At 45.6% G+C, this 115,343-nt stretch carries 98 protein-coding genes and 1 tRNA gene (1 of these 99 cut by a window edge); 70 read left to right on the top strand and 29 right to left on the bottom strand.

Annotation, left to right across the window (positions count from 1 at the left end):
- The 4 genes from A596_RS10360 to A596_RS10345 all read left to right on the top strand — a co-directional run.
- Positions 1-3,157, top strand: partial view of an Ig-like domain-containing protein gene (locus A596_RS10360; RefSeq protein WP_039914194.1) — the final stretch only. Its footprint begins 12,614 nt before the window's first position; 3,157 of the gene's 15,771 nt are visible here — the last part of the coding sequence; the start codon falls outside the window, past its left edge; it ends in the stop codon at positions 3,155-3,157.
- A 14-nt stretch (positions 3,158-3,171) separates the two neighbouring features.
- Positions 3,172-6,918, top strand: a complete 3,747-nt coding sequence (locus A596_RS10355) for a cytidine deaminase-like fold-containing protein (RefSeq protein WP_039914192.1) — start codon at positions 3,172-3,174, stop codon at positions 6,916-6,918.
- 27 nt (positions 6,919-6,945) lie between these two features.
- A complete protein-coding gene (locus A596_RS10350) occupies positions 6,946-7,410 on the top strand; it encodes a DUF6911 family protein (RefSeq protein WP_039914190.1) in 465 nt (154 codons plus the stop codon).
- 182 nt (positions 7,411-7,592) lie between these two features.
- Positions 7,593-8,360 carry a hypothetical protein gene (locus A596_RS10345; protein WP_039914189.1) on the top strand — a complete coding sequence of 256 codons (768 nt, stop codon included), beginning with the start codon at positions 7,593-7,595 and terminating at the stop codon, positions 8,358-8,360.
- A 144-nt stretch (positions 8,361-8,504) separates the two neighbouring features.
- Here A596_RS10345 and A596_RS10340 read toward each other — a convergent pair whose 3' ends face one another.
- Together A596_RS10340 and A596_RS10335 are read right to left on the bottom strand one after the other, a co-directional pair.
- Positions 8,505-8,969: an EVE domain-containing protein gene (locus A596_RS10340; protein ID WP_039914188.1), complete on the bottom strand. Its 465-nt coding sequence runs from the start codon at positions 8,967-8,969 to the stop codon at positions 8,505-8,507.
- A 28-nt stretch (positions 8,970-8,997) separates the two neighbouring features.
- Positions 8,998-10,992 (bottom strand): VacB/RNase II family 3'-5' exoribonuclease, encoded by a 1,995-nt coding sequence (locus tag A596_RS10335; protein WP_039914187.1) that lies wholly within the window; start codon positions 10,990-10,992, stop codon positions 8,998-9,000.
- 260 nt (positions 10,993-11,252) lie between these two features.
- Here A596_RS10335 and A596_RS10330 point away from each other — a divergent pair, with 260 nt between their 5' ends.
- The 3 genes from A596_RS10330 (at position 11,253) to A596_RS10320 (ending at position 16,227) form a co-directional block, all read left to right on the top strand.
- Positions 11,253-12,977 (top strand): potassium/proton antiporter, encoded by a 1,725-nt coding sequence (locus A596_RS10330; protein ID WP_039914185.1) that lies wholly within the window; start codon positions 11,253-11,255, stop codon positions 12,975-12,977.
- A 17-nt stretch (positions 12,978-12,994) separates the two neighbouring features.
- Positions 12,995-14,455 carry an NAD-dependent succinate-semialdehyde dehydrogenase gene (locus A596_RS10325; protein ID WP_039914183.1) on the top strand — a complete coding sequence of 487 codons (1,461 nt, stop codon included), beginning with the start codon at positions 12,995-12,997 and terminating at the stop codon, positions 14,453-14,455.
- A gap of 131 nt (positions 14,456-14,586) precedes the next feature.
- Entirely contained in the window at positions 14,587-16,227 is a 1,641-nt protein-coding gene (locus A596_RS10320; protein ID WP_039914182.1) for a methyl-accepting chemotaxis protein, read from the top strand.
- A 70-nt stretch (positions 16,228-16,297) separates the two neighbouring features.
- On the opposite strand, the gene A596_RS10315 is transcribed toward A596_RS10320, so the two are convergent.
- A complete protein-coding gene (locus A596_RS10315) occupies positions 16,298-17,101 on the bottom strand; it encodes an inositol monophosphatase family protein (protein WP_039914181.1) in 804 nt (267 codons plus the stop codon).
- A gap of 251 nt (positions 17,102-17,352) precedes the next feature.
- On the opposite strand from A596_RS10315, the gene trmJ reads away from it, so the two are divergent.
- The 21 genes from trmJ to A596_RS10210 all read left to right on the top strand — a co-directional run bounded on the left by trmJ (position 17,353) and on the right by A596_RS10210 (position 37,734).
- The gene (gene trmJ, locus A596_RS10310; protein WP_039914179.1) at positions 17,353-18,180 is read left to right on the top strand and encodes a tRNA (cytosine(32)/uridine(32)-2'-O)-methyltransferase TrmJ; all 828 of its coding nucleotides are present in this window, start codon (positions 17,353-17,355) and stop codon (positions 18,178-18,180) included.
- 165 nt (positions 18,181-18,345) lie between these two features.
- Positions 18,346-18,834: a Fe-S cluster assembly transcriptional regulator IscR gene (iscR, locus tag A596_RS10305; protein ID WP_039914178.1), complete on the top strand. Its 489-nt coding sequence runs from the start codon at positions 18,346-18,348 to the stop codon at positions 18,832-18,834.
- 27 nt (positions 18,835-18,861) lie between these two features.
- A complete protein-coding gene (locus tag A596_RS10300) occupies positions 18,862-20,022 on the top strand; it encodes an aminotransferase class V-fold PLP-dependent enzyme (RefSeq protein ID WP_039914175.1) in 1,161 nt (386 codons plus the stop codon).
- A gap of 32 nt (positions 20,023-20,054) precedes the next feature.
- Positions 20,055-21,491 (top strand): Fe-S cluster assembly protein SufB, encoded by a 1,437-nt coding sequence (gene sufB, locus A596_RS10295; protein WP_039914172.1) that lies wholly within the window; start codon positions 20,055-20,057, stop codon positions 21,489-21,491.
- A gap of 58 nt (positions 21,492-21,549) precedes the next feature.
- Positions 21,550-22,335, top strand: a complete 786-nt coding sequence (sufC, locus tag A596_RS10290) for a Fe-S cluster assembly ATPase SufC (RefSeq protein ID WP_412130156.1) — start codon at positions 21,550-21,552, stop codon at positions 22,333-22,335.
- Positions 22,336-22,337: 2 nt separating this feature from the next.
- A complete protein-coding gene (gene sufD / locus A596_RS10285; protein ID WP_039914168.1) occupies positions 22,338-23,660 on the top strand; it encodes a Fe-S cluster assembly protein SufD in 1,323 nt (440 codons plus the stop codon).
- Positions 23,653-24,882: a cysteine desulfurase gene (locus A596_RS10280; protein WP_039914166.1), complete on the top strand. Its 1,230-nt coding sequence runs from the start codon at positions 23,653-23,655 to the stop codon at positions 24,880-24,882. The genes sufD and A596_RS10280 overlap by 8 nt, the downstream gene beginning before the upstream one ends.
- A 36-nt stretch (positions 24,883-24,918) precedes the next feature.
- A complete protein-coding gene (locus A596_RS10275) occupies positions 24,919-25,275 on the top strand; it encodes a HesB/IscA family protein (protein ID WP_039914164.1) in 357 nt (118 codons plus the stop codon).
- Between the two features lie 31 nt (positions 25,276-25,306).
- Positions 25,307-25,843: a putative Fe-S cluster assembly protein SufT gene (gene sufT / locus A596_RS10270; protein ID WP_200882892.1), complete on the top strand. Its 537-nt coding sequence runs from the start codon at positions 25,307-25,309 to the stop codon at positions 25,841-25,843.
- A 36-nt stretch (positions 25,844-25,879) separates the two neighbouring features.
- Entirely contained in the window at positions 25,880-26,302 is a 423-nt protein-coding gene (locus A596_RS10265) for a SufE family protein (RefSeq protein WP_039914161.1), read from the top strand.
- Between the two features lie 175 nt (positions 26,303-26,477).
- Positions 26,478-26,903 carry a nucleoside-diphosphate kinase gene (gene ndk / locus A596_RS10260; protein ID WP_039914159.1) on the top strand — a complete coding sequence of 142 codons (426 nt, stop codon included), beginning with the start codon at positions 26,478-26,480 and terminating at the stop codon, positions 26,901-26,903.
- A 37-nt stretch (positions 26,904-26,940) separates the two neighbouring features.
- Positions 26,941-28,119, top strand: coding sequence for a dual-specificity RNA methyltransferase RlmN (gene rlmN, locus A596_RS10255; RefSeq protein ID WP_039914158.1), 1,179 nt, complete (start codon positions 26,941-26,943; stop codon positions 28,117-28,119).
- Between the two features lie 23 nt (positions 28,120-28,142).
- Positions 28,143-28,922, top strand: a complete 780-nt coding sequence (gene pilW / locus A596_RS10250; RefSeq protein ID WP_235425667.1) for a type IV pilus biogenesis/stability protein PilW — start codon at positions 28,143-28,145, stop codon at positions 28,920-28,922.
- A gap of 26 nt (positions 28,923-28,948) precedes the next feature.
- Positions 28,949-29,902, top strand: a complete 954-nt coding sequence (locus A596_RS10245) for a RodZ domain-containing protein (protein WP_039914155.1) — start codon at positions 28,949-28,951, stop codon at positions 29,900-29,902.
- A 25-nt stretch (positions 29,903-29,927) separates the two neighbouring features.
- Positions 29,928-31,052, top strand: coding sequence for a flavodoxin-dependent (E)-4-hydroxy-3-methylbut-2-enyl-diphosphate synthase (gene ispG, locus A596_RS10240; protein ID WP_039914153.1), 1,125 nt, complete (start codon positions 29,928-29,930; stop codon positions 31,050-31,052).
- A 21-nt stretch (positions 31,053-31,073) separates the two neighbouring features.
- Positions 31,074-32,345 (top strand): histidine--tRNA ligase, encoded by a 1,272-nt coding sequence (hisS, locus tag A596_RS10235; protein WP_039914152.1) that lies wholly within the window; start codon positions 31,074-31,076, stop codon positions 32,343-32,345.
- 94 nt (positions 32,346-32,439) lie between these two features.
- Positions 32,440-33,144 carry a YfgM family protein gene (locus tag A596_RS10230; RefSeq protein WP_039914149.1) on the top strand — a complete coding sequence of 235 codons (705 nt, stop codon included), beginning with the start codon at positions 32,440-32,442 and terminating at the stop codon, positions 33,142-33,144.
- A complete protein-coding gene (gene bamB, locus A596_RS10225) occupies positions 33,141-34,367 on the top strand; it encodes an outer membrane protein assembly factor BamB (protein WP_200882891.1) in 1,227 nt (408 codons plus the stop codon). The genes A596_RS10230 and bamB overlap by 4 nt, the downstream gene beginning before the upstream one ends.
- Before the next feature lie 147 nt (positions 34,368-34,514).
- Positions 34,515-35,918 (top strand): ribosome biogenesis GTPase Der, encoded by a 1,404-nt coding sequence (gene der, locus A596_RS10220; protein WP_039914621.1) that lies wholly within the window; start codon positions 34,515-34,517, stop codon positions 35,916-35,918.
- Positions 35,919-36,055: 137 nt separating this feature from the next.
- Entirely contained in the window at positions 36,056-37,255 is a 1,200-nt protein-coding gene (locus A596_RS10215; RefSeq protein ID WP_039914147.1) for a PP2C family protein-serine/threonine phosphatase, read from the top strand.
- A complete protein-coding gene (locus A596_RS10210; protein WP_039914145.1) occupies positions 37,252-37,734 on the top strand; it encodes an STAS domain-containing protein in 483 nt (160 codons plus the stop codon). Before A596_RS10215 ends, A596_RS10210 begins: the two co-directional genes overlap by 4 nt.
- Positions 37,735-37,745: 11 nt before the next feature.
- Here the strand turns inward: A596_RS10210 and A596_RS10205 are convergent, their stop codons facing one another.
- From A596_RS10205 to dusA, 3 genes are all read right to left on the bottom strand, one after another.
- A complete protein-coding gene (locus A596_RS10205; RefSeq protein WP_039914143.1) occupies positions 37,746-38,213 on the bottom strand; it encodes a tellurite resistance TerB family protein in 468 nt (155 codons plus the stop codon).
- An 8-nt stretch (positions 38,214-38,221) separates the two neighbouring features.
- Entirely contained in the window at positions 38,222-39,175 is a 954-nt protein-coding gene (gene tal / locus A596_RS10200) for a transaldolase (protein WP_039914142.1), read from the bottom strand.
- Positions 39,176-39,320: 145 nt separating this feature from the next.
- On the bottom strand, positions 39,321-40,322 hold the full coding sequence (gene dusA, locus A596_RS10195; protein ID WP_084128190.1) for a tRNA dihydrouridine(20/20a) synthase DusA: 1,002 nt from the start codon (positions 40,320-40,322) through the stop codon (positions 39,321-39,323).
- A 120-nt stretch (positions 40,323-40,442) separates the two neighbouring features.
- Between dusA and moaC the strand changes: the two genes are divergently transcribed.
- From moaC to moaE, 3 genes are read left to right on the top strand one after another with little or no spacing between them, the layout of a single operon-like run.
- Positions 40,443-40,925, top strand: a complete 483-nt coding sequence (moaC, locus tag A596_RS10190; protein ID WP_039914140.1) for a cyclic pyranopterin monophosphate synthase MoaC — start codon at positions 40,443-40,445, stop codon at positions 40,923-40,925.
- Complete coding sequence (gene moaD, locus A596_RS10185) at positions 40,925-41,173, top strand: molybdopterin synthase sulfur carrier subunit (protein ID WP_039914139.1); 249 nt, start codon at positions 40,925-40,927, stop codon at positions 41,171-41,173. Before moaC ends, moaD begins: the two co-directional genes overlap by 1 nt.
- A 1-nt stretch (position 41,174) precedes the next feature.
- Entirely contained in the window at positions 41,175-41,633 is a 459-nt protein-coding gene (moaE, locus tag A596_RS10180) for a molybdopterin synthase catalytic subunit MoaE (RefSeq protein WP_039914138.1), read from the top strand.
- A gap of 36 nt (positions 41,634-41,669) precedes the next feature.
- Here the strand turns inward: moaE and A596_RS10175 are convergent, their stop codons facing one another.
- Positions 41,670-43,007: an MFS transporter gene (locus A596_RS10175; protein WP_039914137.1), complete on the bottom strand. Its 1,338-nt coding sequence runs from the start codon at positions 43,005-43,007 to the stop codon at positions 41,670-41,672.
- Positions 43,008-43,266: 259 nt separating this feature from the next.
- On the opposite strand from A596_RS10175, the gene A596_RS10170 reads away from it, so the two are divergent.
- Positions 43,267-44,298, top strand: coding sequence for a LacI family DNA-binding transcriptional regulator (locus tag A596_RS10170; protein WP_039914136.1), 1,032 nt, complete (start codon positions 43,267-43,269; stop codon positions 44,296-44,298).
- 67 nt (positions 44,299-44,365) lie between these two features.
- Here A596_RS10170 and glk read toward each other — a convergent pair whose 3' ends face one another.
- Complete coding sequence (glk, locus tag A596_RS10165) at positions 44,366-45,370, bottom strand: glucokinase (protein WP_039914134.1); 1,005 nt, start codon at positions 45,368-45,370, stop codon at positions 44,366-44,368.
- Positions 45,371-45,921: 551 nt separating this feature from the next.
- Here glk and A596_RS10160 point away from each other — a divergent pair.
- From A596_RS10160 to A596_RS10145, 4 genes are all read left to right on the top strand, one after another.
- A complete protein-coding gene (locus A596_RS10160; RefSeq protein WP_039914619.1) occupies positions 45,922-48,381 on the top strand; it encodes a glycoside hydrolase family 3 protein in 2,460 nt (819 codons plus the stop codon).
- Between the two features lie 491 nt (positions 48,382-48,872).
- Complete coding sequence (locus A596_RS10155) at positions 48,873-50,132, top strand: alginate export family protein (protein ID WP_039914133.1); 1,260 nt, start codon at positions 48,873-48,875, stop codon at positions 50,130-50,132.
- A 193-nt stretch (positions 50,133-50,325) separates the two neighbouring features.
- Positions 50,326-50,943, top strand: coding sequence for a hypothetical protein (locus tag A596_RS10150; RefSeq protein WP_039914132.1), 618 nt, complete (start codon positions 50,326-50,328; stop codon positions 50,941-50,943).
- The gene (locus A596_RS10145) at positions 50,940-52,751 is read left to right on the top strand and encodes a bifunctional metallophosphatase/5'-nucleotidase (RefSeq protein ID WP_052417380.1); all 1,812 of its coding nucleotides are present in this window, start codon (positions 50,940-50,942) and stop codon (positions 52,749-52,751) included. The genes A596_RS10150 and A596_RS10145 overlap by 4 nt, the downstream gene beginning before the upstream one ends.
- A gap of 125 nt (positions 52,752-52,876) precedes the next feature.
- On the opposite strand, the gene A596_RS10140 is transcribed toward A596_RS10145, so the two are convergent.
- Positions 52,877-54,157, bottom strand: a complete 1,281-nt coding sequence (locus A596_RS10140) for a citrate synthase (protein ID WP_039914130.1) — start codon at positions 54,155-54,157, stop codon at positions 52,877-52,879.
- A gap of 638 nt (positions 54,158-54,795) precedes the next feature.
- Between A596_RS10140 and sdhC the strand changes: the two genes are divergently transcribed.
- The 9 genes from sdhC (at position 54,796) to sucD (ending at position 66,056) form a co-directional block, all read left to right on the top strand.
- Positions 54,796-55,170 (top strand): succinate dehydrogenase, cytochrome b556 subunit, encoded by a 375-nt coding sequence (gene sdhC / locus A596_RS10130; RefSeq protein WP_039914126.1) that lies wholly within the window; start codon positions 54,796-54,798, stop codon positions 55,168-55,170.
- Positions 55,164-55,535, top strand: coding sequence for a succinate dehydrogenase, hydrophobic membrane anchor protein (gene sdhD / locus A596_RS10125; RefSeq protein WP_039914124.1), 372 nt, complete (start codon positions 55,164-55,166; stop codon positions 55,533-55,535). Before sdhC ends, sdhD begins: the two co-directional genes overlap by 7 nt.
- On the top strand, positions 55,535-57,307 hold the full coding sequence (sdhA, locus tag A596_RS10120) for a succinate dehydrogenase flavoprotein subunit (RefSeq protein ID WP_039914123.1): 1,773 nt from the start codon (positions 55,535-55,537) through the stop codon (positions 57,305-57,307). The genes sdhD and sdhA overlap by 1 nt, the downstream gene beginning before the upstream one ends.
- An 18-nt stretch (positions 57,308-57,325) precedes the next feature.
- A complete protein-coding gene (locus tag A596_RS10115) occupies positions 57,326-58,030 on the top strand; it encodes a succinate dehydrogenase iron-sulfur subunit (protein ID WP_039914122.1) in 705 nt (234 codons plus the stop codon).
- A 202-nt stretch (positions 58,031-58,232) separates the two neighbouring features.
- Entirely contained in the window at positions 58,233-61,064 is a 2,832-nt protein-coding gene (locus A596_RS10110) for a 2-oxoglutarate dehydrogenase E1 component (RefSeq protein ID WP_039914120.1), read from the top strand.
- A gap of 60 nt (positions 61,065-61,124) precedes the next feature.
- Positions 61,125-62,324, top strand: a complete 1,200-nt coding sequence (gene odhB, locus A596_RS10105) for a 2-oxoglutarate dehydrogenase complex dihydrolipoyllysine-residue succinyltransferase (protein ID WP_039914117.1) — start codon at positions 61,125-61,127, stop codon at positions 62,322-62,324.
- A 118-nt stretch (positions 62,325-62,442) separates the two neighbouring features.
- Complete coding sequence (lpdA, locus tag A596_RS10100) at positions 62,443-63,882, top strand: dihydrolipoyl dehydrogenase (protein ID WP_039914115.1); 1,440 nt, start codon at positions 62,443-62,445, stop codon at positions 63,880-63,882.
- A gap of 122 nt (positions 63,883-64,004) precedes the next feature.
- A complete protein-coding gene (gene sucC, locus A596_RS10095; RefSeq protein WP_039914113.1) occupies positions 64,005-65,171 on the top strand; it encodes an ADP-forming succinate--CoA ligase subunit beta in 1,167 nt (388 codons plus the stop codon).
- 12 nt (positions 65,172-65,183) lie between these two features.
- A complete protein-coding gene (sucD, locus tag A596_RS10090) occupies positions 65,184-66,056 on the top strand; it encodes a succinate--CoA ligase subunit alpha (RefSeq protein ID WP_039914112.1) in 873 nt (290 codons plus the stop codon).
- Between the two features lie 418 nt (positions 66,057-66,474).
- Here sucD and A596_RS10085 read toward each other — a convergent pair whose 3' ends face one another.
- A complete protein-coding gene (locus A596_RS10085; RefSeq protein ID WP_039914111.1) occupies positions 66,475-67,779 on the bottom strand; it encodes a mechanosensitive ion channel family protein in 1,305 nt (434 codons plus the stop codon).
- A gap of 143 nt (positions 67,780-67,922) precedes the next feature.
- Between A596_RS10085 and A596_RS10080 the strand changes: the two genes are divergently transcribed.
- From A596_RS10080 to A596_RS10055, 6 genes are all read left to right on the top strand, one after another.
- Positions 67,923-68,546, top strand: coding sequence for a MarC family protein (locus A596_RS10080; RefSeq protein ID WP_039914110.1), 624 nt, complete (start codon positions 67,923-67,925; stop codon positions 68,544-68,546).
- A 173-nt stretch (positions 68,547-68,719) separates the two neighbouring features.
- Positions 68,720-70,369 (top strand): pectate lyase, encoded by a 1,650-nt coding sequence (locus tag A596_RS10075; protein WP_052417379.1) that lies wholly within the window; start codon positions 68,720-68,722, stop codon positions 70,367-70,369.
- A gap of 162 nt (positions 70,370-70,531) precedes the next feature.
- Positions 70,532-72,457 carry a biosynthetic arginine decarboxylase gene (speA, locus tag A596_RS10070; protein ID WP_039914108.1) on the top strand — a complete coding sequence of 642 codons (1,926 nt, stop codon included), beginning with the start codon at positions 70,532-70,534 and terminating at the stop codon, positions 72,455-72,457.
- Between the two features lie 94 nt (positions 72,458-72,551).
- Entirely contained in the window at positions 72,552-73,751 is a 1,200-nt protein-coding gene (locus tag A596_RS10065) for a saccharopine dehydrogenase family protein (protein WP_039914614.1), read from the top strand.
- Positions 73,752-73,947: 196 nt separating this feature from the next.
- Complete coding sequence (gene nspC / locus A596_RS10060) at positions 73,948-75,135, top strand: carboxynorspermidine decarboxylase (RefSeq protein ID WP_200882890.1); 1,188 nt, start codon at positions 73,948-73,950, stop codon at positions 75,133-75,135.
- 11 nt (positions 75,136-75,146) lie between these two features.
- On the top strand, positions 75,147-75,671 hold the full coding sequence (locus A596_RS10055) for an RNA methyltransferase (RefSeq protein ID WP_039914106.1): 525 nt from the start codon (positions 75,147-75,149) through the stop codon (positions 75,669-75,671).
- Here A596_RS10055 and A596_RS10050 read toward each other — a convergent pair.
- The 3 genes from A596_RS10050 to A596_RS10040 form a co-directional block, all read right to left on the bottom strand.
- On the bottom strand, positions 75,655-76,074 hold the full coding sequence (locus tag A596_RS10050) for a hypothetical protein (protein ID WP_039914104.1): 420 nt from the start codon (positions 76,072-76,074) through the stop codon (positions 75,655-75,657). The two genes, A596_RS10055 and A596_RS10050, sit on opposite strands and share 17 nt — an antisense overlap.
- 33 nt (positions 76,075-76,107) lie before the next feature.
- Positions 76,108-76,866 carry a TSUP family transporter gene (locus tag A596_RS10045; RefSeq protein ID WP_039914103.1) on the bottom strand — a complete coding sequence of 253 codons (759 nt, stop codon included), beginning with the start codon at positions 76,864-76,866 and terminating at the stop codon, positions 76,108-76,110.
- A 144-nt stretch (positions 76,867-77,010) separates the two neighbouring features.
- On the bottom strand, positions 77,011-77,640 hold the full coding sequence (locus A596_RS10040; protein ID WP_235425666.1) for a hypothetical protein: 630 nt from the start codon (positions 77,638-77,640) through the stop codon (positions 77,011-77,013).
- Positions 77,641-77,951: 311 nt separating this feature from the next.
- On the opposite strand from A596_RS10040, the gene A596_RS10035 reads away from it, so the two are divergent.
- From A596_RS10035 to A596_RS09995, 9 genes are all read left to right on the top strand, one after another.
- Complete coding sequence (locus A596_RS10035; protein WP_039914100.1) at positions 77,952-78,701, top strand: electron transfer flavoprotein subunit beta/FixA family protein; 750 nt, start codon at positions 77,952-77,954, stop codon at positions 78,699-78,701.
- Positions 78,698-79,639, top strand: a complete 942-nt coding sequence (locus A596_RS10030) for an FAD-binding protein (protein ID WP_052417378.1) — start codon at positions 78,698-78,700, stop codon at positions 79,637-79,639. Before A596_RS10035 ends, A596_RS10030 begins: the two co-directional genes overlap by 4 nt.
- Positions 79,640-79,844: 205 nt before the next feature.
- Complete coding sequence (locus A596_RS10025; RefSeq protein WP_039914097.1) at positions 79,845-80,042, top strand: DUF2788 domain-containing protein; 198 nt, start codon at positions 79,845-79,847, stop codon at positions 80,040-80,042.
- A 53-nt stretch (positions 80,043-80,095) separates the two neighbouring features.
- Positions 80,096-82,285, top strand: a complete 2,190-nt coding sequence (locus A596_RS10020; protein ID WP_039914095.1) for a response regulator — start codon at positions 80,096-80,098, stop codon at positions 82,283-82,285.
- A gap of 201 nt (positions 82,286-82,486) precedes the next feature.
- A complete protein-coding gene (locus A596_RS10015; protein WP_052417377.1) occupies positions 82,487-86,041 on the top strand; it encodes a ThuA domain-containing protein in 3,555 nt (1,184 codons plus the stop codon).
- Positions 86,042-86,503: 462 nt separating this feature from the next.
- Positions 86,504-88,519, top strand: a complete 2,016-nt coding sequence (gene uvrB / locus A596_RS10010) for an excinuclease ABC subunit UvrB (RefSeq protein WP_039914093.1) — start codon at positions 86,504-86,506, stop codon at positions 88,517-88,519.
- Between the two features lie 98 nt (positions 88,520-88,617).
- The gene (locus A596_RS22070; protein WP_152600137.1) at positions 88,618-89,085 is read left to right on the top strand and encodes a hypothetical protein; all 468 of its coding nucleotides are present in this window, start codon (positions 88,618-88,620) and stop codon (positions 89,083-89,085) included.
- Positions 89,085-89,768, top strand: coding sequence for an HTTM domain-containing protein (locus A596_RS10000; RefSeq protein WP_039914092.1), 684 nt, complete (start codon positions 89,085-89,087; stop codon positions 89,766-89,768). Before A596_RS22070 ends, A596_RS10000 begins: the two co-directional genes overlap by 1 nt.
- 218 nt (positions 89,769-89,986) lie before the next feature.
- On the top strand, positions 89,987-91,825 hold the full coding sequence (locus tag A596_RS09995) for an FG-GAP-like repeat-containing protein (RefSeq protein WP_039914090.1): 1,839 nt from the start codon (positions 89,987-89,989) through the stop codon (positions 91,823-91,825).
- A 63-nt stretch (positions 91,826-91,888) separates the two neighbouring features.
- Here A596_RS09995 and A596_RS09990 read toward each other — a convergent pair whose 3' ends face one another.
- Complete coding sequence (locus A596_RS09990; RefSeq protein WP_039914089.1) at positions 91,889-92,968, bottom strand: Gfo/Idh/MocA family protein; 1,080 nt, start codon at positions 92,966-92,968, stop codon at positions 91,889-91,891.
- A 216-nt stretch (positions 92,969-93,184) separates the two neighbouring features.
- Here A596_RS09990 and A596_RS22065 point away from each other — a divergent pair, with 216 nt between their 5' ends.
- Entirely contained in the window at positions 93,185-94,597 is a 1,413-nt protein-coding gene (locus A596_RS22065; RefSeq protein WP_052417420.1) for an RsmB/NOP family class I SAM-dependent RNA methyltransferase, read from the top strand.
- A gap of 184 nt (positions 94,598-94,781) precedes the next feature.
- Here the strand turns inward: A596_RS22065 and A596_RS09980 are convergent, their stop codons facing one another.
- The 8 genes from A596_RS09980 to A596_RS09945 form a co-directional block, all read right to left on the bottom strand.
- Positions 94,782-95,228: a hypothetical protein gene (locus A596_RS09980; protein WP_039914087.1), complete on the bottom strand. Its 447-nt coding sequence runs from the start codon at positions 95,226-95,228 to the stop codon at positions 94,782-94,784.
- Positions 95,229-95,238: 10 nt separating this feature from the next.
- Positions 95,239-95,604, bottom strand: coding sequence for a hypothetical protein (locus A596_RS09975; RefSeq protein ID WP_052417375.1), 366 nt, complete (start codon positions 95,602-95,604; stop codon positions 95,239-95,241).
- A gap of 218 nt (positions 95,605-95,822) precedes the next feature.
- On the bottom strand, positions 95,823-96,860 hold the full coding sequence (locus tag A596_RS09970) for an AraC family transcriptional regulator (RefSeq protein WP_039914086.1): 1,038 nt from the start codon (positions 96,858-96,860) through the stop codon (positions 95,823-95,825).
- A 6-nt stretch (positions 96,861-96,866) separates the two neighbouring features.
- Positions 96,867-99,191: a bifunctional serine/threonine-protein kinase/formylglycine-generating enzyme family protein gene (locus tag A596_RS09965; protein WP_235425665.1), complete on the bottom strand. Its 2,325-nt coding sequence runs from the start codon at positions 99,189-99,191 to the stop codon at positions 96,867-96,869.
- Positions 99,192-99,296: 105 nt separating this feature from the next.
- On the bottom strand, positions 99,297-100,163 hold the full coding sequence (locus A596_RS09960) for a PP2C family protein-serine/threonine phosphatase (protein ID WP_039914083.1): 867 nt from the start codon (positions 100,161-100,163) through the stop codon (positions 99,297-99,299).
- A gap of 143 nt (positions 100,164-100,306) precedes the next feature.
- Positions 100,307-103,225, bottom strand: a complete 2,919-nt coding sequence (locus A596_RS09955; RefSeq protein WP_039914081.1) for an insulinase family protein — start codon at positions 103,223-103,225, stop codon at positions 100,307-100,309.
- A 25-nt stretch (positions 103,226-103,250) separates the two neighbouring features.
- A complete protein-coding gene (locus A596_RS09950) occupies positions 103,251-103,877 on the bottom strand; it encodes a tRNA-uridine aminocarboxypropyltransferase (protein ID WP_039914076.1) in 627 nt (208 codons plus the stop codon).
- Positions 103,874-104,212 carry a GIY-YIG nuclease family protein gene (locus tag A596_RS09945; RefSeq protein ID WP_235425664.1) on the bottom strand — a complete coding sequence of 113 codons (339 nt, stop codon included), beginning with the start codon at positions 104,210-104,212 and terminating at the stop codon, positions 103,874-103,876. The genes A596_RS09950 and A596_RS09945 overlap by 4 nt, the downstream gene beginning before the upstream one ends.
- Positions 104,213-104,264: 52 nt before the next feature.
- Here A596_RS09945 and A596_RS09940 point away from each other — a divergent pair, with 52 nt between their 5' ends.
- On the top strand, positions 104,265-105,077 hold the full coding sequence (locus A596_RS09940; RefSeq protein WP_039914074.1) for a methyltransferase domain-containing protein: 813 nt from the start codon (positions 104,265-104,267) through the stop codon (positions 105,075-105,077).
- A gap of 10 nt (positions 105,078-105,087) precedes the next feature.
- On the opposite strand, the gene A596_RS09935 is transcribed toward A596_RS09940, so the two are convergent.
- Positions 105,088-105,606, bottom strand: a complete 519-nt coding sequence (locus tag A596_RS09935; RefSeq protein WP_052417419.1) for a J domain-containing protein — start codon at positions 105,604-105,606, stop codon at positions 105,088-105,090.
- A 218-nt stretch (positions 105,607-105,824) separates the two neighbouring features.
- On the opposite strand from A596_RS09935, the gene A596_RS09930 reads away from it, so the two are divergent.
- The 8 genes from A596_RS09930 (at position 105,825) to yajC (ending at position 112,729) form a co-directional block, all read left to right on the top strand.
- Positions 105,825-107,570 (top strand): hypothetical protein, encoded by a 1,746-nt coding sequence (locus A596_RS09930; RefSeq protein WP_052417374.1) that lies wholly within the window; start codon positions 105,825-105,827, stop codon positions 107,568-107,570.
- A gap of 87 nt (positions 107,571-107,657) precedes the next feature.
- Positions 107,658-108,212, top strand: a complete 555-nt coding sequence (locus A596_RS09925; RefSeq protein ID WP_039914072.1) for a hypothetical protein — start codon at positions 107,658-107,660, stop codon at positions 108,210-108,212.
- 93 nt (positions 108,213-108,305) lie between these two features.
- On the top strand, positions 108,306-109,349 hold the full coding sequence (locus tag A596_RS09920; protein WP_039914071.1) for an agmatine deiminase family protein: 1,044 nt from the start codon (positions 108,306-108,308) through the stop codon (positions 109,347-109,349).
- Positions 109,350-110,249, top strand: a complete 900-nt coding sequence (locus A596_RS09915; RefSeq protein ID WP_039914070.1) for a carbon-nitrogen hydrolase — start codon at positions 109,350-109,352, stop codon at positions 110,247-110,249. It abuts the gene before it with no gap.
- Positions 110,250-110,370: 121 nt separating this feature from the next.
- Complete coding sequence (locus tag A596_RS09910; protein ID WP_039914069.1) at positions 110,371-111,057, top strand: GGDEF domain-containing protein; 687 nt, start codon at positions 110,371-110,373, stop codon at positions 111,055-111,057.
- Between the two features lie 89 nt (positions 111,058-111,146).
- On the top strand, positions 111,147-111,620 hold the full coding sequence (gene bcp, locus A596_RS09905; RefSeq protein ID WP_039914067.1) for a thioredoxin-dependent thiol peroxidase: 474 nt from the start codon (positions 111,147-111,149) through the stop codon (positions 111,618-111,620).
- A 216-nt stretch (positions 111,621-111,836) separates the two neighbouring features.
- A complete protein-coding gene (locus A596_RS09900) occupies positions 111,837-112,280 on the top strand; it encodes a helix-turn-helix domain-containing protein (protein ID WP_039914065.1) in 444 nt (147 codons plus the stop codon).
- A gap of 104 nt (positions 112,281-112,384) precedes the next feature.
- Positions 112,385-112,729 (top strand): preprotein translocase subunit YajC, encoded by a 345-nt coding sequence (yajC, locus tag A596_RS09895; RefSeq protein ID WP_039914063.1) that lies wholly within the window; start codon positions 112,385-112,387, stop codon positions 112,727-112,729.
- Between the two features lie 84 nt (positions 112,730-112,813).
- Here the strand turns inward: yajC and A596_RS09890 are convergent, their stop codons facing one another.
- The 6 genes from A596_RS09890 to A596_RS09865 all read right to left on the bottom strand — a co-directional run bounded on the left by A596_RS09890 (position 112,814) and on the right by A596_RS09865 (position 115,272).
- A complete protein-coding gene (locus tag A596_RS09890) occupies positions 112,814-113,146 on the bottom strand; it encodes a TusE/DsrC/DsvC family sulfur relay protein (RefSeq protein ID WP_039914062.1) in 333 nt (110 codons plus the stop codon).
- A gap of 1 nt (position 113,147) precedes the next feature.
- Complete coding sequence (gene tusB / locus A596_RS09885) at positions 113,148-113,456, bottom strand: sulfurtransferase complex subunit TusB (RefSeq protein WP_039914061.1); 309 nt, start codon at positions 113,454-113,456, stop codon at positions 113,148-113,150.
- Between the two features lie 3 nt (positions 113,457-113,459).
- Entirely contained in the window at positions 113,460-113,822 is a 363-nt protein-coding gene (gene tusC, locus A596_RS09880; RefSeq protein ID WP_039914059.1) for a sulfurtransferase complex subunit TusC, read from the bottom strand.
- Between the two features lies 1 nt (position 113,823).
- Complete coding sequence (gene tusD / locus A596_RS09875; protein ID WP_235425663.1) at positions 113,824-114,228, bottom strand: sulfurtransferase complex subunit TusD; 405 nt, start codon at positions 114,226-114,228, stop codon at positions 113,824-113,826.
- A gap of 52 nt (positions 114,229-114,280) precedes the next feature.
- Complete coding sequence (locus tag A596_RS09870) at positions 114,281-114,964, bottom strand: Bax inhibitor-1/YccA family protein (RefSeq protein ID WP_039914057.1); 684 nt, start codon at positions 114,962-114,964, stop codon at positions 114,281-114,283.
- Between the two features lie 218 nt (positions 114,965-115,182).
- Positions 115,183-115,272: transfer RNA gene (locus A596_RS09865), tRNA-Ser, on the bottom strand.
- Positions 115,273-115,343 lie beyond the last annotated feature (71 nt).

Here is a 115,343-nt window from a genome sequence, read left to right as displayed (position 1 = left end):
TGTATTTATTGATACCCAGGTTCCGGTGATGGCTAACGTGTTTGATACTTATATGCGTAATTGGCGCAACGTTGATGGCCGCCAGCCTCTGGTTGATTATTACCTCAATAATGCGCTGTTGCCGGGAGGGTACAGGGTTTCTGCCGGTATACCGGTGCAATGGCATCCTATTAATGAAGGCACTTACAAAATAAAAGCAGTCGCTTATTTGGATGATGCGAAAACACTCAAAACATTAGAAGCGGAAATTCATGTTGTTAAACCGCAGGCACCAACAATTGTGATGCAAGCATCTGGCAGCGCCAATGCGGGCATCGCTGTTGATTTAAATGCGGTGGTGACTGACCCGGATCAACAAATTGAGCAAATTACTTTTTATGCAAATGGTGAGCCGGTAGGTAAAGTCAGTAATGCACCGCCTTACAAAACCAGCTGGACTCCTGTTGTTGCGGGTAATTACGCACTTGTTGCAAAAATGGTGGATAAACGTGGTAAAGAAACTGTCTCCGCCGTGAAAAATGCAACCGTCCATCCAACGCTATTCTCGATTGATGGATTGAATCTGGCATCCGATTTTGGCAACCATGGCAGTTATGGGTGGAGCGTGATGTCATTGAAACACTCTGATATGTTGACTGTGAATGCATCCAATAACAGTCGCATTAGCTATAACAAATTCAGCAAGTTGTTGCTTAACCGTCCGTTGAAAATTATTAATCGCAGTGATGTCTATGCCAATGGAATAGTGCCGCAATTAATCGTGGTGGATGCGGATCAAGTGGAGCTCAACGCCGGTATTGAAATTATTGGTGAGCCAGCAGATTTATTGATTATCAATTCATCGACGTCGAATAACATTCGCTGTAAAAATTGTGGCTTTATCAATGTCCAACGTGCAGTGCTAGCCGTTGCGACGCCAGCGGCTGCGTTATCTGCGGCGATGACCCAGGTTGGTCAATTGCAAACACGTGTTGCAGGCACAGTTGATATTAATAACCTGCAAGCGTCAGGTGTGGTAAGCCTGGAAGTTATTGCTGATAGAGTTGTGACAAAAGGTCAAATCAATACCCAGCAATATGCCCGCCAATCAACGGAAGTGAATTCGCAAAGTATTGTTGAACCGGTGCTGGATTTTGTTGTTACACCAGATATTAATTCAGTGGTAGTCGGATCGGGTGGTGTGAGTTTGTTGCAAGGTAACTTCAGTGTTAACTATGAAACCATGGCACTGGAAAATACTGTCGCCGGTACTGGTGTGATGGATTTGCAAGCGGCAATTTATTCGGGCGCAATTAAAGTGTTTGCTGCAGATGCCATTCAATTAGGTGGCAACTTATCAACACGTTCATCGCATCGTGCAGCGCAAATTTATCGTGGTCAATTGCGCGCCCAGGAAGAGCAAATCCAATTAAAAACCATTGCGCAAGCTACTACAGCACCGGGCCTGCGCATTTCTGGAAATGTATTGTCCGACGCAAAAGTCAGTGTGATTGGCCATAGTGCGGACATTAGACCTACCGGTAGCATCCAGGCGCATTCTGTGAAAATGGAATTGATTGGCCAATTGATGAATAGGGGCTTTATCCGTGGTTATGTTCGTGCGACTACAGAAAACGCGGCTAACGGTGAAGCAATGTTGGAGCTGGGTGCGGGTTCGGTAGATAACCGCGGTGAAATTCGCGGTGTATTTAACAATCTGGTCATGGTTGGTGGAGCAACCTCCATTGAAGGGAAAATTAATATTGCCAGTGAAGGTGATGTGTATAACCGCTTTGGTGGTTCCATTACTGCGAAAACAATCAATATCATTGCAAAGGGTAAAATTCGCAATGGTTCACTCTATGCGTTTGATGACACTGCATCGGGCGGTAAAGAATCTACTACGGTAATCAATATTGCCCCGCATGACACCTCACGCCTGAGTACGCATGATCAATTGAACTTCTCCTTAAATGAAGCTCCATTAAAGAACACAACAGCACGTATAGCGGGCGATGAAGTCACCTTGCAGGCAGCGCGATCAGTAGAAAATATTAACCCTTATACCGAGCCCTATAGTTCTGCTGCAGTAGAGATTTCCTCAGCATCGGAAGAAGCAGAAAGACATGCTAACGATGTGGAAATAGAAGCTGTGAATAAATTGCAGATTTTTAGTAATACTTATGTGCTTAACTCTTCAGCAAAATTGGGTGTGTCGCAACCCGGTGCAACTCACTTATTAGCAATCAAAGCGCCGCAGGTTCGCAACGAGCGTTATTACACTAACCTTATTGTTGAAACTTTTAGTGATTTCACCGAAGTGAAGGCGCAATCCAATGGTAGGGACGCCACAGTTCAAGATTGGGCTAAAGGTATTCAATCACGTTACGGTTTCTATTCACCACCGGGTTACATTTATTCCTTTGCCAGAGTGGAATTGGATTTTGGCGATACTGGTAACGGATTGTTGAACAATATTTCTTATGTGGATTTCTACAGCGATTTGAAAGTATTTGGTTTGGGCAAGATCACTACACGTGGTATCAGCCTAGAAAAAATGTCTTATGAATCGGGGAATGCTATCCAGGTATCAATTCCTGAATGCCAGAACGCCTTTTACCAAGGCCATCAAAACTATCAAAGTTATCAATGGTACTACCAATGCGCCCCGCGCACGACTTATAAATCAACCCCCGAAGGCAAGTTGATTAAGCAATCTCCGGATAACACGCTGTTTGCAGTGAATGGTGAAGCCAGTGCGCCTGCAAATGCCTTTAATGCGCGCAATGATCAAAGTTTGATGGTATTACGGAAAAAGGTAATTGCGGAATATATCGAAGCCCGGAATATTATCGCTGCACAGCTGCATGCAAATGATATTCGCCAGGGTGATATGGATCCTGCCTGTATACAGTCAGTAAATTTTGAAGAGAAAGACAATATATTGATTGGTACGCGCAGGCAGTTCAGTGATCTTTCGCATATTCGTTGTTATCACAGTCGTGCATTCGGTAGTCAAAATGTTTCCGGTTATGCCTCCGCTGCGCCGTACACCTGGTCAACATCATTCGGCAACAAAAATATTACCGAATTGATCAATGAAAATATTCCGGTGATGGGGACTGCACTGAACACACAAATTGAAAATTACCGCGCTTGGCGGAATGCAGCACAATAAAAGGGATGCTAATCATGAAAAATACCCAGCGCAAAACAGTTAAAAGCTACTTGACCATCCGGCAACGTATCACTGCGGCATTTACCGCAGTGATAATGCTTGCACAAATTTGTATTCCCACCATTGCCTTGGGGACAACTGCATGGGGAAACAATTTTGAAAGCCGTCTCGCTAACGAATTAAGTTCACCGATGGTTGAGCTGATTGATGATTTAACTTCACCCGAGGCGTATAAAGGTGCTTATTTCATTCATAAGAGCACACTCAACCAAACCACACTGGATTCTTTCTACCAAAATTATCCTAAAGGAAAGCCCGCACAAAAACCGAAGTTTGTGGGTGATAGCTTTGTGCAGTCGCGGATTATTCGCGCGCAATATCGTTCATTGATGGGGCGATATTTTTTTAGTGGTGTATTGCGTTCAGAAGAAATTGAAGCTATTGAAACTTCTCGTCTTTATGAAAACGCAAAAACTTACGCAGCCGCAAATAACCTGACCCTCGGCAATCCACTCGGTAATGCTGCACCTCTGCAAGACATGATCTGGCCTGAATTAAAACAGATCAATGGAAAATCCTATTTGGTACCGGTTGTACACCTCAGCCAAAACACACTGAATAATAAAGTTGTAGGCCATTTAATCGAGTTTGATTCAAACGCCGTTTTTGCGGGAATTCAATTGGATTTTGCAACATTGATTGCAGGCTATAACTCCACAATTACTGGCCTTGGCGGCATTATTAATAATGGCGGTGATATTAAATCGCCAGGTAATTTAACGCTTGCCACTAATGGCACTTTGGCCAATATGGGTGGAAATATCACTGCTGCACAAAATCTGACAATTTATTCCAACGATTTTTATAACAAGACATTAGTTGTTCCCTACAAAGATAAAAATGGTGAAGGCACGCGCTTGGGCGCGGTGGCCGGAATTAATGCGCAGGATGGTAATTTATTAATTAAAGCCGCTAACAATATTACCTTCGCCGGTTCCACGGCAGGTGCTGGCGGAACCTTAACGCTGAATGCTGCTGGCGATATAAATATTCTTCCTGTTGTAACAGGTGGTAGTAGTCAATCGCAGGAAGGCCATTGGAAAGTTAATAAAAACACCACTGATTTATTGATGTCCCGTTTAGCGGCGGATGACACGCTGAGTTTGATTGCGAGTGGTGTAATTAATATTACTGCGTCGGAATTGATTAGCACCAAGGGCGGAATTGAATTGCTGGCCCAAAATGGAATTCATATTATTGATGAGCTTGAGCAAACTCAAATTCAAAAAGTTGATCGCAAAGGCAAAACTACAGGGACTTCATCTGAATTTAGAACTGAAGCTGTACGCGCTATTTTAAAAGCAGGCAAAGGCGTACTGTTGGATTCAGCACATGGTGATGTTGTACTCAAAGCTACTGAAATTACTAGTGCTGATGGAACTCAGGTCAATGCAAGAGATGGCAAGGTTCATCTATTAATGACTAAAGAATTGGAAGAGTTTCATCTGCAAACTGTGAAGAAAAGTACTTGGACAATTAAGACTCGCACAGAAGATGTAATTCATGAAAACAACATTCAGAATGCAATTTTAGGTGGCTTAAAAGTACAAGCCACCTATGGAATTAATGTGGAATACACTGGAAAGGAAGGTGCAACACTCAAAGAACAGATTGAGGAATTTCGTAAAGTACCAGAAATGAAATGGATGGCTGATCTTTATGATCAGGCGCTTGCTGACGCTGGCCCAGGTCTTAATTGGGAGGTTATGGAGGAAGTACATAAAGAAATTAGGAAAACAAAGAGAAATCTTAGTCCTGCGGCAATGGCAATTATTGCAATTTGTGTTGCTGTTGCTATGGGGCCAGTCGGAGCAAGTTTGGTCGGATCATCTGGTGGTGGGGTAGCAGCGGCTATTTCAAGCTCAATAGGTGGGACGCTTGGAGCCGCTGTATCTGCTGGAGCTGTGGCACTTACTACACAAGCTGTCCAAAGCTTGGCAGCTGGAAATAATTTACGAGAAACGCTTAATGCGATGGATAGCGATGAAAGTTTGAGATCATTAGCTATTTCTATGGTGACTGCTGGTGCTATGCAGCATACGGATTTCAAAATATTTGATGCAGTCAAGGGAGATTCTTTAGGTGTGTCATTGGCTCGACAGGCAGGGCACGTTGTTGTTGACGCAACAGTGAGTGCTGGAATATCTGTAGCTATTAATGGTGGGAACTTTGACGCCTTCAAAAATACCTTCAAGCAATCTTTGATCGCCAATTCAATTAATACCATTGGCGAACACATGGCAAAAACTATTGGTAAAGCATTTGATCACGGTATTGATTCTACGGCATTGGATACAGCATTAAAGTATATCTCTCATGCCGCATCGGGATGCATTATTGGTGCGGCAACAGCTCAAACCAGTAATTCTTCATCACAGGCTAATTCAAGCTGTCTTGCTGGAGCTGGTGGAGCGGTTATTGGTGAGTATATCGGTTCAAAATACCGAAACTCGAATGAGGTGCTAGCAGCAAAAGAGGCTATTGATAGTTTTATTGCTGAAAATGGCGAAACTGTAGCGAAATTGCGTGCAGCTGGTTATACCAACGAGAAAATTTTGGAAATTTTTTCTAGTCGGAGCAATGTACCTTATTTAATGAACCAGCTTGATCAGCTACAGAGAAAAGGTGTTGATTTGGCAAAATTGGGTGCCGCATTTTCTGCTTTTGCTGTGGGTGCAAATGAATCGCAAATTAATATTGCTGCATCAATGGGAGAGACTACTGCTCAAAATAACGCCTTATCGTTGATTGGTGCAGCAACAGTATTTAATGAGGCAATTGATTCGTTGGGAAAAGGAACGCTTCGTTTCGCCGGTAGTGTTACAGGCTCTTGTTTATCAATAGCCTTTATTATTAAAGATTCCGCAATTCTTATTTATGATGTCCAACAAGCACAGGCATATCTGCAGTCGGGCGGAACAAGTGGATCAAAAGAGTCATTTGAAAAAATGGTTCAATTATTCTCCGGCGTATCTTGGGCTGCCCAAAATTTACCTGAGGCGCTAAGTGTCGTTCAGGCATATTATCAAGCTCAACTTGATGGCGCTTTGGGGGAAATGTCCGAGGGAAATAATTTTACGGCAGGTGTGGTGTTTGGAAAAAATGCGTTCGATATATATGGCATATTAAGAACCTTGCCTGAGATGGCTGCATTAGTGCAAAAAGCATTGCCTGCGAAGGCAGCGGCACCCATCATCGCTTCAGGAGCTGAAAATAATGCTACGAAGGCCCTGCTTGCTGATGACTTGCTAAGTCGCCAAGCAATTGATCCACGTGTTGGTACAACGTTAGAGGGAGCAACGGGTAAGATTGAAATAACTGCTGAGGGAACCGTAGGTGGTAAGGAGTTTTTCGATACTAATCAAACTGCTCGTCCCGTGAGCCAAGCTGATCCAAATAAGCCGACACTTGTTGCTGATTTAAATCCGGCAAATAACGTAAATAAAAACATGAAAAATGCCCATGCGGAAATCGCCGTTCTACAGCGTGCTTATGATTCAGGTGTTACTACTGGAGCTGATATGGCGATTGTTGTTCGAGGCGTGAGGGATGTATGTGGACATTGCCAGTCGGTTATTTGGACAATGGCTGATCGTGCAGGTCTTAAATCCCTTAAAGTAGTGGACACTTTTGATAATAAAACTTGGGTGTGGCGTCGTGATACTAATACAGTACAAGAGCTTGATGGTGCATTTCATTAATTTGTGAAAATAATAGGTACTATTACAATGCAAGACTCTCTAATTTCATTAAGGTTTCGTACTGCAGATTCAAAGCTTCGAATGCAAACACATCTTATTTATGAATGGAAAGATATTGATCAAGCAATTGATGCAGTTTTCACAGCAGGAGGAAGCCTTACTCTTGCGGTGAAAAATGAAATAAAAGGTAACCCCGGTGCATATACACCGCGGGAGAGTATCTCAATATTGTCGTTGCCTGGGAGGTACGCTTTAACGATATTTCCAGGGCATGATGGAAATGGCTTAAAGGAGGTTCGTTATTTGTGGCAGGCCAATAGTGAGAGGGTGCATGGAAAGGAGATGGTGGAAGATATAGAATTTGACACCAGATTTCTTTGCCATGATATAAATATTGCAAAAGAAATATGTTCTGAATTTTTTGCAGCGCGAGAAATTACAGAGAAAATAAACGCTCTTACCGTTGATGAATCGGTTCCGTTGAGTTCCTGATGGATACATTGAAGCCATTAATGAGCTATCAATTACTGGTAGAAGTTGACGGTATAGATGTAGTAAAAGGAATGCCTCGGCCCAAACGATAGCTGGATAACATCCAAATTGAAATAGCGCTGAGCACGATAATGAGGTGGCGACGAGACTTTTCCGCGAACGCTAGTTGCGAGAGCAAGGTTGTGAATAATTTTAAGGTTTTCATTTTTATTTTTGCGACATTAATCGCCGCCTGCACCCCAACCCAACGCCCGCTGCAAAACGGGCAAGGGTATGTGGTGCTGCCCATCAGCAAAAGCCAATACCGCATTGAGTATTATCTCAAAAACGCCAAGCTAGCCGAAACTTACTGGAATACCACCGCCGGGCAATTATGTCCTGATGGGTTTCAGGTTCTTTACGATAAAAAATTCACGTTGAATTTTGATATGTATGTGCCTATTGCTGGCAACAACGTTAATTTGGGGCGGCAGGAGTTTATTCAGTACGGGCAAGTGGTTTGCAATGGCAGTGCTTCAAATACGGTGATGCTGACTGAAAGTAAATGGAAAGAGTTTAACCAGGAAACACGCTCGGTGACGCCAGTGAGCGAGCGTTGGTTAACCGAGACATTAAAAGTGCATGTTAGTCATTTGCCAGTATTGCCCGTTGCTAATCCAACATTTGCGTTGGAAAAGGATTGGGGTAAACCCATGAAGCGCGATCATCGAGGAGCCGATACGCTGTCGATTTGGGTTAAGGGCGGTGATTCCTGGTATCCGAACTACATCGGTTTGATCGAGCGTAACGGCTGTTTGCATTTAGTGATGATACTTCCAGGGATTTCAGCAGTAATGATGGAGGGATTCGAAAAATTGGCCGAACAGAATAAGGGGCTGGAGAATCTGATTGCCGGTGGCGCTATACCTGCTTATTTTTATCCATCGCCAGCGGGCTGTACTGTTCAATAATTTGTACAAAAATGGAGAATTGTTTCTGTGTGGAAAGGGGGGTAGGGATAGCTGAGCTTGTGATTACCGATACTCAAATTCAATTTTTTGCGTGCGGCAACATTGTTATGTTGGGGTTCGAAAACTTACCACCAACCTACATTATTATTTTAATAACGAGTTAATCAATTTCCATTCATCCGCCGTTACCGGCTGCGTAGACAACCGACTCTGCTTAACCAACACCATATTCTCCAGTGCGGGCTGCGCTTTGATTTCTGCAAGTGGAATCAAACGTGGAAAAACTTCGGTGAGTTGAATATCCACCGAAACCCAACGCGGGTTTTCCTGTGTGGATTTCGGATCGTAATAATCACTTTCCGGATTAAATTGAGTGGGGTCTGGATAGGCGGTTTTTACAACTTTGGCGGTGCCGACGATGCCGACGTTTTTGCAGCTGCTGTGATAAATAAAAACTTCATCGCCGAGCTTTACTTGATCGCGTAAAAAATTGCGTGCTTGATAATTGCGAATGCCATCCCAGCGACCGGTTTTGTTGGGCGCGGCGGCGAGATGATCTATGCCGTAGATATGGGGTTCAGCTTTGAATAACCAATATTGCTTCGCCATAGATCATCTTCCTTTTGCGGATATTAATTTAAAGCCACGCGCTTAAACGCTGTGCGGTTTCCTCGCTGACAACTTCCAGGTTAATTTTACGTTTTTCGATATCTACCTCTTTTACCAGAACGTAAACTTTATCGTCCAGGCGCCAGGTTTTTCCTTCAATGGTTAAACTCAAGCGGCGCGAATCAAATTGCGCTTTTACTTCACCTTCCTTTGGTGCGAGTAATGCGTAACCATCAAGGCCCCAATCATCCAGCTTGATACCTAAACCAAATGAGTTAACGAGTGCAACACTGCCTTGATGCAAGCTGCCAACATGTTGCGCCGCATATTGGCAGCCCAACCAGGTTTCAGTAAAGCGGCACGCCTGGCGGCCAGTGTTTAATTGGTTTTGCAATGCGTCGGCAAATTGTTTTTTATCAGCGATTTCAACGGGCGGTAATCCGCGCAGGATACGTTTGATGGCGATGTGATTAAACAAATCGTTGTAACGGCGAATCGGTGAAGTCACCATCGCGTAAGCGTTAAAGCCGAGGCCAAAATGCGGAATTGGATCAAACGTGAGTGATCCCGCTTGCAACATCCGTTGCAATAATGAGTGCAGTGGTGCGCTATTAGGATTGTTGGTTGGATTGGTGCGCAGCTCGCGAAACAGTGCTTTGAAATTATCGAGCTGGGTTAAATCGCCGGGGATTAAATCCGGGCGGTCTTCCTGCACCAGTGCTTGTGCATCACTGACACGTTCGGGGCGGAAACCAATATGGCTGGAAAAAATACCGTAACCCGGATGCTGCAAAAATAATTCGCCCGCACAAATATTGGTGACGAGCATTGCCTCTTCGATCATGCGATGAGCGGTGTTGCGTTCGCGTTTTTCAATATGATCAATTTTTTTCTGGTCATTCAGTACAAACGCATAGTCCGCACGTTCTTCCATAACCAATGCATTGGCTTGGCGATAGGCGGCGCGTGCTTGCGCAAAGGCTTGCAGTTCTACCAGCATGTCGTGCACATGGACCGGCGCAGATAAAGTGGAGATGTTACTGGTTAATGCATCAAATACGCCCTGGTAACTTAATTTGCATTGCGAACGAATTAGCGCTTCAGCAAATTCATATTTGCTGATCGTGCCGTCGCGCAGGATTTGCATCCGGCAAATAACAGTCGGGCGTTTTTGTTCGGGAACCAGGGAGTAAGTATCGTGCGATAAATCCACCGGCAACATGGTAACGGTTTGCCCGAGGATGTAATGCGTGCTGGCGCGTTCGCGTGCGGCGAGTTCAAGCGGGCTACCAAACTCGATGTGTTTGCTCGGGTCGGCAATCGCAGTAATTAATTCCCAGCCTTGCTCGTTCGGGGTGATATAAATCGCATCATCCATATCGCGAGTATTTTCAGAATCAATCGTCACAAAGGGCAGGTGGGTTAAATCCAATTCGCCATTATCAAATGTTAGTGGTGACCAATTAATGCTGCTAGCCTGATTTTGTGCGGGGGCGTGCCACTCGAACGGCATATGGAATTTGGCAATGCTGTAACGACTTTCTACACCCGGGTCTTCCCCTTTGCCAAGGCGATTAACGATATGTACCTGCGTTTTTCCTTCACTGTTAAAGGGGTGGCGAGCAATCTCGCAGTGAATCAGGTCGCCTACCTCAAAACCTTTACGTTCCTGCGGTGGAATAAATAACCAGCGATTAAAGTTGGCAACATCGGGCTCAACAAAATCCGTTGTGCCTTTGTTCACATAACGACCAACAAATTCCTTTAGGCCCGGAGTAATCAGTTTTACCAATTTGGCTTCAAACTGACCTTTACTATTGGTGGTGATTTCCGCCTCAATCCGGTCATCCGGCAGTACACGCATCATCTGCTCCGGGTCGATAAATGCTTCGCGCCCGTCATCAAGAATCAGGAAACCAAAACGTTTGGTAGTAGTGCGAACCGAGCCTTGCGCTATGTCTTTAGCGGATATGATTGACGATTTCAGTTGGGATAGTTGTTGCAGGGCATCTTTATTGAGCATGAGGTACGACTTATATAAGGATAATGCGCCGGATTATAGCCCGAATCGGCGCTGAAGTAGTGCGTCTTTCGCAGCTCTATTGCCGACTATTTTTTTATAAATTTTAAGCTTTACTCATTATTCATGCGCGGCGTTTTGACAGCTGGCACTGGCGGCGGGTTACAATCCTTTACAGTTAGTGATTGTTTTTATTGGACTTATTGCGATTTTTATTTAACGCATCGCTATTTTTATCCCACTCTCTGAATAAGGGTTAGTTTTTGGACGCTATTACCATCAACCATATATTGCTCATTGGGGCGTTGCTTGTTGCCGCCAGCATTTTGATGAGTTCAATTTCGACCCGTGTTGGCATTCCCATTCTGGTTATTTTTTTGGCAGTAGGAATGCTTGCCGGCGTGGATGGCCCGGGTGGAATTGAGTACAAAGATTATTCTTCCGCCTATCTCGTCAGTAACCTCGCCCTGGCCATTATTTTGCTGGATGGTGGTATGCGTACGCGTACCAGTAGTTTCCGCGTGGCGTTATCGCCGGCGTTATCACTTGCGACCATCGGCGTGTTGATCACTGCCGGATTAACCGGGTGGGCCGCAGCTTGGTTATTTGATTTGAGCTTGCTGGAAGGTTTGTTGATCGGCGCGATTGTTGGTTCGACCGATGCGGCCGTGGTGTTTAATTTGCTGAACGGTAAAGGTTTGAACGAGCGGGTCAGTGCGACCCTGGAGATTGAGTCGGGCAGTAATGACCCCATGGCCTTGTTTTTAACCATCACCCTGATTGCCATGATTTCCGCAGGTCAAACCGGTTTTTCCTGGGGCTTGCTCGCGACGTTCGTAGAGCATTTTGCGATTGGGATCGCATTCGGTTTGGGTGGCGGGTGGTTGTTATTGCAGATGATCAATCGCCTGACTATTGCTGGCGGTTTGTATCCGCTATTGGCGGTGAGTGGGGCCATTATGCTGTTCGCCTTGTCGAATGCGTTGCACGGCAGCGGTATTTTAACGGTATACGTTTGTGGTTTGATGCTGGGTAACCAACCCATTCGCAATCGCCACGGCATTTTGCATATGTTTGATGGCCTTGCATGGTTAAGCCAGATAGGGATGTTTTTGGTATTGGGATTATTGCTTATCCCGAGTCAATTATTGCCGATTGCAGTCCCTGCATTGTTGTTGTCGTTGTGGATTATTTTGTTTGCACGTCCCTTGTCTATTTTTGTAGGGCTATTGCCATTTCGCAGTTTTAACTGGCGGGAGCGTACATTTATTTCCTGGGTAGGGTTGCGCGGTGCGGTACCGGTCATCCTGGCGGTATTTCCCTTTATGGCCGGTTTGGAAAATGCACAGCTGTTTTTTAATGTGGCGTTTTTTATCGTGTTGGTTTCCCTGTTGATGCAAGGCACCACCCTTGGTTTCGCAGCAAGGCTGGCTAATGTTGTGGTGCCTGAAACGCCATCTCCTATGTCCCGCGCTGGCTTGGAGATTCACGTAACCAGCCAATGGGAGTTGTTTATTTACAAGTTAGGGGCGGAAAAATGGTGCATCGGTGCGGCGTTGCGTGAATTGCATATGCCGGATAACACGCGCATTGCAGCATTATTCCGCGATAAGGAATTATTGCATCCATCGGGTAGTACGCGGTTGATGGCAGGCGATGTGCTTTGTGTAATAGGCCATGAAAATGATTTGCCATCATTGGGAAAATTATTCAGCGTAGCGCCGAAACGCACACTGGATTTAAGTTTCTTTGGCGATTTTATTATGCAGGGTGATGCGGAGTTGAGTGATTTGGCGATGCTATATCGACTCGATTTGAAAGGCTATGAAGAGCACAAAACATTGGGGCCATTAATCGCACAGATGCTGGGCGGCAAACCGGTAGTGGGTGACCAAACAGAGTGGAGTGGTATGTTGTGGACCATTGCTGAAGTGGATGGCAACGATGTTCGCAAAATCGGTGTCAAACCTGTTACCAGGAAAACTTGAGTAATAAGGTGAATGTGATGAGCTTGATCGAATCCGGTTTGTTCAAACCGCAATTGTTGATAGATGGTATCTGGTCTGCCGCTGCCGATGGAAGTGTATTCGCAGTAGAAAATCCGGCAACCGGTGAGGTTATTGCACGGGTTGCTGATGCGACGCCTGCAGATGCGGGGCGCGCAATTATGGCCGCTACGCGTGCGCAAATTGCCTGGGCAGAAACATCCGTATTGGAGCGTAGTCGTTTATTGCGCAAATGGTTTGATTTGGTGATGCTGAATCAGGATGCGCTGGCAAAAATACTCACTATTGAACAAGGTAAACCGCTTGCTGAAGCGCGTAGTGAAATTGCTTACGGTGCAAGTTACATCGAGTGGTTTGCGGAAGAAGCCAGGCGCATTTATGGTGATGTGATTGCTCCGCCAGAAAATAGCACGCGTATTTTAGTGATCAAACAGCCTGTTGGGGTGGTTGCAACAATTACACCGTGGAATTTCCCTAATGCAATGCTCGCACGCAAATTGGCACCGGCGCTTGCTGCGGGTTGTGCGGTGGTGGCAAAGCCAGCGGCAGAAACGCCTCTATCGGCATTGGCATTAGGGCAGCTTGCATTGGATGCAGGCATACCTGCAGGCCTTATCAATATTCTTCCTTCAACTCATGCCAAAGAAATTGGTGAAGCCTTTACCTCAAATGAGCAAGTACGAAAAATTTCGTTTACCGGATCAACTGCGGTCGGCAAACAATTAATCACCCAATGTGCGCCGGATGTAAAACGTGTAAGCCTGGAATTAGGGGGTAACGCTCCGTTTGTTGTTTTTGATGATGCTGATCTTGATGCGGCGGTTGAGGGTGCAATTGCTTCAAAATTTCGCAATGCAGGGCAAACCTGTGTTTGCGCTAATCGTTTTTATATCCAGCAATCAATCTACGATACATTTTGTGAAAAACTTATATCTGCAATGAAAGGGTTTTCAATCGGTAATGGATTGGATAACGGAATAACAATAGGGCCACTTATTTCCAATCGAGCGCAACAAAAAGTGCAGGCATTATTGGATGATGCAATTTCACGCGGAGCGAAAATCGCCTGTCAGGCTATGCAAGATGATTCATGGCAAGCAGGCCATTTTTTTCCGCCAACATTATTAGTGAATGTTCCAACCGATGCACGTTTAACCTGTGAAGAGATTTTTGGGCCGGTTGCCCCGATGATTCCGTTTGAAACAGAGGCGCAAGTTGTTCAGTTCGCTAATGCCTCCGAATACGGTTTAGCGGCTTATCTTTTTACGCGTGATGCAAAACGTATCAAACGTTTATCTGATCAATTGCAAACCGGAATGCTGGGAATTAATACCGGCTTGATTTCCAATGCGATGGCGCCATTTGGTGGAATTAAACAATCTGGCTGGGGGCGTGAAGGTTCCCGTTATGGCCTGGATGATTACGTGAATGTTAAATATTTGTGTGAATCATTTTCCTGACCAGCAAGCTTGTCTGTGTTATCGCACAAGTTTGGCACGATAATAGGGCATTTTTCTATTTCCATACTAGACTTTGATTTACCAGCAAGTGTGTTGGTATTTATATCGATCACAAGTCTATGAGGTTTGCCATGTTGTCCTGGTACGAAGGATTAAGTTTGCGTTGGAAGTTGCGCCTTCCATTATTGTTATTAGTGATATTGGTGTTGTACATGGGGCTACATGCGATTAACACCAGTAGAACATTAGGAAACAATGCAATTAGCATTGCCAAGGTCAACCTGCCGGAAATTCAATTATTAATTCAGGCTGACCGGGATTTATACCAGTCGCTAACGGCAGAGCGTGCTTTATTGCAAGTTGAATCAAGCCAACACGCCGCGCTATTTACCGAGCAGGCAGACAATGCCAAACAAGCTCATGATCGTGTTTATCAATCCCTCGACATTTCTACTACGTCAACGCCAGCAGAGCGCGAAGAATTTACCCGGCGCTATAATGCATGGAAAGAAGCTGCAACGGATGTCATTAATACCGCGCGTTTAAATGATGATGTTAGTCGTGCCTCAGCGACAGAAAAATCTTATGGGCCTGCATCAAAAGCATTTCAACATTTGCGCGACTATATTGATGAGTTGCAAGAAAAACGATTGGTTGATGTGGATGAATACACCAAACAAATAGATCACGATCTTGATTCAAGTACCCAACAATTATTTGTAATTGTTGCCATTGCGACCATGGTGAGTTTGCTGGCTGCATTTTTCTTGCCTTTACTGGTGGCAAACCAGGTGCGTGGTATTAGTGATCGCATCCAGAATATTGCCCAAGGCGATGGTGATTTAACCATTCGTGTTCCTGTTACCACAAAAGATGAGCTCGGCGAATTATCCGCGCACGTTAATGTGTTTATGGAAAAATTGCAGCGAATTATTGCCAGTGTTTTGCAAAACACCAATGAAGTTTCCAAAGCTGCAGAATCGTTGTTAAGTGTATCAAGCAGCAGTCAAAAAGCCGCTGATGAACAATGCCATGCAATCACTATGGTGGTTACTGCGGTGAATGAATTGACCATGGCCATTCAGGAGGTAGCACGCAATACCAGCAGTGCTGCGCAGAATACGAAAAATGCAACTGAAATTACCGAGCTTGGTCAGGAGCGGATCCGTTTGGCCGTCGAGCATGTTAAAGGTTTGTCGTCGCGTATTCATGAAACAGCGGAATTTATGTCCAGGCTCGAAGGCGAAGCTAAAAACGTAACCTCTGTTATTGATGTGATTCGTGGTGTGGCCGAACAAACAAATTTGCTCGCATTAAACGCGGCGATTGAAGCTGCGCGCGCTGGTGAACAGGGCAGGGGGTTTGCAGTTGTTGCTGATGAAGTCAGGACTCTTGCGAGCCGCACCCAACAATCTACCGGTGATATCCAGGGCATGTTGAGCCAGTTGCAATCTGGTGTGCAACATGCGGTGACAGCGATGGGTAATAGTGAAATCCTGACCAATGATGCAGTGACATCGGCAAGTGATGCGGGCAACTCCCTGGCGGGAATTAATTCCGCGGTGCGTGAGATTGCTGATATGACCACGCAAATTGCTACTGCTGCTGAAGAACAAAGTTCAGTAACGTCTGAAATTGATCGCAATCTGGTGCAGATAAATTCCCTCGCAATGAATACTGCGGAAGGTGCATCCAAAACTGCACAGGAGAGTCAACGTTTAAACCAATTATCAATTCAGTTGCGGCAGTTGGTAGGGCAATTCAAAGTTTGATTCGGATTTAACACATTGAAAATAAAAACCGGAGCTTTGGGCTCCGGTTTTGCATCACTTTACTGCGGTTTTATTTCAAGTGACCAAGATTTTTTTGCACTATCTGCAAAATCGGTTTAAACACTTTAGGTGAGCCACATACGATATGGCCGGTTTCCAGGTAATCGGCACCGCCATTAAAGTCACTCACCAGGCCACCTGCTTCTTTTACCAGCAAGACGCCGCCAGCAATATCCCACTCATTCAAATTCATTTCCCAGAACGCATCAAAACGACCGGCGGCAACGTACGCCAAATCCAACGCAGCTGAACCGCAGCGGCGGATGCCGGAAGTTTGGCCGGCAATTTCCTGTACGCATGCGAGATAAGGAATGATGTGTTCAAACGCATAACCACTAAATGGAATACCGGTACCAATCAACGAACCCTCAAGGCCGCGACGGTTGGATACACGTAAGCGACGGCCATTCAGCATCGCACCGCGACCGCGGCTAGCGGTAAATTCTTCGCGTTTGATGGGGTCAATTACCACAGCGTGTTCAATTTGGCCTTTGTATTTACAGGCAATCGATACAGAAAAATGTGGCATGCCGTGGATAAAATTAGTGGTGCCATCCAATGGGTCGATGATCCATTCGTAATCGGAGTTTTTGCCAGGTTGGGAGCCGCCTTCTTCGCCACGAAAACTGTGGTCAGGGTAGGCTTTGCGGAGGTTATAAATGATTTCTTTTTCAGCCGCTTTATCAACTTCGGTGACGAAGTCATTGCGACTTTTGGTCTCGACAGTGAGTAGGTCAACGCGTTCAAATGCGCGTTCAATTAATTCTGCGGCTTTGCGACCAGCGCGCAAAGCGATGTTAATCATGGGTTCCATAAAGCACCGGAAATAAGGGTTTACTGAATAACCAGAATGCGATGAGTTGACCTTGCGGTACTCAGTCGAGAATCAGGGGTTGTAAAAGAGCGGGGGTCGCAGGTGACATAAGCACCTCACACCAAGGGCGCGAAGTATAACGGCAAGTGCTTGTGGCGGCTAGTCATAACTGGAGGCAAGGCGTACGTATCTGTATACTGCGCGCCGTTTTGTAGTGCCCATTAATACCGTCACGGTTTTGAGAGAATCCTATGTCAGCCCAGCCTTTTTCCAATATCCGCATCGTCCTGGTGAATACCAGCCATCCTGGCAACATCGGCGGTGCTGCGCGGGCGATGAAAAACATGGGACTGTCGCGCCTGTATCTGGTTGCTCCGCAAGAGTTTCCCTCGGATAAAGCGGTATGGCGCTCCGCTGGTGCAACGGATGTGTTGGATAACGCGGTGGTAGTGGAGACGCTTGATGAGGCTATCGCCGGTTGCGGGTTGGTGGTGGGCACGAGTGCACGCGAGCGCCGTATTCCCTGGCCATTGCTCGATCCGCGCAAATGCGGTGAAAGCGTATGGTCAGAAGCTGCTAACCATGAAGTAGCAGTTGTGTTCGGGCGCGAAGATCGTGGCCTGACCAATGAAGAACTGTATAAATGTAATTATCACGTTCATATTCCGGCTAATCCTGACTATAGCTCCCTGAATCTGGCGACGGCGGTGCAGGTCATTTGTTATGAAATTCGTATGGCTTATTTGTTGGCAGCGGAGGGTAATACGCTTCCGCAATATCAATGGGATATGCCTCCGGCGGAGCCTAATGCAATGGAAAGATATTACGATCATCTGGAGCAGACCCTGGCAGAGCTGGATTTTCTGGATCGTGATAATCCAAAACAAACCATGACCCGCTTGCGCCGCCTTTATAACCGTATTCGTATGGACCAAATGGAATTGAATATCCTGCGTGGAGTGCTTACGGCCATGCAAAACTATGTGCATTACAGCAGTAAGGTAATGGCCAAACTGGGCCTCAAGCCGGGACTTGAGTCTATGCGCGAACTGGTAAAAGAGGATAAGAAACCTGATTAATTGCTGTTCCTTATGTTGGATAACGGGTTTTAGCGGTTTTTTTGGCGTTGGAAAAAACAGAATACTTGAGTAAAATACTCGGAATTAAAGCCATGGCAGGATCATGGCAGCCAGGCCATCGCAACCATACTCAGTATCCGGGATTTATACGAGGCGTTTTCGCTTATGAGACTCACCACCAAAGGCCGCTATGCCGTTACCGCAATGCTGGATTTGGCGCTTCATAGCGAACAAGGTCCGGTTAGCCTGGCTGATATTTCTGCGCGCCAGGGGATCTCCTTGTCCTATCTGGAACAGCTATTTGCCCGTTTGCGCCACTTCAAATTGGTTAAAAGCGTGCGCGGTCCTGGTGGTGGTTATCGATTGGAAGGAGACACTGCCAACATCTCGGTTGCACAGGTAGTTGATGCGGTCAGTGAATCATTGGATGCGACTCGCTGTGAAGGTAAGGGTAATTGCCATGAGGGCGAAGTTTGCTTGACCCACCATTTATGGGAAGACTTAAGTGCACAGATCCACCGTTTCCTGAGTGAAATTACTTTGGCAGATCTGGTGGCACGCAATGACATCCAGGCAGTGCGCCAGCGTCAGGATATACGGTTGGCGAATAGCCACCATGATGAAACACATATCGCCATCAGCGAAATCCTTTAATCGTTTTTGTTCAGAGTACTCACCGTTTTGCGCAAACCTGTTTATCTAGATTACGCCGCAACTACGCCGGTTGCCCCGGAAGTAGCGACGCGCATGGCTGAATGCTTGACCCTTGAAGGGATTTTTGCGAACCCGGCATCGCGTTCGCATATGTATGGATGGCAGGCGGAAGAGCAGGTTGAAGAAGCGCGCGCGCAAGTTGCTGCATTAATTAACGCAGACCCACGTGAAATCGTGTGGACTAGTGGTGCGACGGAGGCCAACAATCTGGCGCTCAAAGGAATTGCTGAATCCTATCGCGCGCAACATAAAGCCGGTGGGCACATCATTGTGTCTGCGGTTGAGCACAAGGCAGTATTGGATCCTGCTATATGGCTGGAAAGCCAGGGGTTTCGTATAACGCGCCTTGCACCGACCAATGAAGGAATTATTTGTGTTGATTCACTGTCTGCTGCACTGGAGCCGGATACTTTTTTAGTCAGCCTAATGCAAGTCAATAATGAATTAGGAGTCATTAATGATGTAAAAGCATTAGCTGCGCTGTGTAAATCGCGTAATGTTTTATTGCATTGTGATGCGGCCCAAAGTGCCGGAAAAATTGCAATCGATGTGAAAGGGTTGGGTGTAGATTTATTGTCGCTGTCTGCGCATAAATTTTACGGCCCTAAAGGTGTTGGCGCACTGTACGTGCGTCGCTCGGGCGAAGTAAAAATCGCTGCACAAATTCATGGCGGTGGACATGAGCGCGGCATGCGCTCAGGCACTTTGGCAACGCACCAATTAGCAGGAATGGGCCAGGCAGCGTCTCTCGCCGCTGAACAATTGGTAACTGATTCAATCCGTATTGCACAATTGCGTGATCGTTTATGGCAAGGGCTTGAAGATTTGCCTGGTATTCATCGCAATGGTTCTGCAACTAATTGCGTGAGCGGAATTTTAAATATCGCATTTGGTAACATTGATGGTGAAATGCTGTTGTTATCGTTGCGTGATCTTGCCGTCTCCAGTGGGTCGGCATGTAACTCGGCGAGTATGTCACCCAGTTATGTGTTGAAAGCAATTGGGTTGAGTGATGAAGCAGCGCAGGCCTCGCTGCGTTTTAGCATTGGTCGTTATACCACTGCTGATGAAATTGAATTTGCGATTGAACACATTCGCAGTGTAATCGCCAAGCTGCAAAAAGCCTGAAGCTTTCACGCGCAGGATAGAAGGTAGATATCATGTCTGAACAAGTCGAGCACCTCATCAAAAAGGAATACGCTGCTGGTTTTCATACCAACATCGTTTCTGAAACTCTGCCACCGGGATTGAATGAAGATGTTATTCGTTTTATCTCTGCTAAAAAATCCGAACCGGAATGGTTACTGGATTGGCGATTAAAAGCGTACAAAGCCTGGCAAGAGATGAGTGAACCAACCTGGGCGCACGTGAACTACGATGAAATTGATTTTCAAGCGGTTTCTTATTATTCCGCACCAAAATCAATGGATGAAAAACCGAAAAGTCTGGATGAAGTTGATCCTGAATTATTGCGTACTTACGAAAAACTCGGCATTCCGTTGCATGAACAAGCAGCACTTGCCGGTGTGGCAATGGATGTGGTGTTTGATTCGGTTTCTGTGGTAACCACCTTCCGTGAAAAATTACTGGAAGCTGGTGTGATTTTTTGTTCGATCAGTGAAGCCGTACAAAAATATCCTGAATTGATTAAGAAGTATTTGGGTTCAGTGGTTCCGCAAAAAGATAATTTTTATGCGGCATTAAATTCCGCAGTATTTTCTGACGGCTCTTTTGTATATATCCCAAAAGGAGTGCGTTGTCCGATGGAGCTGTCCACGTACTTTCGTATCAATGAGCAAAACACTGGTCAATTCGAGCGGACACTGATTGTTGCCGAAGAGGGTTCTTACGTCAGCTACCTTGAAGGCTGCACGGCGCCAATGCGCGATGAAAACCAATTGCATGCTGCTGTTGTAGAATTGGTTGCCCTCGATAACGCTGAAATTAAATACTCCACCGTACAAAACTGGTATCCCGGCAACGAAGAGGGCAAAGGTGGTATTTATAACTTTGTAACCAAGCGCGGTGTGTGCCATACCAATGCAAAAATTTCCTGGACACAAGTGGAAACCGGTTCTGCTGTTACCTGGAAATATCCCAGCTGTGTGTTGCGTGGTGATAATAGTGTTGGTGAGTTTTATTCTGTGGCACTCACCAATAATTACCAGCAAGCCGATACCGGAACCAAAATGATCCATATCGGCAAGAACACCCGCTCAACCATTATTTCCAAAGGCATATCGGCCGGCAAGAGTTCCAATGCGTATCGTGGGTTGGTGCGTATCAATCCTGGCGCAGAGGGCGCGCGCAATTACACCCAATGTGATTCATTATTGATTGGCGATAAATGTGGAGCCCACACTTTTCCTTATATTGAAAGTAAAAACCCGACTGCTGTTATTGAGCACGAAGCAACTACTTCCAAAGTCAGTGAAGATCAAATGTTCTTGTGCCAGCAGCGTGGCCTGGATGCAGAAAAAGCAGTATCCATGATTGTGAATGGTTTCTGTCGCGAAGTATTTAAAGAATTGCCCATGGAATTCGCAGTAGAAGCGGGCAAATTATTGGAGGTCAGCCTGGAGGGCTCTGTAGGTTAAGTGATTTTGTGTCTTGTGTTAGCAAGCGATATAACCCGATAACGATTTTAAAATTTGAATTTACCGTGTTGAAAAACTTCCGGACCTGAAATTTATGTTACGCATTACTGATTTGTTTGCCCGTGTTGAAGAAAAAGAAATCCTGAAAGGTTTAAATTTGACGGTAAAGCCGGGCGAAGTTCACGCCATTATGGGGCCTAACGGTGCTGGTAAAAGTACATTAGGTAATGTGTTATCCGGTCGCGAAGGTTATGAAGTCACTGGCGGCAAAGTTGAATTTAATGGCAAGGATTTGTTTGATCTGGAAATTGAAGAGCGCGCTCGCGAGGGTTTATTTCTGGCTTTCCAGTATCCGGTAGAAATTCCGGGTGTCAGCAATATGGAATTTTTAAAAGCCGCTGTCGACGCTAAGCGCAAGCACAAAGGTGATTCGGAATTATCCGCTGTGGAGTTTATGAAAGTTGCACGCGAAGCCAGTAAGCGTGTGAGCCTGGATCAGGCGTTTTTAAAGCGTGGTGTGAACGAAGGTTTTTCCGGAGGCGAGAAAAAACGCAACGAAATTATGCAGATGATGTTGCTGGAGCCAAGTTTGTGCATTCTGGATGAAACAGACTCTGGGCTTGATATTGATGCACTGCAAGTTGTTGCCAACGGTGTTAATGCCATGCGTTCTCCTGAGCGTAGTTTTATCGTGGTAACCCATTACCAGCGCTTGCTGGATTACATCGTACCGGATTATGTTCACGTATTGGCAAATGGAAAAATTGTAAAAACCGGTGATAAGAGTCTCGCGCTGGAGCTGGAAGAAAAAGGCTATGCCTGGCTGGAAGATGAGGCCGTATAAGCATGACTGATTTTCAACATCAAGCAATTCGCCTCACTTCCATGCAGCGTCCGGAGACCTGGTTGGAGAGTTTGCGTACAAAAGCTGCTGACGATTGGTTGGCTCAACCATGGCCAACGCGTAAAACCGAGCATTGGAAATATACTCCGCTACAGAATCTGCAAAAAACTATTTTGCATGCCTGGGGGAGGGAAGAAGTTCCATTGCTTGATACGCTGCTTGAAAACAACCTTGCTCCATTGAATGCTTATCGTCTCATTTTTATTGACGGTGTTTTTGATCCATTTAACTCAAGCAAATTACCTGCGGAAGTTGTGCAATTTTCAAAGGCGAATGAAGATCAACAAGCAGTAGTTCTGAAATATTTAGGGACGATAATTGAAGGTGAACGTCACCTGTTCGCGACCTTGAGTAACGCATGGCTGGATGACGGTGTGCTGATCCACGTGCCGCGCAATCAAAAACTGGACAAGCCTGTTTATATTGTAAATGTTTCTACTGCTGCCCCCGTTACTACCAACCAGCGTGTGTTGATTGTGCTGGAAGAAAACTCAAGTGCTGAAATTGTGGAGCATTATTTTTCTGCCGATCCTGTGCAGCAAGGTTTTGTCAATTCGCTCACTGAAATTCACATTGGTGATAATGCGAGTTTGCAACATTATCGGTTAAACCTTGAGGAAGAGCAGGCGCAACACATTGGCGCTGTTCATGTGGATTTACAGCGCAATGCGCGGTTGCGTGGTTTTGCAATTGCGTTGGGTGCAAGCCTGATGCGCATTGATTACCAATTGAATCATCGCGGTCAGGGGGGCGAGTTGGATCTGCAAGGCGTTTATGTGCCGCGCAATAATCAATTGGTGGATTATCACACCAATATTTGCCACTGGGTGCCGCACTGCCGATCTAATGAAGCATTCCGCGGCATTGTAGGTGATTCTGCCCAGGCTATTTTCAATGGCCGCATATACATTCATCAGCACGCACAAAAAACATTGGCTGAATTAAGTAACAAAAATTTACTGACTTCCAGCAAAGCCGAAGTGAATACCAAGCCTGAACTGGAAATATATGCAGATGACGTGAGGTGTGCGCATGGCGCTACTGTCAGCCAGCTAAATACAAATGCTCGCTACTATTTGCAAAGTCGTGGTTTGTCGCGAAGCGAAGCTGAAGTGATGCTGAGTTTTGGTTTTATTAATGAATTGCTGGAGCAAATCGCGCAACCTGTTGTGCATGATTATTTACAGCCGCGCCTGGCTGCATTATTTGGACGTGATAACAGTTTGAATGAGGCGAGCAGCTTGTTGGGTGATAGTAATGGCTGACGCTGCATTTGATGTAGAAAAAATTCGCGCTGACTTTCCGATATTGCACCAGCAAGTTAACGGGCAGCCACTGGTTTATCTTGACAATGCGGCGACTACGCAGAAGCCCAACGCCGTTATCGATGCTATTAGTGATTATTATCGCAATGATAATAGTAATGTTCATCGCGGCGCTCATGCGTTGGCGGATCGCGCCACGGTAAAATTCGAAGCAGCCCGTGAAAAAGTAGCAGCGTTTTTGAATGCACCTTCTGCGCGGCAAATTATTTGGACTCGTGGCACCACTGAAAGTATTAATTTGGTTGCAGCGAGTTGGGGTAAAGCATTCTTGCAGCCGGGTGACCGCATTCTGGTTTCCGCGATGGAACATCACTCCAATATTGTTCCCTGGCAATTGGTCGCTGCAATAACAGGTGCGAAAGTTGAGGCGATTCCTGTTGATGCCAACGGTAATATCAATATGTTGGCATTTGATTCGATGTTAGATGCTCACGTAAAAATGGTTGCAGTGGGGCATGTGTCCAATGCGATGGGAACCATTAACCCTGTTGAAAAAATTGTTACGCTCGCGCATGCAGTAGGCGCCCGTGTATTGATTGATGGTGCACAATCATTGAGCCATTGGGCGGTAGATGTACAGGCACTAAATTGTGATTTTTATGTATTCTCCGCGCATAAATTATTTGGCCCCACCGGCCTGGGCGTGCTTTACGGTAAAGAGGATTTACTGAATGTCATGCCACCTTATCAAGGCGGTGGTGAGATGATTGAAACGGTTAGCTTTTCTGGAACTACTTTCAATCAGTTACCGTATAAGTTCGAAGCCGGGACGCCGGATATTGCAGGTGCTATTGGTTTGGGTGCTGCTATCGATTATTTAAATGGTATCGACAGGGTTGCAGCTGCTGCACATGAGCAAGCTTTGCTTCGATACGCTGAGGGTAGGGCGCATGCTACGCAAGGCTTGAAATTGGTGGGAACTGCCACACATAAAACGTCTGTTATGAGTTTTTTAATCGAAGGCGCCCATCCGGCTGATGTCGGTGTTTTACTGGATAAACAAGGTGTGGCAGTCCGTACGGGCAATCACTGCGCGCAACCGATTATGGATCAATTTGGAATTCCCGGTACCGTGCGTGCAAGTTTCAGTTTTTATAACACTTTTGATGAAGTGGATCGCTTATTCGCTGCGATTGAAAAAGCGAAAACTTTTTTGCTTTGATACTTCGGGATTATCCTGAAGAAGAGGGGGTTGATCATGAGTGTCGCTTCATTTGATCCGCAACAACAAACCGTACAGGTTACGCCAGCGGCAGTTGCACATTTCAAACGTCAATTGGATAACAGCCAAAACAAGGCTGTCCGTTTGAGTGTTAAACAAAGTGGCTGCACCGGCTGGATGTATGTAGTGGATTTGGTTAATGAATCCAGGGTTGATGATTTGCATTTGTCATTGGGTGATGGTGTTGAATTATTGGTAGATCCAAAAAGTTTACCGGTGGTTGGCGGCACTGAAATTGATTACGTCACCGAAGGTGTGAATCGTCAATTGAAGTTCAATAATCCACGCGTGAAAGATTATTGTGGTTGCGGTGAAAGTTTTAGCGTTAATTAATAATTTTTTAACGCTACAGGAATAAATATCTATGTCTGAAAGACGTATGGTAGTGGCGCAAGCCGATTGCCCCGCACGCCGGGTGCCTGATGGTACGCCGCTGACTATCCCGGAAGGGACTTTTGTAACTATCACCCAGGCATTGGGTGGAAACTATACCCTGACTTACCATGGGCAAATGGTTCGCGTAGATGGAACTGATGCGCATCTGCTGGGGTTGGAGTCAGAGCAATTAACTTTTCCCGAGCCAACAGATGGTTCCATTCATGAAGATCAGGTTTGGTTTGCATTGGGAACAGTGTTCGACCCGGAGATCCCGGTGGATTTGGTGAGTCTGGGGCTTATTTACAGTGTTCAGGTAGATCAACAGGAAAAGCGGGTTGATATCCGGATGACATTAACCGCACCTGCTTGTGGTATGGGGCCCGTGCTGGTAGGTGATGTGGAGTATCGGGTGCGCAAGGTACCCAATGTAAAATCAGTGAAAGTGGAATTGGTGTTTGATCCACCGTGGCAGCGCCATATGATGAGTGAAGAAGCCCAGTTGCAAACGGGTATGTTTTACTGATTCCAGTCGTTGAAGCAGGTGTTAATTGAGATTGTTATGACCCAATTTGGTATTGACGTAAGTGCAGATGACATCATTGATAGCTTGAGCTTTTTTGATAATTGGGAAGAGCGATACAAGTACATCATCGACCTTGGTAAGGAACTGCCACCAATGCCGGAAAGCTTCAGAACGGACGAATTTCTGGTTCGCGGCTGCCAAAGTCAGGTATGGTTGGTGGGGGAGTGGCGCGATGGGAAGTTGTTTTTCCTGGCGGATAGCGATGCGTTTATCGTTAAAGGTTTACTTGGGGTTGTTCTTGCCGCCTTTAATGGCAAGGCGCCCGGGGATATTCTTGGATTTGACATTGATGGGTATTTCTCCCGGCTGGATTTATTGCAGCATTTGAGTTCAACCCGCGGAAATGGGCTTAAAGCAATGGTTAAACGTATCAAGGATAAAGCGGCTGCAACGCATTAAAGGTAGTTTTATATGTCATATCGATAGCTGATTTTGTTTATTAATCAAATAGCTAGGATATAAAAATCACGTAAACCCGCGTATAATCCGCGGGTTTTGTATTTTATGGGGCCTGGATTCGCAATTGCGACTCACAAAAGTCCCCTCAAACCAAGAATCGGTGTGGAGTTTCCAAATGGCTGTTGAACAAACCTTATCAATCATCAAACCTGACGCAGTTAGCAAAAATCACATTGGCGAGATAGTTGCCCGCTTTGAAAAAGCAGGTCTGAAAATTGTTGCGCAGCGTATGCTGTTGCTAAGCCGCGCTCAGGCTGAAGGCTTTTACGCTGAACACAAAGGTCGTCCATTTTTTGATGGTTTGGTCAATTTCATGACCTCTGGCCCTGTTGTTGTACAGGTGCTCTCCGGTGAGAATGCAATTGCATTGAATCGCGAGTTAATGGGGGCTACTGATCCGGCTAAAGCGGCCCCTGGAACTATTCGTGCTGATTTTGCACAGGCGATAGATGCCAATGCTGTACATGGATCTGATTCTCCTGTTTCGGCTGCGCGCGAAGTTGCTTACTTCTTCGCCAGCAATGAAGTTGTAATTCGCTAATACCGCATAACACTGTTTTATTCATAGGTGCAGAGCCATGACTGAAGTATCCAGTTCCACTCCTGCCGCGAAAGCGGTTGTTGCAGAAGGCTCTGCAAAAATGAATCTCCTCGGCTTGCCTGAAGCCAGGCTGGTGGCGTTTTTTGAATCTATTGGCGAGAAAAAATTTCGTGCTATTCAAGTGATGAAATGGATTCATCAATTTGGCGCTGATAATTTTGATGATATGAGTAATGTCAGCAAGGATTTGCGGGCAAAGCTCAAAAATATCGCCGAGATTCGCCCACCGGAAGTTGTCCAACAATTCGATTCAGCTGATGGTACGCGCAAGTTTTTGATTCGTGTTGCCGGTGGCAATGTCATTGAAACTGTTTTTATTCCTGATGGTGATCGCGGAACGCTGTGTGTTTCATCGCAAGTTGGCTGTTCGCTTGATTGCAGCTTTTGTGCAACAGGCAAGCAGGGCTTTAATCGTGATTTAACTGCCGCCGAAATTATTGGCCAGGTTTGGATTGCTGCGAAATCCTTTGGTCAGTTGCAAGCTAATGGGCCGCGCAGGGTTACTAACGTTGTAATGATGGGCATGGGCGAACCATTATTAAATTTCGATAATGTTGTTGATTCCATGAACTTAATGATGCACGACAATGCTTATGGCATTTCCAAGCGTCGCGTAACATTAAGTACCTCTGGTGTAGTGCCGCAATTGGATCGTTTAAGTCAATTCACTGATGCCTGTCTCGCGATTTCATTGCATGCACCTAACGATGAGTTGCGCAATGAGCTGGTTCCTATTAATCGTAAATATCCTATCGCGATGTTATTGGACTCTGCCAAGCGTTACATTGAAGCTATGCCAGATACCCATCGTAAAATTACCATCGAATATACGTTGATTGATCAGGTCAATGATCGTCCGCATCATGCGCAGCAGTTAGCAGAGCTCTTGCGTGAGGTGCCAGTCAAAATCAACTTGATTCCGTTTAATCCCTTTAATTTGTCCAACTACAAGCGTGTGAGCAACAATGCATTGCGCAAGTTTCAGGATATTTTGATGGAGGCTGGGTATATCACCACGGTGCGTACAACTCGCGGTGATGATATTGATGCAGCTTGTGGCCAGCTCGCAGGTCAGGTAAATGATATTACCCGTCGTAGCGAACGCTATCGAGCTCAATTTGATGAAGTTCAAGCGGTAAAAATTATAGGCCAGTAACTCTAATAACGATGAGGTCGGTGATGCAAACAAGTAATGTGTCTAGATTTGCCAGGTATATTTTGCTGGTTTTAACAACGGCATTATTTGTGAGTGGTTGTGTATCGGAAGGTGGAAAACCCAAGCGTCCGGTAGATAAAAATAAATCGCTAGAGCTACACATTCAATTAGCCCAGGGTTATATCGACAAAGGGAATCGCGAGTCTGCACGTCATCATTTACGCAAAGCGTCAGAAATTAACAGTAATTCTCCTGAGGCAACCGAAACGCTGGCGCGACTTTATCAGTTGGAAGGCGAGTCAAAACTTGCTGAAGAAACCTTTAAAAAGGCGATTAAAGGTAAAAAGAATTTTACACTGGCGCGTAATAATTTCGGTGTTTTCTTATTCAGTGCCAAGCGTTATGAAGAGGCATTGATACAATTTGAATTGGCCGCCGCAGACCTCGATTACAATGGGCGCGCCGCTGCCTTGGTAAATGTGGGGCGGACAGCATTGTTGTTGGGAAAAAATGATCGCGCAAAAGCTGCGTTCGAACATGCTTCAGTTTTGGACCGCAATTCAGCGGATGCAAATATAGAACTCGCTGAAATTAATTTTCAGGAAAAAGAATACGCAAAAGCAAAAGAGCACCTTGATCGTTTTCAGGCATCTGGACAGCAGTCTCCAAGAGCACTGTTATTGGGGATCCGCCTTGAGCGGGTTTTTGGGAATAGAGATAAAGAAGCGAGCTACGCGTTAATGTTAAAAAATCGTTTCCCGTATTCGAAAGAATATTTGGAATATAAACAAACGATGATGTAAAAAATAGCGAGACTTAAAGGCGTTTAATGTTTTCTGATGATGAGAAAAAAGCGGCTGATGACAGCCGTTTCGGCGAATTGTCCCCAGGCAAATTGTTGGTTTGGGCGCGTGAGCGTGCCGGTTTAACTCAAGAGCAAGTCGCCAAAGAGTTATACATGACACTGACAAAAGTGCGCGCGCTTGAGGCGGATGATTATCGCCATATGGGATCTGATACCTTTACTAGAGGTTATCTGCGGTCCTACGCTAATTTGGTAAAACTTGATGTTGTGCAGTTGTTGGCGGCTTATGATCGCCATGCACAAAAGCACGGCTTGATCGAGCAAGTTATGCCACGCAAAGTAGAGTCTACGTCCAAACCGCTTTGGCAGTTTGTTGTGCTTATCGTCATTGTTTTACTCGTGTTGTGGCTTATTTCTGTGTGGTTTTTTGATAATCGCAAAGCCCCTGAATATGCTATGCCCGCAGCGATTGTTACTCCGATTGAGACGTTTGTGAGTTCAAGTGCTAGTGGCGAAAATTCCAGTGCGACAAATTCAGATGTTTCTAACGCAATCAATTCTATTAACTCTGTTTCAGCGATTAATAATTTTCCGAGCAACTCTTCTACGGGTATCGCGTCTACTTCTACGCCATCTGTTGCTCTCAATAGTTCTGTTGCATCAAGTTTGATTACCAATGCGTCTGCATCCTCTTTTAATGCAAAGCAGGAAGTGCGTAACGCTACGCTTGATCAAATTGTATTTATATTTTCCGAAGAGTGCTGGTTAGAAGTCAGCGATTCCCGTGGCGATGTGTTAGTGGCAGATTTACAACCTGCAGGTGGGCGGATCACGCTACAAGGAAAGGCTCCATTTGATGTGACATTGGGGAATTCACCTGCAGCTCAAATTGAATTGAACAGCAAAAAAGTTACGGTGGTTCCTGCATTGGGAACTAATGTCCTTCGTTTGAAAGTTGGCAAATCCATAAGCGATTAGGCAAATGGAGTAATTGGGAATAAATATGCATTGCGAATCTCTAATAAAGCGTCGTAAATCCCGCCAGATAATGGTGGGCAATGTGCCTGTGGGCGGTGATGCACCTATTTCTGTACAAAGCATGACAAATACAGAGACAACGGATGTTGCTGCGACGGTTGATCAAATAAAGCGCATCCAGTTAGCGGGTGCTGATATTGTTCGTGTTTCTGTTCCTACAATGGATGCTGCGGAAGCGTTCGGCGAAATTCGCAAACAGGTAACGATTCCATTGGTGGCTGATATCCATTTTGATTATCGTATTGCATTGCGTGTTGCTGATCTGGGAGTTGATTGTTTAAGGATTAATCCCGGCAATATTGGCCGTGAAAAGCGTATTAAAGCAGTGGTAGATAAAGCCCGTGATTTAAATATTCCAATCCGTATTGGTGTTAATGCGGGCTCGCTCGAAAAGGATCTGCAAAAAAAATATGGCGAGCCAACTTCTGATGCGTTAGTTGAGTCTGCGCTGCGGCATGTCGAAATTCTGGACGAATTGAACTTCAATAATTTCAAGGTGAGTGTGAAGGCATCGGACATATTTATGGCGGTTGCTGCTTATCGCAAATTGGCAACCTTGATTGAACAACCTCTGCACCTTGGTATTACGGAGGCTGGCGGTTTACGTTCTGGCACGGTGAAGTCTGCGATTGGTTTGGGCGCCTTGTTAATGGATGGTATCGGCGATACGATTCGCGTGTCGCTTGCAGCAGATCCGGTTGAAGAAATTAAAGTGGGTTGGGATATGCTGCGCAGTTTAAAAATTCGCAGCAAGGGCGTGAACTTTATTGCTTGTCCTAGTTGTTCACGTCAAAACTTTGATGTGATTAAAACCATGAATGATTTAGAGCGACGTGTAGAAGATATTACCGTTCCTTTGGATGTTGCAGTAATTGGTTGCGTGGTTAATGGGCCCGGTGAAGCTAAAGAAGCAGACTTGGGTTTGGCTGGCGGTACACCAAACAATTTAATTTATATTGATGGCGAGCCCAACCAAAAGCTAACCAACGAAAATCTGGTGGATAATCTGGAACGTTTGATTCGAGCAAAAGCTGCACAAAAGCAAGCCCGGCTTGATGATGATGCTAAAAATATTATCGCCAAAGCTTAATAGATCAAGTAAGGGTTTCAATTGAAAAAAATTCAAGCAATTCGTGGCATGAATGATTTATTGCCAGCGGACTCCCCGTTGTGGCAATACGTTGAAGGTGTTGTCACTGACATCCTTGCCCGCTACGGCTATCAGGAAATTCGCTTCCCTATTGTGGAGTCCACGGAGCTTTTCAAGCGCTCTATTGGGGAAGTAACTGATATCGTAGAAAAAGAAATGTATACCTTTGAGGACCGTAATGGAGACAGTTTAACCCTGCGTCCGGAAGGTACCGCGTGTTGCGTTCGCGCCTGCGAAGAGAATGGCTTGTTATATAATCAAACCCAGCGTCTGTGGTATATGGGGCCGATGTTTCGCCACGAGCGTCCACAGAAAGGACGTTATCGCCAATTTCACCAGATCGGTGTGGAAACTTTTGGTATACAGGGGCCAGATATTGATGCTGAGGTTTTACTGTTAAGTGCAAGAATTTTGCGCGAATTGGGTGTTTCACCCCATGTTCAGTTGCAGATTAATTCTCTTGGGAGCACAGCTGCCCGTGCTAACTATAAAGAAGCGCTGGTTGCCTATTTGAATAATGTGCAAAGTCAACTCGATGAAGATAGCAAGCGCCGTTTGGAAACCAATCCATTGCGTATTCTGGATTCCAAAGATGCAAATACCCAGGCATTGCTTAACAACGCGCCTGTATTGCTGGATTATCTGGATGATGAGTCCCGTGTGCATTTTGAGGGCTTAAAACAATTATTGGATGCTGCCGGTATTCAGTATCAGGTTAATCCGCGTTTAGTGCGTGGACTTGATTATTATGGTAAAACGGCGTTCGAGTGGGTGACCGATAAACTGGGTGCACAAAGCACCGTATGTGCTGGTGGCCGTTATGATGGTTTGGTTGAGCAGCTTGGTGGTAAAGCAACACCAGCCGTCGGTTTCGGTATTGGTCTGGAACGTTTGGTGTTACTCGTACAAGCTGCTGAGGTTGTACTGGAAAAGCTTGATCAACAAGCAGATGTCTTTTTGGTTGCGGTAGGGGATGTTCAGAATATTGCGATGCAATTGGCCGAGCGTATTCGTGACGAGTTGCCCTTTATTCGCCTGATCGTGAATTGTGGTGGCGGTAATTTCAAAAGCCAATTCAAAAAAGCGGATAAGTCCGGAGCTGATGTTGCATTGGTTTTGGGTGAGGACGAAGCGCGTGAAGGTAAGCTTGCTATCAAGTTTTTACGTGAAGAGGCGGAACAGCAAACGCTGTCCTTTGATGATGCTATCCGCTGGTTAGGGTCTTTGGAATAATTATTAACCAGCGTTTTTATCATTGAGTAAAAAAATAACTTTCTTTAAATCGTTTTTTATTTGCGCATTGCGCTAAGCCCTACAGGAGTCAATTGTGAGTGTACATCTTTCAGAAGAAGAACAATTAGAAGTACTAAAGCGCTGGTGGAAGGATTACGGCAAAATCGTAATATCTGCCGTGGTAATCGCTGTTGTAGCGTATTTTGGATTTACTGCGTGGCAGGATCAAAAACGCCAAAAAGCGGAAAAAGCATCAGAGGTTTATGAGCAGTTGTTAAAGCTGGTAAATGTTGAGCCAGGAAAAACTCTGACTGATGCAGATAAAGCTACCGCTGCGCATCTGGCAACAGAGTTAAAAGATGCCAATAGTAAAAGTATGTATGCCTACAGTGCGGCATTTTTTCTCGCAAAAATTGCTGTAGAAGACAATAAGTTGGATGCTGCTGTCACTGAACTTAAATGGGTTTTGTCTGCCAAACCGGATGCCGCAACCGAGCAATTGGCACGTTTGCGTTTGGCTCGTGTATTAACTGCCCAGAAAGCTTACGTTGATGCATTGGCTCAATTGTCTCCGGAGCCTGCTGCGGCATTTACTGCTGAATATGCGGAAGCGCGCGGTGACATTCTTAAATCACAAGGGGATTTGGATGCTGCGCGTACAGCTTATGAAAAAGCTTTGGCAGCAACTGACCCGCAACAACAAGAGCGTTTTATGTTACTGCAAATGAAAGTAGATGATTTGAAAGTTGATTCAAATATGCCCACCGCAACACCTGCGGTTGAGGAGAAAGCTCAATGATGCAAGCCTCGGTAAGACGTCTTGGCTGGCTGGTATTGCTGTGTGCATTCACCATGTCGGGCTGTTCCTGGTTTAGTAAAAAAACCGGGAATGAGCCTCTGGAATTGGTTGATTTCGAAGAAACAGTAGATCTGGACAAAGTCTGGAGTCGCGGTATTGGCGAAGGACAAAACGAGGGTTTTAGTCGTCTTACCCCAGCCTTGGATAAAGAGGCAATCTATGCGGTAGATTATGAAGGCTTGCTGGTAGCTGCGAATGCTACAACAGGCAAAAAGCTTTGGAGTAAAAAAATTAATCAACCCAAATTGGGTTTATGGGGTTGGTTAAAAAGTTTTGTAGTGGCTGCTGATTCCAATTACCAGATTGTTGGTGGTATCGGCGCGGAAAATGGTTTGTTGATGGTCGCCACTTATGCGGGTGAAGTGATGGCACTTTCGCCTGAAAATGGTAATGAGTTGTGGCGTACCCAAGTACCGGGTGAGATAGTTTCTGCTCCGCGTACAAACGGAACTGTTGTTGCTGCCCAAACAGTCAATGGGAAGTTATTTGCTCTGGATGCAAAAACCGGTGCCCAACTTTGGTTCTACGATAATCCTCCACCATTGTTAACCCTGCGCGGAACACCATCACCTATTGTGACGGATACAGCAATTTATGTCGGCTTTTCCAATGGGCGTATGATGGCGTTCAACCCCGATAACGGATTGATTTTATGGGAGCAGCGTATTGCTTTACCAAAAGGTCGCTCTGAGTTGGAGCGCATGGTAGATATTCATTCAACCCCATTGGAAAAAGATGGTGTCATTTATGTAGGCACCTATCAGGGGCGTATTAGTGCGCTGTCACGTGGTACCGGTAGTCCGTTATGGGGGCAAGACGGATCTACAAGTGAAAATCTTGCGATTTCTGGCGATAAACTTTTTGCCAGCCATGCCGACGGAAAAGTAGTTGCTTACAATGCCGCGAGTGGCGAGCAATTATGGGTAAATGACAAAATGCTGCGTCGTGGTTTAAACGGGCCGCAGGTATTTGGCGATTATCTGGCGGTGGTGGACTACAAAGGTTATATGCATGTTCTTAATCAGGCTGATGGCGAATTTGTTGCCAGGGTCAGAGTTGATCGCAAAGGAGCCAGGGCACCAATGCTTACTAATGGTGAAACATTATATGTCTATACCAATCGTGGCAAACTAATCGCTTACCAAGCAAAAAAGGCTAAATAAACTTCTCTTAACCTTAATCGCAAACCAGCCGTCCGAGCTTACCGCTTACATTTAGGGTAAACTTCCGGGCGGCTGGTTTTGTTTTATCCCCTGATTTAACACGATACTGTTTTTGCTCCCTAATCATTAGCAATTGATACTTTTATGATAATCCCCGTAATAGCACTTGTTGGCCGCCCAAATGTGGGTAAATCCACCTTATTCAATCGCCTCACTCAATCTCGCGATGCGTTGGTTGCTGACTATCCAGGCTTAACTCGCGACCGTAAATATGGCGAAGGTGTGTTGGAAAATCGCCGTTTTATTGTCATTGATACTGGTGGTATAAGTGGAGAGGAGGAGGGTATTGACAGCATGATGGCTGGCCAATCGCTATTGGCGGTTCAGGAGGCTGACATAGTGTTGTTTATTGTGGATAGCCGCGCAGGTTTAAACCCTGCCGATGAGATGATTGCCAGGCACTTGCGGGTAAATAATAAAAAGACATATCTGGTTGCTAACAAAATTGATGGTATGGATCCAGATATTGCGCTCGCACCTTTTTATGAATTGGGGCTTGGTGAGGTTTATCCAACCACTGCCAGCCATGGCCGCGGTGTCAGATCGTTGATGGAAGAGGTGCTCGCTGGCATTCCTGAATTACCTGAGGATTATCAGCCTGAAGAGGCAACTGGTATCAAAATCGCCATCGTTGGGCGGCCTAACGTAGGCAAGTCAACCCTGGTAAACCGTCTGTTGGGCGAGGATAGGGTTGTTGTCTATGATCAGCCGGGTACGACGCGTGACTCGATCTACATCAATTACACGCGCTTTGATAAGCCCTATACCATTATTGATACTGCAGGTGTTCGTCGCCGAAAAAATATTGATTTGATGGTGGAAAAATTCTCCATCGTAAAAACCATGCAGGCAATTGCCGATGCGAATGTGGTAGTACTGGTGATGGATGCCAGTGAGGGGGTGGTTGAGCAGGATTTGCATTTAATGGGGACGACCATTGAAGCGGGCAGGGCATTAGTTATTGCTCTTAACAAGTGGGATGGATTAGATGATTCCCATAAACAGTATGTGAAAAATGAAATTGAACGCCGCCTGCGTTTTGTGGATTTTGCGACAATTCACTTTATTTCTGCATTGCACGGTACTGGGGTAGGTAACTTATACAAGTCTATTGAGCTGGCGTATCAATCTGCAACGGATAAATTCAGTACCAATTATCTCACGCGTATTCTGCAAGATGCGGTGCGTGAACATCAGCCACCGATGATCCAGGGGCGCCGTATCAAGCTGCGCTACGCGCACCCTGGTGGACATAACCCACCAATTATTGTGATACATGGCAACCAAACCAACGATATTCCGGCTTTTTATACTAAATATCTGGAAAAAACCTATCGTCGGGTTTTGGATTTGCACGGAACACCGATCAAAATTGAGTATCGTAATAATGATAACCCTTACAGTGAACGCAAAAAGAAAATGACCCAACGTCAGTTAATCCAAATGCGCCGTAAAACTGAACGGGAAAACAAGAATCCTAAAAAACAGTAATAACTGATCAACAAAAAAGCGCGTAAACTGGTTTTGCTTGTCAAAGAGCAGAAGGCTTGCGATCACCTCGCTGAAGGAGTAGTGTTACGCGCCTTAACTGTTTTGCCTTAAAACTGTATTAATTAACCGAGCCGAAGATGACGTCCGCAAGCCGAAAGCTGCTTATCATCGATGACGATGCCCTTGTTCGCCAGAGTATTGTGACCTACCTGACGGATAGCGGTTTCACTGTTACGGCTACTTCTGATGCTCCCTCTGCGCTAGATCTTCTCGCCTCCATCGAAAACCTGCCTGATCTGATTCTTACTGATTTACGTATGCCCAATGGTGATGGTTTGCAGTTGCTGCAGACATTAAATGATCTCCACGATGGTATTCCAGTTATCGTAATATCTGGTGCCGGTGTAATGAATGATGTTGTGGGGGCGTTGCGTCTTGGTGCACGCGATTACCTTATCAAGCCACTGGTGGACCTTGAGGTTCTCATTCATTCCATCAATAAAGTGTTGGATCGTAAGGATTTGGAAGAAGAAAACCGCCTTTATCGAGCACAGTTAGAAGAGGCCAATAGGGAACTGAAGGAAAGCTTACGTGTTCTTGAGCGAGACCAAATTGCCGGGCGGAGAGTTCAACGTCGATTGATGCCAGCGGGACTTAAAACCGAAGGTGGCTATACTGCAGCCCACACTATTGTTCCCTCGTTGTTTCTCAGTGGCGATTTTGTTGATTATGCCTTCATAAAAAAACGGTACCTGGCCTTTTACCTTGCCGATGTTTCCGGGCATGGTGCTTCTTCAGCATTTGTCACTATATGGTTAAAGCATCTGGTGAGCCGGATGGTTAGGGAAGAGGGCTTATTTGGTGATGAGAACTCGTTTACCCAAGGCGCGAATATCATGCTGCGCCAAATCAATCGGGAACTACATGAAACGCGCCTTAGCCACCACTTGACCTTGTTTGTAGGAGTGATAGATACCTACACCAATCAGATGCATTACGTTGTAGCTGGCCATTTACCCATGCCAATTTTGATTACGCCTGAAGGCGCTAATTATTTAACCGGGCGCGGTAAGCCGGTGGGTATATTTAAAGATGTGGAATGGGACGTCTATGAGTGCAATCTCCCCGACACATTTGCATTGGTCTGTTTTTCTGACGGTGTATTGGAAATCATGCCAGATCAGGAATTGCAGGACAAAGAAGCACGTTTGTTAAAACTAATCTCCGCAAGTAGTGGCAGTTTGGATTCTGTCTGTAATACTTTAGTTATAAAGGAGATTCGCGATAACCCTGATGATATTGCGGTCTTATCCATATCCCGAGGTGTAGGTGAATGAAGTCCGGCCAGATACTTGTTGCCGATCATAATGGTGTGTATGTCATTAAGATGTTGGGTGATGTGCGCCTGACACTGTGTATTTCTTTTGATCAATTTATTGATTCTATGTTCAAAAGTGCCGATTTTACCTCTGTATTGTTTGACCTCTCAGAGGCGGAAGCGATTGACAGCACGACACTTGGATTAATGGCCAAAATATCAATTTTAGGGCAGGAGCGCTGTGGAATAATGCCGGTAATTCTTGCGAGTAATCCAAGTATCCAGCGTATTCTCCAGACTATGGGATTTGCTGATATTTTCACAATAGTTGATAAATTGGATGCGCCGGTATTGGCAAATCACCCCTTAAATTGCGTCAATTGCGATGAGCAAGAAGTAAAAGAAAAAGTCATTGAAGCGCATAAAATCCTGATGGGATTAAATGCCAGTAACGCGGATACTTTTCGGAATCTGGTTAATATGCTGGAAAACTGTTAATCCAGAAAGTTTTATCTAATCTCATTTAAGCCAGCTTTAACCTGGCTTTTCGCGCGAATGAATTCAGAATGCGGCAGGTAAATTAAATCTGCTACCTTACGAATCAAATAGTCCTCGTATTTATCCAAATTCCCGTCGGCAAACGCTATTTCCCACATTGCCTTTATTAAATTGAATTTCTCTGCGTTGTTACAATGCTGGTTAATAATTTGGGTAAACTGGTGTAATGAAGTCGCATGATTTGATTCGCTTTTTGCAAGTACAATTAACTCTGATATCTCGTTTGATGAGAGCGAATATTTGTTTTTTAGCGAGTAGCTAAGAGACTCTAATTCCTGATCGGAAAACTGGTGATCGGCCATTGCAACTTCAATTAACAACGCTGCTACTGCAAGCTGTTTTTGATGAGCTGATAATACAGGCGAAGCGCCACCTGGTTGCAGGTGGCGTTCGATAAAGCGCGAAAGTTTATTAAGCACGAGCTTTTTTAAGCCTTGGACTTTAACAAATTTTCAAGGTTGATTTGGTCTTTCACGAAGCCGCGAATACCTTCAGCCAGTTTCTCTGTTGCCATTGCATCCTGATTCAAGCCAAAACGGAAGCTCGTTTCAGTTTCAATTTGTTTGGCAATAGTTTCACCGGTATTGGACGGAGAGAGAACACGTTTTAATTCGCCCTTATCCTGATCCAGCTCTTGTAAAAGTTGTGGGCTGATTGTCAAACGATCACAACCTGCGAGCGCTTCAATTTCACCAATATTACGGAAGCTTGCTCCCATCACTACAGTTTTATAGCCGTTTTGTTTGTAGTAGTTATAAATGTGGCGTACAGATATAACACCCGGATCTTCTTCAGCAGTGTATTCTTTCTTGTCGGTATTGGCCTTGTACCAATCAAGGATGCGGCCAACGAAAGGAGATATCAAAAATACACCCGCATCTGCACAAGCGGCAGCCTGGTTGAAACCAAATAACAGTGTCAGGTTACAATTAATTCCTTCCTTTTCCAGTACTTCTGCGGCGCGAATACCTTCCCAGGTAGATGCCAGCTTGATGAGTACACGGGATTTATCAACACCGCCTTTTTCATACAAGCTGATCAGTTGGCGAGCTTTAGCAATAGATGCTTTTGTGTCGAAAGACAAGCGTGCGTCGACTTCAGTAGAAATGCGGCCAGGAACGATTTTCAAGATTTCAAGGCCAATACCCACAGCCAGGTGGTCACCGGCTGCACTGAGTTGTTCTGCGCTATTCACAATACCTTTGGTACTGCTGATAGCGGAAGCAAACAAATCCTGGTATTGCGGCATTTGTGCAGCTTTATACACCAGGGACGGGTTGGTGGTTGCATCCAGTGGTTTGTACAAGCGGATGGCTTCAATATCACCGGTGTCGGCGACTACGTCGGTAAATTGCTTCAGTTGTTCAAGTTTACTAGTCACAGTGGTAATCCTATCTCTAAAAATTCACGTGGTTGATCTTCGTTAATTGCCGTCGAATCTATTATAGTCCTTATGACTTTATGAATGAAGCAGTCATTTTTTATAAGTAGTAAATTCATTAGCACAAGTGTGCTTTTTGCGCAGATTAGCTGGCGACATCGGATAATGGTACCTCATTTAAGGTTTCCAATGCTTGCTTAACAACGTCAATACCTGCACCCGGCTTGTGCGCCTGTTCGCTTAAGATGCGACGGAATTGCCGTGCGCGTGGCATTCCGTGATAAAGACCGAGGATATGGCGTGTCAGGTGGTTTAGACGAGTGCCTTTTGCCAATTGTTCCTCGCAATAAGCGATAAATCCTTCCATAACTTCCTGACGGCTGATTACGGGACATAATGCACCATAAATATGTTGGTCAACTTCTGCTAATAAATAAGGGTTTGCATAGGCTTCACGCCCAAGCATCACACCATCTACATGCTCAAGCAGCTGCTTGCTTTGTTCCAGCGTGGTTATACCGCCATTAATAATAATTTCGAGATGGGGAAAGTCCTGTTTGAGTTGATAAACCTTGTCGTATTGCAATGGGGGAACTTCACGGTTTTCTTTCGGGCTTAACCCTTTCAGCCAGGCTTTGCGCGCATGAACAATAAAAGTGCTACATCCGGTTGCTGCAATGGTGCTGACGAACTTCACCAGTCCTTCATAATCCTCCATGTCATCTATGCCGATACGGTGTTTGACTGTTACCGGGATTTTAACGGCGTTTTGCATTGTCGCTATGCACTCCGCAACCAATTCTGGTTCTGCCATTAAACAAGCACCGATCATTCCGTTTTGAACCCTGTCACTTGGACAGCCACAATTAAGATTGACCTCATCATAGCCCCAGTCTTCAGCAATTTTGCTGCATTCAGCTAAGTCTTTGGGGTTACTTCCGCCCAGTTGTAGCGCAAGGGGATGTTCGCAAGCGTTGTAATCAAGAAAGCGTGCTTTGTCTCCATGCAATAGCGCGCCAGTAGTCACCATTTCGCTATACAACACTGCTTTTTTGGTCAGCAGGCGCCAAAAAGTTCGGCAATCCGAGGTGGACCACTCCATCATAGGGGCAAGGGTAAAGCGTCGATCAAGTGCGGGAGATGTCATTTAATCCGGGTATTTTTGTTGATAGGAAATAAAAAACTGCGGTCATCTTTACAGGTGTTTTATGATAACCCTATTTACACGCTGCTGCACGGCAAGTCAGGCTCACAGGATTAATTTGTTATGACGCTTACCCATATAGATGCACAAGGGCACGCCAACATGGTTGATGTCTCCGAAAAAACTCCCAGTGTGCGTGAGGCGAGGGCATTTGCACGGGTTTTAATGAAGCCCGGTACGTTGGAGCAAATTAAACAAAACTCGTTGAAAAAAGGTGATGTATTGGCGGTTGCTCGTATTGCGGGAATTCAGGCTGCTAAAAAGTGTTCGGATTTGATTCCATTGTGCCATCCGTTGGCCTTGAGCAAAGTTGCAGTAGATTTTGCTTTGGATGAAAACAGTAACGCTATTGAAATTACCAGTTATTGCAAATTAACTGGCCAGACTGGAGTGGAAATGGAGGCATTAACTGCGGCGAGTATTGCTGCGTTGACTATTTACGACATGTGTAAGGCGGTAGATATGGAAATGCTTATTGAGCAAGTATGCTTATTGGAAAAATCCGGTGGTCGCCGCGGACATTATCAGCGTAAGGTGCGAGTGTAATGATTCGCGTTGTTTTTTTCGCACAACTGCGTGAGCAATTGGGTACGGCCAAACTGGATGTTTCTATCGAGCGAGTTAAAACGCTTTCTGAATTAAAGCAGCATTTGTCTTTGCAAAACCCTTCCTGGGAGAGTGCATTGGCGAATACGAAGTTGTTAGTTGCGATCAATCATGCTTATGTAAAAGGTAATCATGCATTGGCTGATGGTGATGAGGTTGCTTTTTTTCCTCCAGTAACAGGAGGTTGAGATGGCTTTTTCTATAGCAGTACAGATAGATGATTTTGATGTTGGCCAGGAATATTCCGATCTGGTTGCAAATGATGTATCCGCAGGTGCAGTTGTTTTTTTTGTGGGGCGCGTGCGCGATTTTAATGATGGAAAAAATATTGCTTCACTGTCATTGGAGCATTATCCGGGAATGACCGAAAAAATACTTCAGCAGATATTGGATGAAGCAAGGCGTCGCTGGCAATTAGTGTCTGCTCGTATTGTGCATCGTATAGGTGATTTGCAATTAGGCGATCAAATTGTTTTTGTAGGAACCGCTAGCGCCCATCGTGAGCATGCGTTTCAGGCGGCAGAATTTTTGATGGACTTTTTGAAAACCAGCGCACCTTTTTGGAAAAAGGAAAAGAGCAGGGATGGAAGTTTTGGATGGGTGGAATCAAAAGATAAAGATGATAAGGCGGCTAAGCGATGGGAATAAGCAGGCAGATGATCTGCCTGCCTGGATGGAAGGTTATCAATGGCCAGTAGCGACTTCCGCGACGTTATTGGTTGCTTGGGTTTTGTTGGCGCTGAGGGCAAAAACACACAAAGCGACATAACACAAGGCAGGTACGATAAACGCAGTGATATAACTGCTGTGGCCAGAAACAAAACCTACCAATAATGGTACGAATGCCCCGCCAATGATTGCTGTACACAAAAACCCTGAGGTTGCTTCTGCACTTGCAGTTGAGCGCTCCAGCGTTAGTGTGAAAATTACCGGGAACATAATTGAGTTAAACAAACCAATTGCGATAGCAACAAAGCCAGCGCCAACACCACCAACAGCAAATACATAGAAGCACATTGCAGCGGCTGCACCAGTGAAGGTTGCAAGTAACAGTGCCGCGTTCACTTTGGCTAACAGAGCCGAACCAATCAGGCGACCAACCATTGCGCCACCCCAATAGAGTGCTGTTAATGCAGCGGCTTCTTGCAGTGATACACCAGGAACACCATCAGAGAAGCGGCCGGTAAATGGCAAGCCGAAAATTGCATCTGAATGCCCCCAGATTGAATCCGAGTTCAGGAAGAACGCCATCTGGGTTCCAATCGCAACTTCTGCACCCACGTACAGGAAGATTGCCAATCCACCCAAAATCGCCCACTTGGACTGGAACGCTTCTGACAACATGCTGCCAATGCTTCTACCTGAGGAAGACGACGTTGGAGCTGCTTGACCTACAATATTCCTGCTCAGGAAGAAAAACACTAACAATGCGGCAATCATACCTGCTAACCAGAAATAAGCGGCGTCTATACCAGCTAATGCTTCCGCACGTACTTCTGCAGTAATAATTTCGCCGTGCTTGACTTCTACACCTTCCAGAAAAAGTGTTGCACCAATAATCGGACCAATAAAAGTTCCAAGGCTATTGAAGGTTTGGCTAAAGGTTAAGCGGAAGTGGCTACCTTCGGGGGAGCCAAGTGCAGCAGCCAACGGATTTGCCGCTACTTGCAATGCGGTGATACCACTGGCAAGCACGAATAAACCTGCCAGAACCAATTCATAAATTTCGATATTCGCTGCGATCAACATTAAAATGCAACCCCCAATCATCATGCTCAACGCAATCAAAATCGTAGGAACGGATTTGAAGCGGGATAGCAGGGCTGCTGCGGGGAAACTCATTACCCCGTAAGCAATAAAGAAAGCGAAGGCGCTAAGCTGTGCTTGCAGGTCGGTTAAACTGAAAATGCCTTTTACAGCAGCAACCAGGGGATCAATTAAGGATGTAATAAAGCCCCAGGCAAAAAAAAGCGTTGTAACCGCCGCATAGGCGGGACCGTATTTTTTGGATGATGATTGCATGAGTGTGATTGCCTCGTTGTTATAAATGATTTGTCGTTGTAATGGTCTTTAATCGTTGCCAGGCAGGGGGATTGGTTGATCCCTTTAATCTGGCTGAAATAGCGGCGGTACTATAATCCAAGGCTATAAAGCTGTCACATTGTTTGTTTCACGATTACAATCCTTCCAATAAAAACCAGTGACGCACCTTATTGTCAATTCGACTTAATATTGGCTTCAAGGAGATAGCGATAATAAATTCAACCAAGAGGTTAAGGCAGTGGCAAAAGCAACGATTGATGATGTAGCCGCTCTGGCAGGCGTATCCATTAAAACGGTTTCGCGAGTGGTAAATAATGAACCTAATGTACGGCCTGCAACCCGCGAAAAAGTTGAAGCCGCTATTGCTGAGTTGGATTATCGACCCAATCAATCGGCGCGTAGCCTTGCTGGAAATCGCTCCTATCTATTAGGCCTTATTTACGGACACCCAAGTGCGCACTATGTATTGGATATTCAGGAAGGTGTTCTGGAAATCTGTCGCCCGCAGCGTTACGAATTGCTAGTGCATCCCGCAATCCATCGTGACCCTAATGTATTAAATGAAGTAATGGATCTGATTTTGGAAAAACGGGTCGATGGTGTGATGCTAACGCCGCCGCTCTCCGACAACATGACGGTCATTAACTCGCTAAAGAAAATGAATATTCCGTTTGTCCGTGTTGCTCCCACTGAATATAAATCCTTATCGCCGTATGTTGAAACTAATGATGAGGAAGCGTCATACGATATGACCTGCCAGTTAATTGCATTGGGTCATACCCGAATTGGTTTTATTTGTGGACACCCGGATCACCGTGCAATGTCATTACGTTATGAAGGATACAAAGCGGCTTTAATTGAAAATGATTTGCCACTTATAAAAGATTTGGTGGAGCAAGGCGATAACTCATTTGAGTCCGGAGAAATTTGCGGGAAAAAATTATTGCAGCACGCACAGCGCCCCACTGCGATTTTTGCTGCGAACGATGACATGGCGGCAGGTGTTATGATGGTTGCTCATCAATCAGGAGTAAAAATTCCTGCGCAATTATCAGTAGCAGGATTTGACGATACTCCGGTTGCGCATCAGATTTATCCATCATTAACCACAATTCGCCAACCGATTCGTCAAATGGCAAAGAAGGCCACAGATCTGTTATTAAAGCAGCTGAAAGGGCGCGAGATTCAATTGCCGGCAAGTATGTTGAGTTCCAGTATTATTGTCCGTGATTCCACCGGCCCATTAATAAAAATTAAAGATAAACACTAAAGATGAAACTGTCTGCAAAAAAAATGCACCTGAAGGTGCATTTTTTTTGATTACTAGCGCGCCTCGATCAAATATTTTTCAGGGCTGGTGTGTTGTTAATCAACCACGCCGCCGAGCCAACTAATGCCGCTTTATCATTCACAATCAGACGAATGGAAATGTCGCTAACATAACCTGCCATCGGGCCTTTGTTTTTGTAACGCTCAAGGAAATGGGATTCGGGTAAAAGTCCAACCAGTTTTGGAGTAATTCCTCCGCCAATTACAACTCCACCTTTAGCACCGAGGGATAACGCTTTATCACCAGCGACTTCACCTAATACATCGCAAAACGTTAACACTGCCTCACGACATAAATCATCTTCATCGGCCAAGCCTTTGGTGCTTACATCAGCAGGCGTATATGCTTTTGCTTCTACTCCTGCGTTGTGCGCAAGCGCGCGATACAGTGTTACCAAACCGCCGCCGGATAAAATATTTTCAACTGATACATGGTTTTGTTCCTTCAATAAAAAGGATTTGATATCCAATTCTTTTTCATTGGTTGGAGCAAAACTCGCATGGCCACCTTCGGTAGGAATAATGTTCCAATTACCGTTGTTGGGGACCAGTGCTGCCATCCCGAATCCTGTACCTGGACCCATTACAACAATCGGTGCATGCGGGTTGGATTTATTGGAGTCATACAGTGTTACCAATTCATTTTCTTGCAAGAAAGGGACTGCGTAGGCGAGGGAGGCAAAATCGTTAATCACATGCAAGGTTTTCATGCCTAATTGGTCGCGCAACCCTTCGATTGAAAACTTCCAGTTCAGGTTAGTCATGGCCGCTTGGCCATTTTCAATAGGGCCGGCAATTGCCAGGCAGCCATGGTCAGGGATGGCGATTCCGAATTCGGCACAACACGCTTTAATCATCGTCGCCATATCGGCGTAATTGGCGCATTTAAGGGTGATTTGGCGCTCTGCTGTGTAATTAATTTTTCCGCGCGCGCGATTTTTCTCTGCGTCGAACTCAACCAGGCCGAAACGGCCATTGGTGCCGCCGATATCTGCAACCAGTAACAGGCTCATGTGACTCCTCAACTTCTTTTATAAAGAAGATCAAATAGTTATGGATGGTGTGTTTGTAGTAATGGTTAGAGGCGGGAGGATACCATTAAACAGAATAGGCGGAAATTCACTTTTAAATACCGGCTTTAAACTTCCATTTATTTACAATGTGGAGCATGACGGTACTTTGCTGGATGCGGTCTTAGCTAATTTTGATGCCAATCAGACTAAATTATGAGACCATTTCCCAGGTTAAATAAACCTCGGTTTAGATGCCGTTGACAGCGCTGTCAATTAATAGTAGTTTTCGCCAGCCTGGACGTGCAAGACGGCATTTATGTGCGCACCTTGGTCTTATAAGAGAATATATTCATTCAATCTGGCTCAGTGATAACAATGAGTTCCAATGCAGCCCCGTTTGGCAATGAGGCGGGCTCCATTTTCTCAGGGATACTTCTGTTCATTTCATGGCTTTATTTAAAAGCCTATGCTTAATGCATGGTCCGGATTTTTCTTTGTGGGAGCTAGATTTCCCTAATTTTTATAGTTAAGTACCTATGGAGGTTGCAAACGTGCAGTGGCCAAGTATCACCAGTAAAGTGAAAAAAGACCCGGCGATTGAGGCAAAAATTGATGATTTGCTTGCGCAAATGAGCCTGGAAGAAAAAATTGGCCAACTGATCCAGCCGGAAATTCGCCATTTAACGCCTGCTGATGTCAAGGAATACCACATTGGTTCTGTCCTTAATGGCGGTGGCTCTGTGCCCAATGGTAATCGCTATTCAAAAGCTGCCGATTGGTTAGCCATTGCAGATGCTTATTACCAGGCATCTATGGATGATAGCGATGGCAAATTGGCGATTCCGATAATGTGGGGCACCGATGCGGTCCATGGGGTTGGCAATATTGTTGGTGCAACCTTGTTCCCGCATAACATTGCCCTGGGGGCTACGCGCAATCCGGAATTGATTAAAGAAATTGGCCGCATCACTGCCACAGAAATTGCAGTCACTGGCCTTGATTGGGACTTTTCTCCCACTGTTGCCGTAGCGCGCGATGATCGATGGGGGCGCACTTACGAATCCTGGTCTGAACATCCTGATCTGGTGCGCGACTACGCCAGTGAAATGGTAAATGGATTGCAAGGTGTTGCGCAAAGCGCAGAGTTTCTGTCCAAATATAAAGTGATTTCGACAGCCAAGCATTTTATCGCTGATGGTGGAACCCTCAATGGAATTGATCGCGGCAACTGCATTGATGATGAAGAAAGTTTGTATCGTATCCATGCGGCCGGTTATTACAGTGCGATAGAAGCGGGCGTGCAAACGGTAATGGCTTCTTTTAATAGTTGGCATGGCGAGCATATGCATGGGCATCGTTATTTGTTGACGGATGTATTGAAGGATCAAATGGGTTTTGACGGTTTGGTTGTTGGCGATTGGAATGGCCACGGTTTTGTTGCAGGTGCAACCCCATTGAATTGTCCCCAGGCGTTGAACGCCGGGTTGGATATTTATATGGTACCGGACCCTGAGTGGAAACAATTGTATCGAAACACGCTTGCACAAGCGCAGGATGGAACAATTCCCTTGAGTCGTGTAGACGATGCGGTGCGCCGTGTATTGCGTGTGAAACTGCGTGCGAATTTATGGGAAAAAGGTTTGCCGTCCTCTCGTCCATTAGCGGGGCGCGATGATTTATTAGGTGCTGTAGAGCATCGCGCCGTTGCACGTCAGGCGGTGCGTGAATCGATTGTATTGTTAAAAAATAAAAATAATTTATTGCCATTATCGCCTGACGCAAAAATTCTGGTGGCTGGCGATGGTGCGGACAATATCAGTAAGCAAACCGGGGGTTGGTCAATTAACTGGCAGGGCACAGGTAATACTATGGCTGATTTCCCTGGCGCAACAACGTTGTGGATGGGAATTGAATCTGTTGTTGCAGCAGCTGGTGGTTCGGTGCAATTAAGTATCGATGGCTCCTATACCGAAAAGCCAGATGTCGCCATCGTCATTTTCGGCGAAGATCCTTATGCCGAAATGCAGGGCGATATCCAGCATCAATTATTGAAAGCTGGCGATACCTCTGATTTGGAATTGCTCAAAAAATTGAAGAGCGATGGTATTTCGGTTGTAGCGCTGTTTGTGACCGGTCGCCCTATGTGGATCAATCGTGAACTCAATGCTTCAGATGCGTTTGCTGTTATCTGGCAACCGGGTACAGAAGGTGCTGGTGTTGCTGATGTTATTTTTAAAACGGTAGACGGCAAAATTAACCACCCGGTAAAAGGGCAGTTATCTTTTTCCTGGCCGAAACGCCCTGATCAGGGAACGTTAAATATTGGTGATAAAGAATACGATCCATTATTTGCTTATGGTTTTGGCCTGAAGTACGGCGAAGAAGATTTATTGCGCGATGATCTTTCTGAAGAAGGAATCAGCTTTGAAGCAACTTCCCATGTTCTGGAATTATTTAACCGTCGCCCCTTGGGAATTTACGGCATCATTCTTGAAGGCAAGAATAACGACCGCACTGCGCTTAATGGCAATATTGCAAGCGTATCGACTTTGACCGTCAGCTGTGTGGATAAAGATGTTCAAGAAGATGCTCGCCGTGCGGTATGGAACGGCGAAGGCGAAGGTTTGGTGGCGATATCAACACCCAATCGCCAGGTATTAAGTGATTACTATGAAACGGATTCTGCTTTGGTTTTTGATATCAAGGTTGATGTTCCCCCACAAGCTCAGGCGTGGGTGCGTATAGGTTGCGGTCCATCTTGTCATTCGCAAGTTGAGATTACTAACGAACTTGCTGAAATAGCTGGCAAGGGATGGAAAACTTTGTTAGTGGATTTAAAAGATTATCCCGATGCGGGTACGGATTTCGGCTTGAAGCGCACACCGCAAGAATTATTTGCGCTGATTCTTGAGCCGTTCACCTTGGTTGCAAATGGCAAGCTGGATGTGACATTTTCTCAAGTGCGTATAGAAAAGGGATTAGCCAAAGGGGTGGGAGTTCGAATAGCCTGAGATGATACCGTTGTGCCAAGGCCGCCTGCGTAAGCAAGCGGCCTTTTTTGTTACATTTTTCTCGGCTGGCACCTGTGTTTTAACAAATAAGTTTTCATGCTTTGCTATCTAATTGTGCATGTCAAAAAAATACTGTGCATTAGGTTGCGTTTTAATTGTGCGTGAAATTTTTAATGTTTGTTTTCAAATGACGCATTGCCCATTCCTGGCTCACCATAAAAGAGCAATTGAAAAAATAATAAAAAATTTCTATTTCAATTTTAAGAAATTATATCCCTTTGATTAATAATGAATTACTCCTTAAAGGCTGTTTTAAAAAAGCGATTGGCATAAGCCTTGCTCCTGTGGGGATCAGTCACACCTGTATTGTACTCTCAATTTAAATCAATGATTTTTTTAGTGCATGACAAAACCTGGCTAAAAAATATTTATTGTCGTTATTGGTGTTGATCGTAAAACCACACACATTTTCCAAAACTGGAGACGGCTCTATGAAAAAAAATATGATTCATCTTTTTGCAGCTGCCACAAGTTCGTTGCTATGCGCGGCGCCAAGTCTTTCTGCAAAAACATTCACTGAGTCTTTGCAACAAGGTAGTGTAGTAAAAATAAATTTTCGTACACGGTTTGAAGATGTTACTGAAGATACATTGGATGCTGCGGGCAAAAAAAATGGTGAGCGTAAAGCGGATGCGTGGACGACTCGCTCACGTATATCTTATCAATCGGGGGCATGGAATGGTTTTGGCTTTACCGGTGAGGTGGATAACATCAGTGAAATGACAAATGATGTCGATTATCGGACTTCCGCAGCAGCGACAGATCCTTTATGGGCAGAGCGCAATACTGTGGCTGTCATTGCTGACCCAACGGGAACCGAGGTTAATCAGGCGTTTATTTCTTACACCAATTTTAATAACCAGGTTAAATATGGCCGCCAACGACTTGTGCTGGATAACTCACGTTTTATTGGCAATGTTGGCTGGAGGCAGAATGAGCAAACTTATGATGGTTTATCTTGGACAAATAAAACTATTCGCTACACCAATTTTACTTACGCCTACATTAGCAACGTAAACCGTGTTTTCGGCGAGGATAATCCGGCATTGGGTGATCTGCATATGGACAGCCATGTACTCAATGCAAGTTACACTGGTTTTGATGCAGGGAAATTAATTGGTTATGCATATTTACTTGATGTTAATGATCCAATCGCACAACGTGGTTTAACCAGCGACACTTTTGGTATTCGTTGGCAAGGTGCTGTTGGCGAGGCGTTTCTCTACAATCTTGAATACGCAAAGCAGCAGGATGCTGGCGCTGCAAAATTATTTGAGGCTGATTACACATTGGCTGAGGTTACCTGCAATGTTAGTCGTTACAGTCTCACTGTGGGCTATGAGCTTCTCGGGTCAGATGACGGCAAATATGGTTTTGCAACACCACTGGCAACCCTGCACGCCTTTCAGGGATGGGCTGATAAATTCCTGGCTACACCTGCAGCAGGTTTGGAAGATACTTATTTAAATGCTGGTGCAACTATCCTGGGGGCTCAAGCTTTGGTGAGTTATCACAAATATGACTCGGATGAAGGGGGTATCGATTTTGGTGATGAAATTAATTTCAGTTTAAGCAAAAAATATGGTGCGGTAGTATGGACAGCAAAATATGCCCAATATTCCATGGGGGATACCAATGCTAACTACACTGATACCACTAAGTTCTGGGTAATGGCTGATTGGAATTTTTAGGCAGGCTACATTGATACACCAAAATCCCTGATCGTTAATGGTCGGGGATTTGGTTATTTACATCACGCTTTTCCTTCCTGTATAAAAACTTTCATCAAATTATCAAGCAAATTTCATATTCTCCGGCCAGCATTTTATTGAGTGCGTGCACAAGCTTGTGCGCTATTGCTGGTAATCAATAACGGAGAAGGATATGCGTAACCATTTATTTTTAATCGCTAGCTTGTTGCTGGTTGGTGTAATGTCTGCAAGGGCAGGCGCCACAGAAATTTATCCGGTAAAGGGAAGTTGGTATTTGTTTGATGTGGATGAAATTGTTTCACTATCGGGCGGTACTGAGTGGATTGATGCCCAAAACGACGAATTGTCTGGTTATCGTGGCGACGGTTCGGCGCTCGCGTTTTCCTTTTCTTTAACAAATTCTGCATTCTTAAATCTGGTGGATGCCGGATTGGCTGGCGATGTATTCAATCTGTTAATTAACGGCGTTAATTACACAAGCTCTTCGGTTGCTGCAAGCTCAGCTGCGTATGTTGGAATTGATCTTGATGCGGCTTGGATGGCTCCTGGGTTTAGTCGCCTATCTGTTTTATTGGTGCCTGGTGATTACACAGTAACCGGTTTTTTGAAACAGTCTGCCACTGACGAATATGGCTTTCCTTACCTGGCCACAGCGGGTGGATTAAAAATTGTGGATGTAAATGAATCCGGCATATTTGCATTATTGGGCGTTGGTGCATTTATATTGTTATTCATCCGTCAAAAATGGCGCATCGCTGCTGCTTTTTCTGATAAAGGAGTTGCGAAATGAAATTAATAAATTGTTTGGTAAAATTGCTGGGTTTTTCGGTTTGTTCGGGTTCTATCTATGCGGCAGATGTTCCGGTAAAAATTATTGCGTTTAATGATTTTCACGGCCAATTGGAAGCGCCGGGAACGTTGCGCGCAAATGCTGCTACGGCGGCACCTGCAATTCCTGTCGGTGGTGTTGAATGGATGGCTGCTTATGTCGATTCATTAAAATCAAAAAATCCAAACAATGCCGTTGTTTCTGCCGGTGACCTGATTGGCGCAACACCATTAATTTCTGCATTATTTCATGATGAACCTACAATCGAAGCAATGAATCGTTTGGGGCTGGAATTCAATGCGGTAGGCAATCATGAATTTGATGAGGGCCGCGAAGAGTTAGTGCGCATGCAAAAAGGTGGATGCCATCCTTCTGATTCAAATAGCTGCCAGGGCGCAATCGTGGGAACACCTGTTCCGTTTGAAGGTGCACAATTTTCGTTCCTTGCTGCCAACGTACAAGATGCAGTCAGCAAAAAAACAGTATTTGTTCCCTATGCCATTAAAACGTTTGGTGCGGTTCGTGTTGCATTTATCGGCATGACGTTAAAGGAAACTCCCACCATCGTTTCTCCCAGCGGTGTTGCCGGTTTGGAATTTCTTGATGAGGCAACAACTGTAAATGCGTTGATTCCCAAATTGCGCGCGCGCGGAGTAAGGGCGGTTGTAGTGTTGATTCACCAGGGTGGAACGCAGCCGGTAACCCAGGCGGCGGATACTATTAATTCGTGCGTGGGGAATCTGGCGGGGACACATATCGCGCCGCTTGTGAATCGTTTGGATGATGAGGTTGATTTGGTAATTTCCGGCCACACCCATCAGGCCTACAATTGTTTATTGCCCAATAAATCGGGCCGACTGATTTCGGTAACGAGTGCCAATTCCATCGGCCGGGTATTAACGGACATTGATATTGAAGTGAATCCAAAAAATGGTGATATCACGTCTGTGACTGCACAAAATAAAGTGGTTGATCGGTCGGCGACGGGCGTAGTGCCCGATGCAGAAATTGCAGCGATTGTGAGTAAATACCGCGCGCTAGCGATGCCCATCGCCAATCGAGTGATTGGCGAAATTACGGCGGCTATGCCGGATTCAGCTCTTAATGCTGCGGGTGAATCGGCATTGGGCGATGTGATTGCCGATGCACAATTGCAGGCAACGGGTGCCAGTGATAAGGGCAACGCAGTCGTTGCATTTATGAATCCTGGTGGAATCCGTGCGCCCGGGTTGCTCTATCCTTCCAGCGCGGCAGGTGAGGGCGATGGCAAGGTAACCTATGGTGAAGTATTTACTGTGCAGCCTTTCGGAAACAGTTTGACCACGCTGACATTATCCGGGGAACAAATCCATATTTTGTTGGAGCAGCAATTTACCGGTTGCCATGCTGGTAATGCGCCAGCGAGCTGGAATTATCCGGCAGGTGATACCGGCCAGGCGTTTAATCGTATCTTGCAAGTGTCTTCCGGTTTTATTTATACCTGGTCCGCGCTCGGGCCGGGTTGCGACAAGGTTGCGCAAGCGTCCATTACGTTGAATGGCAAGGCCATTGATCCCGCACTTGAATACCGTATAACGGTTAATAATTTCCTGGCGGATGGTGGCGATAAGTTTTTTATTCTCGCCAAGGGGAAACAACGTTTGGGTGGTGCCCAGGATGTTGATGCACTCGAAGCATTTTTTGCCAATCCATTAAATGATGCCGATGCTTCACTTAGCGGTGTGCAAATTGCTCCGGGAGCGCAAAACCGCATTATCCGGTTGAATTAATGAATGCTGGAAAATAAAAAGGCCGCAAAAATTGCGGCCTTTTTATTTTTAAATAATGTTTCGAACTATTTTCAAAACAACTATTTTCGACATCTCTATTTTCGAGAGTGCTATTTTCGAAAATACTATTTTTTAGGATAGTCGCGCTTTGGGCTACCGGTATATTGCTGACGCGGGCGACCAATTTTGTAAGAGGTGCTAACCATTTCATTCCAATGGGAGTACCAACCCACAGCGCGACCCAAGGCAAAAATCACAGTGAACATTTCGGTCGGAATACCGATTGCTTTCATGATAATGCCTGAGTAGAAGTCTACGTTTGGATAAAGTTTTTTGGAGATGAAATAGGGATCTTCCAGCGCGATTTGCTCAAGGCGTTTCGCAATCGCAAGTAATGGCTCATTCTCCAGGCCTAATTCAGACAATACTTCATCGCAGGTTTGTTTCATTACTTTGGCGCGCGGGTCAAAGTTTTTGTACACACGGTGACCGAAGCCCATCAGGCGGAAGCCAGAGGTTTTATCTTTAGCGCGGGCAACACATGCCTCAATGTTTTCAACAGTACCGATTTCTTCCAGCATTTCCAGCACGGCTTCGTTGGCGCCGCCATGGGCCGGGCCCCAGAGTGTTGAAATACCGGCGGCAATCGCAGCGAAAGGATTGGTGCCTGATGAACCGGACAAACGAACAGTTGACGTTGACGCATTTTGTTCATGATCAGCGTGCAGGATAAAGATCCTGTCCATTGCCTTGGCAATGGTTTTGCTGACACTGGAAGGTTGGCCAGCGGTGCCGAAGGTCATGTTCAGGAAATTTTCGGCGTAATCAAGATTGCTATCCGGTGCTACAAACTCTTCGCCTTTGCGATGTTTGTAAACCATGGATGAGAGCGTGGCGATTTGGCCGATCAGGCGATAGGCGGTGAGCTTGCGGCTCTCGGCATTGGTAATGTCGATTTCATCGTTGTATACCGCCGCCAATGCAGCCACAGCGCTACACAGGATTGCCATCGGATGGGATTCGCGCTTGAAGCTTTTAATGATGTTGGCAACGGAAGGATCTACAACAGAATGTTTTTTAACTTCGGCAGTGAATTCTTCTTTTTGCGCCGGGGTTGGCAATTCGCCATTCAGGAGGAGGTAACAGGTTTCGATGTAATCAGAGGAGACAGCCAGTTGTTCAATCGGGTAACCGCGGTGGAGTAACACACCTTCATCGCCATCAATAAACGTAATCTTCGATTCGCATGAGGCGGTGGACATAAAGCCCGGGTCAAACGTGAAAAAGCCATTCTTGGTAATACTGGTAACGTCGATAACATCAGGGCCGATAGTGCTTGAATAAATAGGTAATTCAATCGTCGTATCAATGCCATCAATCTTGAGATGTGCTTTCTTGTCAGTCATTACTGACTCCTGTGCTTACTGATTGGACTTAAGGCTTGAGAGAAGCATGTTTCGCTCTGCTCATCGAATAAAAACTGTAGGTAGTCTGCTGCAGTTAGCCGTTTAAATCAAAGCTAAACTCATATCTACTTTCTACAAGTGGCGTTATGGGCTGGCTACTTTTTATGGACTAGTCAGCTATTGTGGTTTTACTGACGCTGCCGTTAGCGAGCGGCATTATAGATGACTTGATTGTTAAGGCGAAAGTTTTTGGCACATCCGGGGGCAATTTCTTTTATCTTTTATTAAATTTTAATTGTCATCTGAATTATCTGGTGCGAGTCGTCAAAAATCACCGAAAATTCTTTGCACTGGTGTGGGGCCAGGGCGACAAAAATGCTCGCGTGAAGTGCATTTTCATGAAAATTTTTTATGAATATCAGTGGTTTGTGTAAAAATTTCGTTAAATATCTGCAATCATTTTCACATCTTTGATTATGAAGACTTGAGTGCGGCTTTTTGTTTGTGTTTCGAGAGGTCAATCTCTATAATGCTGCGCGACTTGCAGGGCGTGTTTCATTAGAGGTCACTTTCCGGTGATAAAAATGAAGCGCTTATTCTTAAACCTGCCCGCGATGGGCAACCAGGTGAGATAGACCGTGAACAAGAAAAGACCTGTCAACCTCGATATATCTACTATCAAACTTCCCATCACCGCTTACGTTTCCATCCTTCATCGTGTTTCCGGCGTTTTCCTCTTCGCAGGTGTTGCCTTCCTTTTATGGATGCTCGATGCCAGCCTGGATTCACAAGAGGGATTCAATAGCATTCGCGATCTTGGGGCGAATCCAATTTGTCAGGCTATCCTGTGGGTGGTTTTAGCTGCGTTGGCTTATCACACTGCGATGGGTATCCGTCACCTCATTATGGATTTTGGCGTTGGTGAATCCTTGAAAGGTGGTAAAACCGGTGCATGGCTCGCATTAAGCGTTGCTGTCGTATTGATTGTATTGGCGGGAGTTTGGGTATGGTAACTTCAGTAACCAGTTTCGGACGTAGCGGCCTTTATGATTGGCTGATCCAGCGCGTCGGCGGTGCCGTGATGGCGGCTTACACCATCTTCATCGTTGTATATCTCGTATTAAATCCTGAATTGACGTTTGAGCAGTGGCAATCACTCTATAACCAATTATGGATGCGTGTATTTACCCTCGTTACGTTGCTTTCCTTTATTTCCCATGCGTGGATTGGTTTGTGGGCGGTGCTCACTGATTATTTAACCGTGCGCCTGATGGGTTCAAAAGCCACCTTCTTACGCATATTTGCGCAGATTGTGTTGGGTGCTGTAGCAGTTACCTATCTGGTCTGGGGTGTTCAAGTGATTTGGGGAATTAACTAATGTCTACTATGCGCACGATTTCTTTTGACGGTATTGTGATTGGCGGCGGCGGCGCCGGTATGCGCGCGGCATTGCAGTTGGCCCAATCCGGTTACAAAACAGCTGTAATTACCAAAGTATTTCCAACCCGTTCGCACACCGTATCTGCCCAGGGCGGTATTACTTGTGCGATTGCCAGTGCTGACCCGAACGATGATTGGCGCTGGCACATGTATGACACTGTAAAAGGTTCAGATTACATCGGTGACCAGGATGCAATTGAATATATGTGTTCTGTTGGTCCTGAAGCGGTATTTGAGCTTGAGCATATGGGCTTGCCATTCTCACGTACTGAAAATGGCCGCATCTACCAGCGCCCGTTCGGTGGTCAATCCAAAAACTTCGGCGAAGGTGGCCAGGCTGCGCGTACTTGTGCGGCGGCGGACCGTACCGGCCACGCTCTTCTTCACACCCTGTACCAAGGCAACCTGAAGAATAAAACGGTATTCCTGAATGAGTGGTTTGCTGTTGATCTGGTTAAAAATGCCGATGGCGCTGTGGTTGGTGTTATCGCCATTAATATTGAAGATGGCGAAACTGTTTATGTAAAAGCCAAGGCAACTGTATTGGCGACCGGTGGTGCAGGGCGCATCTACGCGTCTACTACCAACGCCCACATCAATACCGGTGACGGTGTAGGTATGGCGTTGCGTGCCGGCTTCCCGGTACAGGATATCGAAATGTGGCAGTTCCACCCGACCGGTATTGCCGGTGCCGGGGTATTGGTAACTGAAGGTTGCCGCGGTGAAGGCGGTTACCTGATCAACTCTGATGGCGAGCGCTTCATGGAGCGTTATGCCCCCAATGCGAAAGACCTTGCTGGCCGTGACGTAGTAGCGCGTTCCATGATCCAGGAAATTATTGCGGGTCGCGGTGTTGGTCCGAACAAAGATCACGTATTGCTGAAACTGGATCACCTCGGTGAAGAAGTTCTTGAGAGCAAGTTGCCAGGCATCTGCGAATTGTCCCGTACCTTTGCTCACGTTGATCCTGTTTACGCTCCAATCCCTGTGGTTCCAACCTGTCACTACATGATGGGTGGTGTTCCTACCAACGTGAATGGCCAGGCTTTGACCGTTGATGCCAACGGTAATGACGTAGTCATTGATGGCCTCTTTGCCTGTGGTGAAGTAGCTTGCGTATCGGTACACGGTGCAAACCGTTTGGGCGGTAACTCATTGCTTGATCTGGTGGTGTTTGGTCGCGCAGCAGGTTTGTACATCGAGAAGGCGTTGCGTGAAGGTATTGAGCATCGCGACGCAACCCAGGCTGATATCGATAAAGCGATGGCGCGCCTGAACAAAATCAACAACTCTACCAGCGGCGAAAGTGCAGCGGTCCTGCGTAAAGAGCTGCAAACCATTATGCAAAACTACTTCGGTGTATTCCGTAAAGGTGAGTTTATGCAGAAGGGTATTGAGCAGTTGGCTGAATTGCGTAAGCGCATCGAAAACGTGGCGATCACTGACAAGAGCAACGCATTCAATACCGCACGTATTGAAGCGCTTGAATTGCAAAACCTGCTTGAAGTGGCTGAAGCGACAGCGATCGCTGCCGAAGAGCGTAAAGAGTCCCGCGGTGCACACGCACGCGAAGACTACGAAGACCGTGACGATGCCAATTGGCTGTGTCACTCAATATATTTCCCCGGCGAAAAGCGCGTTGGCAAGCGTGCGGTGAATTTCAAACCGCGCACTATGGAAGCTTTCCAACCCAAGAAACGCACTTACTAATCATCGGGAGCCGAAATCATGTTGAAAGTACAAGTTTATCGCTACAACCCAGAAACTGATAATGCGCCTTACATGAAAGAATATGAGGTCGACACCCAGGGTAAAGACCTGATGGTGCTCGATGTTCTTGAGTTGTTAAAAGCACAGGACCAGTCTTTGGCATACCGTCGTTCATGCCGTGAAGGTGTGTGCGGCTCTGACGGTATGAATATCAATGGTAAAAATGGTTTGGCTTGTATCAAGCCAATTTCCGAATGCGTGAAAAATAACACGCTGATTTTGCGTCCACTACCTGGTTTACCAGTGATCCGCGATCTGGTTGTCGATATGACCCAGTTCTATGATCAATACAAGAAAATTGAACCCTACTTGCAGAACGATACCCCCGCACCGGCCATCGAGCGTTTGCAATCTCCCGAAGATCGCGAGAAGCTTGACGGCCTTTATGAGTGTATACTCTGCGCCTGTTGCTCAACCAGTTGTCCTTCCTTCTGGTGGAACCCCGATAAATTTATCGGTCCTGCCGGTTTGTTGCAGGCTTATCGTTTCCTCGCTGATAGTCGTGACCTGGCGACCCAGAAACGATTGGCCAATCTGGATGACCCCTTCAGTGTGTTCCGTTGCCATGGTATCCAGAACTGTGTAGCGGTTTGCCCCAAAGGGCTGAACCCGACACGAGCCATCGGCCATATACGCAACATGTTGTTACAGAGCGCTACCTAAGGTGGCGCTTTTGCGTATCTGAAGCAGGCAAAAACTTGATGATTTGATGAGCGATTTGCGCTTGTTTAATCAAAAACTGTCCGTTGTCGCCTTGGGTGATAGCGACTTAAAAGCGGCGCTTTTAATCACAAGTTGAAAGCGTTTGGTAGCTAACCGCTAGTTGATAGCAGGGGATAATTCCCCAAAGATTAAGGTGGGTGGAATGCAAGACAGCATTATGGAGCAATTTTGGAGTACGTCTCACATCTCCGGTGGGAACGCTGCTTACGTCGAAGAGCTCTACGACACGTATTTACACAATCCTAATGCCGTTCCTGAAGAATGGCGTAACTACTTCGATCAGTTGCCCCGTGTGAACGGCGTACTGACCCAGGATACTCCCCATTCAGTGATTCGCGCTCAATTTGAGCAATTGGGTAAATCCCGCGTTCGCACCGTGACTGTTGCCGGTGGTTCAGTGAGCGCAGAACACGAACAAAAACAAATTAAAGTTCTGCAATTAATCAGCTCCTATCGTTTCCGCGGCCACCAGAAAGCACAACTTGATCCATTGGGATTGATGGTGCGTGAGCCGGTTGCAGATCTGGATTTGCAATTCCACGGTTTGACTAATGCTGATCTGGATACCGTATTTAGCAGCGGCACTTTGTTTATCGGTAAAGAGCAGGCAACCCTGCGTGAAATTATTGAAGCACTGGAGAAGACCTATTGCGGTCATATCGGTGCTGAAATTATGCACATCACACCATTGGCTGAAAAACAATGGTTGCAACAACGCCTTGAGAGCGTTCGTTCAAATCCGGAATTCACCAAAGAACAACGTTTGGCGTTATTGGAACGTCTGACCGCTGCGGAAGGCCTTGAGCGTCACCTTGATAGTAAATATCCAGGTACCAAGCGTTTCGGCCTTGAAGGTGGTGAGAGCTTCATTCCATTGGTAGATGCGCTGGTAAAACGCGCGGGTACCTACGGTGCAAAAGAAATCGTATTGGGTATGGCGCACCGTGGCCGTTTGAACACATTGGTTAATGTGTTCGGTAAAAACCCTGCAGAATTGTTTGCCGAGTTTGATGGCAAGCGTTCATTAAATACTTCCGGTGACGTGAAGTATCACTCGGGTTTTTCATCCAACGTGATGACTCCTGGTGGTGAATTGCATATGGCGATGGCGTTTAACCCGTCGCATTTGGAAATTGTTTCTCCGGTAGTTGAAGGTTCTGTGCGTGCGCGCCAGGATCGTCGTAACGATAAAACCGGCTCAAAAGTAGTTGCGATTAATATCCACGGCGATGCAGCGTTTGCTGGCCAAGGTGTGGTGATGGAGACATTCCAGATGTCCCAGACTCGCGCTTACGGTACTGGCGGCACGCTACATATTGTGATCAACAACCAGGTTGGTTTTACCACTAACAAACGTGAAGACGCGCGTTCGACAGAATACTGTACTGACGTTGCCAAGATGATCGAATGCCCGATTTTCCACGTAAATGGTGATGATCCGGAAGCGGTATTGTTTATCGCCCAACTGGCAATGGATTATCGCTACGAATTCAAGAAGGATGTAGTGATCGATCTGGTTTGCTATCGCCGTCGCGGCCATAACGAAACCGACGAGCCATCAGCAACCCAACCGCTGATGTACCAGATCATCCGTGCCCTCAAAACAACTCGCACGCTTTATGCGGAAAAACTGGTTGCACAGAACCTGTTGACTCAAGCAGCGGCAGACGAGTTGACCACCAACTATCGCGCGGCACTGGATCGCGGTGAACACGTTGCCAGTGGTTTGGTGAGCGAGCCGGATCGTACATTATTTGTTGACTGGACTCCTTACATTGGCCATGACTGGGTTGCTCCAGCCAATACCGGCTATGAATTAAAAGCATTGCAAGCCGCCGCGTACAAAATGTGCGAGATTCCCGATGGAATCGTGTTGCAAAAGCAAGTAGAGAAAATTTACGAAGACCGCCGCAAAATGGCCGGTGGTGCGTTGCCGCTGAACTGGGGTATGGCTGAAACCCTCGCTTACGCCACTTTGATAGAGCAAGGTTACCCTGTGCGTATGACTGGCCAGGACGTTGGTCGTGGTACTTTCTCACATCGCCATGCCGTGGTGCACAGCCAGAAAGATGGTTCAGCGTATGTTGCTCTGGCAAACATGAAACCTGATCAACCGTCATTTGAGTTGTTCGACTCCTATTTATCTGAAGAAGCCGTGTTGGCATTCGAATATGGTTACTCCACAACCTCGCCAAAAGGCCTGGTAATTTGGGAAGCCCAGTTCGGTGATTTTGCCAACGGCGCACAAGTGGTTATCGACCAGTTCATCACCAGCGGTGAACACAAGTGGGGCCGCTTGAGTGGCCTGACTATGTTGTTGCCACATGGTTATGAAGGGCAGGGCCCGGAGCACTCATCAGCTCGCCTTGAACGCTTTATGCAATTGTGTGCAGAACACAATATCCAGGTTTGTGTACCATCAACGCCTGCGCAAGTATTCCACATGCTGCGCCGCCAGGCGGTTCGCCCGATGCGTCGTCCATTGGTGGTAATGAGCCCGAAATCCTTGCTGCGTCATAAATTGGCAACATCGACGCTGGAAGAATTGGCAAACGGCAGTTTCCAAAACGTCATTGCTGATGCAAGTGTTGATCCTGCAAAAGTGCAGCGTGTAATTCTGTGTAGCGGTAAGGTTTACTACACCTTGCTGGAAGAACGCACCGCGCGCAACCTCGACAATGTTGCACTGATTCGTCTGGAGCAGTTGTATCCATTCCCTGAGGCAGAATTGAAAGTAGCACTCGCGCCGTTCAAAAATATCAAGGATATTTTCTGGTGCCAGGAAGAGCCAATGAACCAGGGCGCGTGGTATAGCAGCCAGCATCATATGCGTCATGTTGTTGCCGAGGTCTACGGCAAGTCACTGCATTTGGACTACGTAGGTCGCGATCCTTCAGCAGCTCCGGCAGGTGGTTATATGTCGGCGCATATCGAAGAAGAAAAACGTTTTGTAAACAAAGCTCTCACTGTGTGAGAGCTTTTTAACTGATTGAGTTGATCAAATAATCCTAGCGCTACAGAGAGATGGAATAGCATGAGTATCGAAATCAAAGCCCCAACCTTCCCTGAATCCGTTGCTGATGGCACGGTAGCAACCTGGCACAAAAAACCTGGCGAAGCTGTCAAGCGCGATGAACTGATTGTTGATATTGAAACTGACAAGGTGGTACTGGAAGTTGTTGCACCTGCTGATGGCAGCATCGCTGAAATTTTGAAGGGCGAGGGTGAGACTGTCCTGAGTAACGAAGTCATTGCCCGTTTTGTTGAAGGTGCTGCTAGTGCTCCTGCTGTGTCAGCACCGGCGGCTGCTCCTGCAGCGGCAAGCGCTCCTGCGGCTGCATCTGCCGAAAAACCGGTCAATCCTGCTGCACGCAAATTGGCTGAAGAAAACAACGTAAACACGTCTTCTGTTGCTGGCTCTGGTAAAGATGGCCGCGTGCTGAAAGAAGATGTTGCCAACCACATCAAATCAACCCCGGCTGCTGCACCTGCTGCCGCTGCTCCGGTTGCCGCTATTGAAGCAGTGGGTGATCGCGTTGAAAAACGTGTACCAATGACCCGTTTGCGCAAACGTATTGCCGAGCGTCTGCTCGAAGCTTCCAACACTACCGCGATGCTCACTACGTTTAACGAAGTGAACATGGCCCCGGTGATGGCACTGCGTGCAAAATACAAAGACCAATTTGAAAAAGCACACGGCGGTTCACGTTTGGGCTTTATGAGTTTCTTTGTAAAAGCCGCTGCTGAAGCATTGCGTCGTTTCCCGGCAGTTAACGCTTCTATCGATAACAACGATATCGTGTACCACGGTTATCAGGATATCGGTGTAGCGGTATCTACCGATAAAGGCCTGGTAGTTCCGGTGTTGCGTAACGCCGAAAATATGAGCCTGGCGACAATTGAAAATACCATTCGCGATTTTGGTTTGCGCGCACGCGATGGCAAGTTGGGCATTGAAGAAATGTCGGGTGGTACATTCACTATCACCAACGGTGGTGTGTTTGGTTCACTGCTTTCCACTCCAATCCTGAACCTGCCGCAATCGGCGATTCTGGGTATGCACAAGATCCAGGAGCGTCCAATGGCAGTCAATGGCAAGGTAGAAATCCTGCCGATGATGTATTTGGCCCTGTCTTACGATCACCGTTTGCTGGATGGTAAAGAGGCTGTGCAATTCCTCGTTACTATCAAAGACCTGCTCGAAGACCCTGCGCGCATTCTTTTGGAAATATAAGTTGTTAGCAATCTAATCTGTTGTTTTGAAACGCTTCTGGCAACCCAGGAGCGTTTTTATGTAAAGGGCTACTGCTCACAAGGTTGTAGCCGACAGTTAATAATTTAGGAACATTGTTATGTCTGAAAAATTTGATGTGGTCGTTATAGGTTCCGGCCCGGCGGGATATGTTGCCGCTATCCGTGCAGCGCAACTGGGCCTGAAAACTGCGTGTATCGAAAAATGGCGCAATGAGGAAGGCAAGGGCGTTAACGGTGGTACTTGCTTGAATGTCGGTTGTATTCCTTCCAAAGCCTTGCTCGATAGCTCCTACAAATACCACGAAGCCAAAGAAGATTTTGCTGTTCACGGCATCACTACCCAAGGCGTAGAAATCAATGTTCCTTCCATGATCGCGCGTAAAAACCAGATCATCAAAAATTTAACGGGTGGTATTGCAGGTCTGTTCAAAGCCAACGGTGTTACCAGTATTTTTGGTACAGGAAAGTTATTGGCTGGCAAAAAAGTTGAAGTGACTGACTTTGACGGCAAGGTATCAGTACTGGAAGCCAATCATGTGATCCTGGCTTCAGGTTCAAATCCGATTAATATCCCGGTTGCTCCCGTTGATAACGATGTAATTGTTAACTCAACCGGCGCGTTGGAATTTTCGGAAGTGCCAAAACGCCTGGGTGTGATCGGCGCTGGCGTTATTGGTTTGGAATTGGGTTCTGTATGGAATCGTGTAGGTTCAAAAGTGGTTGTGCTGGAGGCGCTCGATAGCTTCCTCGCCATCATGGACCAGCAAATTGCCAAAGAAACACAAAAAATCCTGACCAAGCAAGGTTTGGATATCCGCACCAGTTCACGCGTTACCGGTACCAAGGTCAATGGTAAAGAAGTAACTGTGACTTACCTGGATAAAGATGGCAAAGAACAACAAGAAACTTTCGATAAATTGATTGTTTGTGTTGGCCGTCGTCCGTTCACTGAAAATTTATTGGCTGCTGATAGCGGCGTGAATCTGGATGAACGTGGTTTTATTTTTGTAAATGAACACTGTGAAACCAACGCACCCGGTGTTTGGGCAATTGGTGACGTAGTGCGTGGCCCGATGCTCGCGCACAAAGGTTCGGAAGAAGGTGTGATGGTCGCTGAGCGTATCGCTGGCCAGAAATCGCAAATTAATTACGATATCATCCCCAACGTAATTTATACCCACCCCGAAGTTGCCGCGGTTGGTAAAACTGAAGAGCAAGTTAAAGCGTCTGGCGAACCGTACAATGTAGGTACTTTCCCATTTGCTGCTTCCGGCCGCGCTATGGCGGCGAATGAAAGTCACGGTTTGGTAAAAATTATTGCCCACGCGGTAACTGATCGCATCCTCGGCGCCCACATTGTTGGCCCAAGCGCAGCAGATCTGGTTCAACAAGTGGCAATTGCAATGGAATTCGGTTCGAGTGCGGAAGATCTGGGCATGATGGTGTTCGGTCACCCAACCCTGTCTGAAGCAATCCACGAAGCAGCCCTGGCGGTGCATGGCCATGCCATCCACATCGCCAATAAGAAGAAGCGTTAAGAGAACCATAGAGTCCTCGTTTTTTAGGCGGGGGCAAACTCATAAGGTTTGCCTCCATCGATAACCCAAGTTGGACTGTGTACTAAAACGCTAATCCAACCATCGTCAAATGGAACTACACCATGAATTTGCACGAGTATCAGGGTAAGCAACTGTTTGCCCAATATGGTTTGCCTGTGTCTAAAGGCATTGCTGCTGCGACTGTTGAAGAAGCTGTTGCTGCTGCGGATCAAATCGGCGGCGATATGTTCGTCGTTAAAGCCCAGGTTCACGCCGGTGGCCGCGGTAAAGCGGGCGGCGTAAAACTGGTTAAATCCAAAGACGAAATCAAAGCCTTCGCTGAAAAGTGGTTGGGCAAGAATCTGGTGACCTATCAGACAGATGAAAAGGGTCAGCCGGTAAGCCGTATCCTTGTTGAGACTTGCACCGATATCGCCAAAGAATTGTATTTGGGTGCAGTGGTAGATCGCTCCTCACGTCGCATCGTATTCATGGCTTCTACCGAAGGTGGTGTAGAAATCGAGAAAGTTGCGCACGACACTCCAGAAAAAATCCTTAAAGTTGCGGTAGATCCGCTGGTTGGCGCTCAGCCATTCCAGGGCCGCGATCTGGCGTTCAAACTCGGTTTGGAAGGTAAGCAAATCAACCAATTCGTTAATATTTTCCTCGGCCTTGCCAAACTCTTCAAAGAGAAAGATTTGGCGCTGTTGGAAGTTAACCCACTGGTAATTACTCCGGAAGATAACTTGCACTGCCTGGATGCGAAATTGGTAATCGACGGCAATGCGCTGTACCGTCATCCGGAATTGAAAGCAATGCAAGATCCATCACAAGAAGATGCGCGTGAAGCTCATGCTGCGGCGTGGGAATTGAACTACGTTGCACTCGGTGGTGATATCGGTTGTATGGTTAACGGCGCTGGTTTGGCGATGGGTACCATGGACATCGTTAAATTGCACGGCGGCCAACCCGCTAACTTCCTCGACGTAGGCGGTGGTGCGACCAAAGAGCGCGTCGTTGAAGCGTTCAAAATCATTTTGTCTGATGACGCGGTTAAAGCCGTTTTCATCAACATCTTCGGCGGTATCGTACGTTGCGACATGATCGCAGAAGGCGTAATCGGTGCGGTTAAAGAGGTAGGCGTGAAAGTACCTGTTGTTGTTCGTTTGCAAGGTAACAATGCTGAATTGGGTGCAAAAGTGTTGGGCGAAAGCGGCCTGAACATCATTGCCGATACCGACTTGACTGGCGCTGCCAAGAAAGTTGTTGCAGCTGCTGCGAATCAATAAGGGGCGAAGAACATGAGCGTTTTAATTAACAAAGACACCAAAGTAATTTGCCAGGGTTTCACCGGTGCGCAAGGTACTTTCCATTCTGAACAAGCGATTGCTTACGGCACCAAAATGGTTGGTGGTGTAACTCCAGGTAAGGGTGGTCAAACTCACCTCGGCTTGCCAGTGTTCAACACTGTTGCTGAAGCAGTTGCTGCAACCGGTGCTGATGCATCGGTAATCTACGTTCCGGCTCCTTTCTGTAAAGACTCAATCCTTGAAGCGGCTAACGGCGGCATCAAGTTGATCGTGTGTATTACCGAAGGTATCCCGACTCTCGATATGCTTGACGCAAAAGTGAAGTGTGACGAATTGGGCGTGCGTTTGATTGGCCCTAACTGCCCGGGCGTTATCACTCCGGGCGAGTGCAAAATCGGCATCATGCCAGGCCACATCCACAAACCAGGTAAAGTAGGTATCGTTTCACGTTCAGGTACTTTGACTTATGAAGCTGTGAAGCAAACGACTGACTACGGTTTCGGCCAATCTACTTGCGTAGGTATTGGTGGTGATCCAATCCCGGGCTCCAACTTCATCGACATCCTGAAGCTGTTCCAGGCTGACCCACAAACCGAAGCGATCGTAATGATCGGTGAGATTGGCGGTTCTGCGGAAGAAGAAGCTGCTGCGTTCATCAAAGCTAACGTGACCAAGCCGGTTGTGTCGTACATCGCTGGTGTAACTGCACCTGCCGGTAAGCGCATGGGTCACGCCGGTGCGATTATTTCTGGCGGTAAAGGTACTGCTGATGAGAAATTTGCTGCATTGGAAGATGCTGGCGTGAAAACTGTTAAGAGCCTGGCCGACATTGGTAAAGCACTGAAAGAAATCACTGGCTGGTAATTAATTTTACCCAACGGTTTTTTCGAGAAAGGCGATCTTCGGATCGCCTTTTTTATTGTTCCAGTTGCCAGCAAAATCCAAACATTTTCATCAATGAAGGCTCAGGATAAGATGATTGCTCTATAACCGCATTTCAAAAAACTCTTCAATTAAATATCCAATCACATTAATTTATATATTCCCCACCACTTCGGTTTTTTGCCAAATTTAATTGTGCAGCCGCACAGTTCATCGACATCCGAATGTTTATTTTCGTGTTAGATGCGGCACGCTTCTGGTTCGGAAGCCACGTTCAGACGTGACAATAGTCCAGCGTAAATAATGAAATGTGTGTGCTATGGTTTGGGAGGATAAATAGCGCACCCAATCGAGAAATGAATAACAATCACATTTTATTAAAATGTAAACTTCGTCTTCATTAATCCCTTTTATGAAGATTATTTTCCTGTTTGGAGAAACCGGTTAACGCTGTTTGCAAACCCAAGCCGACCGCTTGAATGTCATATCCGGTAGGTGACTGATAAGCACGCAAATCAAATTCCGGTAACACAGCAAAAACATGGTCAAAAATATCGGCCTGGATATTTTCATAAGCGAGCCAGGCTGTGTTGTTGGTGAATGCATAAATTTCTATGGGGATTCCCTCCGCCCCCGGGCTTAAATGTCGCACCATGTGAGTCATATCCTGGTGGATGTATTGATTGGCTTTCAGGTATGCCGTCAGGTACGCACGGAAAGTGCCCAGATTTGTTAATCGACGACCATTGGTTATTGAACCAATATCAATATTTTTTTCTCTATTGTGTTGATCGATTTCAGTCAGCTTTTGTTCTATATAACCACTGAGTAACTGTGCCTTGCGTAAACGGATAATATCCTCACCATTAAGAAAGCGCACACTGGTTGCATCAATATGGATTGCTCGCTTAATACGGCGACCACCGGATTCCGACATACCGCGCCAGTTTTTAAACGAATCTGAAATTAACGCGTAGGTCGGAATTGTGGTTATGGTTTTATCCCAATTGCGTACTTTTACCGTTGTTAAATTGATATCCGTCACTTCCCCGTCGGCACCGTATTTGGGCATTTCTACCCAATCACCCAACCGCAGCATTTTATTGGCTGATAACTGGATACCGGCAACCAGCCCGAGTATGGGATCTTTAAATACCAATAATAAAATGGCAGTCATGGCACCAAGGCCGCTGAATAAAATAACGGGCGATTTCCCGATCAGTAATGAAATGGAGAATATGAGTACAACAATAAATCCAATTAATTTGAAACTTTGGAATAAACCACGCAGAGGGAATCGCCGTCCGGTTTCGGTTGTTGCAGTAATATCTTCTAGCGTGTCCAACAGCGAAAAAAATGCAAGCAGCCCGAATAACAATACCCATAAATAAGTCAGCATTTCGAACACGGGCAGTTCCGGGGCATCTTTTTCCAGAAAAAAGCGCGCTAATGCGAAAATAAGAAAACCTTGTAAGGTGAGTGCCAGGCGCGTAAAAAGTTTTCGCCGATATAGCGACTGGGCCCAAGGGTGTCGGGACGTTTTTGCACTAATGCGCAAAAAACGCAATATCACACGATGTAACAACCAATGGGTTACTAATGACGTGAGCAGGATGATTAGAAGCACAGCGATCATATAAGCCTGTTCGTTATGTTCCAATCCGATCCGATCCAGCCAATGCTGTAAATGGGCTTTTATTGACATAGTCCTCACATCCTTCAATGCGTTTTCGCTGTAGCTACAAGCAGTTTATGAGGTTTTATACCATTAAAAAGTTCCTTTTGAGGAGAGCGGTCAATATTAAAATCTAGCCTACACTTAAGCATAAATATCCAAAGAGCTATGCCATGCTCGAAATCACTGAATACACCAAATTCCTCATCGGCCTGTTGGCAATTGTTGACCCTCTGGGCGCCATTCCCGTATTTATCGCCTTAACTGTTCACCAGAATCGTGAACAACAATTTAAAACGGCACGTTTAACTGTGATTTCGGTGTTTACCGCATTGATGGTTGCTTTGTTATTAGGTGAATGGATTCTTTGGGCTTTTGGCATCAGCATAGATGCATTTCGCTGTGCAGGCGGAATAATATTATTGTTAATGGGGCTGACGATGCTCAAATCGCGTGGGCATACGCCGGAAGAAATAGAAGCAGCCCAGGATGAAACCATTGCCCTTGTTCCTTTAACGATGCCGCTACTAGCTGGCCCCGGAGCAATGAGCGCAGTCATTGTATATGCGCATCAATCCAATTCTGTATTGCATTATGTAGCGATTACCGGATGTATATTGCTAGTGAGTAGCTCTTTGTGGCTGTGCTTTAAATTCTTACCCTGGTTTCGCCAGCATTTAAGCAAGCGCGGTATTGTTATGTCTACACGGGTTATGGGGTTGTTGTTGGCGGCGATTGCTGTGGAGTTTATTGCCGGTGGCATTAAAGGTCTTTTCCCGCATGTGGTGGGTGGATAAGTGCACCGCTAAAAAATGTTAAACCCATGTCACTCTTCTTTTTTGACATTTATGATGTGTCTATAACTCGATAAAAATAACAATCGGCCTGCTTTCGGTTAGTCCTTTTAGTGAATTGTTATTAGCAATAATAATTGTTCATTTTCATAGTGTAAAAATAAAAGAGACCAACTATGTCCCTCATCAACAAAAAATTTCTTTGTTATATCTTTTGTATTGCAACTCATGGCTGTTTGGCTGATGTCCCTGACCGTGAAAAAATACTTCACACCATGAAAACTGCCAGCGAATTTATGTTAGAAAAAGCCAGCTATCAAGGTGGTTTTGTGTGGTCTTATTTGCCGGATTTTTCTCGCCAATGGGGAGAGCTTGAAGCGAAGCGCACCATGATCTGGCTACAACCACCGGGCACCGCAAGCGTTGGCCATTTAATGCTGGACGCCTATCATGCAACGGGCGATGAGTTTTATTATCAAGGCGCGCAAAAAATTGCGACAGCAATTATTTATGCCCAGCATCCAAGTGGCGGGTGGAATTATGTTGCGGATTATGCCGGTGAAACATCCTTAAAAGATTGGTATGCGACGATTGGTAAGCATGCCTGGAGATTGGAAGAATTCCATCATTATTATGGCAACGCCACATTTGATGATGCAGGTACTGTAGATGCCGCAAAATTTTTATTGCGGTTGTATATGGAAAAGCGCGATGAACAATATCGTGGCCCATTAAATAAAGCGATTGATTTTGTGTTAAATAGCCAATATCCGATAGGGGGTTGGCCGCAACGATTTCCATTAATGTACGATCATCCTTATCCGGATCATCCCGACTACTCATCGTTTATTACCTTCAATGACGACGTGGCCATAGAGAATATTGATTTCCTGTTAATGTGCTATCAAACGTTAGGTGAAACACGCGTACGAGAACCGATAATTCGCGCGATGAATACCTTTATCGTTACCCAACAAGGCCAACCGCAGCCAGGGTGGGCATTGCAATATACAATAGAATTACAACCAGCCGCTGCGCGTTCTTATGAGCCACGTAGTTTGCACACCCCAACAACAGCCAGGAATATTACGCAGCTTATTAAATTTTATCGCTTGACTGGTGATAGTAAATTTCTAGCACGAATTCCGGAAGCTCTGGATTGGCTTGAGTCATTGAAGGTGACTAGCACTTCTGTAATAGAGGGGCGAACTCATCCGGCATTTATTGAAATAGGAACTGGCAAGGCGATTTACACGCATCGTCGCGGTTCGAATGTTGCCAATGGCAATTATTATTTGGATTATCTCCCTGGGAATATGCTCGCGCATTACAAATCAGCAGCAAGTATTCCGATCGATAAGTTACGCAAAGCCTATCGCGACGTATTAGCAATTCCGACAATTGACGTGGGCCGGAATTCACCATTGCGTGAAATGGTGCGAATGGAATTGCCAGAATATTTTACCTTGGGGAGAGTGAGTTTTTCTGATTTAAATTTTCGCGCACAATCCGAGCGTGCAAAAAATGATGAAGAATCATTGGAGAAAAGGGTTGGTAAATTAATTGGCGAGCTTAATGCTAGCGGTTACTGGCCCACACCACTTTTCTTCACTACCAATCCTTACATTGGCCAGCCGCCAAAACGCAAAAACGCGAGTAATGACAGTCGCTATGCCAACAGCATGGTAGGGGATAAATGGGATACGTCACCATACCCTGTGGATAATCCGGTTATGGGTATTTCAACTGGAGCCTACATTCGGAACATGGGGGTATTGATTCGCTATCTCACAGAGAACGTATCAGTAAAAGCGGGGGTCAAATAGCGAAAGCCGCATTTTTATGCATAAAAATTGTCTGAAAATCGCACATGCGCGCCGTGTGCCTTTATTTTTCATCAAAAATGTGGAAAATTGCGCGCCATTTTTTGATTTTACAACGGCAATTGCCATCCATATTCGGAATTGCCAGCGTTCCAAGGAGCCTGTATGAATATTCCTGCACAACAACCGGAAAACAATTGGTCAGCACGTAAATCAGCTGAGTTGTATGGTATTGATGAATGGAGCAGCAACTATTTTGGTGTATCTGACGCTGGTGAGGTAACTGTCTGTGTACCCGCTGCGAACGGTGATGCCTGTGTTTCCCTGATGCATATTGTGGATGGCTTACAGCAGCGCGGTTTGCAAATGCCTGTGTTGTTACGGCTTGAGAATCTTGTTGATACTCGCATCAGCATTCTCAATGATTCTTTTTCCCAGGCGATGGAATCTTCCGGTTATCGCGGACAATATCGCGGTGTGTTTCCTATCAAAGTGAATCAGCAAAGCCATGTGGTTGCCGAAATCGCCCGTTTTGGTGAGCGTTACAATCATGGTTTGGAGGCTGGTAGTAAAGCCGAATTAATGATTGCACTCGCAACGATTACCAATCGCGAGAGTTTAATTATTTGTAATGGCTACAAGGATGCTGAATTTATTAGCCTCGGTTTGCAATCGCGCAAATTGGGTTTTAAATGTTTTTTTGTTTTGGAGACATTGAGTGAGTTGCAGTCTGTCATAGAGCGCAGCCGTGCATTGGACATTGAACCGCTTATTGGTGTGCGCCTGAAACTATCAACTAAAGTTGAAGGGCATTGGAGTGCAGATAGCGGTGACCGCAGTTTGTTTGGTTTGAATACCAATGAACTGGTTACGGTGATTGACACATTGCGCGAAGCAAATTTATTACATTGTTTCCAATTATTACACTTTCACCTCGGATCACAAATTCCTAATATTCGCAGCATTCGTGCTGGCGTATTGGAAGCCTGCCGCTACTACATTGAATTAGTGGGTGAGGGCGCACCTTTGCAATACCTCGATCTGGGGGGTGGGCTTGCCATTGATTATGACGGCACTTGCAGCACCAACGGGCATAGCCGCAACTATTCGGTGCAGGAATATTGTATCGACGTCGTTGAAGCTATTCAGGAAAGCCTGGATAAACATCACATACCACACCCAACGATTGTTACTGAATCAGGGCGGGCGACTGTCGCACATACAGCAATACTGTTATTTAATATTCTTGATGTGACCCAATTTGAACCGACAACCTTGCCGGATATTTTGCCGCATCCCTGCCATGAAATGATTCAAAATTTGTGGCAATCCTTGGCTGAAATCAGTGTTAATAATCTGCAAGAGTCCTATAACGACGCTATCTACTATCGCGATAAAATCCGCGATTTGTTTAATTCGGGCGATATCAATTTGCGTCATCGTGTGTTGAGTGAAAATATTTATCTGGCTGCGTTGCAAAAAATTGCGGCACTCTTGCCAGAAATGAAACGGGTTCCTGCAGAACTGGAAACACTCTCACAATTATTGGCAGATATTTATTATGGCAATTTCAGTGTATTCCAATCATTGCCGGATTCCTGGGCAATTGGACAAGTATTTCCGGTGATGCCTATTCACCGCTTGACTGAAGAACCAACACGCCAGGCAATTATTGCAGACCTCACGTGCGACTGTGATGGTAAGCTGCAAAAATTCGCAACGCCAACGGGAGAATCTTCAACATTACCTTTGCATCCTATAAAAGCTGGTGAAGAATATTATCTGGGGGTTTTTCTGGTCGGCGCGTACCAGGAAACCCTGGGCGATCTGCATAATTTATTTGGCGATACTAACGTTGCGAGTGTGCGTATCAATGCTGATGCTAGCCTTGATTTTGTGCACGAGCTGCAGGGCGATAGCATTGCTGATGTATTGAGTTATGTTGAATATGATCCTGCAGCGCTCTATCAGCAATTTCGCGAAACTGCTGAGCAGGCAGTGCGCGATAGCATAATCAGTGTGGCTGATCGCCAGCAAATGCTAGCGGCATACTCGGAAGGTTTACGCGGTTATACCTATTTCGAGAAATAATCTTGTTGAATTGATATTTCCCGGGCGCAGAAATTGTGCCCGGATGTTTTTATTTTTTTTAAGCAATAAGTATGCAGCGTTGGAGAAAGTGATAATGGCAAAAGTGTTAATTATTGGGGCTGGTGGTGTGAGTGGTGTGGTGGTGCATAAATGTGCACAGTTGCCTGGAATTTTTTCAGAAATTGTATTGGCGAGTCGCACCGAGTCCAAATGCAAAGCGATAGCAGCACAATTAAATCGCCCGATCAAAACTGCTCGGGTTGATGCGGATAATGTGCATGAATTAGTTGCATTAATTAACGCTGAAAAGCCGGATCTGGTGATTAACGTTGCATTACCATATCAGGATCTACATATCATGGATGCCTGTTTGGAAACTGGTGTTGATTATCTGGACACTGCTAATTATGAACCGCTCGATACCGCCAAATTTGAATACTCGTGGCAATGGGCTTACCAGGATAAATTTAAAAATGCAGGTATTACTGCATTGCTCGGTTCCGGTTTTGATCCGGGTGTTACTAACGTGTACACCGCTTATTTAAAAAAACATTATTTCGATGAAATCCATTATCTGGATATTATCGATTGCAATGCCGGCGATCACGGCTTGCCATTTGCAACCAACTTCAATCCGGAAATTAATATCCGCGAAGTGACTGCGAATGGCCGTTATTGGGAAAATGGTGATTGGGTAGAAACCTCTCCATTATCGGTTAACCAGGTTTTTGATTTTCCGGCAGACATTGGCCCGAAGAAAATTTACATGATGTACCACGAAGAGTTGGAGTCCATCGTAAAACATTTTCCTGAAATCAAGCGCGCGCGTTTCTGGATGACGTTTTCGGATAATTATTTGAAGCATCTGGAAGTGTTGGGCAATGTCGGTATGACGGGCATCGAGCCGATTATGTTTGAGGGTCGCGAAATAGTGCCGCTGCAATTTTTAAAGGCGTTGTTGCCTGATCCTGCCAGCCTTGGCCCCTTAACCAAAGGTAAAACCTGTATTGGCTGTTTGGTGCGAGGTGTAAAAGATGGCCAACCAAAAGCGATGTTTGTGTATAACGTTTGTGATCACCAGGAATGTTATCGCGAAGTAAAATCCCAGGCGATTTCCTATACCACGGGTGTGCCGGCAATGATTGGTGCAAAAATGATCCTGGAAGGAAAATGGAAAAAACCGGGCGTATGGAATATGGAACAACATGATCCTGATCCATTTATGGATGACCTCAATAAATACGGTTTGCCATGGCAGGTGGTGAATATTGATCCAAGCGTAATGCAGGATTAATTTCACAACGCTGGTTGCTGGTTGCTGGTTGCTGGTTGCTGGTTGCTGGTGAGCATGCGAACCGCAACATGCAATCCAACCCAGTCGTAGGTTGGGCAGCCATGCCCAACACAACTATGTAAATAAATTTTTTGCTCGAATTTATAGAAACGTTGCGCATGACTACCTGCGCCGCGCAACTTACCTGGTTATTTAAATGATTAAGCGTGAATACTTCAATCAGTTTGATCCCACTCGTGTGCCATCACCATGCTTTGTCATCGACAAAGCGGCAGTGGAAGATAATTTAAAAATCCTCAACCGTGTCCAGCGGGAGAGTGGTGCAAAAATATTGGCCGCACTAAAAGCGTTTTCCTGCTGGAATCTTGCACCTTTGTTTCGCCAATACCTTTCCGGAACTTGCGCTAGTGGTTTACACGAAGCCCGGCTGGGGCGAGAAGAATTCGGTGGGGAGGTGCATTGTTATTCTGCTGCTTATAAAGAATCAGATTTAATTGAAATCTTAAAAATTGCGGATCATGTATTGTTCAATTCATTTTCCCAATGGTCACGCTTTAAATCATTAGCATTAAATGCACAACAAAATCGTCCCGGGCTGCAATTTGGTATTCGTATCAATCCCGAGCATTCTGAAGGCGAGGTTGCACTGTATGACCCATGTGCGCCCTGTTCACGTATGGGTGTGCCTCTTGCACAATTTGAGCAGGCATTACGTGAAGATCCTGCTTTATTGCATGGTATCAGCGGTTTACATTTTCATACTCTGTGTCAACAGGATTTGCCGCCACTGCAGCGCACATTAACCGCCGTAAAAGAAAAATTCGGAAAATATTTTGAGCGTATCCAATGGATTAATTTTGGCGGCGGCCACCATATCAGCCGCGAGGATTATCAGGTTGATGAGTTAATTGAAACGATTAACTCTTTTCAACGGGAATATAATTTACAAGTTTATCTGGAGCCCGGTGAGGCGGTGGCAATTCGCAGCGGTGTGCTCGTTACTGAAGTGTTGGACATTACCTGGAATACCGTAGCGCAGGCGATTCTGGATACATCCGCTACTTGCCATATGCCGGACGTGCTGGAAATGCCTTATCGCGCGGATATTTTGCAGGCAGGGTTACCCGATGAATTACCCTATACCTACCGGTTGGGAGGTATGACTTGCCTGGCCGGTGATGTCATTGGTGATTATTCGTTCGCACAACCATTGCAAGTTGGCCAGCGCTTGGTGTTTGATGATATGGCTCACTACACCATGGTAAAAACCACGACCTTTAACGGCATCAATTTGCCCGCAATTGCCCTGTGGGATTCGCGTACTGATGATTTGGACGTTATTCGCGAATTTGGTTACAACGATTTCAAGCAACGTCTTTCTTAACAGGTTATTCGATGAATCATGAAGAGTTACAAAAGCCGCACGCGTACATTGGTTTGGTTAATCCCAAAAGTCCGACCAACGTTGGTATGGTGATGCGCGCAGCGGGATGTTATGAAGCCGATGCCGTTTTTTATTCGGGTGTGCGTTTTGATCGCGCGCGCAAATTTGCAACGGATACCAAAAATGCCCAAAGCAAAATTCCGTTAACGCACGTCGAAAATTTACCAGATGCACCGGTTGCGTGTGCCGCATTGGTTGCTATCGAGTTGATTGAAGGCGCGGTGCCGTTAATGGATTTTACGCATCCTGAACAGGCGTATTATATTTTCGGGCCGGAAGATGGTTCGTTAAAAAAAGAAATCCTGGAGCGCTGTGACCACGTCGTGTATATCCCGACTATCGGTTGTATGAATTTAGCCGCGACTGTTCACGTTGTACTTTATGACCGGATGAGTAAGTCGGGCAGGGCGGTGGTCGAACAGCGGCCAATTGCGGAGAACCGGGACGTAAATAATAAAATCAGGATCCAGCCGTAATAATTTCTTCCTGAATCAGGTAAGGGTCATTGGAATTTTCCTGTTGCCGGAGTGGTGAGCGTTTTTCCGGCGGTGAATTTCCCGCTGAACTCCCACTCGGGCAATCCCCGTTGCTTTCCAGCCAATAGAGCGTGTTACCCGCTAATGCTACTGAACCGGATACTACGGCACTGGTAGTGGTAGTCAACACTGCATTGAAAATTTCAGACGAGACATCCCAAGCACAATTCTCATTGGTACAATGCCAGTCGGTATCGCTTTCCACCGGTGCAAGGTCAAGGGTAATTTTTTGTACTGCCACTTTGCATTTCTCGTCGTAGCTCGCCACTTTTTTGGGAACGACAACGCAGGCATTCAAGCTGGTAATGAGCAAGCTTAATAATATGGATACACGTAAGTTCACGATGCCAGGCCCTATGCAACATTATTGGTGTTATCAAGCGAACTGATTGTATCCATATTGCCCCAGCATAATTAAACACATTGTAACAATCAGTATCCTGAGGATTTTAGGATTGACCTTGAACAAATAGTGAGATCCTAGCCATGCCCCCAGCATTTGGCCAGCCATCATTGCAAACCCGGCAACCCACATAACTTTTCCTGCAACGATAAAAACCAGTAACGATGCAATATTCGTCGCAAAATTTAATGGTTTTGCTGTAGCAGTTGCCTTGATTAATTCCAGTGCACGCAAGCTTACACCCGATACTGCTAAAAATGATCCGGTACCCGGACCAAACATTCCGTCATACGCACCTATAACCGGAACAACAATATTTTTATAGGTTCTGTCAGAAATACGTGGCTTATCCGTTTCCAAATTCAGATAAGGTGCAGTCATAAAATAGGCAGCAATAATAATTAACACCAACGGAATAATAAAACCCAACGCTTTGGTATTAATAAATTGCACCAGCACGCTGCCAATAATCGATCCGATAAATGCCATTAGCATGAGTGCCTTGATTTCCGGCCATAGAATTTTTTTGCGTTTAAACAATAAAAAACTGGCGGTACCGGAACCAATCGAGCTTTGTAATTTATTAGTACCTAATGCTGCCAATGGCGGAACGCCAGCCACCACTAGTGCGGGAACAGTAATAAGTCCACCGCCGCCGGCAAGTGTGTCCAGGAAACCGGCAATAGCCGCAGCAAAAAATAAAAACAGAAGCGTTTCCAGTGCAAATTCCACGGTGCTTTCCTATTCTGGTGATTCAGGGGAAATACTGGTGTTATATCTGGTACTGGCAGGGGAGGGAAGCAGTTTTTTACAAAACAAGCCGAACGAAATCATGCAGCAACATTGCTGCATGATTGGTTAATAATTGATTACCGGTTATTTTTTCTCCTTATACTCATTGGCTTCTTTTTTAAGTGCTTCATCAAGCTCCAATTGTTCCTGGTCGATAAGTGGTGGTGTAACGCTTTCGATTTTGTCAGTCATTTTTTGTTTTGTTTCATCCTGGAGCTGCCGGGCATTGGAATCTATTTTCTGTTTAACGGCTTCACCGGTTGCTTCCAGCGGATTCTCAATAATTTTCTGTGCATCCTCCAGGGCTTTTTGCTTTTCGTTCAATGTTTCTTTGAGTGCCTGTGCTTTGTCATAGGCGGTTTGTAATTCTTTAGGGAGTGTCGGAGTGATTTTTTCTTTAGCGCCTTCTATTTGCTCCGAGAAAATTTGCGGTGTGCCATCTTTAATGAGCATAACTGCCATTTGGTTGGTGTCGGCGTTCCAGATCATTCCTGCTTTATCGGTAATCGCTTGTACTTGCGCGGGAGCATAGCGTGATGCGACATAAAACAGGGCACCTTCTTGCTGGATCGTTTGCGCTGTGCGCAAAAGCTTCATGGTCGGTTCGTATTTATCGCCCAATAGTTTGGTCATACGGTCTTTAACCATAGGGGTTTCAAAGAGATTTACCTCATTAGGGTCAAACCCGACCAGGGGTTTTAAAAATGACCACATAAGTTTGCTCTGAAGTTGATTGCCTATCAGGAGCGATGATACGCACGCGCTAAGAAACAAGCAGAGGATAGCAATAGTGGTAACTTTAGTGATACGCATAAGACAATTCCGCAAACATGAACGAATAAGGCTAAATAAAGGGCGCAAATTGTGCGCGAACCAGTCGCTGGCGTCCAGTTGTGCATTTGAATTGCAGCGAAATTGCTATTGGCTGGTTATAATTCGGTAACGACACATTGTCGCTGCTGTTGTTTACATCTACTTTTTGAATAATGAGCAGGGAGCATACCTGCTATTACAAGGAATGAGTTTTGAAAATATTAGTTGCTATCAAGCGTGTAGTGGATCCTGGTGTCCGCGTGCGCCCTTTTGCTGATGGTAGCGGAATGGATCTTGCCGCTGCCAAAATGTCCATAAATCCCTTTTGTGAAATCGCTGTCGAAGCAGCCATACGGTTGAAAGAGCAGGGTTTTGCTTCGGAAATCCTGGTGGTCAGTGTGGGGCCAGCCGTTGTCCAGGAACAACTGCGTGCAGCCTTGGCACTGGGTGCCGACAGGGCCATCCATATCAATACTGATGAACCTCTGGAGCCCTTATCGATTGCCAAGCTGTTAAGGGCCGTTGTGATACAAGAAGGGCCGGGGTTGATTCTGCTGGGTAAGCAATCTATTGATGGTGACAACAATCAAACAGGCCAGATGCTGGCCGCATTATGTAATTATCCCCAGGGGACCTTTGCCTCTAAAATCAATCCCATGGGTGATGAAGTTCATGTGACGCGCGAACTGGATGGTGGGCTGCAAACCCTGGCGTTAAGTCTACCGGCAGTTATTACAACCGACTTGCGCTTGAACCAGCCGCGTTTCCCTACTATGCCGAATATCATCAAAGCTCGCCAAAAACCGCTCCGTACACTGACTCCAGCCGAGCTGGGTATAGACATGGAATTGCGCGTGATTACTGAATCTTTGGCGATCCCCAGGTCACGTCCGGCGGGCGTTAAGGTTCAGTCCGTCACTGAATTGCTGGAAAAACTCCGCACGGAGGCGCGCGTTTTATGAATAACGCCAAGGTATTAGTCGTTCTGGAGCCAGCTGAAAGTGGTTTGGGTACCGCCAATGCCAGGGTGTTGGGCGCTGTTACTGCGTTGCGTCAGCATCTACCGCTGGAGTGCGATCTGGTGCTATGCACCAATAGCCCGATGCAAATCGATGCAGCCGTGGCCATGCCGGATGTAGCGCAGGTTATGTGGCCGGATTCATTACCGGATGTTCAAGCCGAAACCCTGGCTCCGTGGTTGGCGAGTCTGGCCTCCTCTTATGGCTATGTGTTTATCGCTTCCAATTCATTTGGCAAAAACCTTCTCCCTCGTCTGGCGGCTTTACTGGATAACCAGCCAATCACCGACGTAACCGCTATTGATAGCCCGCATCGTTTCCAGCGCCCAATTTATGCGGGCAGTGCGATTGCCAGTGTGTACACCGAACAAACTCAAAAATTGCTGGGTATTCGCACCAGTGCGTTTAATGCCGTTGCGCCGGGTCGGGGAACTGCGCGCAAAGTAGTTGTGCCTGGCCCTGCTGGCCAGTGCCAGAGCCGCCTGGTCAGCGAGGAAACCGTTGCATTGGAACGGCCAGAGCTGACGGCCGCCCGTGTGGTGGTTGCGGGGGGGAGGGGATTACTGAATCGCGATAATTTCAATTTGTTGTATCGTCTCGCCGATAAACTGGGTGCGGCTGTTGGTGCCTCCCGTGCAGCGGTAGATGCCGGTTTTGTCGCTAACGATATGCAAGTCGGGCAAACCGGTAAGGTTATTGCACCTGAGTTGTACATCGCGGTGGGGATTTCCGGTGCTGTGCAGCATTTGGCGGGGATGAGTGAATCGCGCGTAGTGGTCGCCATCAACAAAGACCCGGACGCGCCGATTTTTGATGTGGCGGATTATGGCCTGGTTGCCGACTTGTTTGATGTGTTACCGGAACTCATAACGCAATTGTAAAAATCCCTTAAAAGCCACCAGAACGGTGGCTTTTTTGTTTCCAGCCAACGGAATACCGCATTAACGCTAAACTTGAATCCGGCTTTTCGTTAGAATGGCGCCCCGATTTTCCCTTCTTGCCTGGGGACCTGCTAAGGTTTGAGTAAATTTCTGACCCTGGGGTTCTTAACAGCAGAACTACCTAATTTTTAAGGCGACATCGACAATGACTATGGAACAATTTGAAAGCCTGGCTATGTACATTTGTGGTGGTGGGCTGATTATTTTTATGTTTTTTATTGTGTGGGATCTGGCAAAAAAATCCAACGCAGGAAAATTCGGTACCTTCGTATTATTCGGTGTATTGGGATTTGCAATTATGGTATTTGTGATTAAGGAAGTTTTTGTACACTTGTTGGGGTAACCGCTCCGGACGACTTATCACAATAATCAAGCAAACTTTTTACTGAGTAAGCTATGTTTCATTTTTTCGTTCCCGGCAGTAAAGTCCAGAAAGATCGCGCGATTATGCGTGAAACCGACGCACGTGTTGCTAAATACAGTCGCCGTGGTTTGATTCTCAATTTTCTTGTTTTCGTCCTTTGCCTGACTTTTGGTGAGTTTGAAAAAAAAGAACACAACACCGCTATTGTCCTGGTAACCGGCTTACTGCTGGTGACCCTGGTACGCAGTTATTATTTATTCCGTTTTGATGCGCTGTATGCCCGCGCACCAGCGCGGTGGCGCAACCAATATTTTTTTGCATCTTGCCTGGGCGCTGCGTGGTGGAGCGTTATTCTGGTAACCCTGACCTGGGTACAGGGAATGCGCGATGAAACCCTGGTGATGTGGCTTTATTCGGTGGTGTTTTATTCAAGCGTCTCTAACGTGTTCGCACCTTATCGCCATTTTTTAACGCTGTATCTTGCGATTGGTCAAATACCCGCTGCAATTACCGCGATGTTATTAGGCGATGCGGAGGGCATTTTATACGGATGCATTATGCTGGTGTTTTATATAATGCTATCGCATCAGGGCAAGGTAACGTCACTCGCGTATTGGGAGCGCCTGGAAGCTCACTATTCATTGCGTGAGCGTGCGCAAGGTTTGGAAAATGAAAAGCGCACATCGCAAGCGCAAATCGAATTAAAAAATGAATTTCTGGTTAACCTTGGCCAGGAAATTCGCTCGTCGATTAGCGATGTCATGAGTACCTTGTCATTAATTGATGACAGCCAGCTGTCTGAACATCACCGCGAGCTGTTAACCACAGCCAATAAGGCGGCCGGCCGCCAGATTGATCTGGTAAATAACGTAGTGGACTTTTCCAAGATCACAACCAAAACCCTGGTGCTGGAAGAGGTAGAGTTTGACCTGCGTCGTGTGCTGGAAAAATTTGTGCAGGATTTTACACTGGATGCACACCAGCAAGGTATTGAACTTTATTATATGTTTGATCCCAATATGCCACTGCGTGTGAAAGGTGATGTGGCGCGGTTGAATCAAATCCTTGCAACATTATTGAACCACACATTAAAGGCCAGCCGCATCGAGCATGTCTTTATTGAAGCGCGCTTTCATCAGGAGCAGGATGATTTTGGCGAGTTGCAAGTCATCATCAGCGACAGTGAGAAAAACGTTGCTGGCGAGAATGATCCTGAAGCACAGGAAAGTGATCATAACGGCATAGGGTTGGCAATTTGCAAAGGACTCGCTGCATGTATGGGGGGCAGCATTCATTTGCGCGAAAATAAAAATCGTGGCAATCGTATTTTCATTAATGTGGCATTGCAGGTTGTATCGCATGATGAGCGCCGCTTCGGTTCCGAACAAAAGCTACGTGGAAAGCGTGCGTTATTGGTAGATCTGCCTGATAGCAATGCCAACGCGTTGGCTGATGAACTTAATGCCTGGGGAATGAGTACGCAAATCGTTGCCGGACAAGAACAGGCAGTAATTCGCCTGGCCGAACAAGCCGGTGCCGGGATACCATTTGATTTGGTATTAATTTTTACCAAACTCAATAATATGAATGGCCTGGCATTATCGCGCGAGATTGTATCTCATCCGGAAATCGCTGCGGTTAAACAAATTATCGCGATGAGTATTTTGCAAAGTGATAGCCCGGAAATGAAATTCCATTTGCGCAGCTATCCGCAGGTTTGCGTTATTGAAAAGCCAATTATGCGCAAGCGGTTATTCGATGTTGCTGTGCAAAAACTATTGAATTTTGATCTGGATGATGAACGCAAAACGCCAGAGAAGGAAACTTCTACAGCAGTGGCAATTCCACGGGTGTTGTTAGTGGAAGATCATCGAGTCGATCAGATGGTGATAAGTGCTATGCTGAAAAAATTGGGATGTTATGTGCAAATTGCCCAGGATGGTTTGGAAGCTGTGGAGATTGTTGAGCAAGAGCGTTTTGATTTGGTGTTAATGGATTACGATATGAAAGAAGCCGATAGCTTGCGTGCAACCCAGAAAATCCGTCAGCAGGAGCGCGATACGCATAGTATGCGCCACCTGCCGATTGTAGCGGTAACAGCGGCACAAACAGAAAGTGATCAGGAGCAATATCGAGCGGCTGGCATGGATGATTACATTGCCAAGCCGATTCGTTACGATGATCTGGAAGCGCGTTTGCAGCGCTGGCTGGATAAAGATTAGTACACGTACGGAAAAGAAGCGTTTAGCAGGGTAAACCTGCAAGCCTGCATGGAATGCCGCTGATAAACTCAGCGGCATTTTTATTTCAAGAATAATGATTGTGGCCTGATTTCCTATTTTTTAACGTCAGCTTACGCAATGATAACAGTAGCGGAGCTGCTAGACTTTATAAATCAGATTGCTAAATACAAGGGTTCGATTATGCACCTCGGTACACCTCATTTTAATTACAACCTTCGGTCATTTGCGCATAAGAAAAAAAACTATGTGTTTCTGGCATTGGTGTCGTTGCTATTAATCGTAACGGGATGCGATAACAATGTGTCCCGGCAATCAGGAGAACAGCAAACTGATGCATCACTTGCGGATACGGCGCAACATAACATTAGCGGCGCGCGTATTTTGGTGTTTAGCAAGACAGCCGGTTTTCGCCATGAATCCATTGCTGCCGGTATTTCCGCACTCCAGCAACTCGCCAGCCAAAAACAATTTACATTAATAGCAACGGAAGATTCTGCACAATTCAACGATGCCAATTTGCGCCAGTTTAACGCAGTCATTTTTTTAAATACTACCGGCGATATCCTGGATGATAACCAACAACTGGCGATGGAACGTTTTATTCAAGCTGGCGGTGGTTTTGTGGGGATACATGCGGCGACCGATACTGAATGGGAAGGAGATTGGTTTTGGTATCGCAATTTAGTCGGCGCTGTATTTAAAAATCATCCCAACCAACCCAGTAATGTCCAAACTGCGACAGTGACTATTGCCGATAAAAACCATCCCGCAACTAAAGAATTGCCGGAATCATTTTCGCTTGCAGACGAATGGTATAACTATCGCGATATGTACGAGTTCATTCATGTATTGGCAAAGGTAGACGAAAATACTTACCAGGGTGGCGAGCATAATCATGACCATCCCATTTCCTGGTATCACGAATATGATGGTGGGCGTGCGTTTTACACCGGCCTTGGCCACACCAATGAGACTTTTTCCAACGCGCAATTTTTGCAGCATCTGGCCGGTGGTATTAGTTATGTTGTTGGTGTAAATCATCGCCCCGGTTTTCAGCCGCGACTTGATTACAGTAAAGTGCGCCCGGAAGATAATCGATTTGTTAAGAAAACATTGGTAGAAAAGCTGGATGAACCGGTCAAGCTCGCTTTCTTTCCCAACGGCGATGCGTTGATTGCATTGCGTCCCGGCCGTTTCCAGCGTGTGGAGTACAAAACTGGCCAATTGAGTGATGCGGGTACATTAACCGTAGGTTATGACAAATTTTTAGAACTGGGGCTTGTCGGTGTCGCTGTCGCTCCTGATTTTGCGAATAATCCCTGGATTTATGCAGCGTTTACAGTCACAAAAAATGTTGATGGCAAGAAACAATTAAGCCAGCGCCTTGCACGTTTTAAATGGAACAACCAGAAAGTAGATGAAAGTACAGAACACATTTTATTGGAATATCCTATAGATAATAATTGCTGCCATACCGGTGGTGATTTGCAATTTGGCAACAATGGCGAATTATTTTTTTCAACCGGCGATAACACCAATCCCCATGACCAGGATGGCTATGCGCCTGTTGATTTTCGCTCTGGTATGAAAAAGAATGATGGATTGCGTGGTGCCGGTAATACCATGGATTTGCGTGGGAAGGTATTGCGCATTAAACCAAAAGCCGATACTGGTTATGAAATTCCCGCCGGCAATTTGTTTACAGATCCCGCCACCGGCCGCCCTGAAATTTATGTGATGGGCGCGCGCAACCCCTACAGCCTTACATTCGACAAAAAATCGGGTAGCCTGTTTTACGGTGATGTAGGTCCTGATGCGAGCAAGGATTCTGATCAAAAAGGCCCTATGGGTTACGATGAAATTAACCGCGTTACTGCGGCGGGAAATTTTGGTTGGCCGTTAGTGATTGGTAAAAATCGTCCCTATAACTATTTTGATTACGTGAATAAAAAATCGGGTGATTGGGTGGACCCTGCGGCGCCAATCAATAATTCACCCAACAATACCGGCACAAAGAACTTACCTCCGGCACAGCCTGCATTTATTGCATATCCTTACGGTATTTCTGAAGAGTTTCCTGAAATGGGGGCGGGTGGCCGCACCGCGATTGTCGCTGATGTTTACCATGCAGAGGATTATCCGGAATCAGTAAATCGTTACCCCGCGTATTACAACAATAAATTATTTATTGTGGATTTCATGCGCGCCTGGGTGAAAGCTGTTAGTTTTGATGAACAGGGGCGCGTCCAAAAAATTGAACCATTTGCACCGCAAATTAATTATGCGTTACCCATCGATTCGCGTTTTGCGCCCGATGGAACCTTGTATGTCCTTGAATACGGAATGTCCTGGTTTACCGGCAACCCGGATGCGCGTTTATCGCGTATTGAATATGTGGGAGCGGGTAATCGCCCTCCAGTAGCAAATATTCACGTTGATAAAGAACAAGCGGGCATTCCTGCGCAAATTCATGCATCCGCAAAACACTCTTTGGATTTGGATGGCGACAAGATTCAATACGATTGGAAATTGCAATGTGCAAGCAATAATTGCCCTGACATTAAACTCGGGAATGAGCAGGATGTTAGCCCGGTTATCCCGCAAGCCGGAAATTATCAATTGGTTTTGACTGTTACTGATAATCACGGTGCAACAACTTCCGTCACACAGTCGCTGGTTATCGGCAATGAACCACCCACTATTCAATTGAAAACTGCTGCTAATAAAAGTTTTTATTGGCCCGATACTCGTCAATATGCCTACGAATTTGCTATTCATGATAAAGAGGATGGCATTATTTCAGCAGTCGAAAATAATAATGTCTTTATCCGGTTTTCCTATCTGGCACCAACTACTGAAAAAACATTGGGGCATCAAAGCGTTAGTTTGATTGATCAGGGGAAATCATTGGTTGATGCCAATAATTGCCTTGCTTGCCATAAAATTGAAGAAAAGATGGTAGGGCCGGCATTTCGCGATGTGGCAAAAAAATACCAGAAAGATAATAAGGCACTTGGCTACCTCGTCAATAAAATTGGCAACGGTGGTAATGGCGTTTGGGGAGAAATGAATATGCCGGGGTTCACCGGCCTAAGTGAATCGGAACGTATTGCCTTGGCTACCTATGTCTTGTCGTTGGCGGAAGTGAAAAAACCGACGTCTTTACCTTTGTCGGGCGCTGTGGAATTAAAAAATAAATCCGGGAACACCGCTGTCGCAAATGAACCTTATAAAGCCACTGGTGAGGCTTATGTGTTTGCGGTGAATTACATGGATAAAGGTGCAAACTCCATTGCTCCAATTAACGTGGAAAAGGAATTTAAATTAATCCCCGCTCGCTTGGAACTCGCCACTGCGGTAAGTCCGGCTTCTCTTGGAAAAGGCGTAAGCCAGGATAAATATAAAGAAAACGATGTATTGAAATTTACTGCCAGTGAAAACTGGGCTGGATTTAGTCTGGGTCATTACGATTTAACCGATATCAGCTCATTGAAGCTAGGCGCTTATTTTTTACAAGAAATCGCGCCATGGAAAATAGAAATTTATCGCGCAAATCCAACGGGTGAATTGTTGGGCTCTGCCACCGTAAAATCAGATACCTTATGGGGTTATACGCGTGTCAGTGTTCCCTTATCCAAACCGGTAAATGACATTACTGATATTTATATTCGTGTAAAAGTAGAGGGGAAATCGGCATCCGAATTGCGCTTGGCGGATGTTGAGTTTGAGAAATAAATTTGATGTGATCTTCAGGGAATGGCATAAATAAAAATACCGGTTTTGTACCGGTATTTTTATTTATGTCGTGAGTGGGTAAATTCTACAATCGGATAAAACGCAGGGGCGCGGCAGGGTTAGGAGACTGGTGCCAAATTATCAGCGCCCGTTGGGTCTGGGCCCCATAAATGCGGTTTTAGATACCTGCACCTCGCCCATACTGTCGTGTTCGATGCAAAATTCAGTCATAAATCTACCTCGGGCTACTGACATCTGATGTCACTTGCAGGGATTAGGCTGTGCGCTATTAATTATGACTGTACGCTATTAATTATGAGTGTCCGTTATTAATTATGAATAGTTTCATAGTCCGGTTGTCAAACCAGTGGAACATCCTGCGTTTCGTCACCGAAGGCCGGATTTTAGTTACAATTCTGTTTTACTATCGTTGTCTCTCTTTACTGTCATCATCGAGAAATTATGTCCAAACAATTTGTCGTAAATAGTCAATTTGCCCCCGCTGGTGATCAACCCACCGCAATTGAAGGTTTGGTACAAGGAATTGAGGCTGGCCTCAAACACCAAACTTTATTAGGTGTTACCGGATCGGGAAAGACATTCACCGTGGCCAATGTGATTGCAAAAATACAGCGGCCGACATTGATCATGGCGCATAACAAGACCCTGGCGGCGCAACTCTATGGTGAATTCAAAGAGTTCTTCCCTAATAATTCGGTGGAATATTTCGTTTCTTATTACGACTACTACCAACCTGAAGCTTATGTACCCTCGTCAGATACTTTTATTGAAAAAGATTCTTCGGTAAACGAACACATCGAGCAAATGCGTTTGTCGGCCACCAAGTCATTGATGGAGCGTAGCGATGCCATTGTCGTCGCCACCGTGTCTGCAATTTATGGTTTGGGTGATCCAGAGTCTTACATGAAGATGTTGTTGCACATTGTTCGCGGCGACAAAATTGATCAGCGCCAGATTCTGCGTCGCCTTGCTGAATTGCAATACACACGCAACGATATGGATTTTGCACGCGCAACCTATCGTGTGCGCGGTGAAGTGATTGATATTTACCCTGCCGATTCCGATATGGAAGCGGTGCGGGTGGAATTGTTCGATGATGAAGTAGAGCAAATTTCAGTATTTGATCCGCTGACTGGCGAAGTGCTGCACAAGGTTGCACGCTATACCATTTATCCGAAAACCCACTATGTAACACCGCGTGAAACGGTATTGGAGGCGATTGAAAATATTAAGGAAGAATTGCGTATTCGCTTGGAATATTTACGTGAAAATAATAAGTTGGTGGAAGCGCAGCGTTTGGAACAACGCACCCGTTACGATTTGGAAATGATGCAGGAGTTGGGTTACTGCAATGGAATTGAAAACTACTCGCGCTTTTTATCCGGCCGTAATCCCGGCGAGCCGCCACCGACATTATTTGATTACTTGCCGCAAAATGCGCTATTGGTTATCGACGAAAGCCACGTAACTATTCCGCAAATTGGTGCAATGTATAAAGGCGATAGATCGCGTAAGGAAACGCTGGTGGAGTACGGTTTCCGTTTGCCTTCCGCGTTGGATAACCGTCCCATGCGTTTCGATGAGTGGGAGCGAATAGCTCCGCAAATGATTATGGTTTCTGCGACGCCCGGTAAATACGAAGCCGAAAATCAAGGGCAAGTCGTAGAGCAGGTGGTGCGCCCCACGGGTTTGATTGATCCGATCATCGAAATTCGCCCTGCAACTACACAAGTGGATGATGTACTTTCAGAAATTCGTTTGCGTGTGGAGCAAAATGAGCGCGTGTTAATTACCACGCTCACCAAACGTATGGCGGAAGACCTTACTGAATACTTGAGCGAGCACGGTGTACGCGTGCGTTATTTGCATTCGGATATTGATACGGTAGAGCGCGTGGAAATTATTCGCGATTTGCGCCTCGGACAATTTGATGTATTGGTAGGCATCAACCTGCTGCGTGAAGGCCTGGATATGCCGGAGGTTTCGCTAGTGGCCATTCTGGATGCAGACAAAGAAGGTTTCCTGCGTTCGGATCGTTCACTTATCCAGACTATTGGCCGCGCTGCGCGTAACGTCAATGGTAAGGCGATTCTCTATGCCGATAGAATTACCGGTTCCATGCAGCGCGCTATCGATGAAACAGATCGTCGTCGCCAAAAACAAATTGATCATAACCTGAAGCACGGTATTACTCCTCAAGGCATTAATAAGAATATTACCGATATCCTCGAAGGCTCAGTCGTTCCCGGTGCCGGTGGTCGCGGTGCGCGTAACAAAGCCATGGCTATCGCTGAAAGGCAAGCTAAATATAAAGTGGATGTTAATCCCAAAGATATTTGGAAAACTATCGAACTGTATGAAAAACAAATGTTCCAGGCTGCGAAAGATCTGGAATTTGAAGTGGCTGCGAAATTGCGGGATGAGATTGATAAGTTGAAAAAGCAGGCGATGATGTAGCGATTGGCGATGTTGCAACAATAAATAAGTATTGATAGTTCGCTTCGGTGAGCGATTTTATAACCACACTGGTAATACTTACGATCACAATAATAATTATGATTAAACTTTTATTCCCGATACTTTTTCCATCCTGGCGTTTCTTCAGCAGCATCGGCCCCTCTCCAGGAATTGAGTTGGGGTTTGTTGCTGAGGAAGCCGGCGTTCCTGTTGAGTGGACACCATTCTGGCCAATTCCCCCACGGCTAACTTTTGCGCAGAACCTGGTGCGGCTTTGGCATAACCCGAAGTGGAATGAGCGGTTATTTATAAATACTTGTGCCGAACGTTTATTTGAGAACAACTTTGACAACAACGATGATTTTTATGTAGAGGAAATTGCCAGGCGACTGCTGAATGCAATTCATACCGGCCAGGTTAGTATTCCCGATGGTGCGCGGTTTATGGCTTTCAGAATCAAAGTTATCTACACAGAGACACTAGCGGCAAATGTGATGGGGCAAGTGATCGATGAAGTATTTATGACATCGTCACTGTATCCATTAATTCGACAAGGAGCGAATTAATGACATTGGAGTTGGCAGTTCGTGTTGCCGAAATTTTTCTGGGGTTGGCGTTATTTCAACAGAGCCTGGAATTTCTACGCGGTTTTGGGCTGGAGAAAAAAATCGCATTGGTGCGTGCGCTCCTGGCTGTGTTTTTAATGATGGGTATCTATTCTGTCTGGGTGGAAAGCCTTTTACTCATTACGTCGATTGTTTTAATCAAACGTTTTCGCGGTCCCTACAATGGGGGAAGCGATACCATGAGCATATTGGTTTTAATGTGCTTGTGGCTTTATCACATTGCACCATCACGTTGGTGGCAGGAAATTGCGTTAGGGTATTTAGCATTGCAATTGACCATTTCGTACTTTCAGGCAGGGTGGGTGAAAGTTGTTAATCCCGAGTGGCGCTCGGGAAAAGCATTGGGCGAGGTATTTGCATTTACTGCCTATCCCGTGAGTGAATCTTTGCGTGCTCTTGCCGGGAAGCCCCGGAAATTATTTATTGCATCCTGGGTGGTTATTCTCGGTGAATTATTATTTCCTCTTGCATTGTTAAATAAGACTGCCTTGATAATCGCGTTGAGCTTTGCTGCCTGTTTTCATCTCGCTAATGCTATCTTGTTTGGTTTAAATCGTTTTTTCTGGAGTTGGCTTGCGGCTTATCCAATATTAATGTGGCTGCAAGAAAGAATTGCGCTTTGATTTTTTACGCACTGTGTTTATTTACACACACCGGTTATTTCAATTCAGATGTTTTCCATAGGCTTGGTTCACATAACGTGAAAGTGTCATCTAAAACATAACAAACAATTCGTTCTTTCCTGTAAGTTTGCCTGTGAAGAGCTTGATGTATAACTGCCAGATGATCCTGGTTTTCAAGGTCTTCATTAATATTAAATGGCATTTTTAAAGGAGAAAACATGAAAAAAGTATTTTTCAAAAAAGCGATGACGGCAGGAATTCTTGCATTCACTTTTACTTCTGCGGCGATGGCCCAAACTGCATTTTGGGCGTCACAATTTGAAGATGATTATAATTTTCCGGATCAGGTGGTTTCGTTAACATTTGATGATGGCCCTGACGTATATTCACAACAGCTGTACCAATACCTTAACGCACAAAAAATAGCAGGGACCTTTTTTGTGATTGGCCATCAAACTAATCGCCTTGTGGGGGTACAGCATTATTCTTCGTCATTGGTGAGTCTGGTTAATAATCGCCAGCGTGTGGGAAATCATACTTATAGCCATTATTACGAAGGTGTTGATAGCCCTAATTATCTCAATGTGCTGAGTGGCATTAATGCTTTGCAAAATATCATTGATCCTTATATTCACAATCGCTGGTATTTCATTCGTGCGCCGCACAATGCCGAAGGAATCTCTGCTTATAATTCAGTACCTGGAATTACTCGCCAATATCGTGATATCGAAACCAATTATGATTCGGTTGATTGGGCATATGCCAGGGATGGGATAAGCCCACAACAAGCGATGAATGATTTGGTGAATTTGATTACCGTCCAAAAAAATAATAAAGGCGGGATTCTACAGTTCCATGACGGTAATGAGTTGAGCCCTGGTAGTGACTATATTTTACAGGCAATGCAACATCTTGTTCCTATCCTCAAGCAACATGGTTTTGTATTCGCTGGACCCGTTCTGGAGTTTTCTCCACTTCAACTCGCTACTGCCAATAGTGATTATGCTGATGCAGATGGTATTAGCGGTAACGCCAGTTATTACAATACCTTTCGTTTGGCTGATATTAATAATGATGGAAAGCTCGATGCATTAATACGCAAATCCAACGGTATTTATGTGGCGTATAGCCTGCCGGGCAACCAAACGGGTTTTGCGCAGAAACAAGTTTTATACAGCAGCAACTTTACCGATGCAACGGGTTGGAATAACACGAAATACAGTGCTTCGATCCAATATGGCGATGTGAATGGCGATGGGAAAATCGATATTGTTGGCAAGGGCCCCAATGGCATTATGGTTGCCATTAACAATGGCAATGGTTTCAATAATGTTGTGAATATGAGTTATCAATTATCCTCTTACAACAATGGTATTGCCGATTTCGCAGACGCTGATGGCAATGGTAAGTGGGGTAATGATGAAAACTGGTATGCAACAATTCGTTTGGTGGATATCAACAAAGACGGCAAAGCCGATATCATGGCGCGCTCTTCACAAGGTCTCTGGATTGCTTACAGTACTGGCACTGGCTTCCAAAAGAAAAAGTTGGCGTTCACACAAAACTTTTTTGATAGCACGGATGATGGCTGGAATTGGGGAACTGCTGACCGCGCCACTACCATACAGTATGCTGATGTAAATGGTGATGGTTGGCCGGATGCGGTGGGCCATGGCAGATGGGGAATTATGGTTGCACTAAACACAGCGATTGCAGGTAGTGAATTTAATAATGTGTATGCCCAATGGTGGACGACCGACTACGGTGGTTATGATTGGACTCAACCACAGTATTACAAATCCATTCACTTCGCTGATTTGAATGGTGACGGTATGGCGGATGTCATTGGTCGCGGCCATGAAGGTGTTTGGGCTGCGTTGTCGAATGGATCGAGATTTACTGAAGCACGTTTGTGGAGCGCGGAATTTAGTGATCAAAATGGTTGGGCTGATGTTAAATATAACAGCTCATTGCAGTACGGTGATCTCAATGGCGATGGGCGTGCAGATGCAGCAGGGCGTGCTGCCACCGGGGTGAGGGTTGGTTTAGCTCCTTAATAATACCAGCAATACAGTATAAAAATATTGGGCACTGATTGTGCCCGATATTTTTAGATTTAATTAAATTATTACGCGATTATTATTTTTTGCTGCTTTAAAAATCGCTTCCAGAATAACAATATCTTTCATTCCTTCTTCACCGGGAACAATAATCGGCGAGTTTTGTAAAATGGAAAGAGCATCATTATCCATTTGTACTGCTTGTTGGTTTAGTGGTGATGCTGCTAATTGTATTCCTTTGCTCGTGCGTCCGCGAACACCGGAATAGGATTGGAATGGTGTTAATTCATACCAGCCTTTTTCACAGTTTGCGCGCAGGGAATTCATATTCTTTGCATAACTGGTTGCACATTTTGCGCGCGCGCCACTGGGGAATTCCAATTCGAATTCAGTCGTTTCATCTACATTTTTATACAATTCTCGCGTTGATTCCATTGTTGCAGTGACTGCAATGGGTTCCTCGCCTGCCGTATAACGCGCTGCATTTAATGGATAGACACCCATATCATACATGGCACCGCCACCGAGCTTGGGATCGGCTCGCCAGCCGTGACTGTCACCGCTATTGTTATAGCCCGCTTCGGCAATAATCTCGCGGATATTACCGTAGGGTTTTTCGCGCGCAAATTGCATAATTTTTCGGGTATTGGCTTCGTGTTGCATGCGATAGCCAATGGTGAGCTGAACTTTATTTTTTTTACACACATCAATCATCGCCTGGCATTCCCGTGCATTCATTGCCATGGGTTTTTCGCACCAGACATGCTTGCCTGCATTCGCCGCTATCTCGGTAAATTGTTTGTGCGTTCCGGTTGGTGTTACCACGTAAATAACATCGATTGCCGGGTTGTTGGCGATCTCATGCATATTTTTATAGTTATAAATGTTGTAATCGAGGATGCCGTAGGTTTTTTGCCAGTACGGAATTTTTTCAGGGGAGCCTGTCACTATCCCGGTGAGTTGGCAGTGGCGTGTAAGTTGTAATGCAGGTGCTAATATATCGCGGCTGTAATAACCAAGTCCAACCAGCGCGACCCCAATGCGTTTGGCCGCGCTACTGGCGAACAGCGGGGCAGCGTTAGTTGCAAGGCCGAGTAACGCGAGTTGTTTTAGCAACTGGCGACGGGATAATCCCTGCATATTTTTTACCTCTCAAATAACGTTCTAAAAAGGTTTTAATACGTGATGTTTCTGGCTGCAAACGGATAAACAAAACATTACCTGCATAAGCAAAACTTGTGTTTTGATTAATGATGGCTGGGTAAACCGGCGCCTCGCTGTTAAAATGACGTTCGTCGTGGGCCCGCTCCTGAGGAATAAGGCCTGTGAATTTTTCTCTTTTATGCAGTGCCCAATATGCCGATATCCGTCGAAAACCTTCCTGATCAATCCCTTGCTATTTATGATGATTCGCGCCTGATCCGTTTGTGGCGCAACTGGTTGCCTGTTGCAGGTACTGTGCCGTTGGATAAATGGTTGCGACATAACCTGCGCGAATTGGCGAGTTCACCGGTAGTGACGCAAGCAACCACTACAAAAAAAAGCAAACCTTATGCCCAGTTGTCATTATCGGACCAGGCTGATCTTTCGCAGGCGATGAATAACGCATTGCGTTTTCAGCAATTGGCGTGTGCATTGGAGTTTTTTTATCAGGCGTTTTGCCGCACTAATGATCGTCCGGATATTGATTGGCTGGAGTGGGACGAGCATTGGCAGGTGCGCGATGTAAACGCGTTATCGCCCACCGCGTTTTGGTATTGGATTCAATTGCGTTTGGGCGGTGATCAGCCCAGGCAAAATCAGGCGCAATTACGCGATGCGCAAGAACGCCGGGATTTTTTGAAAAATTTACTAGACGATAATTATTTTTCCCAAACCCATACGCACTTCCTATGGATTGGTTTGCGCCCGCAATGGGTCGCATTGATTGCGGAAAGAAAAAATGTCAGCCAGTGGAGTGATGAACATACGCATTTATTTTTGCAGCAGCAAACCACCACACCACCATTGTGGCTGCGTGTACAAAAAAATGAATCATTGGCCGGGATCTGTGCACACTTATCAGCACAAGGTGTCAATGCAACCCTGGATGCGCAGCAGGGTATTTATGTGCGGGGTGGGGCGGGTGTTAATTCGACTGATGAATATAAATCCGGGTTGATTGAAATCCAGGATTTGGCCAGCCAATTAATTGCGCAAGCAATAGATGTTAAACCCGGCCAGAAAGTGTGGGATACCTGTGCCGGTGCTGGTGGAAAAACCCTGGCGATCGCGGCGCGCATGAATAACAAGGGTGCACTTATCGCGACCGATTTGCACGAATACAAATTGGAAGAATTAAAGCGGCGCGTAAAACGTGCCGGTGCTTTTAATGTGCGCACTTTTAGCTGGAACGGTGAAGCGCCGTTGCGTTTACCGAAGGAAATAGCGCAACAACAAGGTTTCGATTGGGTATTGATCGATGCGCCCTGTAGTTCATCTGGAACCTGGCGCAGGAACCCGGATGCGCGTTGGCGTTTTGATGAAGCTGATACGCAAGAATTAATTCACTTGCAGCGCAAAATTTTATTAAACGCAGCACCGGCAGTGCGTAAAGGGGGAAGTCTGGTGTATGCAACTTGTAGCTGGCAGGTGAGTGAAAATGAACAACAAGTGAATTGGTTTTTACAACAACATCCGCAGTTTGAACTGCAGTACCAGCGCATTTTGGGTGCGCCGGAACTGGATGCGGATACTATGTTTGTCGCCGTAGTGAAACGTAAGGATTGATTTAGTAAACAAATGATTTAATAAAAGCGGCTGCAATGAGGGAGTATTTTGCCGCTACTGAGCCTTTCTTCCTCGCAATCGCGTTTTCGTTCGCGAAAGGATCGCTGACCTGCTAATTGCCCTAACACAGAGAATAACAGTAGCGCTATCAATAGGAGTGCAATGCGCTTTATCCATATGGAATTCATTTTTTGGCTCCTTGCAGATCGCGCATTTTAATATGGGTGAACATCATCACTACGCCCCCTAGCAATAACAAGGTGATTCCCAGGCGCATACTGATGAAGAGTACAGCCTCTTCGATAACGGTAGGTGCAACTCCCCAATTCAGCGAATATAGCGCTACTCCCATAATAAGGAGTTCAGCTGTGCGCACATGGGCCTGAACCCCAGTCTGTTCCGCGGTGCAATTGCGGGTAGGTACAGAGGATTCAATTAATCGTAAACAAGTGAGGCGAATTGCCATTAGCGAGAGTCCCAGGTAAATCCAACATGACATCCAGTAAGGCAAGCTGACCATAAACGGTTCTGCTTCCGTCGCTAGTAGCGTCACTGCCGGTGGCGTGACCAAGCCAACGACAAGCATGCCCAACGGCAGGTGTAAAAAGCGGGTTGTGAGTAACTTCATCATGGTTCGCCCCTTATTCCTGATCGCTTTTTGCCGGATGCCAGTTGGCAAGTACATAAAGCAGCAACATATGCATTGCACCGAGCATGAGGGTGACCAACCCTAAATTGCGTGTAAGGAAGTAGAGCTGGTTGTCCATCCCCGGGGTATTTTCATAAAGGGTGAAATCATTGAGGTTTAACACCAGCAATATGTAGCCGATGTTGATGAGGTAATAACCAATCAATAACAGATTATTAATAGCGAGCGCCAGGCGCTCATTGCCGTGGGTCTGGTTGGTTAGAAAGACAGCCCCGTTTTGGCTGAGTAACGCCCCCACTCGAAACGTAATCAGTAAACTGATAACCAAATAAGCAATGTAGGTAATAAGGTTGAGCATGGAAAACTCCTGTTGTTTGATTAATTGCGCTGCTATTGCAGGGCACAACAGGGATTTTGCGCATGACGCGACGGATTAACTTCCGGTTTTATCGTTTAGGAGCAAAAAGTGGCAGCCTAAAATAAAATCTAATAAAAACAGTTAGTTAAAAATATCCAAAATGATAATTCCGGAATGTGCAAGGCAACATCAGGTGATTTAGCGGAGATTATGCGGGTTCAGGTTTCCGAAACGCCCATGCGTTTACGAAATTGCCCGGGTGTTTCGCCGGTGAGTTCGCGAAAGGCAGTATAAAAGTTGGATTGGGAGCTGAAACCCACTGCCAGGCCAATTGAAAGTACTGAAGACCTTGGTTCATCAACGAGTTGTTGCCTGGCCTCATTAATCCGGTACTGTCGAATCAAACGCGAAAATCCAAGGTTGAAGTGGGTGTTGATCAATTCCGATGTTTGGTGGCTGCTTAATTCCAACAGTTCCGCAAGGCCAGCGAGACTCAGGTTTTCATCCCGATAAATCTTTTCATTGAGCAACAGGTTGTTCAATCGCTCCACCAGGGCGACGCAGTCCGTATTTTTCAATGTAGATGCGGCATAGGTTGCGGCAACCGCATCGCAGGTTTTTTGGTTAATGTCGGGAAAGCGTAGCTGCAAGTAGAGCACGGCGAAAAGTGCCAGCGAAATCAGATTCGCGTAAGTATGGATGTACACTCCTTCACCCAGCCAGGGCGCTAGTAGTCCGCTCAGTAAAATAATCAATGCAATTAGCGCGAATACGGAAAATGTAAGAAGCTCCAATTGGAAATATTTACGTTGGTCGCGCAAGCGAAACAAGGCAAGGCATAACCAAAGTGCATAACCGGTTCCGATGCAAAACGCGAGAGGGATGGCGATAACACCAGCTAACAATGGGCTAACAGCCAATGGGAGGAAGTGCAGGATGAGTAAAGGATGATTGCGGCTGTTAAATTGCAATAGTTCACGGCTGAATAAATAAAACGAAGGGGCTGCAATAAAAAGAAATGCGAGATAACCGCGTGCTTCAAACAATGGATCGGTGGAGTTCAACGCTTGCCAGTGATAAACCTGTAATCCCGCCAAGGTAACCAGCATAACGGCGCAGGCAATTCTGGATAACCAGGTGTTATCGAAGGGTTTGAATACCCACCAGTAGACCATCCATAACAGTACTATAGCGAACATCGAAAACCCGATTGACCATTGCGTCAATACAGTTGCTACAGCGCTGAATTGTTCCATGGTCTATTACAATTCCATCACCACCCGGAAGCCCAGGTGATTGTCAAAAATTTCATTGCGGTGATAGTCGCGAATGTGGCTGGCCAGGCGTTCGGCATTATCTTTGGCGGAGCCACCGCGCACTACATGCGCTTCGCAATTTTTTATCACCATGGCCTGGCCATTTTTAGGGTGCAAGTTGTAATTGTCTGCAAAACAATCTTCTACCCATTCGGCAACATTGCCCGCCGTGTCATAGACACCAAAACCGTTCGCAGGGTAAGTACCAACAGGCGCTGTTTTTGCGCCGAATAATCCGGAAAATTTACTGTTGCAGCCACGGCGACAATTAGCGCGGCCCGCAGCATCGCGCAAGTCATTGCTCCACCAAAATAAGGTATTGGTTTCAGCGCGCGCAACATATTCCCATTCCGATTCAGTGGGCAGCCGGTACTTTTTGCCGGTGGTTTGACTTAACCATTGCACATAGGCACGCGCATCCTCGAAGCTGACGTTAATAACCGGGCGATTGCCACGGCCCCAGCGATTATCATTAGGTAACGGGCGTTTTGTTGCTTGTGCAAACATATCGTAATCATTGAACGTAATTTCGTATTTGCTGATTGCAAAACGTTTGCTAATCACAACTTTGTGTACCGGCATAGCGATGACATCATCTTTATTGCCCATTAAAAAATTGCCTGTGGGAATACTGATCATTTCCGGGCCGTCGGTTTTAATAGAGGCAATCACCTCGCTGCTGATTTCTTCGCCGGGTTGAATTGCAACGTTCAGTGAAAATTCCGGTTGTAAATTTTGATCGATAATTTCCACCCAGCGCTTTTGTGTTTCATAACCTTGTAAACTGACTTCAATGTGATAACGCCCGGCAGGCAGTTGCATATTCGCTTCATAGCGCTCGGGGATATTTAATATGCGCACGCGTGCGTTGGTGGGTGTACTCACTACTTTTAATGCGAAGGTTTGCACCGGGGTGCTGCTATTGGCTTGCGCATAGGCTGCCTGATCTATGGGCGCTAATTGAGTGTTGTTTTCTCCAGGGTTGGGGGCGCTTGTTGCCTCTGTTGCCGGGCTGACCTGGCTTGTAATGGCAATAGCATTAACGCTGCTGGTCGATTGTGAATTGGTATCACTCGAAACATGTGTGGATGCTGTTGCGGGCTCGTTATCTGGAACATCCATAAACCAGGTTGCAGTGGTGAGCATTAATTTGCCAATGCTGGACGGATTTTCGCTAAGCGATTTTCCCTTTGCATAAAAAATACTCATGCCACACCACAGCAACGGTAAAAATACCAATAACGTTAATACAAACGTAATCGGACGATTTTTACTATTGTAAGCAGAATGTATTGACGTGATAAATTCTTCACGGCTGATTTGCGTGGCTGCATGCTGTTCATTGAAAAATATTTCAGTAATTTTGGTCGCCGGGCGTAAATAAAATCCGCGGCCGGGACTCCAGCGCAACGAACGAAATTTATTCCAACGCCAACGCACGGCATTTAATGTTGCTGATACTAATGCACGGGTAAGATTAACTACGGTTAAATCCGCTGGATGTGTTGCAGTTGTGGTGGCAGGGCGCTGGATTTTTTCAAAATCTTCCAGCGCGGCGATTAAATCGCGTCCGCGCTGGAAGCGTTGCTCGGGATCTTTTGCTAATAATTTATCCAGAATTTTTTGGTAACCCAAATATTGCATGGGCAATTTGGGAATGGGGGCGCTGATATGTTTGAGCGCAATGGTCACGGCTTCATCGCCCTGGAATGGCAAAGTGCCGGTCAACATTTCGTAAAAGACCACACCGAGGCTATAAAGATCCGAACGGCCATCGACTACGTTGCCTTTCGTTTGCTCCGGGCTCATGTAATGGGGCGTTCCGACAACCGTTCCCACATGTGTCATGCGCGAATTTGTTGCCAGGCCGCGCGCAACACCGAAATCGGTAAGTACAGCTGAATTATCGGAACGAAATAAAATATTTTCGGGTTTTATATCGCGGTGGATGTAACCTTTTTCATGGGCGTGATCTAGTGCACTGGCGATTTCACGGGTAACGCGCAATACTTCTTCACCACTGAGGCCTGTGCTCATGCGATCGTGCACAGAACCATTGGGTAAGTAATCCATGGCGATGTAATTTAAATCTTCGTGGCGACCAATGTCGTAAATCGCCACAATATTGGGATGTGATAACTGACCGACAATGGTAGCTTCGCGCTGGAATCGTTCACTAAATGCCGGGTCGCTATTGAGTTGCGGATTCATGACTTTCAATGCAACAACACGCCCCACGCTGATCTGGATCGCGAGGTATACAGTGGACATGCCACCCTGGTTAATTTTCCGTATCACCCGGTAGCCGGGAATTTGTAGCGCCATAGCAAACTATTTCAAAATTCTGTTTCTGATGTTAAATAAACGAGTCGCATTTCAGGCACTTACTACATAAACCAGCAGGCCTAATAACGATAAAAGTGCGCCGCCAAAAATCCAGGCATCTATTTTAATTTTACCCGTTAAGTAGGGTATCCATTGCCACACGCCTTTACGCACAGTGTTTTGATGCAAAGGCGACTCAATAATCTGCAGGGTAATATTATCGCGTCCGCCGCCAGTGAGTGCAGCATGAAGTAGCTGGTCCACGGCGGCAAGGCAATCATTGGATTCGCACAATATCTGTGCGATGGTTTTGTCACTGACTTCATCGGTTAAGCCATCACTGCATAACAAAATCCATTGGTCGATTTGCCATTGGCCTTCCAGTGAATCGACTTTTACCTGATTCAATTCTTGCATTCCCAGGCATTGGGTAATGATATTTTTTTCTGGATGGAATTCGGCATCGTCGGCGCTGATAACGCCAGTGTCTACGAGCATCTGCACGTAGGAGTGATCCACGCTCAATTGCTCCAGCCGGCCGCCGTCGCGTGTAGGAGTCCATAAATACGCGCGGCTGTCACCTACCCAGGCAATCTGGTATTTGGTGGAATCGCTACGCAATGCTACCACCGTAGAGCCCATTCCCGGTGCGCCTATGCCTTTGGCCGCGGAGGAGAGAATACTGGTGTGAGCGTGCTGGATAGTTTCTATGAGGGAAAGGGCTGGGTTATTGTTGGTCTCTTTTTCAATGGTATCGCGCACAATGGCGCTTGCCACTTCACCGGCTTCATGACCGCCCATACCATCGGCGACCAACCATAACCCGTGCTCTGGCTGACTGAGAAAGCAGTCTTCATTATTGTCGCGCACCAAACCCGGGTGGGATGCAGCGCTGTATTCCAGTGGGATCTTGGTCATCTTCGTAGGGTTGTATGTTGTTATTTTCGCGATTCCTTGTGGATGAATACTAGATGACTTTAATGGGGAAAACTACGCAGCCTGGCACAAAACATTGCAATCCCGGCCACTGCAGAGTTCGTCCCTGAACTCATGAAGGCGGATTAACAGGTTTTCAATTGCAAACCGAGTGACTCCAGGTTTGCTTTTTGTCCCGCGTGTGTGACTACCGCAATGCTCGCCTTTTCCGCAGTGAGATAAGTGCGCGCAACACGTTTGAGATCGTCGGCGGTCACTTGCAGTACGCGATTGCGGAACAATTCGCGTTTTTCACGGGTGCGACCAAACAGTTCTGCCTGGTAGGTAGATTTTGCTTCACCGGCCGGTGAGCCGGGTTTATCAATACTGCCAATTACCCCGAGAATTGCTTCTTCCACGGCTTGCCATTGATGTGTGGTTTCCTGTAACCATACTAACGATTGGTCAAAGTCATCCAGCGTTTCAGTTAAACGTGGATCGCGGTATGAATAAAAACGAAATGATGCGGTATTGCTGTCCTGACTTGCTCCCCCGCCATAGGCGCCACCTTGCTCACGCACTGCGCGGTGCAAATAACCGTTGCGCAGGAACCCGCCCAGTACTGTTAATGCTGCAGCATCCGGGTGTTCACTTGGCACAGTGGGGTACGCTTTTGCGCAAAAATTGACTTGGGTATTGGTGATCCAGGCTTCGCGAACTTGTTCGCTGATTTCGGGCAATTCAAATTCTGCAAACGATTCAGTTGCGCTTTCACCGGACCAGCGTTGTTGTAAATGGTCGCGGTAGGTGTCCAGGTGTTCTTGCTCGCCTACAATTAAAAATTGTTTGGGCGCTTGCAAAATCAGCTGGTGAATTGATGCCAGGGTTTGTGCAAATTCGGCAAGGGATTTTTCATTATCCAATGCGGTGTCCAGCGCTTTTAATGCGGCAATACCTTCAAGGCCACTGAGTTGGTGCGATACTTTCGCTGCCGGGCTCATACCGGCACACGCAGCGGTCATAGCAAGGCTATGGCCATGGCCGGTAATACTTTGTTCGCGGCGCGCACGATTCTGTGCAATCAATTCGCGAATGCGATCCAGCTCGTCAAAGCGTGGCTGCAATAAAGTCGATTGCATTAATTCATTTAACGCCGCGCTATTGCGGCTCAGTGCTTTGGCGGAAAGGGTGATATAAGCATCGATATTTTGTACATCGTCACCTGCACCGCGAATGCTACTAAATGCACTGATTGATCCTACTGTTTCTGCTTGCCAGCGTTGGGTGGCGAGATAATCTTTTTCGCCATTTCCCAATTCAGTTAAACAAATACAATAAAACGGCAATACTTTTAATTGTGCGTCATTCAGTGCTGGCAGCTTGCACGTAATTTGTTGGTACAACAAACCATTGGTGCCTGCGGCATAACGGCGCAATGGATAATTGTTAACGCTTTCATGGCTACCCGCGGTGTAATGCAAATTTGCAGGAATATCTTCCAATCCCACTTTGGGCAGGATGCTTTCATCATCCTGGTGTAACTGGCGCGCTTGCAACGCTTTGGTTTGTGCAATGATGTGTTGCTTTTCATTTTCACTCAATTGCGCTTTCAATTGTGCGAGGCGATTTTTTTCAGCCGCTTTAATGCGATCACCCATTTGTAAATCCGGGCGTAATGTCAGGCGCACACGATGAGGGTTTTCCAATAACCATTTGCGTACAGCATTCTGGATAAATTGTGGGTCTTGCGTTTTGCGACGCAAATTATCCAGTGCCGCATCCACATCCAATAATGCGATTGGATCCCCGCGATGGGTTGCCGATGTGAGCCCCGTTAAAATTAATTGCAAACCATAAGGATAACCATCGCCCCCGACTTCGCGTTGCGACAATTCCAATTGGTGCAGCGACGCCGCAATCTGCTCTTGCGGTACACCCTGTTCTGCAACCTGAGTCAAGGTATCCAGAATTAATGCTTCGACATTATTAACATTGTCCAATGTGCAACCTTCAAGTCCACACACAAATGCCATCTCGCGCGATGAATCATCCAGTCCACATAATGGTGACGGCGCTTGTCCGAGCTCGGTTGTTTCCAGGGCTTGTTGCAGCGGCGATGCGCTATTGTCCAATAAAATATTGGACAGCAGTTGTGCCTCAAGTGATTCATCCAGATTGGTAGTCTTACCCAGTAACCAGGAAATCACGACGTGATTTTTTTGCTCGAGATTATCTGCATCATTTTCATCGACAGGGTAGGCTTCTTCTACATTTACCGGCGCGTGATAACGTTTTTCATCATCAACTGCAATAATTTCATCCAGCTTTTCAAAATGGCGCAGCGCCTGGTTTTCAAATTTTTCCTGGTGCACGGCTGCAGGAATATCGCCATACGTCATAAAAATTGCATTGCTGGGGTGATAATGCGTGCGGTAAAAATCTTTCAGTTGTTGATAGGTTAAATCGGGAATATCTTCGGGTTCGCCACCACTGTTGTAGTGATAGGTGGAAGTCGGGTAAAGATATTTACAGAGTGTATGCCAGAGCTGCGATGGCACAGAACTCATAGCGCCTTTCATTTCATTAAATACGACGCCTTTAAATACCAGGTCCGATTCAGGATTTTCCGGTTCAGCAAATTCAACGCGATGGCCTTCCTGTGCAAAATCCAGTTCGTCCAGGCGCGAGAAAAAAACTGCATCCAGATACACATCCAGCAAATTATTAAAATCCTTGCGGTTCTGGCTGGCAAAGGGATAAGCGGTCCAGTCGGAGCTGGTGAAGGCATTCATAAAGGTATTCAGTGAGCGGCGTACCATCATAAAGAACGGATCACGCACCGGGTATTTCTTGCTGCCGCACAGTGCAGTGTGTTCCAGAATATGGGCGACGCCAGTGGAATCGTGAGGCACCGTACGCAATGCCACCAGAAATACGTTTTCATCGTTATCAGCGACCAAATGAATATGTTGCGCTCCGGTATTTTTGTGGCGGTATTCTTCAACGCGAATTTTCAGGGCATCGATAGTCTGGCTGCGCAGCAATTCAAAAGCGGGATGGGTCATAGCGTATCTCTGAAAAAATAGGGGTTTATACAGGGCGAAAGGTGAATTGCTGGGTCACAAAACGCTGCATACTGTCCAGCAATGCCGAGTAATCAACAAGGTCCTGTTCGAGTTGCTGTAGAGCGTAACAACTTGCCTCCAGCGTGGAAAGCTGATTTTTGTTGCCGGCTTTCCTGATTAGATATAGGGAGTCCGGTGGATTTTCCAATGCCAGGCGCGGCAGAGTTTGCAATGGTCGATTTTTATAGAGCATCTTGCGGCTTTTTCGCCAGGTTGCATCTATAACTACCAACCGTAAACCATTGGGGCCAATTTGCCTGATATCAGGTGCGGGCAGTGGCATTTCCAATCCCAACGCCGCTGCATCGCGGGTGGGCGGATAGAGCAGCAATGGTTGTTTGCCGCTAGCAAATAATAGGCGATCAAGCTCAGCGGTTGCCATAGATTCATCGGAATTGAGCTTATAAAGCTGGCTGTTTTTTAGGCATAGATGTAATAAACCCGCCGTATTTTTGGCATTAACTGCTTCGGTTTTATCCTGCAATATCAATAATTCAATCATATTGTTGTGGATGTTTACCAAACTGCAAATGCAATTGCGCAATGGGCGCAGGCAACGATCACAGTTAATACGTTTTGCAGCAGGATTCATGAAATAGCACTATTTGTGGCAGTTTGATTAAGCTCTTGCAATTGATGGTGTACAAGATACGCCTGCGTTTGTGCTGCATACTGTTCAATCAATAAACGTTTTGCCTTTGCATTCATCGCCTTGATTGCTGCTTCACGCTGGCTTGCACTTGACCGTGAATGTTCCGTTTCCAGGTAACACAATTGTTGTGGGGTGCGTCCGCGAAAATAACGGGCACCGGCTTTACCGGATGTATGTTCGCGCCAACGCCGCGCCATATCGGTAGTGATTCCAGTGTAAACTTGTTGATCACTGGTCAGGATCATGTAAACAAACCAGTTATTGGCTGCGGTCATAAAAATCTGGCTGGCAGGATTGAATCGACAATTTTATTTACCCGAGTGGCGAATGGCAAAAGAATCAATACAGCAAGATCGCAATTTCGACGATCTCGCCCGGCGTTTCAAAAAAAATATCTATGGTGGACTAAAGGGTGATATTCGCCTCGCTGTATTGGAGCGCGATTGTAAGGCGCATTTACCGGTTTATCCGTCTGCATCCAATCCTGTGAAAGCCTGGCGTATCCTGGATGCTGGTGGTGGACAAGGGCAATTTTCCCTTCAGTGGGCCAAAGCCGGGCATGACGTAGTGATTTGCGATATTTCTGCTGAAATGCTCAAGCTTGCAGAAGAACCAATAAAAACGCTGAACCTGGAAAATAAAATCACGTTGGTTCATTCATCCATACAAGATTTACATTTACACCTTAATGGTAAAAACCAGTTTGATTTTGTTATCTGCCACGCGGTGATGGAGTGGTTACAGGAGCCGCAACAACTGTTGCCGTGTTTGCTGGATTACCTTGCTCCGGGTGCTTTTTTATCGCTGACTTTTTATAACGTGCATTCATTAATCTATAAAAACTTGTTACGCACCAATTTCAAAAAAATTATCAATCAGGATTACGGCGGTTCGCGTGGTAGCCTCACACCGATTAATCCACAAAATCCGGCACAGGTATTGGAATGGGTAAGGCAATTACCGCTATCGACCTTGTGTCACAGTGGTATTCGAGTGTTCCACGATTATATTTTTAATGAAGAGCACCGTGCGCGTGAACCTGATACGTTGCTACAACTGGAATTGGAATTTTCGCAACAGGAACCTTATCGCTCGCTGGGGCGATATATACATTTATTGTTGCAGGAGCACAATAAATAAACGCTACAGGTTAGCTTTTCAGGATTTTCAGCAGTGAATCCCTGGCCTGGTTAATTTTAGCCGCAAGGTAATCATTGCCACCGCGATCAGGATGTAGCTTTTGGATCAGGCGGCGGTGCGCGTCCTGAACCATAGCGACAGTAATATCGCCTTTGTAAATATCACCCGTTAAACCAAGAATGTCCTGGGCTTCTGTTATCGCCATATTATTCGGGGATGTGGCTGGCGGGGATTGTTCTTGCTGTGTGTTTTGGCTTTGCTGCGTTTTTTTGTGTTGTAACCAAAATGGCAATATTTGCGCGACCAACCCATATGCATTGCGCAGGAATGGAATCAATGCCGCTATAGCTGCGCCGATCCAGTGCATTTTTTGAAACATCACCAATAGAACTAATACACCTAAAAAAGCTCCAACACCTGCACGCCACAGTGCTTTGCGTTTTTGTTCATCATTCATTTTTTTATAGCGACCAAAAAAGATGATGACACAGGTCACTATAACGGCAAAAAACAGAAGTTTAAGAAGCACAGAGCCTCCATGGGTGGGGAGCGATTGGTTTTGGTCGATATTATAGGCAGCTGCTTTCTGATGTCGATAGCTAATCCCATCGTGCCGCCAAATATGGGATGGAATAACCATCGTCGCCTTGGCTGTTTTATGTCCTTCATTAATATTTTGGCTATGCTTGCCGTTATGGTGTTTATCGCCTTCAAGGGCTTCAGGATCAGGTAAAGCAGGAGTTAGGCATGGTTCGTGTTACTACTGCGATTTCTATTGTTGTGGAGCCTATGCGCAGATTTTCAATTTTATTAACGGTAATACTGATAACAGCGTGTGGTGGCGGGGGCGGCTCATCCGGCTCAAATCTTATTCCGGGCAGTAATTCTTCTTCATCGATAATTGCTTCTTCTGCAAATGCGAACAGTTTATCGAGTACCGGCTCTTCAAATGGCAGGTCCCTTGCCAGTAGTAATTCCTCTGTGTCTGCAGTCGTGAATATTAGTGGGAAAATTACCTATGATTTTGTTCCCCACAGTACCAGGGGCCTGGATTATTCAGCTGTTTTTGCGCGTGCTGGGCGAGGCTTGCTGGTGGAATTGCTGGATGAAAATAATCTGATCCTGGCAAGCACCGTAAGTGATAGTGACGGTCATTACTCACTTGGTGCTGCACGCAATAAATTGGTGAAAGTCAGGGTAAAAGCACAATTATTGCGTACCCAATCGCCGGGTTGGAATTTTAAGGTGACTGACAATACTAATGGCAATTCGCTTTATTCCATGATCGGCAGTTTGGTTGCCGCAACGAATGCAAACGCAGTGCGTAACTTGCATGCGTCGTCGGGGTGGGGTGGCAATGGATACACTGACGCGCGCGTTGCTGCCCCTTTTGCAATTCTGGATACGCTTTATGAAGGGGTAACGCGTTTTCAGGCGGCTGGAAACCTTGAGGATTTTCCGCCATTGGAATTACGTTGGAGTGTTAAAAACAGAGCTGCGGAAGGTGATCGTAGCCTCGGTGAAATTGGTACCAGTTATTTTGGCGGTGATGCCATTTATATTTTAGGCGATGAAAATAATGATACTGATGAATATGACCGCCACGTCCTGTTGCATGAATGGGGACACTATATAGAAGCGAGCTTTGCGCGTTCAGACAGTATCGGCGGGGATCACTCGCACGATGATAAACTGGATCTGCGTGTGGCCATGTCTGAAGGTTTTGCAAATGCTTTTTCTGCAATGATGCTGGATGATGCCAGCTATCGTGACTCCAGTGGCCAACAACAAGCGGATGGTTTTTTCAATGATGTTAGTAGAAAAAATAGCGGTACCAGGGGGTGGTACTCAGAAGCTTCGGTGCAATCCGTTATCTATAACTTCTATACCAGTAGCAGTGGTAAAAGTGCGCGTGATTTCTCGGATATTTTTCAGGTTATCAGCGCTGAAAATTATGCAGGCACCAGTGGTTTGATTTCTATTTATACCTTTGCTGATCAATTACGCAAAAAATTGCCGGCACAAGCTACCCATTTTAATAGTTTATTGCTTGAGCAAAATATAGAAGTTACGGATGAGTTTGGTGCGGGAGAAAGTAATTCCGGTGGTTATACGGAAAATTTGCCGGTTTATAAAACATTGCCATTGAACAATAACCCGGTGAAAGTTTGCAGTAGTAATCGCTTTGGTTCCTATAACAAATTGGCCGTCGCCCAATATTTTTTATTGACTGTTGCAAGTGCGGGAACCTACCAATTTTCCGCCGTGGAAACCGCAGATGATTCTGGCACAGCAGACCCTGATTTTTATCTTTATCGTCGTGGGATATTAATTGGGTTTGCTGAAGGTCCAGCAGCCGATCAGGAAAGCTTTTCCCGGTTTTTATCGGCAGGAACCTATGTACTGGAATTGGTGGATGCACGTGCAAAAGATGGCGATGACAGCGTGCCAATGACAGCTTGCTTTGATGTGCGCGCACAATTTTTGAATTAGCGATGTTGCTGGCTTAATTTACTAACTATGCATTTAACTACGCACTAACTATGCCGCCAGGTAACTACTTAAACAGGTAATTGAAAGATGGATAGAGAATGTTTTTGGAAGGCTGCATTGGCAGGGCTTATTGGTATATTAGCAGTTTCATTATCGGCATGTGACACGCCTGATACACAAGTTTCGCCTGCGCAAAAAAGTGAACCGCGAACGCATCTTGCCAAACCGGGTGCATCCATCACATTGAAAACCCCCCAACCATTTTTTCTGGACACGCCCGGGGTAGGCAACTTTGAACTGGTTTTGTCGGCACCACCAATGGGCGGTGTTATGCAGGTAGATGTAACAGCAGGAGCCGGGTTAGAGCTGGTTTCGTCTCCAGGTCATTTTGAGTTTTTACTGACCCGGGAAACAGATTATAAACTGCCCATTCAGATCAACGCGCCAGCAATCGGGCGTTATTACGTTAATTTGCAGGCCAGTATTATTCAAAATGGACAGCGTGATAGCAGGGTTATTACTGCAATCGTGCAAGTAGGGAGTCCCGTTGCCAAACCACAAAAAGGGGGAAATGGTAAGTCAGTGGGGGCGGATGGAATTATTTCGCTGCCAGCCAAAGAAACCATTCAGCCTGCTAATTAATCCGTTACTTCAAATCTGTCGTGAACCCATCATATAGCTTGTTTATAATGGCCAGCCTTAATCTGGCCATTTTATTTTCATGAGGTGTTTTTTATGTCAAGCCAACGTCTGCCCGCTGAATGGGAACCGCAAGATGCCGTCTTGCTTACCTGGCCACATAAAAATACCCCCTGGGGCTGGATTCAGGAGGAAGTGACAGAGCTTTATGAAGCACTTGCTACCGTTATTAGTGATTATGCAGATGTTGTTATTGCAGCCCCTGAAGATGAGCTTGAATCAATACGTGCGCGGTTGGATGCAATGGGTGCTCCGCTGGAATACATTTATTTATATCCCTGTAATAGCGACGATACATGGGCAAGGGATCATGGTCCGTTAACAGTGGAAAGTCCGGATGGATTTAAATTATTGGATTTTAAATTTAATGGCTGGGGCAATAAATTTCCGCATGCACAAGATGATCAAATTACCCGTCAGTTATTTTCACAAAAAGCTTTTCCTTATGCATCGCTTGAAGTTCGGGATTGGGTATTGGAAGGTGGTTCTATAGAAACGGATGGGCAAGGAACTTTGCTGACAACCACGTCTTGCTTGTTAAATAAAAATCGCAATCCGGATTTAAGTAAAGAAGACATTGAGTCGCGTTTAAAATCTGATTTCGGTGTGCGTAAAATTAATTGGCTGGATCACGGTTATCTTGCCGGTGATGACACTGATGGACATATTGATACCCTGGCCCGATTGTGTCCGAATAACACGATTGTTTATACCGCCTGTGATGATCAGCAAGATGAGCACTACGCATCGCTAAAAAAAATGGAAGAACAATTAAAAACATTTACCAATGCCGATGGTGAACCTTATCGCTTGTTGCCGTTACCTTGGTCTGGCCCGGTTTTGGGACGTGATTCAGATTCACGTTTGCCCTCGACTTACGCGAACTTTTTGGTGATCAACGAGGCAGTGTTAGTTCCCATCTATGATTTACCAATGGATGAAGAGGCATTGGAAGTTGTTTCACAAGCGTTTCCCGGTTATGAAATTATGGGCATCCCATGTTTATCATTGATTGAACAGGGTGGAAGCTTGCATTGTATTACCATGCAAATTCCCGAAGGTGTTTTGGAGCAATTCTAAATGCAAAAAAATTACCCCAATAAATTATTGAATGTCGGCGTGGTACAGCAATCCTGTACTGCTGATCTGGTTGCTAATTTTGCCAAATCGATCGAGCAAATCCGCATTGCCGCAAAGCAGGGGGCTGAGCTTGTTGTATTACAGGAGTTACATCGTGGCTTGTATTTTTGCCAGCAAGAAATTTCTGATCATTTTGATTTGGCTGAACCCATTCCCGGCCCGAGTACAAATGCTCTAACTGCTTTGGCTCGTGAACTTGATATTGTGATAGTTGCTTCGCTCTTTGAAAAACGTGGTGTGGGGTTGCATCATAATACCGCTGTGGTTATCGAGCGTGACGGTACTATCGCGGGTAAATATCGCAAGATGCATATTCCTGATGATCCGGGCTACTACGAAAAATTTTATTTCACACCGGGCGATTTGGGTTTCCATCCGATCCAGACTTCTGTCGGTAAACTGGGCATTTTGGTGTGTTGGGATCAATGGTTTCCTGAAGCTGCAAGGCTGATGGCGATGGCTGGTGCTGACTTGCTTATTTATCCAACTGCCATTGGCTGGTCCCCGCAAGAGAAACACGATGAGCAGCGCCGACAACGAGAAGCATGGATTACTGTACAGCGTGCACATGCAATAGCAAATGGTATACCGGTCATTAGTGTTAATCGAGTCGGCCACGAGCCTGATCCTGCTGGTGGCCCCGGATTGAAATTTTGGGGTAGTAGTTTTATTGCGGGTCCCCAAGGGGAGTTTCTCTACCAAGCAACTACTGACCAGGAAGAAACAAAAGTAATAGCTGTGGATTTGTCTCGCAGTGAGACAGTGCGCCGTATGTGGCCGTATTTACGGGATCGACGGATTGATCACTATGGTGATTTACTGAAAATTTATCGTGATTGATCAAGGGCCGCAGGGCTGCTCTGATTCGGTATAAGCTGTCGTGAATTTGATTGGTGGTGAGGGAGTCTATCGTCTAGACTTGTGGCACCTTATCTAATTATTTATTGTTCTGATTCTCTTTATGGATTCATCACCTGCGTCCGAATTGCATATATGCCCTCTGGGCGATGCGCCTTGCAAGCTTTCACATGAATTACAAAGCTTGCGCGATGAAATTGATTTATTGAAAGAGCAGGTGCGTACGGATGCGCTAACCGGTTTATATAATTTCCGTTTTTTTTCAGATACCTTGCCGCTTGAAATGGAACGTAGCCGCCGCTCATTCCAGGCTCTCTCCCTAATTGTGTTGGATATCGATCACTTTAAAAAGTTTAACGATACCTGGGGGCATGAAATTGGTAATCAGGTTTTAGTCCTGGTTGCCCGACAAATTACTTTGGTTGTTCGTAAATTGGATTATGCGTGTCGTTTTGGTGGTGAAGAGTTTGTCGTTTTGTTGCCGAACACCGACTTGCGTCAGGCAAAAAATGTTGCTGAGCGTTTACGCGAAGCCATTGAAGGCACTCCGCTGGTGTACGACAATCAATCCTTGTCAGTGACTGCCAGTTTAGGCGTGGATGAATTTCGTGGTCATCATAGCGATACCCATGAAGGATTTATTGAACGGGTGGATGCATGGCTTTATCAGGCAAAGCGTGATGGGCGCAATTGTGTTAGGTATCCTGTTGTCGAATCACCCATAATTACAACGACGGTAACTGCTGATGAAAAAGATGCACTTTTTGGTGGGTTTGATAAAAAAGATTGACTTTCGCATAACAGAAAGTTTTGCTGACCTTATACATTGTGGGCAGAATCTCGTAATATTTTTAAAGTATCTTCGGAGTTAATATCTTCATGGCTTTTCCAAAAATTGGTAATCTTGCCCCTGTATTTACCTTAAAAAATTTTCGCAATGAAGATGTTTCCCTGAAGGACTTTAGGGGAAAAAACAACGTTGTTTTATATTTTTATCCAAAGGCTTCAACGCCTGGCTGTACCGTGCAAGCCTGCGGTATTCGCGACAATGATCGCGCTTTTTCGGAACTTGATACTGTAGTTTTGGGCGTAAGCCCGGATTCACCTGCGAAAATAAAAAAATTTGTCGATAAATATGAATTAAATTTTGAACTTTTGGCTGATGAGGACCACTCTATTGCAGAGAAGTATGGCGTGTGGGGGCTGAAAAAATTCATGGGTAGGGAGTTTATGGGAATTTTGCGTACCAGTTTTCTGATCAACAAAGAGGGAAGGCTGGTAGCGATTATGGATAAGGTAAATACAAAGACTCATGATCAGGAAATGCTCGCGCTTATACGCAATGGCATTTAAAAGACTATTTATATAATGATGTGTGATAATAAAGTCACGTTTTGTTTGCAAATTATACGTGTTTCACTTTGATTCAAAAAAAGTTCGTCTATAATCCTCAATAGTTGAGTATGAACTTTCATGGATGGTCGGAGGTAAACATACAATGGTTTGCCCTTGGAAAAATGCTCCTGATTGATTTAACAACGCCCTTAGATTGGCAAAGGAGACGCCTGGATGATTCAATTACAGCGAATCTACCGTAACAGCGAACAATATTCAGAAAATCCTTTCGAAGGATCAGAAGTAAGATCATATCCGGAATATCTGGCTATGGCTGAAATACCAAAATTTGAAGGTGTTTCTGCAAGAGTGATTGATGCTTTAAAACAAAGGGTTGGCCGTGAGGATCTTTGTATTGATCGAATCGCGGAAGATCTTAAATTGTCTAAACGAACACTCCAGCGTCGATTGCAGCAACAGGGGGCTAATTTCGCTCAATTGCGCGATGTGCTTCGCTTTCATTATGCGATCAAATACCTTATCGATGAACATATGAGTGTTGATACGGTCTCTAAAGCGTTAGATTTTTCTGATAGAACAAGTTTTACAAACGCCTTTAAGCGTTGGACAAGTTTGTCTCCCAGCGTATTTAGAAAGCTTTTCAGGGACTATGCCTGATCTTTCAACTTCCTCCGATCCGTTCCTTTAGATTAAATTGCGCTAATTGCTTGCTTGTTATAAAACAGGTAGAGTTAGCGCTCTTTATTCTGAGAGGTTAATCCATGAGTTTCTTAGTCGCATCCGCAATGGCCCAGACTCAGGCCGCACCAGCACAACAAGGTAATCCAATGATTACGTTGCTAATGTTTGGTGGTATGTTCCTGTTTATGTATTTGTTGATTATTCGTCCTCAACGCAAGCGTCAGAAAGAGCATCAAAATTTGGTGACTGCTTTGACAAAAGGGGATGAAGTTATAATGACTAGTGGAATGTTGGGTAAGATCATCAAAGTAGATGAAAATTATGTAGTTCTTGAAACTGGCAATAATGTGGAGCTCAAGTTTCAAAAGGTTGCAGTGCATGCCGTTTTACCAAAAGGCACTATAAAATCTATTGATGCGGCTTAAGTCGTATTAAAATATTTTTACCAGAGTTAATGAAAAAAGCGAGCCTTAATGCTCGCTTTTTTCATTTTTAATGATGGATCTAAATTATAAGCAATTGGCAGGGCGAGGAAGGCCGGCAATTTTGCTCGCGATTTTTGCGGGGCTGGGTGGAAATAATTGAAGTAGATAAATGCTTTTTCCTTTTTCCGGACCTAATTTTTTTTCCGTGTATTTTACCAGTGCGCGCATTGCTGGTGAAATTTCAAATTCTTTATAAAAATCCTGCAACAAATAAATTATTTCCCAATGAGCCGCTGATAATTGAATGTTTTCATTCTGTGCAATTTCTGTGGCTACATCGGTATTCCATTGCTGCAGGCTCTCCAGGTAGCCATCTTTGTCTACAGCGAGCTGTTGATTGTTGACTATGATATGCATATTAGTACCAGCTCTGAACCCGGTTAAAGTTAACGGTAAGCGATACAAATTCATCATAGGAGATCAATTGAATGTGAGCGGCAATTTTATATTCAAGAGCGCGTGCTTTTACGTCATTTAAAAGGGCATAAATGTGAATGCCTTGTTGGTTTAGAGCTTCTAGCGCCGTAGCATTTGGTGCGCTTTTTAAAGCACTAAAAACCCCGTCTTCCAGTAATAATATTCCATCGCTGGATCTGCAAATCAAAATACACGATTCAAGAGCACGGTTGGTAAAGGATGACTTATTAACGGTATGTAATGTGCTCATGTTCTAAAAGCTCAGAATATGATCTTGATGGTTTAGAAGGTTGGATATTTGAGCACTATTCACAATTGTCGCATTATCAACAATCAGGTTTTCAATTGTCAGGCCTCTCTGCTCCAGCGATTCTTGATGGATATATAGTTTATCTATGTCGTAAAAAGGTAAAGCGGATAGCATCGAGGTGAAGCTTTTCTGAGAAATTTCTTGAGCTTGTTGATCTCTTAGTAATTGGAATATCCCGTCATCCATAAAGAGCATGCTCAGGTCCTGGTCATAAATTGCTGTGGCTAATGCAGCATCGAATGCATCTTTTGCAATAGAGTTACCGTAGGGGGCGTGGCGACTAATTAATAGGATTTTTTTGTGCATATTAATTCCCGAATGTAATTAGTCGATCTGATACTGCTGCTGCTTCAATTAGTTGCCCCAGTCCTCCTAATGTAAATCCCTCTGCAAGGTTATGGCCCGCCTTGTTGTAACGAATGGATTCTTCTTGATTAAGTAACCCGCGTTTCAGTGCGGCAGCAATGCAAACCACTAGCTCCACGCTGTGTTCTTTTGAAAGTTTTTGCCATTCACTATACAAATCTAATTCATCTTGTGGGGGCGCGGCCAGGTTGGTTGCGTTGTAGATGCCATCCTGATAAAAAAATACGCGATGAAGATTATGGCCCTGTCTTAATAAAGCTCTACAAAATTGATAGGCGCTATAGCTGGCCTGGGAGGAGGGAGGGGATTGAACATTAATTGAAAATATCATAACGGGTACAATCAAAAAAATAAGGCTCCTTTATGGAGCCTTTAGCGTCTGTGTTGATTGATAAATGTTAATCGTCGTTAGCTACACCCAGTAAATGCAGTAGGCTGGTGAAAAGATTAACGATCGATAAATAGAGGCTCGTAGTTGCGAGAATATAATTTGTTTCTCCTCCATGAATGATTTCACTTGTTTGATAAAGGATAAGTGCTGACATTAATAAAACAATGCCAGCAGAAAAAGCCAGGTGGAGGGCGGAAAATTGGTAACCGAAAAAAGATGCTCCCAGTAAAAAAAGCATAATGGCAAGCATTAACATCATCCCCACAGCAACAAATCCACCTAAGAAGCTGAAATTTTTTCGAGAGGTGAGTACATAAGCTGAAAGACCAATAAATATAACGGCAGTACCGCCTAGGGCTTGCATAATAATAGATGCACCATTTTCCATGGCTAGATATCTGTTAATAACTGGCCCGAGCCCGGCACCGATCAATCCGGTAAAAATAAAAACAACTGCTAAACCCGAAGCGGAATTGGCTGTCTTTGGTAATACAAACCATATCAGAGCCATTGCTATAAGACTCATAACAAGACCAGCCCCATGGCCAATGCCTGCCGCCATCGCAATGCCAGCAGTGATAGTACTAAAAGCCAAGGTCAGTCCAAGCAAAAAATAAGTATTACGCAAAACTTTGCTGGCTTCGCTTTGGCTCAATACTTGAGATGTCTGGGCGCTATAAACTTCTTGCATATCAATCTCCATAATTGCCAAGGGTTTTAAACTAAAATCAGGCGGATAATACAAATATGCCGACTTAATGCCAAGGTAAATTTGGTTGAACGCATATTGCTTTAGTTAGTAATTGTTAAGCAGAGTTCAATGTATGCAGAAATGAAAATAGATGACTGGTTTTGTTTTATTGTTTTTAATAAAAAAGGCGCTTGAAGTTATCAAGCGCCTTTTGTATATGGCGGAAGGGCAGGGATTTGAACCCTGGGTAGGCTTTCACCTACGCCGGTTTTCAAGACCGGTGCATTAAACCACTCTGCCACCCTTCCGAGTGCGGCAAATTATACATAGCTTTTTTTATTGGGCAAGAGGAAAACACAATTTTAATAGCCAAATATAA

This window comes from Cellvibrio mixtus subsp. mixtus J3-8, from assembly GCF_000766945.1.
Taxonomy (GTDB): Bacteria; Pseudomonadota; Gammaproteobacteria; order Pseudomonadales; family Cellvibrionaceae; genus Cellvibrio; species Cellvibrio mixtus_A.
The sequence above is the reverse complement of the archived record's forward strand: the minus strand, read 5'-3'. Positions and strand labels throughout refer to the sequence as shown.

Excerpts from the sequence above, each read along its gene's own strand:
- A596_RS10355 (WP_039914192.1), top strand. The coding sequence starts at position 3,172 with ATGAAAAATACCCAGCGCAAAACAGTTAAAAGCTACTTGACCATCCGG.
- A596_RS10350 (WP_039914190.1), top strand. The coding sequence starts at position 6,946 with ATGCAAGACTCTCTAATTTCATTAAGGTTTCGTACTGCAGATTCAAAG.
- A596_RS10340 (WP_039914188.1), bottom strand. The coding sequence starts at position 8,969 with ATGGCGAAGCAATATTGGTTATTCAAAGCTGAACCCCATATCTACGGC.
- A596_RS10335 (WP_039914187.1), bottom strand. The coding sequence starts at position 10,992 with ATGCTCAATAAAGATGCCCTGCAACAACTATCCCAACTGAAATCGTCA.
- A596_RS10325 (WP_039914183.1), top strand. The coding sequence starts at position 12,995 with ATGAGCTTGATCGAATCCGGTTTGTTCAAACCGCAATTGTTGATAGAT.
- A596_RS10320 (WP_039914182.1), top strand. The coding sequence starts at position 14,587 with ATGTTGTCCTGGTACGAAGGATTAAGTTTGCGTTGGAAGTTGCGCCTT.
- A596_RS10315 (WP_039914181.1), bottom strand. The coding sequence starts at position 17,101 with ATGGAACCCATGATTAACATCGCTTTGCGCGCTGGTCGCAAAGCCGCA.
- trmJ (WP_039914179.1), top strand. The coding sequence starts at position 17,353 with ATGTCAGCCCAGCCTTTTTCCAATATCCGCATCGTCCTGGTGAATACC.
- iscR (WP_039914178.1), top strand. The coding sequence starts at position 18,346 with ATGAGACTCACCACCAAAGGCCGCTATGCCGTTACCGCAATGCTGGAT.
- sufB (WP_039914172.1), top strand. The coding sequence starts at position 20,055 with ATGTCTGAACAAGTCGAGCACCTCATCAAAAAGGAATACGCTGCTGGT.
- sufD (WP_039914168.1), top strand. The coding sequence starts at position 22,338 with ATGACTGATTTTCAACATCAAGCAATTCGCCTCACTTCCATGCAGCGT.
- A596_RS10280 (WP_039914166.1), top strand. The coding sequence starts at position 23,653 with ATGGCTGACGCTGCATTTGATGTAGAAAAAATTCGCGCTGACTTTCCG.
- A596_RS10275 (WP_039914164.1), top strand. The coding sequence starts at position 24,919 with ATGAGTGTCGCTTCATTTGATCCGCAACAACAAACCGTACAGGTTACG.
- sufT (WP_200882892.1), top strand. The coding sequence starts at position 25,307 with ATGTCTGAAAGACGTATGGTAGTGGCGCAAGCCGATTGCCCCGCACGC.
- A596_RS10265 (WP_039914161.1), top strand. The coding sequence starts at position 25,880 with ATGACCCAATTTGGTATTGACGTAAGTGCAGATGACATCATTGATAGC.
- ndk (WP_039914159.1), top strand. The coding sequence starts at position 26,478 with ATGGCTGTTGAACAAACCTTATCAATCATCAAACCTGACGCAGTTAGC.
- rlmN (WP_039914158.1), top strand. The coding sequence starts at position 26,941 with ATGACTGAAGTATCCAGTTCCACTCCTGCCGCGAAAGCGGTTGTTGCA.
- pilW (WP_235425667.1), top strand. The coding sequence starts at position 28,143 with ATGCAAACAAGTAATGTGTCTAGATTTGCCAGGTATATTTTGCTGGTT.
- A596_RS10245 (WP_039914155.1), top strand. The coding sequence starts at position 28,949 with ATGTTTTCTGATGATGAGAAAAAAGCGGCTGATGACAGCCGTTTCGGC.
- ispG (WP_039914153.1), top strand. The coding sequence starts at position 29,928 with ATGCATTGCGAATCTCTAATAAAGCGTCGTAAATCCCGCCAGATAATG.
- bamB (WP_200882891.1), top strand. The coding sequence starts at position 33,141 with ATGATGCAAGCCTCGGTAAGACGTCTTGGCTGGCTGGTATTGCTGTGT.
- A596_RS10215 (WP_039914147.1), top strand. The coding sequence starts at position 36,056 with ATGACGTCCGCAAGCCGAAAGCTGCTTATCATCGATGACGATGCCCTT.
- A596_RS10210 (WP_039914145.1), top strand. The coding sequence starts at position 37,252 with ATGAAGTCCGGCCAGATACTTGTTGCCGATCATAATGGTGTGTATGTC.
- dusA (WP_084128190.1), bottom strand. The coding sequence starts at position 40,322 with ATGACATCTCCCGCACTTGATCGACGCTTTACCCTTGCCCCTATGATG.
- moaC (WP_039914140.1), top strand. The coding sequence starts at position 40,443 with ATGACGCTTACCCATATAGATGCACAAGGGCACGCCAACATGGTTGAT.
- moaD (WP_039914139.1), top strand. The coding sequence starts at position 40,925 with ATGATTCGCGTTGTTTTTTTCGCACAACTGCGTGAGCAATTGGGTACG.
- moaE (WP_039914138.1), top strand. The coding sequence starts at position 41,175 with ATGGCTTTTTCTATAGCAGTACAGATAGATGATTTTGATGTTGGCCAG.
- A596_RS10175 (WP_039914137.1), bottom strand. The coding sequence starts at position 43,007 with ATGCAATCATCATCCAAAAAATACGGTCCCGCCTATGCGGCGGTTACA.
- glk (WP_039914134.1), bottom strand. The coding sequence starts at position 45,370 with ATGAGCCTGTTACTGGTTGCAGATATCGGCGGCACCAATGGCCGTTTC.
- A596_RS10155 (WP_039914133.1), top strand. The coding sequence starts at position 48,873 with ATGAAAAAAAATATGATTCATCTTTTTGCAGCTGCCACAAGTTCGTTG.
- A596_RS10150 (WP_039914132.1), top strand. The coding sequence starts at position 50,326 with ATGCGTAACCATTTATTTTTAATCGCTAGCTTGTTGCTGGTTGGTGTA.
- A596_RS10145 (WP_052417380.1), top strand. The coding sequence starts at position 50,940 with ATGAAATTAATAAATTGTTTGGTAAAATTGCTGGGTTTTTCGGTTTGT.
- A596_RS10140 (WP_039914130.1), bottom strand. The coding sequence starts at position 54,157 with ATGACTGACAAGAAAGCACATCTCAAGATTGATGGCATTGATACGACG.
- sdhD (WP_039914124.1), top strand. The coding sequence starts at position 55,164 with ATGGTAACTTCAGTAACCAGTTTCGGACGTAGCGGCCTTTATGATTGG.
- sdhA (WP_039914123.1), top strand. The coding sequence starts at position 55,535 with ATGTCTACTATGCGCACGATTTCTTTTGACGGTATTGTGATTGGCGGC.
- A596_RS10115 (WP_039914122.1), top strand. The coding sequence starts at position 57,326 with ATGTTGAAAGTACAAGTTTATCGCTACAACCCAGAAACTGATAATGCG.
- A596_RS10110 (WP_039914120.1), top strand. The coding sequence starts at position 58,233 with ATGCAAGACAGCATTATGGAGCAATTTTGGAGTACGTCTCACATCTCC.
- odhB (WP_039914117.1), top strand. The coding sequence starts at position 61,125 with ATGAGTATCGAAATCAAAGCCCCAACCTTCCCTGAATCCGTTGCTGAT.
- lpdA (WP_039914115.1), top strand. The coding sequence starts at position 62,443 with ATGTCTGAAAAATTTGATGTGGTCGTTATAGGTTCCGGCCCGGCGGGA.
- sucC (WP_039914113.1), top strand. The coding sequence starts at position 64,005 with ATGAATTTGCACGAGTATCAGGGTAAGCAACTGTTTGCCCAATATGGT.
- sucD (WP_039914112.1), top strand. The coding sequence starts at position 65,184 with ATGAGCGTTTTAATTAACAAAGACACCAAAGTAATTTGCCAGGGTTTC.
- A596_RS10085 (WP_039914111.1), bottom strand. The coding sequence starts at position 67,779 with ATGTCAATAAAAGCCCATTTACAGCATTGGCTGGATCGGATCGGATTG.
- A596_RS10080 (WP_039914110.1), top strand. The coding sequence starts at position 67,923 with ATGCTCGAAATCACTGAATACACCAAATTCCTCATCGGCCTGTTGGCA.
- A596_RS10075 (WP_052417379.1), top strand. The coding sequence starts at position 68,720 with ATGTCCCTCATCAACAAAAAATTTCTTTGTTATATCTTTTGTATTGCA.
- speA (WP_039914108.1), top strand. The coding sequence starts at position 70,532 with ATGAATATTCCTGCACAACAACCGGAAAACAATTGGTCAGCACGTAAA.
- A596_RS10065 (WP_039914614.1), top strand. The coding sequence starts at position 72,552 with ATGGCAAAAGTGTTAATTATTGGGGCTGGTGGTGTGAGTGGTGTGGTG.
- nspC (WP_200882890.1), top strand. The coding sequence starts at position 73,948 with ATGATTAAGCGTGAATACTTCAATCAGTTTGATCCCACTCGTGTGCCA.
- A596_RS10055 (WP_039914106.1), top strand. The coding sequence starts at position 75,147 with ATGAATCATGAAGAGTTACAAAAGCCGCACGCGTACATTGGTTTGGTT.
- A596_RS10040 (WP_235425666.1), bottom strand. The coding sequence starts at position 77,640 with ATGTGGTCATTTTTAAAACCCCTGGTCGGGTTTGACCCTAATGAGGTA.
- A596_RS10030 (WP_052417378.1), top strand. The coding sequence starts at position 78,698 with ATGAATAACGCCAAGGTATTAGTCGTTCTGGAGCCAGCTGAAAGTGGT.
- A596_RS10025 (WP_039914097.1), top strand. The coding sequence starts at position 79,845 with ATGACTATGGAACAATTTGAAAGCCTGGCTATGTACATTTGTGGTGGT.
- A596_RS10020 (WP_039914095.1), top strand. The coding sequence starts at position 80,096 with ATGTTTCATTTTTTCGTTCCCGGCAGTAAAGTCCAGAAAGATCGCGCG.
- A596_RS10015 (WP_052417377.1), top strand. The coding sequence starts at position 82,487 with ATGCACCTCGGTACACCTCATTTTAATTACAACCTTCGGTCATTTGCG.
- uvrB (WP_039914093.1), top strand. The coding sequence starts at position 86,504 with ATGTCCAAACAATTTGTCGTAAATAGTCAATTTGCCCCCGCTGGTGAT.
- A596_RS22070 (WP_152600137.1), top strand. The coding sequence starts at position 88,618 with ATGATTAAACTTTTATTCCCGATACTTTTTCCATCCTGGCGTTTCTTC.
- A596_RS10000 (WP_039914092.1), top strand. The coding sequence starts at position 89,085 with ATGACATTGGAGTTGGCAGTTCGTGTTGCCGAAATTTTTCTGGGGTTG.
- A596_RS09995 (WP_039914090.1), top strand. The coding sequence starts at position 89,987 with ATGAAAAAAGTATTTTTCAAAAAAGCGATGACGGCAGGAATTCTTGCA.
- A596_RS09990 (WP_039914089.1), bottom strand. The coding sequence starts at position 92,968 with ATGCAGGGATTATCCCGTCGCCAGTTGCTAAAACAACTCGCGTTACTC.
- A596_RS22065 (WP_052417420.1), top strand. The coding sequence starts at position 93,185 with ATGCCGATATCCGTCGAAAACCTTCCTGATCAATCCCTTGCTATTTAT.
- A596_RS09980 (WP_039914087.1), bottom strand. The coding sequence starts at position 95,228 with ATGATGAAGTTACTCACAACCCGCTTTTTACACCTGCCGTTGGGCATG.
- A596_RS09975 (WP_052417375.1), bottom strand. The coding sequence starts at position 95,604 with ATGCTCAACCTTATTACCTACATTGCTTATTTGGTTATCAGTTTACTG.
- A596_RS09970 (WP_039914086.1), bottom strand. The coding sequence starts at position 96,860 with ATGGAACAATTCAGCGCTGTAGCAACTGTATTGACGCAATGGTCAATC.
- A596_RS09965 (WP_235425665.1), bottom strand. The coding sequence starts at position 99,191 with ATGTCCACTGTATACCTCGCGATCCAGATCAGCGTGGGGCGTGTTGTT.
- A596_RS09960 (WP_039914083.1), bottom strand. The coding sequence starts at position 100,163 with ATGACCAAGATCCCACTGGAATACAGCGCTGCATCCCACCCGGGTTTG.
- A596_RS09955 (WP_039914081.1), bottom strand. The coding sequence starts at position 103,225 with ATGACCCATCCCGCTTTTGAATTGCTGCGCAGCCAGACTATCGATGCC.
- A596_RS09950 (WP_039914076.1), bottom strand. The coding sequence starts at position 103,877 with ATGAATCCTGCTGCAAAACGTATTAACTGTGATCGTTGCCTGCGCCCA.
- A596_RS09945 (WP_235425664.1), bottom strand. The coding sequence starts at position 104,212 with ATGACCGCAGCCAATAACTGGTTTGTTTACATGATCCTGACCAGTGAT.
- A596_RS09940 (WP_039914074.1), top strand. The coding sequence starts at position 104,265 with ATGGCAAAAGAATCAATACAGCAAGATCGCAATTTCGACGATCTCGCC.
- A596_RS09930 (WP_052417374.1), top strand. The coding sequence starts at position 105,825 with ATGGTTCGTGTTACTACTGCGATTTCTATTGTTGTGGAGCCTATGCGC.
- A596_RS09925 (WP_039914072.1), top strand. The coding sequence starts at position 107,658 with ATGGATAGAGAATGTTTTTGGAAGGCTGCATTGGCAGGGCTTATTGGT.
- A596_RS09920 (WP_039914071.1), top strand. The coding sequence starts at position 108,306 with ATGTCAAGCCAACGTCTGCCCGCTGAATGGGAACCGCAAGATGCCGTC.
- A596_RS09915 (WP_039914070.1), top strand. The coding sequence starts at position 109,350 with ATGCAAAAAAATTACCCCAATAAATTATTGAATGTCGGCGTGGTACAG.
- A596_RS09910 (WP_039914069.1), top strand. The coding sequence starts at position 110,371 with ATGGATTCATCACCTGCGTCCGAATTGCATATATGCCCTCTGGGCGAT.
- bcp (WP_039914067.1), top strand. The coding sequence starts at position 111,147 with ATGGCTTTTCCAAAAATTGGTAATCTTGCCCCTGTATTTACCTTAAAA.
- A596_RS09900 (WP_039914065.1), top strand. The coding sequence starts at position 111,837 with ATGATTCAATTACAGCGAATCTACCGTAACAGCGAACAATATTCAGAA.
- yajC (WP_039914063.1), top strand. The coding sequence starts at position 112,385 with ATGAGTTTCTTAGTCGCATCCGCAATGGCCCAGACTCAGGCCGCACCA.
- A596_RS09890 (WP_039914062.1), bottom strand. The coding sequence starts at position 113,146 with ATGCATATCATAGTCAACAATCAACAGCTCGCTGTAGACAAAGATGGC.
- tusB (WP_039914061.1), bottom strand. The coding sequence starts at position 113,456 with ATGAGCACATTACATACCGTTAATAAGTCATCCTTTACCAACCGTGCT.
- tusC (WP_039914059.1), bottom strand. The coding sequence starts at position 113,822 with ATGCACAAAAAAATCCTATTAATTAGTCGCCACGCCCCCTACGGTAAC.
- A596_RS09870 (WP_039914057.1), bottom strand. The coding sequence starts at position 114,964 with ATGCAAGAAGTTTATAGCGCCCAGACATCTCAAGTATTGAGCCAAAGC.